This window comes from Rhodococcus sp. T2V, assembly GCF_029269925.1.
Taxonomy (GTDB): Bacteria; Actinomycetota; Actinomycetes; order Mycobacteriales; family Mycobacteriaceae; genus Rhodococcus_F; species Rhodococcus_F koreensis.
The window spans coordinates 57,672-165,688 of sequence record NZ_JARJBD010000011.1; the positions used below are offsets into that span (position 1 = coordinate 57,672).

Annotated in this window: 102 protein-coding genes and 3 pseudogenes; 50 read left to right on the top strand and 55 right to left on the bottom strand. The window is 68.4% G+C overall.

From position 1 onward, the window contains the following. Nucleotides 1-5: 5 nt before the first annotated feature. The 7 genes from P3H15_RS12245 (at nt 6) to P3H15_RS12275 (ending at nt 6,377) form a co-directional block, all read left to right on the top strand. Complete coding sequence (locus tag P3H15_RS12245) at nt 6-1,799, top strand: nickel-dependent hydrogenase large subunit (protein ID WP_276137474.1); 1,794 nt, start codon at nt 6-8, stop codon at nt 1,797-1,799. 10 nt (nt 1,800-1,809) lie between these two features. Continuing rightward, on the top strand, nt 1,810-2,766 hold the full coding sequence (locus P3H15_RS12250) for a NifU family protein (RefSeq protein WP_276137475.1): 957 nt from the start codon (nt 1,810-1,812) through the stop codon (nt 2,764-2,766). Next, nucleotides 2,766-3,410, top strand: coding sequence for a DUF5947 family protein (locus P3H15_RS12255; protein ID WP_276137476.1), 645 nt, complete (start codon nt 2,766-2,768; stop codon nt 3,408-3,410). The genes P3H15_RS12250 and P3H15_RS12255 overlap by 1 nt, the downstream gene beginning before the upstream one ends. Continuing rightward, entirely contained in the window at nt 3,407-4,054 is a 648-nt protein-coding gene (locus P3H15_RS12260; protein ID WP_276137477.1) for a DUF6084 family protein, read from the top strand. Before P3H15_RS12255 ends, P3H15_RS12260 begins: the two co-directional genes overlap by 4 nt. Then, nucleotides 4,051-5,463 (top strand): hypothetical protein, encoded by a 1,413-nt coding sequence (locus tag P3H15_RS12265; RefSeq protein WP_276137478.1) that lies wholly within the window; start codon nt 4,051-4,053, stop codon nt 5,461-5,463. Before P3H15_RS12260 ends, P3H15_RS12265 begins: the two co-directional genes overlap by 4 nt. Before the next feature lie 122 nt (nt 5,464-5,585). Then, entirely contained in the window at nt 5,586-6,119 is a 534-nt protein-coding gene (locus tag P3H15_RS12270) for a hydrogenase maturation protease (RefSeq protein WP_276137479.1), read from the top strand. 3 nt (nt 6,120-6,122) lie between these two features. Further along, complete coding sequence (locus tag P3H15_RS12275; protein WP_276137480.1) at nt 6,123-6,377, top strand: HypC/HybG/HupF family hydrogenase formation chaperone; 255 nt, start codon at nt 6,123-6,125, stop codon at nt 6,375-6,377. On the opposite strand, the gene P3H15_RS12280 is transcribed toward P3H15_RS12275, so the two are convergent. Together P3H15_RS12280 and P3H15_RS12285 are read right to left on the bottom strand one after the other, a co-directional pair. Continuing rightward, entirely contained in the window at nt 6,374-7,168 is a 795-nt protein-coding gene (locus P3H15_RS12280) for a hypothetical protein (RefSeq protein WP_276137481.1), read from the bottom strand. The two genes, P3H15_RS12275 and P3H15_RS12280, sit on opposite strands and share 4 nt — an antisense overlap. 101 nt (nt 7,169-7,269) lie before the next feature. After that, the gene (locus P3H15_RS12285) at nt 7,270-8,241 is read right to left on the bottom strand and encodes an NAD(P)-dependent oxidoreductase (protein WP_276137482.1); all 972 of its coding nucleotides are present in this window, start codon (nt 8,239-8,241) and stop codon (nt 7,270-7,272) included. 35 nt (nt 8,242-8,276) lie between these two features. Here P3H15_RS12285 and P3H15_RS12290 point away from each other — a divergent pair, with 35 nt between their 5' ends. Further along, complete coding sequence (locus tag P3H15_RS12290) at nt 8,277-8,924, top strand: ScbR family autoregulator-binding transcription factor (RefSeq protein ID WP_276137483.1); 648 nt, start codon at nt 8,277-8,279, stop codon at nt 8,922-8,924. On the opposite strand, the gene P3H15_RS12295 is transcribed toward P3H15_RS12290, so the two are convergent. The 8 genes from P3H15_RS12295 to P3H15_RS12330 form a co-directional block, all read right to left on the bottom strand. Further along, nucleotides 8,921-9,871, bottom strand: a complete 951-nt coding sequence (locus tag P3H15_RS12295; RefSeq protein WP_276137484.1) for a ScbA/BarX family gamma-butyrolactone biosynthesis protein — start codon at nt 9,869-9,871, stop codon at nt 8,921-8,923. The two genes, P3H15_RS12290 and P3H15_RS12295, sit on opposite strands and share 4 nt — an antisense overlap. A 96-nt stretch (nt 9,872-9,967) precedes the next feature. Then, nucleotides 9,968-10,543, bottom strand: coding sequence for a hemerythrin domain-containing protein (locus tag P3H15_RS12300; protein WP_276137485.1), 576 nt, complete (start codon nt 10,541-10,543; stop codon nt 9,968-9,970). A gap of 87 nt (nt 10,544-10,630) precedes the next feature. After that, nucleotides 10,631-11,395, bottom strand: a complete 765-nt coding sequence (locus tag P3H15_RS12305) for an HpcH/HpaI aldolase/citrate lyase family protein (protein ID WP_276137486.1) — start codon at nt 11,393-11,395, stop codon at nt 10,631-10,633. Between the two features lie 14 nt (nt 11,396-11,409). After that, nucleotides 11,410-12,366: an aldo/keto reductase gene (locus P3H15_RS12310; RefSeq protein ID WP_276137487.1), complete on the bottom strand. Its 957-nt coding sequence runs from the start codon at nt 12,364-12,366 to the stop codon at nt 11,410-11,412. Further along, a complete protein-coding gene (locus P3H15_RS12315; protein ID WP_276137488.1) occupies nt 12,366-13,223 on the bottom strand; it encodes an ATP-binding cassette domain-containing protein in 858 nt (285 codons plus the stop codon). Before P3H15_RS12315 ends, P3H15_RS12310 begins: the two co-directional genes overlap by 1 nt. Continuing rightward, nucleotides 13,220-14,035, bottom strand: coding sequence for an ABC transporter ATP-binding protein (locus tag P3H15_RS12320; RefSeq protein ID WP_276137489.1), 816 nt, complete (start codon nt 14,033-14,035; stop codon nt 13,220-13,222). The genes P3H15_RS12315 and P3H15_RS12320 overlap by 4 nt, the downstream gene beginning before the upstream one ends. Nucleotide 14,036: 1 nt before the next feature. Then, nucleotides 14,037-14,981 (bottom strand): ABC transporter permease, encoded by a 945-nt coding sequence (locus P3H15_RS12325; protein ID WP_276137490.1) that lies wholly within the window; start codon nt 14,979-14,981, stop codon nt 14,037-14,039. Next, complete coding sequence (locus P3H15_RS12330; protein ID WP_072938939.1) at nt 14,978-15,913, bottom strand: ABC transporter permease; 936 nt, start codon at nt 15,911-15,913, stop codon at nt 14,978-14,980. Before P3H15_RS12330 ends, P3H15_RS12325 begins: the two co-directional genes overlap by 4 nt. Nucleotides 15,914-16,310: 397 nt before the next feature. On the opposite strand from P3H15_RS12330, the gene P3H15_RS12335 reads away from it, so the two are divergent. From P3H15_RS12335 to P3H15_RS12355, 5 genes are all read left to right on the top strand, one after another. Then, a complete protein-coding gene (locus tag P3H15_RS12335; RefSeq protein ID WP_276137492.1) occupies nt 16,311-17,885 on the top strand; it encodes an ABC transporter substrate-binding protein in 1,575 nt (524 codons plus the stop codon). Nucleotides 17,886-17,945: 60 nt separating this feature from the next. Then, nucleotides 17,946-19,172 (top strand): exo-alpha-sialidase, encoded by a 1,227-nt coding sequence (locus P3H15_RS12340; RefSeq protein WP_276137493.1) that lies wholly within the window; start codon nt 17,946-17,948, stop codon nt 19,170-19,172. After that, nucleotides 19,169-19,855 carry an SDR family NAD(P)-dependent oxidoreductase gene (locus P3H15_RS12345; protein WP_276137494.1) on the top strand — a complete coding sequence of 229 codons (687 nt, stop codon included), beginning with the start codon at nt 19,169-19,171 and terminating at the stop codon, nt 19,853-19,855. The genes P3H15_RS12340 and P3H15_RS12345 overlap by 4 nt, the downstream gene beginning before the upstream one ends. A gap of 76 nt (nt 19,856-19,931) precedes the next feature. Next, a complete protein-coding gene (gene pdxA, locus P3H15_RS12350) occupies nt 19,932-22,160 on the top strand; it encodes a 4-hydroxythreonine-4-phosphate dehydrogenase PdxA (protein WP_276137495.1) in 2,229 nt (742 codons plus the stop codon). 11 nt (nt 22,161-22,171) lie between these two features. Then, a complete protein-coding gene (locus P3H15_RS12355; protein WP_072938927.1) occupies nt 22,172-22,939 on the top strand; it encodes a DeoR/GlpR family DNA-binding transcription regulator in 768 nt (255 codons plus the stop codon). A gap of 7 nt (nt 22,940-22,946) precedes the next feature. On the opposite strand, the gene P3H15_RS12360 is transcribed toward P3H15_RS12355, so the two are convergent. The 10 genes from P3H15_RS12360 to P3H15_RS12405 form a co-directional block, all read right to left on the bottom strand. Beyond that, on the bottom strand, nt 22,947-23,447 hold the full coding sequence (locus P3H15_RS12360; protein ID WP_276137496.1) for a hypothetical protein: 501 nt from the start codon (nt 23,445-23,447) through the stop codon (nt 22,947-22,949). A gap of 36 nt (nt 23,448-23,483) precedes the next feature. Beyond that, nucleotides 23,484-24,275 (bottom strand): DUF6390 family protein, encoded by a 792-nt coding sequence (locus tag P3H15_RS12365; protein WP_276137564.1) that lies wholly within the window; start codon nt 24,273-24,275, stop codon nt 23,484-23,486. Between the two features lie 24 nt (nt 24,276-24,299). Beyond that, entirely contained in the window at nt 24,300-25,427 is a 1,128-nt protein-coding gene (gene hypD / locus P3H15_RS12370; protein WP_276137497.1) for a hydrogenase formation protein HypD, read from the bottom strand. A gap of 25 nt (nt 25,428-25,452) precedes the next feature. Then, nucleotides 25,453-25,725, bottom strand: coding sequence for a HypC/HybG/HupF family hydrogenase formation chaperone (locus tag P3H15_RS12375; protein WP_005244643.1), 273 nt, complete (start codon nt 25,723-25,725; stop codon nt 25,453-25,455). Between the two features lie 26 nt (nt 25,726-25,751). Next, nucleotides 25,752-26,852, bottom strand: coding sequence for a hydrogenase expression/formation protein HypE (gene hypE / locus P3H15_RS12380; protein WP_276137498.1), 1,101 nt, complete (start codon nt 26,850-26,852; stop codon nt 25,752-25,754). Continuing rightward, entirely contained in the window at nt 26,849-27,541 is a 693-nt protein-coding gene (locus tag P3H15_RS12385) for an SIS domain-containing protein (RefSeq protein ID WP_276137499.1), read from the bottom strand. Before P3H15_RS12385 ends, hypE begins: the two co-directional genes overlap by 4 nt. After that, a complete protein-coding gene (locus P3H15_RS12390) occupies nt 27,538-28,287 on the bottom strand; it encodes a hydrogenase assembly protein HupF (RefSeq protein ID WP_276137500.1) in 750 nt (249 codons plus the stop codon). Before P3H15_RS12390 ends, P3H15_RS12385 begins: the two co-directional genes overlap by 4 nt. 44 nt (nt 28,288-28,331) lie before the next feature. Then, nucleotides 28,332-30,638: a carbamoyltransferase HypF gene (gene hypF / locus P3H15_RS12395; RefSeq protein ID WP_276137501.1), complete on the bottom strand. Its 2,307-nt coding sequence runs from the start codon at nt 30,636-30,638 to the stop codon at nt 28,332-28,334. A gap of 66 nt (nt 30,639-30,704) precedes the next feature. Further along, nucleotides 30,705-31,277 carry an ATP-dependent Clp protease proteolytic subunit gene (locus tag P3H15_RS12400; RefSeq protein ID WP_276137565.1) on the bottom strand — a complete coding sequence of 191 codons (573 nt, stop codon included), beginning with the start codon at nt 31,275-31,277 and terminating at the stop codon, nt 30,705-30,707. Nucleotides 31,278-31,357: 80 nt separating this feature from the next. Next, nucleotides 31,358-31,627, bottom strand: coding sequence for a helix-turn-helix transcriptional regulator (locus P3H15_RS12405; protein WP_276137502.1), 270 nt, complete (start codon nt 31,625-31,627; stop codon nt 31,358-31,360). A gap of 42 nt (nt 31,628-31,669) precedes the next feature. Here P3H15_RS12405 and lhgO point away from each other — a divergent pair, with 42 nt between their 5' ends. After that, nucleotides 31,670-32,875 carry an L-2-hydroxyglutarate oxidase gene (gene lhgO / locus P3H15_RS12410; RefSeq protein WP_276137503.1) on the top strand — a complete coding sequence of 402 codons (1,206 nt, stop codon included), beginning with the start codon at nt 31,670-31,672 and terminating at the stop codon, nt 32,873-32,875. Nucleotides 32,876-32,880: 5 nt separating this feature from the next. Here lhgO and P3H15_RS12415 read toward each other — a convergent pair whose 3' ends face one another. The 3 genes from P3H15_RS12415 to P3H15_RS12425 form a co-directional block, all read right to left on the bottom strand. Then, the gene (locus tag P3H15_RS12415) at nt 32,881-33,477 is read right to left on the bottom strand and encodes a TetR family transcriptional regulator (protein WP_276137504.1); all 597 of its coding nucleotides are present in this window, start codon (nt 33,475-33,477) and stop codon (nt 32,881-32,883) included. Then, a complete protein-coding gene (locus P3H15_RS12420) occupies nt 33,467-34,990 on the bottom strand; it encodes an MFS transporter (protein WP_276137505.1) in 1,524 nt (507 codons plus the stop codon). Before P3H15_RS12420 ends, P3H15_RS12415 begins: the two co-directional genes overlap by 11 nt. A gap of 77 nt (nt 34,991-35,067) precedes the next feature. After that, nucleotides 35,068-36,465: a cytochrome P450 gene (locus P3H15_RS12425; RefSeq protein ID WP_276137506.1), complete on the bottom strand. Its 1,398-nt coding sequence runs from the start codon at nt 36,463-36,465 to the stop codon at nt 35,068-35,070. A gap of 98 nt (nt 36,466-36,563) precedes the next feature. Here P3H15_RS12425 and P3H15_RS12430 point away from each other — a divergent pair, with 98 nt between their 5' ends. Next, the gene (locus P3H15_RS12430; protein WP_276137507.1) at nt 36,564-37,148 is read left to right on the top strand and encodes a TetR/AcrR family transcriptional regulator; all 585 of its coding nucleotides are present in this window, start codon (nt 36,564-36,566) and stop codon (nt 37,146-37,148) included. A gap of 32 nt (nt 37,149-37,180) precedes the next feature. Here the strand turns inward: P3H15_RS12430 and P3H15_RS12435 are convergent, their stop codons facing one another. After that, a complete protein-coding gene (locus P3H15_RS12435; protein WP_276137566.1) occupies nt 37,181-38,716 on the bottom strand; it encodes an acetyl-CoA hydrolase/transferase family protein in 1,536 nt (511 codons plus the stop codon). A 377-nt stretch (nt 38,717-39,093) separates the two neighbouring features. On the opposite strand from P3H15_RS12435, the gene P3H15_RS12440 reads away from it, so the two are divergent. Beyond that, complete coding sequence (locus P3H15_RS12440) at nt 39,094-39,876, top strand: class II aldolase/adducin family protein (protein ID WP_276137508.1); 783 nt, start codon at nt 39,094-39,096, stop codon at nt 39,874-39,876. Nucleotides 39,877-39,904: 28 nt separating this feature from the next. On the opposite strand, the gene P3H15_RS12445 is transcribed toward P3H15_RS12440, so the two are convergent. The 3 genes from P3H15_RS12445 to P3H15_RS12455 are packed head-to-tail and all read right to left on the bottom strand — an operon-like array spanning nt 39,905 to nt 43,006. Next, complete coding sequence (locus tag P3H15_RS12445; RefSeq protein WP_276137509.1) at nt 39,905-40,864, bottom strand: C-terminal binding protein; 960 nt, start codon at nt 40,862-40,864, stop codon at nt 39,905-39,907. Next, nucleotides 40,861-41,496 (bottom strand): TetR/AcrR family transcriptional regulator, encoded by a 636-nt coding sequence (locus P3H15_RS12450; protein ID WP_276137510.1) that lies wholly within the window; start codon nt 41,494-41,496, stop codon nt 40,861-40,863. Before P3H15_RS12450 ends, P3H15_RS12445 begins: the two co-directional genes overlap by 4 nt. A 28-nt stretch (nt 41,497-41,524) precedes the next feature. Then, nucleotides 41,525-43,006: a sodium:solute symporter gene (locus P3H15_RS12455; protein ID WP_276137511.1), complete on the bottom strand. Its 1,482-nt coding sequence runs from the start codon at nt 43,004-43,006 to the stop codon at nt 41,525-41,527. A 182-nt stretch (nt 43,007-43,188) separates the two neighbouring features. Between P3H15_RS12455 and P3H15_RS12460 the strand changes: the two genes are divergently transcribed. Beyond that, nucleotides 43,189-44,079 (top strand): LysR family transcriptional regulator, encoded by an 891-nt coding sequence (locus P3H15_RS12460; protein ID WP_072938885.1) that lies wholly within the window; start codon nt 43,189-43,191, stop codon nt 44,077-44,079. A 7-nt stretch (nt 44,080-44,086) separates the two neighbouring features. Here the strand turns inward: P3H15_RS12460 and P3H15_RS12465 are convergent, their stop codons facing one another. From P3H15_RS12465 to P3H15_RS55755, 6 genes and pseudogenes are all read right to left on the bottom strand, one after another. Then, nucleotides 44,087-44,422, bottom strand: coding sequence for a WhiB family transcriptional regulator (locus tag P3H15_RS12465; RefSeq protein WP_276137512.1), 336 nt, complete (start codon nt 44,420-44,422; stop codon nt 44,087-44,089). Between the two features lie 123 nt (nt 44,423-44,545). Then, nucleotides 44,546-46,540, bottom strand: a complete 1,995-nt coding sequence (locus P3H15_RS12470; RefSeq protein ID WP_276137513.1) for an acetoacetate--CoA ligase — start codon at nt 46,538-46,540, stop codon at nt 44,546-44,548. After that, nucleotides 46,530-47,453, bottom strand: coding sequence for a VOC family protein (locus tag P3H15_RS12475; RefSeq protein WP_276137514.1), 924 nt, complete (start codon nt 47,451-47,453; stop codon nt 46,530-46,532). The genes P3H15_RS12470 and P3H15_RS12475 overlap by 11 nt, the downstream gene beginning before the upstream one ends. Nucleotides 47,454-47,481: 28 nt before the next feature. After that, on the bottom strand, nt 47,482-48,348 hold the full coding sequence (locus tag P3H15_RS12480; RefSeq protein ID WP_276137515.1) for a fumarylacetoacetate hydrolase family protein: 867 nt from the start codon (nt 48,346-48,348) through the stop codon (nt 47,482-47,484). A 22-nt stretch (nt 48,349-48,370) separates the two neighbouring features. Further along, the gene (locus tag P3H15_RS12485; RefSeq protein WP_276137516.1) at nt 48,371-49,147 is read right to left on the bottom strand and encodes an FAD-dependent monooxygenase; all 777 of its coding nucleotides are present in this window, start codon (nt 49,145-49,147) and stop codon (nt 48,371-48,373) included. Between the two features lie 73 nt (nt 49,148-49,220). Further along, nucleotides 49,221-50,153 (bottom strand): annotated as a pseudogene (locus tag P3H15_RS55755) (FAD-dependent monooxygenase); the annotation flags it as partial. A 176-nt stretch (nt 50,154-50,329) separates the two neighbouring features. Here P3H15_RS55755 and P3H15_RS12495 point away from each other — a divergent pair. Beyond that, complete coding sequence (locus P3H15_RS12495) at nt 50,330-51,031, top strand: GntR family transcriptional regulator (protein ID WP_276137518.1); 702 nt, start codon at nt 50,330-50,332, stop codon at nt 51,029-51,031. Nucleotide 51,032: 1 nt separating this feature from the next. Here the strand turns inward: P3H15_RS12495 and P3H15_RS12500 are convergent. Then, a pseudogene (locus P3H15_RS12500) lies at nt 51,033-51,236 on the bottom strand (hypothetical protein); the annotation flags it as partial. Here P3H15_RS12500 and P3H15_RS12505 point away from each other — a divergent pair. Continuing rightward, a complete protein-coding gene (locus P3H15_RS12505) occupies nt 51,227-51,733 on the top strand; it encodes a hypothetical protein (RefSeq protein ID WP_276137519.1) in 507 nt (168 codons plus the stop codon). The pseudogene P3H15_RS12500 and the gene P3H15_RS12505 sit on opposite strands and share 10 nt — an antisense overlap. A gap of 51 nt (nt 51,734-51,784) precedes the next feature. Here the strand turns inward: P3H15_RS12505 and P3H15_RS12510 are convergent, their stop codons facing one another. Genes P3H15_RS12510 through P3H15_RS12520 form a run of 3 tightly spaced genes read right to left on the bottom strand, consistent with a single transcriptional unit; the run spans nt 51,785 to nt 54,797 of the window. After that, complete coding sequence (locus P3H15_RS12510) at nt 51,785-52,447, bottom strand: IclR family transcriptional regulator (protein WP_276137520.1); 663 nt, start codon at nt 52,445-52,447, stop codon at nt 51,785-51,787. A gap of 37 nt (nt 52,448-52,484) precedes the next feature. Beyond that, nucleotides 52,485-53,633, bottom strand: coding sequence for a CaiB/BaiF CoA-transferase family protein (locus P3H15_RS12515; RefSeq protein WP_276137521.1), 1,149 nt, complete (start codon nt 53,631-53,633; stop codon nt 52,485-52,487). A gap of 12 nt (nt 53,634-53,645) precedes the next feature. Beyond that, nucleotides 53,646-54,797: an acyl-CoA dehydrogenase family protein gene (locus P3H15_RS12520; RefSeq protein WP_276137522.1), complete on the bottom strand. Its 1,152-nt coding sequence runs from the start codon at nt 54,795-54,797 to the stop codon at nt 53,646-53,648. Between the two features lie 70 nt (nt 54,798-54,867). On the opposite strand from P3H15_RS12520, the gene P3H15_RS12525 reads away from it, so the two are divergent. Together P3H15_RS12525 and P3H15_RS12530 are read left to right on the top strand one after the other, a co-directional pair. After that, on the top strand, nt 54,868-55,023 hold the full coding sequence (locus P3H15_RS12525) for a hypothetical protein (RefSeq protein WP_276137523.1): 156 nt from the start codon (nt 54,868-54,870) through the stop codon (nt 55,021-55,023). After that, on the top strand, nt 55,016-55,378 hold the full coding sequence (locus P3H15_RS12530) for a type II toxin-antitoxin system HicB family antitoxin (protein WP_276137524.1): 363 nt from the start codon (nt 55,016-55,018) through the stop codon (nt 55,376-55,378). Before P3H15_RS12525 ends, P3H15_RS12530 begins: the two co-directional genes overlap by 8 nt. Nucleotides 55,379-55,709: 331 nt before the next feature. Here the strand turns inward: P3H15_RS12530 and P3H15_RS12535 are convergent, their stop codons facing one another. Next, nucleotides 55,710-55,913: a cold-shock protein gene (locus P3H15_RS12535; protein WP_005244612.1), complete on the bottom strand. Its 204-nt coding sequence runs from the start codon at nt 55,911-55,913 to the stop codon at nt 55,710-55,712. 229 nt (nt 55,914-56,142) lie between these two features. On the opposite strand from P3H15_RS12535, the gene P3H15_RS12540 reads away from it, so the two are divergent. Continuing rightward, entirely contained in the window at nt 56,143-56,976 is an 834-nt protein-coding gene (locus P3H15_RS12540) for an alpha/beta fold hydrolase (RefSeq protein WP_276137525.1), read from the top strand. A gap of 21 nt (nt 56,977-56,997) precedes the next feature. Here the strand turns inward: P3H15_RS12540 and hutG are convergent, their stop codons facing one another. The 4 genes from hutG to P3H15_RS12560 are packed head-to-tail and all read right to left on the bottom strand — an operon-like array spanning nt 56,998 to nt 62,400. Beyond that, complete coding sequence (gene hutG / locus P3H15_RS12545; protein ID WP_276137526.1) at nt 56,998-57,960, bottom strand: formimidoylglutamase; 963 nt, start codon at nt 57,958-57,960, stop codon at nt 56,998-57,000. Beyond that, nucleotides 57,957-59,180 carry an imidazolonepropionase gene (hutI, locus tag P3H15_RS12550; RefSeq protein WP_276137527.1) on the bottom strand — a complete coding sequence of 408 codons (1,224 nt, stop codon included), beginning with the start codon at nt 59,178-59,180 and terminating at the stop codon, nt 57,957-57,959. The genes hutG and hutI overlap by 4 nt, the downstream gene beginning before the upstream one ends. A 47-nt stretch (nt 59,181-59,227) precedes the next feature. Beyond that, the gene (hutU, locus tag P3H15_RS12555) at nt 59,228-60,904 is read right to left on the bottom strand and encodes a urocanate hydratase (protein ID WP_276137528.1); all 1,677 of its coding nucleotides are present in this window, start codon (nt 60,902-60,904) and stop codon (nt 59,228-59,230) included. Between the two features lie 59 nt (nt 60,905-60,963). Further along, a complete protein-coding gene (locus P3H15_RS12560; RefSeq protein ID WP_276137529.1) occupies nt 60,964-62,400 on the bottom strand; it encodes a cytosine permease in 1,437 nt (478 codons plus the stop codon). A 228-nt stretch (nt 62,401-62,628) separates the two neighbouring features. Here P3H15_RS12560 and P3H15_RS12565 point away from each other — a divergent pair, with 228 nt between their 5' ends. Both P3H15_RS12565 and hutC read left to right on the top strand, forming a co-directional pair. Beyond that, on the top strand, nt 62,629-67,308 hold the full coding sequence (locus P3H15_RS12565; protein WP_276137530.1) for an NAD-glutamate dehydrogenase: 4,680 nt from the start codon (nt 62,629-62,631) through the stop codon (nt 67,306-67,308). Nucleotides 67,309-67,408: 100 nt separating this feature from the next. Beyond that, nucleotides 67,409-68,176: a histidine utilization repressor gene (hutC, locus tag P3H15_RS12570; RefSeq protein ID WP_072938860.1), complete on the top strand. Its 768-nt coding sequence runs from the start codon at nt 67,409-67,411 to the stop codon at nt 68,174-68,176. On the opposite strand, the gene P3H15_RS12575 is transcribed toward hutC, so the two are convergent. Next, nucleotides 68,109-68,747: a PadR family transcriptional regulator gene (locus P3H15_RS12575; RefSeq protein ID WP_276137531.1), complete on the bottom strand. Its 639-nt coding sequence runs from the start codon at nt 68,745-68,747 to the stop codon at nt 68,109-68,111. The genes hutC and P3H15_RS12575 overlap by 68 nt on opposite strands. Before the next feature lie 137 nt (nt 68,748-68,884). Here P3H15_RS12575 and P3H15_RS12580 point away from each other — a divergent pair, with 137 nt between their 5' ends. Together P3H15_RS12580 and P3H15_RS12585 are read left to right on the top strand one after the other, a co-directional pair. After that, nucleotides 68,885-70,111 (top strand): glycosyltransferase family 87 protein, encoded by a 1,227-nt coding sequence (locus P3H15_RS12580; protein ID WP_276137532.1) that lies wholly within the window; start codon nt 68,885-68,887, stop codon nt 70,109-70,111. A gap of 23 nt (nt 70,112-70,134) precedes the next feature. Further along, the gene (locus P3H15_RS12585; RefSeq protein WP_072938852.1) at nt 70,135-70,416 is read left to right on the top strand and encodes a DUF2277 domain-containing protein; all 282 of its coding nucleotides are present in this window, start codon (nt 70,135-70,137) and stop codon (nt 70,414-70,416) included. 112 nt (nt 70,417-70,528) lie between these two features. Here the strand turns inward: P3H15_RS12585 and ipdC are convergent, their stop codons facing one another. From ipdC to echA20, 4 genes are read right to left on the bottom strand one after another with little or no spacing between them, the layout of a single operon-like run. Beyond that, nucleotides 70,529-71,590 (bottom strand): (3aS,4S,5R,7aS)-5-hydroxy-7a-methyl-1-oxo-octahydro-1H-indene-4-carboxyl-CoA dehydrogenase, encoded by a 1,062-nt coding sequence (gene ipdC / locus P3H15_RS12590; RefSeq protein ID WP_276137533.1) that lies wholly within the window; start codon nt 71,588-71,590, stop codon nt 70,529-70,531. Continuing rightward, a complete protein-coding gene (gene ipdB, locus P3H15_RS12595) occupies nt 71,587-72,348 on the bottom strand; it encodes a cholesterol ring-cleaving hydrolase subunit IpdB (protein ID WP_276137534.1) in 762 nt (253 codons plus the stop codon). Before ipdB ends, ipdC begins: the two co-directional genes overlap by 4 nt. After that, on the bottom strand, nt 72,345-73,238 hold the full coding sequence (ipdA, locus tag P3H15_RS12600; RefSeq protein ID WP_124390159.1) for a cholesterol ring-cleaving hydrolase subunit IpdA: 894 nt from the start codon (nt 73,236-73,238) through the stop codon (nt 72,345-72,347). Before ipdA ends, ipdB begins: the two co-directional genes overlap by 4 nt. A 5-nt stretch (nt 73,239-73,243) precedes the next feature. Continuing rightward, complete coding sequence (gene echA20 / locus P3H15_RS12605) at nt 73,244-74,020, bottom strand: (7aS)-7a-methyl-1,5-dioxo-2,3,5,6,7,7a-hexahydro-1H-indene-carboxyl-CoA hydrolase (RefSeq protein ID WP_087558144.1); 777 nt, start codon at nt 74,018-74,020, stop codon at nt 73,244-73,246. 61 nt (nt 74,021-74,081) lie between these two features. Between echA20 and P3H15_RS12610 the strand changes: the two genes are divergently transcribed. From P3H15_RS12610 to P3H15_RS12635, 6 genes are all read left to right on the top strand, one after another. Continuing rightward, nucleotides 74,082-74,888 (top strand): SDR family oxidoreductase, encoded by an 807-nt coding sequence (locus P3H15_RS12610; protein WP_276137535.1) that lies wholly within the window; start codon nt 74,082-74,084, stop codon nt 74,886-74,888. Beyond that, nucleotides 74,885-75,799 (top strand): SDR family oxidoreductase, encoded by a 915-nt coding sequence (locus P3H15_RS12615; protein ID WP_276137536.1) that lies wholly within the window; start codon nt 74,885-74,887, stop codon nt 75,797-75,799. The genes P3H15_RS12610 and P3H15_RS12615 overlap by 4 nt, the downstream gene beginning before the upstream one ends. A 199-nt stretch (nt 75,800-75,998) precedes the next feature. After that, on the top strand, nt 75,999-76,862 hold the full coding sequence (locus tag P3H15_RS12620) for an LLM class F420-dependent oxidoreductase (RefSeq protein WP_276137537.1): 864 nt from the start codon (nt 75,999-76,001) through the stop codon (nt 76,860-76,862). Between the two features lie 90 nt (nt 76,863-76,952). After that, nucleotides 76,953-78,200, top strand: a complete 1,248-nt coding sequence (locus tag P3H15_RS12625) for a glycosyltransferase family 4 protein (RefSeq protein WP_276137538.1) — start codon at nt 76,953-76,955, stop codon at nt 78,198-78,200. After that, complete coding sequence (locus tag P3H15_RS12630) at nt 78,194-78,934, top strand: class I SAM-dependent methyltransferase (protein WP_276137539.1); 741 nt, start codon at nt 78,194-78,196, stop codon at nt 78,932-78,934. The genes P3H15_RS12625 and P3H15_RS12630 overlap by 7 nt, the downstream gene beginning before the upstream one ends. Beyond that, complete coding sequence (locus P3H15_RS12635) at nt 78,931-80,019, top strand: prenyltransferase (RefSeq protein WP_276137540.1); 1,089 nt, start codon at nt 78,931-78,933, stop codon at nt 80,017-80,019. Before P3H15_RS12630 ends, P3H15_RS12635 begins: the two co-directional genes overlap by 4 nt. Here the strand turns inward: P3H15_RS12635 and P3H15_RS12640 are convergent. The 5 genes from P3H15_RS12640 to P3H15_RS12660 are packed head-to-tail and all read right to left on the bottom strand — an operon-like array spanning nt 79,995 to nt 84,176. Further along, nucleotides 79,995-80,657, bottom strand: coding sequence for a class I SAM-dependent methyltransferase (locus tag P3H15_RS12640; RefSeq protein WP_276137541.1), 663 nt, complete (start codon nt 80,655-80,657; stop codon nt 79,995-79,997). The genes P3H15_RS12635 and P3H15_RS12640 overlap by 25 nt on opposite strands. Next, nucleotides 80,654-81,046: a carboxymuconolactone decarboxylase family protein gene (locus P3H15_RS12645; RefSeq protein WP_087558137.1), complete on the bottom strand. Its 393-nt coding sequence runs from the start codon at nt 81,044-81,046 to the stop codon at nt 80,654-80,656. Before P3H15_RS12645 ends, P3H15_RS12640 begins: the two co-directional genes overlap by 4 nt. Beyond that, complete coding sequence (locus P3H15_RS12650; RefSeq protein WP_276137542.1) at nt 81,043-81,918, bottom strand: NAD(P)-dependent oxidoreductase; 876 nt, start codon at nt 81,916-81,918, stop codon at nt 81,043-81,045. The genes P3H15_RS12645 and P3H15_RS12650 overlap by 4 nt, the downstream gene beginning before the upstream one ends. Further along, nucleotides 81,915-82,664, bottom strand: a complete 750-nt coding sequence (locus P3H15_RS12655; RefSeq protein ID WP_276137543.1) for an SDR family oxidoreductase — start codon at nt 82,662-82,664, stop codon at nt 81,915-81,917. The genes P3H15_RS12650 and P3H15_RS12655 overlap by 4 nt, the downstream gene beginning before the upstream one ends. A gap of 42 nt (nt 82,665-82,706) precedes the next feature. After that, nucleotides 82,707-84,176, bottom strand: a complete 1,470-nt coding sequence (locus P3H15_RS12660; protein WP_276137544.1) for an aldehyde dehydrogenase — start codon at nt 84,174-84,176, stop codon at nt 82,707-82,709. Between the two features lie 111 nt (nt 84,177-84,287). Here P3H15_RS12660 and P3H15_RS55490 point away from each other — a divergent pair. Beyond that, nucleotides 84,288-84,509, top strand: a pseudogene (locus tag P3H15_RS55490) (hypothetical protein); the annotation flags it as partial. A gap of 72 nt (nt 84,510-84,581) precedes the next feature. After that, complete coding sequence (locus P3H15_RS12665) at nt 84,582-85,772, top strand: Fic family protein (protein ID WP_276137545.1); 1,191 nt, start codon at nt 84,582-84,584, stop codon at nt 85,770-85,772. 11 nt (nt 85,773-85,783) lie between these two features. On the opposite strand, the gene P3H15_RS12670 is transcribed toward P3H15_RS12665, so the two are convergent. The 3 genes from P3H15_RS12670 to P3H15_RS12680 all read right to left on the bottom strand — a co-directional run bounded on the left by P3H15_RS12670 (nt 85,784) and on the right by P3H15_RS12680 (nt 88,173). Then, nucleotides 85,784-86,239, bottom strand: coding sequence for an OsmC family protein (locus P3H15_RS12670; RefSeq protein ID WP_276137546.1), 456 nt, complete (start codon nt 86,237-86,239; stop codon nt 85,784-85,786). Next, nucleotides 86,236-87,078 carry a hypothetical protein gene (locus P3H15_RS12675; RefSeq protein WP_276137547.1) on the bottom strand — a complete coding sequence of 281 codons (843 nt, stop codon included), beginning with the start codon at nt 87,076-87,078 and terminating at the stop codon, nt 86,236-86,238. The genes P3H15_RS12670 and P3H15_RS12675 overlap by 4 nt, the downstream gene beginning before the upstream one ends. 114 nt (nt 87,079-87,192) lie before the next feature. Next, a complete protein-coding gene (locus tag P3H15_RS12680; protein ID WP_276137548.1) occupies nt 87,193-88,173 on the bottom strand; it encodes a potassium-tellurite ethidium and proflavin transporter in 981 nt (326 codons plus the stop codon). Nucleotides 88,174-88,297: 124 nt separating this feature from the next. Here P3H15_RS12680 and P3H15_RS12685 point away from each other — a divergent pair, with 124 nt between their 5' ends. The 16 genes from P3H15_RS12685 to P3H15_RS12760 all read left to right on the top strand — a co-directional run bounded on the left by P3H15_RS12685 (nt 88,298) and on the right by P3H15_RS12760 (nt 107,946). Continuing rightward, nucleotides 88,298-88,867 carry a TetR/AcrR family transcriptional regulator gene (locus P3H15_RS12685; RefSeq protein WP_276137549.1) on the top strand — a complete coding sequence of 190 codons (570 nt, stop codon included), beginning with the start codon at nt 88,298-88,300 and terminating at the stop codon, nt 88,865-88,867. Nucleotides 88,868-89,055: 188 nt separating this feature from the next. Next, nucleotides 89,056-92,331, top strand: coding sequence for a protein kinase (locus P3H15_RS12690; RefSeq protein WP_276137550.1), 3,276 nt, complete (start codon nt 89,056-89,058; stop codon nt 92,329-92,331). Nucleotides 92,332-92,503: 172 nt separating this feature from the next. Beyond that, entirely contained in the window at nt 92,504-93,706 is a 1,203-nt protein-coding gene (locus P3H15_RS12695; protein WP_276137551.1) for a CaiB/BaiF CoA-transferase family protein, read from the top strand. A gap of 28 nt (nt 93,707-93,734) precedes the next feature. After that, nucleotides 93,735-94,622: an LLM class F420-dependent oxidoreductase gene (locus P3H15_RS12700; RefSeq protein ID WP_276137552.1), complete on the top strand. Its 888-nt coding sequence runs from the start codon at nt 93,735-93,737 to the stop codon at nt 94,620-94,622. A gap of 28 nt (nt 94,623-94,650) precedes the next feature. Continuing rightward, a complete protein-coding gene (locus tag P3H15_RS12705) occupies nt 94,651-96,105 on the top strand; it encodes an aldehyde dehydrogenase (RefSeq protein ID WP_276137553.1) in 1,455 nt (484 codons plus the stop codon). After that, nucleotides 96,087-97,697 (top strand): AMP-binding protein, encoded by a 1,611-nt coding sequence (locus P3H15_RS12710; protein ID WP_276137554.1) that lies wholly within the window; start codon nt 96,087-96,089, stop codon nt 97,695-97,697. Before P3H15_RS12705 ends, P3H15_RS12710 begins: the two co-directional genes overlap by 19 nt. Nucleotides 97,698-97,761: 64 nt before the next feature. Next, a complete protein-coding gene (locus tag P3H15_RS12715) occupies nt 97,762-98,232 on the top strand; it encodes a VOC family protein (protein WP_276137555.1) in 471 nt (156 codons plus the stop codon). 29 nt (nt 98,233-98,261) lie between these two features. After that, nucleotides 98,262-99,086 (top strand): IclR family transcriptional regulator, encoded by an 825-nt coding sequence (locus P3H15_RS12720; RefSeq protein ID WP_276137556.1) that lies wholly within the window; start codon nt 98,262-98,264, stop codon nt 99,084-99,086. Nucleotides 99,087-99,219: 133 nt separating this feature from the next. After that, nucleotides 99,220-99,900 (top strand): NADPH-dependent F420 reductase, encoded by a 681-nt coding sequence (gene npdG / locus P3H15_RS12725; RefSeq protein ID WP_276137557.1) that lies wholly within the window; start codon nt 99,220-99,222, stop codon nt 99,898-99,900. Next, a complete protein-coding gene (locus P3H15_RS12730; protein ID WP_072938775.1) occupies nt 99,881-100,198 on the top strand; it encodes an NIPSNAP family protein in 318 nt (105 codons plus the stop codon). Before npdG ends, P3H15_RS12730 begins: the two co-directional genes overlap by 20 nt. 103 nt (nt 100,199-100,301) lie before the next feature. Next, the gene (locus P3H15_RS12735; protein ID WP_276137558.1) at nt 100,302-101,351 is read left to right on the top strand and encodes an LLM class flavin-dependent oxidoreductase; all 1,050 of its coding nucleotides are present in this window, start codon (nt 100,302-100,304) and stop codon (nt 101,349-101,351) included. Next, nucleotides 101,348-102,046 (top strand): enoyl-CoA hydratase/isomerase family protein, encoded by a 699-nt coding sequence (locus tag P3H15_RS12740; RefSeq protein ID WP_276137559.1) that lies wholly within the window; start codon nt 101,348-101,350, stop codon nt 102,044-102,046. Before P3H15_RS12735 ends, P3H15_RS12740 begins: the two co-directional genes overlap by 4 nt. After that, entirely contained in the window at nt 102,043-103,206 is a 1,164-nt protein-coding gene (locus P3H15_RS12745) for an acyl-CoA dehydrogenase family protein (protein WP_276137560.1), read from the top strand. The genes P3H15_RS12740 and P3H15_RS12745 overlap by 4 nt, the downstream gene beginning before the upstream one ends. Then, nucleotides 103,203-105,761: a bifunctional FO biosynthesis protein CofGH gene (locus tag P3H15_RS12750; RefSeq protein WP_276137561.1), complete on the top strand. Its 2,559-nt coding sequence runs from the start codon at nt 103,203-103,205 to the stop codon at nt 105,759-105,761. Before P3H15_RS12745 ends, P3H15_RS12750 begins: the two co-directional genes overlap by 4 nt. Beyond that, a complete protein-coding gene (gene cofC, locus P3H15_RS12755; protein ID WP_276137562.1) occupies nt 105,758-106,489 on the top strand; it encodes a 2-phospho-L-lactate guanylyltransferase in 732 nt (243 codons plus the stop codon). The genes P3H15_RS12750 and cofC overlap by 4 nt, the downstream gene beginning before the upstream one ends. 200 nt (nt 106,490-106,689) lie before the next feature. Beyond that, complete coding sequence (locus P3H15_RS12760; protein WP_276137563.1) at nt 106,690-107,946, top strand: MFS transporter; 1,257 nt, start codon at nt 106,690-106,692, stop codon at nt 107,944-107,946. Nucleotides 107,947-108,017 lie beyond the last annotated feature (71 nt).

Genomic DNA, 108,017 nt, shown 5'->3' on the forward strand with positions numbered 1-108,017 from the left:
CGTCGATGACAACGATCATTCCGGAACCTTCGCACAAGTCGGAATCCGACGGCCTGGTCGAGATGGCGTGGGATCCGATCACGCGCATCGTGGGTAGCCTGGGCATCTATACGAAGATCGACTTCAAGCAGAAGGAAGTCGTGGAGTGCCACAGCACTTCGTCGATCTTCCGCGGCTATTCGATTTTCATGAAGGGTAAGGACCCCCGCGACGCCCACTTCATCACGAGCCGGATCTGCGGCATCTGTGGTGACAACCACGCGACGTGTTCGTGCTACACCCAGAACATGGCCTATGGTGTGAAGCCCCCGAACATCGGCGAGTGGATCGTCAACCTCGGCGAGGCCGCGGAATACATGTTCGATCACAACATCTTTCAGGAGAACCTCGTCGGTGTGGACTTCTGCGAGAAGATGGTCTCCGAGACGAATCCGGGGGTGCTGGCGCAGGCCGAGAAGACCGAGGCGCCGCACGCCGGGGAGCACGGCTACAAGACCATCGCCGACATCATGCGGTCGCTGAACCCGTTCACCGGTGAGTTCTACCGGGAGGCGTTGCAGGTCAGCCGGTGGACCCGAGAGATGTTCTGCCTCATGGAGGGTCGGCACGTGCACCCGTCCACCCTGTACCCGGGTGGTGTGGGAACGGTCGCGACGATTCAGCTGATGACCGACTACACGACGCGTCTGATGCGCTACGTGGAGTTCATGAAGAAGGTCGTCCCCATGCACGACGACCTGTTCGACTTCTTTTACGAGGCGATGCCCGGCTACGAGAAGGTCGGCCTGCGCCGGACCCTCCTCGGCTGCTGGGGTTCGTTCCAGGATCCCGCGGTGTGCAACTTCTCCTACAAGGACATGGAGAAGTGGGGCCGTGCGATGTTCGTGACGCCCGGCGTCGTGGTGGACGGAAAGCTGGTCACGACGTCACTCGTCGACATCAACCTGGGTATCCGAATCCTGTTGGGCAGTTCGTATTACGACGACTGGACCGACCAGGAGATGTTCGTGAGGAACGATCCGCTCGGGAACCAGGTCGACCGCAGGCATCCGTGGAACCAGCACACCAACCCGCACCCGCAGAAACGCGACATGGAGGACAAGTACAGCTGGGTGATGTCGCCGCGGTGGTTCGACGGCACCGACCACCTCGCGCTGGACACCGGCGGCGGGCCACTGGCCCGGCTCTGGAGTACCGCCCTCGCGGGCCTCGTCGACATCGGGTACGTGCAGTCGACCGGTCACAGCGTGAAGATCAACCTGCCGAAGACCGCGCTGAAGGGCCCGGTCGAGTTCGAATGGAAGATCCCGGAGTACGGCAGCAACACGATCGAGCGGGACCGGGCGCGGACCTACTTCCAGGCCTATGCGGCGGCGTGTGCGCTGCACTTCGCGGAGCAGGCGCTCGCCGAGATCCGGGCCGGGCACACGAAGACGTGGGAGAAGTTCGACGTCCCCGACGAGGGGATCGGCTGCGGCTTCACGGAGGCGGTGCGCGGAGTCCTGTCGCACCACATGGTGATTCGCGACGGCAAGATCGCGAACTATCACCCGTATCCGCCGACGCCGTGGAACGCCAACCCCCGCGACAGCTTCGGTACACCGGGGCCGTACGAGGACGCGGTGCAGGGCCAGCCGATCTTCGAGGAGAACGATCGGGAGCACTTCAAGGGCATCGACATCATGCGGACCGTCCGCAGTTTCGATCCCTGCCTGCCGTGCGGTGTGCACATGTATCTCGGCGAGGGAAAGACGCTGGAGAAGCTGCATTCGCCCACCCAGTCCGTGACCGGCGAGTGACGGGGTACGCATGGAGAGTGGCGGATCGGAGACGTGGGGGAGTGACGAAGTAGCAGACGACCCCGATCGGTGGCGGACAGCCGGCGAACGGATCGACAGCCTGTTGGACGCGAGTTCGACAGGTGGCTCGGTGGCCCGCGAGCGCGCCGAGCAACTGGTCCGGGAGGTGGTCGAACTCTACGGCGCCGGGTTGCAGCGTGTCCTCGACATCATCGGTGACCGCGACGACGACCTCGTCGAACGTCTCGCCGCCGACGAACTCGTGGCCAGCCTGCTCCTCGTGAACGGACTCCATCCGCACGATGTCGAGACGAGGGTCGCCTCCGCACTCGACAGCGTGCGCCCCTACCTGGGCTCCCATGGCGGTGACGTCGAACTGCTCGGCGTGGTGGACGGTGTGGTGCGGTTACGGCTGACCGGCAGTTGTCAGAGCTGCCCGTCGTCTGCGGTGACGTTGGAACTCGCCGTCAAGGACGCCGTGCTGGCCGCCGCACCGGAGACCGTGGACATCGAGGTGGTGGGCGCCACCCCGGCCGCCGGTTCCGGGTTGATCGCCGCGGAATCGCTGTTCTCCCATGTTCATCCGAACGGATTGGACGGGTCGAGCGGCACCGGGACGTGGGTGTCGGTGCCCGAACTCGAGGAACTGACACCCGGGGAGGTGGCCGGGTTCTCCGTCGCCGGGCTGCCGATCCTGGTGTGCCGGATCGGGGAGCAGTTGTTCGCCTACCGCGACCGGTGCGCCGCCTGCACCCACTCGCTGGCCGGGGCCACGCTGCAACGGAAGGCGGGCGGTCAGGCGGGGGACGCGGTGCTGCGCTGCCCGTCGTGCCGGGCGCATTTCGACCCGCGTCGCGCGGGCCTGCGCCTGGACGGCGACGCGGACGCCGAAACGCTCTCGCCGCTCCCGGTCCTCGTGCGCGACGGCGTCGTCTCCGTGGCCGTGCCCGCCGCGGAGGTGGCGTGATGAGCCCGTCGGGGAACGGGCTGCGCATTCTGCAGCGCATCGCGTCCGAGCGGCCCAAACCGGTGGTCGGGGAATGGTGCGACATGTGCGCCGTGCCGATCGCCGACGCCCACCAGCACGTCGTGAACGTGCAGGACCGGCAATTGATGTGCGTGTGCCGCGGATGCTACCTGCTGTTCACCGACGAAAACGCGGAACTGCGTTTCCGGGCGGTCCCGGAACGCTACCTGTCGTTTCCGAACTTCGAACTCGCCCCCGGTCGCTGGGACGACCTGGAGATCCCCGTCGGGCTCGCGTTCGTGTTCCGGAATTCGCTGCTGGCCAAGACCGTCGCGTTCTATCCCGGTCCGGCAGGCGCGACCGAATCGGAACTGTCCCTCGACGCATGGGACGGTGTGCTCGCGGTGAACCCCGCGCTCGGCCAGCTGTCCGCCGACACGGAAGCCCTGTTGCTGCGGGTCCCCGAACACGGCGAGGGGGACCCCGAGTGCTATCTCGTACCCATCGACGCCTGCTACCAGTTGGTGGGGCAGTTGCGGCAGGTGTGGCGGGGATTCGACGGCGGCCAGGACGCACGGCGGGTCATCGACACGTTCTTCGACGACGTGAAGGCACGCAGTCGCGTCGCGAAGGAGCCGACGTGACCGAGTTGACTTTTCGTGTGGAAGACGTGTTCCCGGAACCGTTCGCGGTTGCGCCGAATCTGACTGCGCGGGTGGAGGTTACGGAGTCGAGCGGCGCCGTCGTGCACGCGATGGCCGTGCGGTGCCAGGTCCGCATCGAGCCGCAGCGCCGTCGCTACACGGACGCCGAGGTGGAGGGCCTGCTCGATCTGTTCGGGCCCCGCGAGCGGTGGACGTCGACGCTGAAGCCGTTCCAGTGGATGCAGACCAGCACCGTCGCCCAGGGGTTCACCGGGTCGAGCGTGGTGGAGTTGCCGCTGCCGTGCACGTACGACTTCGAGGTGACGGCCTCGAAGTACCTGCACGCCCTGGATGAGGCCGGGTCGACGGTGCCGCTGGTGTTCCTGTTCAGTGGAACGGTCTTCACGCGCGGGGTCGCCGGGTTCGGTGTGGAACGGATCCCGTGGGACCGCGAATCGACGTACGACCTGCCGGTGGCGGCGTGGCGCGAACTCGTCCGGGCGCACTACCCGAATACGGGCTGGGTGCGCCTCGACCACGACACACTGGCGGCACTGGCGAAATACAAGGCGGCGCACGGACTCCTCGGACTGGACGTCGCCATCGCGAACCTGCTGCAGGGAGCCGGGGAGGTGATCGCATGATCTCCCCGGCGTCCCTGCAGCGAGTACGGGCCGTGGCCGACGCGGTCCTCTACGAGGGCTACCTGCTGTATCCGTATCGTGCGAGTTCGTCGAAGAACCAATCGCGGTGGCAGTTCGGCGTCCTCGGACCGCCGGGTGCGACGGAATCGGGAGTCGGCGAGGAACCGCGCCTGTCCTGTCAGACGCTGTTGCGCCCCCGTGCGGGTCAGCGGTCCGGCGTGTCGGTGACCGTCCGTTTCCTGCAACTGCAGGTGCGTGAGGTGGAGAAGGCCGTGGGGTCCGGGTTCGAGCCGGTCGGGGAGCTCACCGTCGCCGGCCGCAGCTGGCTGTCGTGGGACGAGGCGGTGGAACGCGAGATCGACCTGGGCGCGGTGTTCCCGGCCGAGGAGCTCGAGGACTGCCGGCTCGACGTGGACGTCGAGGGGGGAGTGGACGTCGAGGAGTTGCGCGCGGACGACGGCACCCTCGCCGGGCGCGTGGTGCGGACCAGGTGGCCGCTGCGCGCCGTCGTCCGCGTCGGCAGCGACCGGCACGACGGACTGGACGTGCTGCGGGTGTCGATCGAGAACGTGAAGATCGACGCGATCGGCACGTGGTCGAAGGATTCGGCCATCAGGCATTCGCTGATCGGGGCGCACCTGATGTTGGCTGCGGAGGACGCCGAGTTCGTGTCGCTGCTCGAGCCGCCCGACGACGCCGCGCCGCTCGCGTCGACCTGCCATCAGGAACGCTGCTACCCCGTGCTGGCCGGGCTGCCGGGGGAGACGGACCTCGTCCTGGTGTCGCCGATCATCCTGTACGACCACCCGGAGGTGGCCGAGCAGAGCGACGGCGCCCTGTTCGACGCCACCGAGATCGACGAGATCCTCACCCTGCGGGTCATGACCCTCACCGAGGAGGAGAAGCGTCAGGCCCGCGCCACCGACCCGCTCGCCGCCCAGATCATCGACCGCTGCGAGCAGATGTCGCCGGCGACGCTCGCCCAGATGCACGGCGTCCTGCGAAACCCGCATTTCCCGAGCCCCGACCTCCCGGAGCAGCGGGGCCTCCCCGACATGGGCCTCGTCCCGGAACTGACCGACGACGTGCCGTGGTGGGATCCGGACGCCGACACCGCCGTGCGCCCCGACGTCGACGGCGTGATCGTCAACGGCGTCCGGGTAGCGAAGGACACCGTCGTGCGGATCCATCCGTCGCGCCGCGCCGACGCCCAGGACCTGTTCTTCGCGGGACAGCTCGCTCGGGTGGTGACCGTGCACGCCGACGTCGACGGTGGCACCCACGTCGGCGTCGTGCTGATGGACGATCCCGCTTCCGAGTTGCACGAGTGGTACGGCAGGTATCTGTACTTCGCCCCGGACGAGGTGGAGCCCGTTTCGGCAGACACCGGAAAGGAAGAACAGTCATGAAGATTCTCGGAGAGGCCACCACCGCCGCGCTGGCGTTGGTTGCGGTCGCCGGTGTGGCGGTCGCCGTCTTCTCGCTTCCCGACATCAAGCGGTACCTGCGTATGCGCAAGATGTGAGGCCATGTGACGGACAGGCGGGTACTGGTTGCCGGTGTGGGCAACATCTTCTTCGGCGACGACGGATTCGGTCCCGAGGTGCTCCGTGGTGTCGCGAAGAGGTCGCTGCCGCCGGGAGTCCGGGCCGTCGATTTCGGCATCCGTGGAACACATCTGGCGTACGAACTGCTCGACGGGTGGGGTGCGCTCCTGCTGGTCGATGCGGTTCCCGATCGAGGTGAACCGGGGGCGTTGAGGGCGTTCGAGGTGGGTCCCGACTCGGTGCCCGCGGCGCCGCTCGACGCGCACAGCATGGACCCGGGGGCGGTGTTCGCCAGTCTCCGCGCGCTCGGCGGAACCCTGCCGCGCGCCGTGGTCCTCGGCTGCCAGGTGGAGAACACCGACGAGGGAATCGGGCTGTCACCGCGCGTCGCCGCCGCCGTCGCACCGGCCGTCGACACGGTCTTCGACATCGTCGACCAACTCCTGGCGCCAACCGCGGCTCAACTGCCGGAGGCCCGCTCCGCGGCCACGCTGCAACCGGAGAAGACGGAGGGCTGAATCGTGTGTCTCGGAATTCCCGGCCGGGTGGTGCGCATGCTGGAGGGCTACGGCAACCAACTCGCGCTCGTCGACGTCGTCGGCGAACAGCGCAAGGTGAACGTCGGCATGCTGCCCGAGGACGTCAGCCTGGAACCGGGCGACTGGATCGTCATCCACATGGGATTCGCGATGGAAAAGGTGGACGAGGCAGGCGCCGAAAAGGCGATGGCGGGGCTGGAGATGATGGGACGCTCGCGGTCGGCGGACGAAGGCTAGCCCCGCGTCTCGGCGTGACGGGGGTCCGGCGGTCCGGCGACGAAGTCGCGCGCCCGGTTCCAGCGGGCGTGGTAACGCTCCCCGAAACGTGCCTGCGAGCGGGCCAGGCGCCGCGGTCGGGTCCCGTAGCGCCGCACCGCCCACCAGGAATCGGGCTTGGCCAGGCGGATCGCGCCGACGATCGCGACGGGCTGGAACACGATCCCCACGATCCCCGTGACGAACTTGCCCTTGAGCAGGCAGATCAGCGAGATGCCGAGTGAGATCGCCAGGTAGCCGATCGACGTCCACCACTGGGCGGTGCCGATCCGCCCGCTCACGAGTTCGGCGCCGGTGATCATCAGGCCGGTGACCATGAGCGCGCAGAAGATCGCGTCCACGGACTTTCGTCCGGACGTGCTCCAGTACACGTCGTCGAGGTGCACCCACAGCGCGAACTCGTCGAAGGTCAGTGCGAGACCGACCCCGAACAGCGCGGCGAAGACGTTGAGTGCCGTGCCCTCCGGGGTGGTCGCGATCAGTGCCAGCCCCGCCAGCGTCATGAACAGGATCCCGAACACCTGGTGGTGCAGGTGCACGCCGCCGACGGTGATGTCGCCGATCAGACCGCCCCCCGACTCGGCGTCGTCGTCGGTGGGCTCCGCTCCCGATTGAGAGCGGATGCGTCGGGTGATGATCCGGGTGATCACGAACGTCACCAGAACCGCGATGAACAGCCACATCACGGGATACAGGACCACTATCCGGCTGTCGCCTTCGGTGTCCACGATGATCTCGGTGTGAAGGGCCATCTCGACACTCCGTCAGGTGGGGGAACGGTCTCTCTCCGGGTATACACCCCGACCACGGACCGCAAACGAGGTTCCGCCCACCGACTTCCCGCCGGACCTCGTCACGCCGGGAGGCCGGCCAGAGGGCCGTGGCCGAAGGTCGCGCCGGTGGCGGCCAGCAGACAGGTGGGGTCGTACCAGTGGTCGCGGCCGATCAGGTCGAGGTGCCGATCGGTCAGGCCGTGCCGGGTTCCGGCGGCGACGGCGTCGTCGAAGGTGAGCGAGTTGTCCGGCAGTCGCAGGCGGCCCGAGTCCGCGAGTGCCCGGCCGAGTTCGCGGACGGTGACCGGGTCGGGATGGCACGCGTGGAACACGTCGCCGGAGTGTGCAGAGGCCTGCGGGGCAAGGGTCGCGAGTAGCCGCGCGAGGTCGGCCACCGCGACGACCGATATCCGGGACCGCCCCTCGTCGACCCAGGCGCCGAGTGTCTCGAGGATCCGGATGAATCCGGGGACGAACCAGCGGTCGCCGGGCCCGTGCACGAATCCCGGCCGGACGACGCAACCGCCCGATGCGAGGACGCGGTGTTCGGCGGTCAGCCTGCTCGCGCTCAGCGCCGAAACGGGTGCGGGCGTGGCGTCGAACTCACCGATTCCGCTGTGCGGTCCGGCGCCGTACACGCCGATGGTGCTGACGTAGAGCACCCGGCTGCCGGTCCGGGCGGCGGCAAGGAGATTCCCGGTGCCGCCGACGTTCACCGCGGTGCACTGCGCCGGGTCGCTGCCGGTGTACGACGCGGCGTGGATCACGACGTCGGCGCCGGTGAGCGCCGAGCCGAGACTTGCCGGATCGGTCAGATCCGCCTGCGCGGACAGAACGCCCGGAATGTCCGGGTTCAACGGTGTGCGTGCGACCGCGGTGCACGGAATCCCGGCCGATGCCAGGGCCCGCACGGTGGCGGAGCCGATGAAGCCCGTCGCTCCCACGACCGCGACACGTACCGGCGCGGAGGGTGTTCGACCGCGCTCGCTCGCGGTCGACGCTGGTACCGTCTCTCCGGGCAATGGGCGCGTGTTCCGTGCTTTCATCGTCATCGTTCTTCTCTCATGCGGCAGGGAAAGGTGTGAACGTGGTTCAGCAGGCGCGTGCTGCGGCGACTCGACAGCAGATCGTCCGCGGGGCGGCGGAGATGTTCGAGAAGTCGGGTTTCGAAGGAGCCAGACTCGGCAACATCGTCGAGAACGCCGGAATCACGAAGGGGGCCTTGTACTTCCATTTCCGTTCGAAAGAGGATCTGGCGCGTTTCATCATCGGTGAGCAACACCGGATCTCCATCGCGTCGGTCGAGGCGATCGGCCGTGAGCAGGTGTCGGCGATCGAGCAGATCGTGATGCTGTGCCACGAAATGGCGCGGCAGATCGTGAATGACCCGATCGTGCGAGCCGGTATCCGGATCACCCTCGAACTCAGCGCCGACGACCAGGGCCCCGCGGATCCCTACCTCGACTGGATCAACAGTTGCGAGATGCTCGCCACTCGGGCCGTCGAGCAGGGCGACCTCCTCGCCGACATCGACCCGCCGAGGCTGGCGCGGTTCGTCATCGGCGCCTTCACCGGCGTCCAGACCGTCTCCCAGGTGTTGACGCAGCGCACGGACCTCGAACAGCGCGTCGATGACATGTGGGGATTCCTGCTCCCCGGGATCATGCCCGCGACCCGGCACCAAGACATCGCCCGGATCCGGCGGGCCCGCTGGGTACCGGACGACGCCGACTAGCCGGGCGCGCATGCGCTCACCGCGGTCGGTGCGAGCGCCGCGGTTCCCCGCACCACCGCCACACCGCCCTGCCGTATCGACCCGCTGATGGACAACGCGCCGTCGTCCACCGCGTCCAGCCGGATCGTGGTTCGTTCGTCGAGTTCGGCGAAACGGTGAAACGTGGCGCCCAGGGACGCGAGGTGTGCGTCCGGTAGGCCGAGGCCGGTGCAGGCCGCCTGCCGCATCGCCTCGAGCAGCAGCATCCCGGGAATGTGATCGCACGGATGGTCGAACAGCACGGGGTGCGTGTGGTCGATCCGCAACTCCCATTCGTTCTCGGCGCGTCGCGGGCCGAGGACCACGTGCGCGTCGTCGATGTGACCGACCAGCGCAGCCGGGACCGGAGTCGGGCACCACGGCTCACCGATCGCCCGCGGGCCGCGCTCACCCCACCGGGCGCGTGCGTATGCGGACGGAGGGAAAACCACCGCGTGACCGGTCGCGGTGCCGACGTCCCGGTCACCCAGCCGGAACCGCAGGTTCACGCGGAACGCGGACAGCGCGCCGCCGCGGTACACGTGCTCGGACACGGTGACCTCGACGACCACTTCTGCGGCCGCAGCACCCACTGCCAGCGCGCCGGGCACCGCATGCACCGCGAGGTGCTGCATGACGAACCGGTTCGGCAGCGGGACGGAGAAGCGGGTGTGTCCCAGGTAGATGGCGGTCTGCCGGAGTGTTTCCGCCAGCAGCATGGTGTCGTAGTGCCCGTCTCGGGTGCGGTAGAAGCCGTGCAGGCGGGGCCACTGCGCGGCGACAACGAACCGATCCGGCACCGGCAGCGAGACGCAGTCGGTGAGGAAGACCTCGGCCACGGATTGGCGGTGCACGTACCTGCGGGGCACCGTCCGCTCGAACGACATCGGTGGAAGGGCATCGGGCACCGGACGGGAAATTCGTGCCACAACCCCATCTCCCCACAGAACCGGCCGGCCCGATGCCGCGGACCGACCGAACTATAGAACACAGACCGCGCGGTCTGTGATGTGGGGAGTGCCTTGCTACCGGCCCTTCAAGCTGCCGATTCGAAGCGATCCGGGGTTGTGGTCCTCGCCCCGGTCCTCTTCGATCTCGCGGACGTACTCCTTCGGGTCCTTGTCCGAGGTGTCCACGTCCGACATGGTGCGGTGCACGAGGAAGTATTCGGCGAACCGCCGCCCGAGCGACTCGCGAAGATCATCCGGGGCGGACCGGAAATCGGCGAGGCCCTCCCGTTCCTCCTCGGCCATGTGCTCGTCGTTGGCCCTGCGCGTGCGGCCGACGGCCGCCCACCACTCCTCGGAGAGGATGGGGTTCCCCGCCGCCGCTCGGACGCCGTCGCGGATGTCGTTGTGGTCCCCGATCGCGTCGAGGGTCTCCGCTTCCGCCTCCCCGTCCTCGCCGACCCGCAGCAGCTGCGGATAGAAGATTTCCTCTTCCGCTGCAGCGTGCAGATCCAGGCGTTTCGCCAGCGGCGTCCACACCGCCTCCACGGCGGTGATCTCCACCCGGCGCCGGGACTTCAATTCGTCCAGCGCGGCGAACTGCCGCCGGAACCACTCGTGGTCGTCGAAAATCAACTCGATGATGTCAGGCATGATTCGATTGCATCAGGCGGCTCCGCCGCCCGTGCGCCTTTTTGGTAGGGCGAACAACGAAAAAGGCGCACGGGCGCGGAGCGCCTGTCAGCCCCCGGTCGCGGCTTTGAGATGTGCGGCGGAGGCCGCCTTGAGATGGGTGAGGTCGGACGCGACGGTGGCGAACGTGTATCCCTCCGCGAGTCGGCGGGCCGCGACCGACCCGTCTGCGGTGTGGATACCCGCAGCGATGCCCGCCGCTGCGGCGGCCTCCCGGACACGGGTCACGGCCGCCTCGAACTCGTCGTCGACGCTCGGATCATTGGGGTGCGCGCCACCCACGGCGAGCCGCAGGTCGGACGGCCCCACGTAGACGCCGTCGAGTCCGGGGACGGCGCAGATCTCCTCCACGTTCGCCAGCCCCTGCGGGGTTTCGATCATCACGACGACGACCGTGTCGCGGTCGGCCTCCGCCGGGGTGGGGCCGATCCGCAGCTGTGAACGCATCGGACCGTACGAGCGCACTCCGGTAGGGGGATACGTCGCGGCAGCAACGGCCTTGGCGGCTTCTTCCGCCGTGTTCACCAGTGGGACGATCACTCCCGCCGCGCCGGCGTCGAGCGCGCGGCCGATCGGTGTCGGATCGTTCGACTCGACCCGGATCATGCCGACGGTGGAGCCGGACGCGTCGATGGCGGTGAGCCCCGCGACCATGCCGGAGTATCCGATCAGGCCGTGCTGGAGATCGAGGGCGATGTAGTCCCAGCCGACGTGGGCGAGCCACTCCGTCGACACCGGGCTGTCGATGACGGACCAGTAGCCGACGATCCGTTCGCGGCCGCGGAGGCGGGCGGCAAATTCCTGGGCACTCATGAGGGCGTTGTCTCCTAGCGGTTGTAGTTGGGCATGGGTCCGCGCAGGGCGCTGCCCACTTCGTCGCACGCGTCGATCAGTTCGTCGTCGAGTGTGCCCTTCGCGACGGCGGCGATGTTCGACTGCAAATGAGCGACCTTCGATCCGCCGAGGAGGATCGGCCCCGCCGCCGGCTTGGACACGAGCCAGCGCAGCGCGAGCTCGGTGAGCGGGATGCCTGCCTTGTCGGCGATCACGGACAGCTGGGTGATCGCATCGAAGATCGCGGTGTTCCAGTACCGGTCCTTGTACATCTGCGCCAGCCGCGAATCACCGAAGCGGCCGTCCGCCGGCTTCGTGTCGAACGAGTGCCGTCCGGTGAGGAGGCCGCCGCCGAGCGGGTTGTAGACCATGGTGATCAGGCCGGTGACCGCCGCGAATTCGACGTACTCCTCCTCGATGCGCCGGGCCAGCAGGTTGTAGAGCTGCTGGGCGACGATCGGCCGGGGTGCGCCGACGGCGTCGGCGGTGTGGTTCAGTTCCGCGATCTGCCAGGCCGCGAAGTTGGAGACGCCGAGGGCGCGGATCTTGCCCTCCGACACGAGTTCGGCGACGGTGGACAGGGTGTCGGCGGTCGGGGTGGCGCGGTCGGGCTGGTGGAGGTAGAACAGGTCGACGTAGTCGGTGTCCAGCCGTTTCAGGCTCGCCTCGACGCTCGACCGGAGCCCGGCCGGCGACAGCGGTGAGTGGTCGCCCGCGTCGGGGTGGGGCATTCCTGCCTTGGTGGCGAGGGTGACGCGGTCGCGCCGGGTGGCCAGCAGCCGGGCGAGGATCTTCTCGGACTCTCCGCCGGCGTAACCGTTGGCGGTGTCGATGTGCGTGATTCCGGCATCGAGCGCCGCATCGACCATCGCTGCGGCGCCGTCGACGTCGACGGTGTCGCCGAAGGTCATCGTGCCGAGCACGAGTGAGGTCAGGTCGAGTTCGGGCATCAAGCTACTCCTCGGGATGGGGTGCGGGAAACGTCGGCCGCGCCGGGTGAACGCGAGACGAGGTGGCGGGGTTTGATCCCGACCATGGTGGTGGGGTCGAGCGCGGCGGCGCGCAGGGCCTGGGTGTACGGCTCGGCGGGACGCTCGAGAACGTCGGTGGTGGAACCGCTTTCGACCACCTTTCCGCGGGACATGACGATCACGGTGTCGCTGATCTCGCGGACGACGCCGAGGTTGTGGGAGATGAAGACGTAGGTCAGGCCGGTGTCGTGCTGGATCTCGCGGAGCAGATCGAGAACCTGGGCCTGCACGGACACGTCCAGAGCGCTGGTGGCCTCGTCGCACACGAGGAGTTCCGGCCCGCTCGCCAACGCCCGGGCGATGCCGATGCGTTGCCGCTGACCGCCGGAGAACTCGGCGGGGCGGCGGTGGAGCGCGGTGGCGGGCAGGCCGACGCGGTCGATCAGCGCCGCGGCCCTGCGGGCCCGCTCGGACTTGCTCCGGACGCCCTGCAGGCGCAGCGGTTCGCCGACGATGTCGACGGCCGTCAGGTGCGGGTCCAGCGATCCGTACGGGTCCTGGAACACCATCTGCACGCGAGACCGGAAGGGGCGCAGCGCCTTCTCCGACAGCTGCGCGATGTCGGCACCGTCGACAAGGATGCGGCCGGAGGTGGGGGTGAGCAGCCGGACGATCGATTTCGCGATGGTCGATTTCCCGCACCCCGACTCACCGACGACGGCGAGGGTCGCGCCCTTGTCCACCGAGAAGCTGACGGTGTCGACGGCGCGGAACACACCGTCGGGGACCGGGTATTCGACGACGAGGTCCTCGACGGACAGCAGGGGGGCATTCATGTCGACGCTCCTACGGTCGTGGTGAAGTCGCCGAGCCGCGGCACGGCGTCGAGCAGTTTCTTGGTGTAGGCGCTGCGAGGATGGAGAACCAGGTCCTCGGCTCCGCCGTTCTCGACGAACCGGCCGTCCTTCATGACGTAGATGCGGTCCGACATCAAGCGGGCGACGCCGAGATCGTGGGTGATGACGAGCATTCCGACGCCGGTGCGCTCCTGGAGTTCGAGCAGCAGGTCGAGGATGCTGGCCTGCACGGTCACGTCGAGGGCACTGGTGGGTTCGTCGGCGACGATCAGCTCGGGACCCGACGCGAGCGAGCAGGCGATCAGCACGCGCTGCAGCATTCCGCCGGACAACTGGTGCGGGTATTTCCCGAGTTGGCCGGCCGGGTTCTGGATCCGCACCTGTTCGAGCAGTTCCACGGCCCGCGCGGTTTCCTTCGACTTTCCAGTGATGCCGCTGTGGCGCACCGCCTCCCGCAGCTGGGATCCGATGGTGTGCACCGGGCTCAGCGCCGTCATCGGGTCCTGCGGGACGAGGGCGATGTTCCGGCCCCGGACCTTCGCGAGCGCCTTCGGCTTCCCGAGGATGTCGCAGTCCTTGAACCGGACCGCGCCGGAGAGGACGGCGAGGTCGTCGGGGAGCAGGCCGAGGAGGCCCATCGCCGTGGTCGATTTTCCCGACCCCGATTCGCCGATGATGGTCACGGTTTCGCCGGCGTCGATGCTGAACGACACGCCGTCCACTGCGCGGATGACGCCCCGGGCGGTGATGAGTTCGATCTGCAGTTCGTCGACTCGCAGCAGATTCGTCATGTCAGGCAATTCCCTTCCACGCCCGGAGTCGCTGTAGTACGCCCGGTTGCAGTCGCAGCGACTTCGGCCGATCCCGGAGCCCGTCGCCGAGCAGGTTGACGCCGACGACGAGCAGCACGATGACGAGACCGGGGAGCGTCACCAGCCACCACGAGGTGGTGATGTAGTCCTGCCCGTCGGAGATGATCCGGCCCCAGGTGGCGAAGGGGCGTTGCGGTCCGGCACCGAGGTAGCTCAGCGCGCTCTCGAGGAGCACGGCCTGCGCGAGCAGCAGCAGCACGACGAGGGACGCCTGCTTGATGATGTTGGGGACGATGTGGCGGAGCAGGATGGCGGTGCGTCCGAGACCCAGCACGCGGGACGCCGCGATATACGGTTTCTCGCGTTCGACGAGGACGAGTGAGCGGGTCAGCCGGGCGATCTCCGGCCACTGGGCGATGGCGATGACGAACGTGATGACCGGGATCGACGGGCCGAACAGGGCGACGACGAGCAGCAGCATCATGAGGAGCGGCAGCGACAGCTGGGCCTCGAGGAGACGGCTGACGACGGTGTCGGCCCAGCCGCCGAGGTACCCGGCGAGTGCGCCGAGGCACAGGCCGATCAGTCCGGACACGACCACCGCGAGAATTCCGACGGTGAGCGATACCTGCCCGCCGTAGAGGACGCGGGAGAGGAGGTCGCGGCCGAGTTGGTCGGTGCCGAACAGGTGCCCGGGTGTCAGCGGTGGCAGCCGGCGCTGGGCGAGGTCGGTGGCGTCCGGAGACGGCAGGGGCAGCAATTGTGCGCACGCGACCGGCACGATGACGGCCAGGGCGCAGATGCTGCCGATCCAGATCTTCACCCGGCTGTCGCGCGCGACTCGGGTGGCACCGGCCCGGGCGATGTCGCGGCGGGTGACCGTGGACGGGCGCGCATGCGCCGGGGGATCGACGATGGTGGTCATTTACTCGTTCCCTTCCCGAGCCGGACACGGGGATCCAGCAGCGGATAGCAGAGGTCGACGAGGAGCTGGACGAGGACGGCGAGCACCGCGGTCACCAGGACGGTGGCCTGGATGAGGGGGTAATCCCTCGTCTCGAGCGCGCGCACGACCAGCGATCCGACGCCGGGCCAGGCGAAGACGACCTCGACCACGACGACGCCGTTGAGCATGGACGCGAACCGGGTGCCGAGCGCGGTCAGCACGGGGATCGCGGAGTTCCGCAGGGCGTACCGCCAGATGAGCTCGCGCTCCGGGACACCCCGCGAGCGGGCCACCGTCATGTACGGCGAGGAGAACGCGCCGACCATCTCGCGGCGGACCATGCGGGAGATCAGGGCGATCTGCAGCACGGCGACGGTCACGGTGGGCAGTACCAGGCTGGACCAGGTCGTGAATCCGGCCGCGGGGAAAATCGGGATCAGGACCGCGAACACGGTGATGAGCATCAGCCCGGTCCAGAAGTCGGGCATGGACTGGCCGGCGATCGTCACGACGTTGGCGCCGAGTTCGCGGCGGGTGTCGGCGCGGCGCGCCATCCACACGCCCAGCGGGATGGCCACCAGCGTGGTGAGCACGATTGCCGCGACCGACAGGGTGATCGTGTAGGGCAGCCGGGCGAGGACGACGTCGAAGGCGGGCGCCTGGAACGAGTACGAGGTGCCGAGATCGAGGTGGAGAAGGCCGCGGAGATACAGCAGGTACTGGGTGAACACGGACTGGTCGAGGCCCATGTCCGCCCTGATGCGAGCCAGGTCCTCGGTGCTGGCCAGCGGCCCGGCCATCGAGTAGGCGGGGTCGCCGGGCGCCATCCGGATGAGGACGAACACGGTGGTCAGTGTCAGGAAGACGGCCAGCGCGCTCTGTCCGAGTCGTTTGACGACGTAGCGGGGCATGGGCGCCGTCAGGACCTTCGGGACGGCGGAGCGGGTCCGGCGGGGAGCCGATGATGCCGAGCCCGGGGGCTGGGCTGCAAGCGCCGTGTCGGCGGCGTGCTGCGTCATGAGGTCACCGGCCGTTCGGGGTCTGCGTGAGGGGTCATCGTCGACCTTTCGATAACGCCGGCGATGGAGGAGTCGACACCGCGGCGTGTCGGGTACAGCAGCTTCGTTTGTAACTCAGCTCACAATCGCACTTATGCGCGTTGTGCGCAAGTCCCGTCCGCCATCTTGCGCATCTCAAGCAACTCTGAGTAGAGTTCGGATGTGCCGGCGATCACATCGCCTGGTGGGCAACCACCTCGCGCCGTGCCTGATCGCTGCGCCCCACACCCATAGTCCCGAGAGGTCGACGATGACCAATTCTCTTTTCGAACAGCGTTTTTCGAGGAGAACGCTGCTCAGGTCGGGTCTCCTGCTCGGTGCCGGCCTCACGCTCGGTTCCGCAGCGGGCTGCGCGACGCCGACCGGAACACCCGGACCGAGGACCGTGAGCCTGGCCCTGAACCGATCGCTCGTGAGTCTCGACAACAAGCTGAACCAGTTCGATGCCGCACTGACGGTGCAGCGGGGGGTGCGGCAGGCCCTCACCGAAATCGACCGCGACCTGCGGCCCCGGCTCGTTCTGGCCGACCGGTTCGAACTCGTCGCACCCACCCAGTGGTACGTGCACCTGCGGCCCGGTATCCGTTATTCGGACGGAACCCCGGTGCGGGTGCAGGACGTCGCGACGGCCCTGCAGATGTACAGCCAGGTCGACGGCTCCTTCGTCGGCGGATTCTTCCCCGAGTGGCCCACGGTCGACCAGATCGACGACACGAGCTTCACCCTGAACACCGAGCGGCCCGTCCCGGTGCTCGACTACCTCATGTCGAACATTCTCGTCACTCCGGCGGCCGCCAACCTTCCCGAGGAACTGCAGTCCGGTGTGGGAACCGGACCGTATGTCGTGACCGAGAGCGACCGCGGCACCGGCAACTACACACTGGTGCGCAACGAGAACTACTGGGGAACGCCGGCGCAGATCGAATCGGTGCGCGTCCGCTTCGTGCCCGACGAGTCGAACCGCGTCGTGACGTTGCGGAGCGGCGAGGTCGACGTCATCGACTCCATCACCCCGGACGCAGCCGATCAGCTCGCCGGACTGTCGGGTGTCTCGATCGATCGGATCGACGGCGTGCGACTGAACCAGCTCTTCTTCAATTTCCGGAAACCGCAGGGGCATCCACTGGCCGACGCGCGGGTGCGCCGGGCGCTGACCTACGCGATCGACGGGCGAGCCCTCGTCGACCAGGTTCTCCAGGGCTCCGCCACCCAGTCGCGCGGCGTCATTCCGCTCACCCTCGACGGCGCCGTCGAGACCGGCGAATACATCTACGACCCGGCGCGTGCCCGCGGCGAACTCGACGCCCTCGGGGTCCGCGACCTGGAGCTGAAGATCATCTGGGAGACAGGCGAGTTCGCCGCCGACACCGACATCATGGAATCGGTGCTGCAGATGCTGTCCGCGGTCGGCGTGCGAACCACCCTGCAGCAGTTCGAACCCGGCGGCGACATCTCGCAGTGGCGTCAGGGCAAGGCCGGCGACTGGGACGTCCTCGGCAACGGCTTCCCGAGCCCGACCGGTCTGGCCCTGACCATCATGCAGGGCATGTACGCCGGCACCGCGGAGAAGGAAGCGACCCGGGACACCTACCACGGGTACATCTTTCCCGAGATCACCCAGACCATCACCCAGGCCTCCGAGGAGGCCGACGCCACCCGGCGCGGCGAACTTCTCGCGGATGCGCAACGCCGGATCTGGGACACGTGCCCGTGTCTGTGGTCGTTCGTCCCGAAAGCGGTCCTCGCGCGCCGCTCGCGGATCGACGGTGTCGCGTTGCGGCCCACGAACTCCTACGACCTGAGTGTCGCGGCGCTGCATGCCTAGACGTGACGCGACCGCCGCACCGACAACCCGACCGTCCCTCACGACGCACTGGAGACGCTGATGACCACACCGAGTCCCGCAACCGATACCCGGCCCACCGACGGCGTCCTCCGTGACGTCGCCGAGGCGGGACGACGCGACGCTCTGCTCCCCGCGCCGCAGGTGCAGAATCACGCGGCAAATCTCACCGTCCTGCCCGACGGCTCCCTCGGGTGCGTGTGGTTCGCGGGCACCCAGGAGGGCGTGCCCGACATCAGCGTCTGGTTCTCCCGGCTCGCCCCGGGCGTGGGCGCGTGGTCCGGGCCGGTGCAGCTGTCCGACGATCCGACACGGTCGGAGCAGAATCCCGTTCTGCACGTGACGAAGACGGGCGCCGTGTGGTTGCTGTGGACGTCCCAGCACGCCGGCAACCAGGACACGGCGCGTGTCATGCGGCGCATCTCCGACGACGGCGGCCGAACGTGGGGCGAGGCGCACATCCTGCTGCCGGAGACCGACGCCGGCGGCGTGTTCGTGCGGCAACCGGTGGTCGTGCTCCCCACCGGGCGGATCCTGCTCCCCGTGTTCCACTGCGTCCGGATCGAGGGCCGCAAATGGGTCGGCGATCGCGACTACAGCAGTGTGATGATCTCCGACGACGACGGCGAGTCCTGGCGTGAGGTGGTGGTTCCGGGCAGTGTCGGCTGCGTCCACATGAACATCGGCCGACTGTCCGACGGCACCCTCGTCGCCCTCTACCGCAGCCGCTGGGCGGACTCGATCTACCGCAGTGTCTCGACGGACGACGGCGACACCTGGACCGAGCCGGAGGCCACCGAACTTCCCAACAACAACTCGTCCATCCAGTTCGTCGTGCTGCCCGGCGACCGGCTCGCCCTGGTGTTCAACGAGTCCAGTGCCGTGAACGCCACCGCGCGGCGGACGTCCCTGTACGACGAGATCGACGACGACGGACTCGCCGACGGCGTGCCCGAACCGGCTGCGGAACCGGAGCCCCTCGACGACGGCGACAGCCGGAGCGCGTTCTGGGGTGCCCCCCGCGCGCCGATGACGCTGGCGATGTCCGAGGACGGTGGCCGGACGTGGCCGCATCGCCGCGACGTCGAGGTCGGCGACGGATACTGCCTGTCCAACAACTCCCGCGACGGCCTGAACCGTGAGTACTCGTACCCCAGCATCGCCGCCGGGAACGACGGCATCCTGCACGTGGCGTTCACCCGGTTCCGTCAGGCGATCGAGTACGTCGAACTCGAGGCGGGCTGGATTGCCGACGAGGGCCGGTCGTGACCGGGGATGCGAAGCGGGCGGTCGTGACCGGGGTAAGCTCCGGCATCGGCGCCGCCACCGCCCGCCGGCTTCTCGGCGACGGGTGGGCGGTCACCGGATTCAGCAGGCGGGATCCCGGCATCGACGACGGCCGATTCTCCTGGACCGCCGTCGATCTCGGCGACCTCGAGGCCCTCTCGGAGCACGCGACCGCGGTCGGTCCGGTGGACGCCGTCGTTCATGCGGCCGGACTGCAGTCCTCCGCGCCTCTCGGGAAGCTGCAGGTCGACGACGGTCTGGCCATGTGGCGGATTCACGTCGCGGCCGCCGAGGTCCTCGTCAACGGGCTCGTGCCGTCGATGCGCGACGGTGGCCGGGTGGTCCTGGTCGGCAGCCGCACGATGTCCGGGGCGGCGGGCAAGAGTCAGTACGCCGCCACCAAGTCGGCCCTCGTGGGGATGTCGCGGTCCTGGGCGGCGGAGTTGGTGGACCGGGCGATCACGGTCAACGTGGTCGCGCCGGGGCCGACGGACACTCCGATGCTGAGCGATCCGGCACGCACGTCGACGCCCCCGAAGCTTCCGCCGCTCGGCCGTTTCATCGCGCCGGAGGAGGTGGCGGGGCTGATCGGCTTCCTCGTCGGGCCGCTCGGCGGGAGCATCACGGGTCAGGCGATCGTGCAGTGCGCGGGGGCTTCCCTGTGAACACACTGCGCGTAACGCGCATAACTGCTACCATTCGATGCACGAAACGCGCACATAATCGGGCAAAGGCGGCATCATGAGACCGAACTCGATCGGACCGGATCCGACCGTCGCGGTCTTCGCCGACGACCTGTCCGGTGCGGCGGAAGTGGCCAGCGCCTTTCTCGACCGGAGTGCGCCCCTGTCGCTTCTTCTCGGCGCCGGCGAGGCGCACGAGGCGGGCGGAGTCGTCATCGCCGATCTCGACACGCGGTCGATGAGCGCCGAGGGTGCGGCCCGGACGATGCGGCGTGCCCTCGACGGCGTTCCGTCCGGCACGCTCGTGGTGAAGAAGATCGACTCCCTTCTGCGCGGGAACATCGGGGCCGAGGTGGGAATTCTCGCCGACGACGGTCCGGTGGTTCTCGCGGCGGGCCTGCCCGCACTCGACCGGACCGTGCGCGGCGGCGTCGTGCACGTCGGTTCGACGCCACTCCATGCCGCCGGCGTCTGGTCGGCGGAATCCACCCCGCCGCCGGAATCGGTGGCCGCACTCTTCCCGGGCCGTCCCACACGGTGCGTGCCCCGCGGTCCCGGCGTCGGCCAGGCGCTGGCCCGCGCGGCGTCCGACGGCGTCATCGCGATCTGCGACGTCGAGACCGAGGCTGACCTCGACGCGATCGTCCTGGCCTGCCGCACAATTCCCGGAGTACGACTGGCCGGGACGGCGGCCCTCACGGCGGCCGTGGCACGCACGCTGCCGATCCGGTTCGTTCCCGGCGCCACGCCGGAGCCCGCGGATTCCGTCCTGACCGTCGTCGGCACGGCGGAATCCATTGCTGTGCAACAGGTTGCTTCACTCGTGGCCGACGGCGCCCGGCACGTCCCCGTCGGTGCCCGCAGCCTTCTCCTCGGCGACGTCGACACCGGGCCCCTGCGCCGCGCACTCGACAGCGGTCACGCAGTCCTGACCGTGACCGGAGACGTCGACCCGTCGAACGCGCGGACGCTGTCGGCGGCGTTCGGCCGGCTGACCGAAGCCGTGCAGCGAGACCGAAAATCCGACCTCGTCCTCACCGGCGGGGAGACGGCGCGGGCCGTCGTCGACGCGCTGGGCATCACGTCACTCCGACCGGTCCACGAGGTGCACCACGGCGCCGTCGTCTCCGTCGCATCCGACGGCCGTCGCGTCGTCACCAAGCCCGGCAGCTTCGGCGACGCCACCAGTCTCTCCGCGATCGCGGCCTACCTGCGCGGCCATCAGCCGCCCACCCATACCCCCACACAGCGAGGACCCCACATGAGCGCGTCAACCGATACCGCGAACCTCCCCGTCGTCGCCGTCACCATGGGCGACGGCGCCGGAATCGGCCCCGAGGTGATTGTCCCGGCCCTGCTGGACGAGGCCACCCGATCGTGGTGCAACCCCGTCGTCATCGGCGACGCCAAGCGGCTGCGTCTCGCGGCGAACGTGCTCGGCATCGACGTCGACATCGTGACCGTCGAATCGATCGCCGACGCGCAGTCGGCGCCCGGGCGCGTCAACGTCATCGATCTCGACCTCCTGCCCGAAGACCTGGCGTGGGGTGAACTGTCCCCGGTCGCCGGCCACGCCGCGTACGAGTACATCCGCGTCGCCAGCGAACTGGCGGTGCGCGGGGAGGTGCAGGCCATCTGCACGGCCCCGCTCAACAAGGAGGCCCTGCACGCCGCGGGCCACATCTTCCCGGGGCACACGGAACTCCTCGCGCACCTCACCGGCACCGAGGAAGTGTCCATGATGCTGTCGACGCCGAAGCTCAAGGTCATCCACGTGACCACCCACATCGGACTGCTCGACGCCGTCGCGAAGATCGAACCCGGGCTGGTCGAGCGGACCATCCGACGCGGACACGAGGCGCTGGTGCGCTCCGGAATCCCGGAACCGAAGATCGGGGTGTGCGGCATCAATCCGCACGCCGGCGAGCACGGGCTGTTCGGCTACGGGGAGGAAGAGCAGAAGATCATTCCCGCGGTCGAGGTGCTGAAGGCGGACGGCATCGACGTCCACGGTCCCCTGCCCGCCGACACCGCATTCTTCCTCGCGGGCCGCGGCGACTACGACCTGATCGTGGCGATGTACCACGATCAGGGGCACGGGCCGGTGAAGGTCCTCGGCATCGAGGCGGGCGTCAACATCACGGTCGGGCTGCCCGTCATCCGGACGTCCGTCGACCACGGCACCGCCTTCGACATCGCGGGCAAGGGTATTGCGGAGGCCGGTAGTATGGTCGAAGCTCTTCGTCAGGCTGCCGAATTGGCAACCAGCACAGCGGTTGTGAAGTAGGGGGACGAAACATGGCGGTTCGCGAGTCGGAAGCACGCCGGTCCGAGATCGTGCGGCTGGCCCGGTCGAGCGGGCTGGCCAGCGTCGACGACCTGTCGGCACAGTTCGGTGTCACCGCCTCCACCATCCGGCGGGACCTGAGTCAGCTCACGTCCCAGGGGCTGATCGCCCGCACCTACGGTGGCGCCATCGCGCTCGACCCCCAGCAGGAATCGTCACTCCGCCAGCGCGCACTCGAGGGTTTCGACGCGAAGCGCGCTATCGCGGAATGGTCCGCCAGCCAGGTTCGGCCGGGCGAGACCATCCTGCTCGACGCGGGCACCACGGTGGGTGCGATGGGGGAGTTTCTGCGCGACATCGAGGACATCACGGTCATCGCGGCCGGTCTGACCGCACTCGAATCGCTCGCCGACGCCGACTCCGTGCGGGTCGAATGCATCGGGGGAACACTCCGCCATCTCAGTCAGGGGTTCGTCGGACCGCTGGCGGAGGCCACCCTCCAACGTGTCACGTTCGATCGCGCGTTCCTCGGGGCGGATGCCGTCACCGCGGATCTGGGCATCTGCGAAGCCGAACTGGAGCAGACGCGCCTCAAGGAAATCATGATCGCCCGCGCCGACGAGGTGTACGTGCTGGCGCACGCGGCAAAACTCGGGCAGCGCCCGTTCCATGCGTGGGCGCCGATCCCACCCGGAACCACCATCGTCACCGACGACTCCGCCGACATCGGGGAGACGGCGTCCTTCGAAGCCGCCGGGATGCGTGTCGTGCGCGTCTGACGCCGGTTTACCGCTTGTCCTTCTTCGCTTGTTTCCGTGCGCCCGCGGCGATGGTGGACGCCTCGAACTTCTTGCGGCCGGACGATTTCCGGGTGGCGTCGACGCGGGTCTTGCCGGACGAGGCGACCTTGCCGTCGCTGTCGCCGAGTTCGCTGAACGAGGGCGCGTCGCTGCGGGCGCGGGCGAGGCGTTCGTCTTTCAGTTCGCGGGCGCTCACCCGCGCCGCGGTCGCCAGTTGCCTACTCACCCGGCTGAGTGCCGCTTCGAAGACTTCCGCCTTCTCGGCGTTGCGGACGTTGGCTGCCTTGCCGGCCCCGCGCGCGCCCTTGGCCTCGACCTTCGCCGCGCCTTCCTGGCGGTACAGCTTGACGTGTTTGTTGCGGGCCCGTCGAACTCGGGTGTGCAGTGTGATCAGCTTGTCCTCGTCCAAGTCGGCCATCTGCGCCTTCTTCGTCTCGCGGATCAGCACGAACTCTTCTTCGGACAATGAGTTCAGAATCTTCTTCATGTCGGCTCCGATCCGGCCACAGGCCGTGAGGTGTGGTCATGGTAACCGGGAAACGTTCCCGTCGGTCCGTTTCGGTGAAGAGGTGGTCACCTCCCGATCGAATCGTCGATTGGTCTGTGCAAGTTGCCATTCCGTCTGCCGGGCCAACCGCTCGACCTGGTCCGGGCCCAGGCGGTCGCACACGAAATCCCAGTGCACCGCCACCCGGTCGCCCACGGCGAGATCGTGCACGAAAGTTCCCTCGGGCACACGGTAGTCGGCCGGGTCGTCCTGCTCGGGGCCGAGCGACAGCCGGGTCCCGTCCCACGACAGGCGCTGCGACCGGACGAGGGCACGATCGGCGTCGACCCTCACCACCTCACCCCAGCGGATACGGCAGGAGTCGAGAACCTGCAGTGGCTGCGGCATTCCGGTATCCAGCAGCCGCGACCACGGGTACACCCCGAACACGTGAAAGTTGTGGGTGGGCGCCGCCTCCCCGAGCAGGTCCGCGGTGAGGTGCTTCCAGTAGTGGCCGGCCTGCGACGCGAGGCGGGACAGCAGGGCGGCGCCGAACTCGGCCCGGTCGATGCGGTCGGACAGTTCGTCCGCGATCCAATACCCCCGGACAACCTTCTCGTCCAACGGGTCCGCGATTCCGGCGAGCCGGGCGATCACCTCCTGGTACGGCCACGCGCCGCTGAACTGCCTCGCCATCGCCACCACATCGGTGTCCGGCGCGCCGCCGCACGCGACGGCCTGCAGTCGCTCCGAGCCCGGAGGACCGCAGTAGCCCAGGGCATTCGGGGCGTGCGCGTACTGCGCGAACACGCGGTGCCCGGACGGCATCGAGTGTTCGCGCGCCGTCACCGGTCAGCCTCGCTGACCCAGCAATTGCGCCGTCTCGCGTTGCAGCCTGCCGAAGTTGTAGTACGCGGCGCAGGCACCCTCGGGGGAGACCATGCACGTGCCGATCGGAGTCTCCGGGGTGCACGCCGTCCCGAACACCTTGCATTCCCACGGTTTGATGACGCCCTTGAGGACCTCGCCGCATTGGCAGGCCTTCGGATCCGCCACCCGCACACCCGGCATCGAGAACTTCTCCTCGGCGTCGAACTCGGCGTAGTTCCGGTGGACCTTGAGCGCGCTCTGCGAGATGAAACCGAGTCCGCGCCATTCGAAGTGCGGGCGCAGTTCGAACGTCTCGGCCATCAGTTTCAGTGCCTGCACGTTGCCCTCCGCGCGCACCACCCGCTTGTACTGGTTCTCGATCTCACAGCGGCCCTCGCGAATCTGCTGGAGCAGCATGTGCACCGACGCGAGGATGTCGAGCGGTTCGAAGCCCGCGACCACCATCGGTTTCCCGTACACCTCGGACACGAACCGGTACGGCCGCAGCCCCACCACGGTGGACACGTGACCCGGGCCGAGGAAGCCCGACAACCGCAGGTCGGGGGATTCGAGGATGGCCTTGATCGGCGGAACGATCGTGACGTGGTTGCAGAACACGCTGAAGTTCGTCACGCCCAGCGCCCGCGCGCGCACCAGGGTCACCGCGGTGGACGGCGCGGTGGTCTCGAACCCGACGGCGAAGAACACCACCTGGTGGTCGGGGTTGTCGAGGGCCACCTTCAGCGCGTCCAGCGGCGAATACACGAAGCGGACATCCGCGCCGCGGGCCTTGGCCTCGATGAGGTTGCCCTTGGATCCGGGCACCCGCATCATGTCGCCGAACGTCGTGAAGATGACACCGGGCTGCTCGGCGAGCCACATGGCGTCGTCGACTCGGCCCATCGGGATGACGCACACCGGGCATCCGGGGCCGTGCACCAACTCCACGGACTCCGGAAGCAGGTGTTCGATGCCGTGCCGGTAGATGGTGTGGGTGTGCCCGCCGCACACCTCCATGAACTTGAACTCGTCACCGCGGGCCAGTTCGGTGATGGATTTGACCAGGGCGCGCGCCGCCGCCGGGTCCCGGAATTCGTCGACGAACTTCATCCCTGTTACCTCGTTCTTGCTGTTGTCACGCGATTTCGGACGAGTTGAACGCGTCGATCTCGTTCACGTAGTCGGCGCCCATCTTCTGCACCTGATCCAACGTCAGCTGCGCCTCGATCTCGTCGATCTTCGCCATCGCGAAGCCGACGTGCACGAGCACCCAGTCGCCGACGACGAGACCTTCTTCGGCGAGCAGTCGCACACTGATCGTTCTCTGGACGCCGTTCACGTCCACCTTGGCCAGATGCTGTTCGGCGTCGACGATGTCGACCACCTGACCGGGTATCCCCAGACACATCGTGGTTCTCCTTCTCGGGCTGTTCTTCAGCAGATTCGGGGGAGCGGGTCACCGACGAGCATGTCGACGATCCGGCTGCCGCCGAACGAGGTTCGCAGTGCGACGATGCCCGGCGGTTCGGCCAGGATCTCGCCCACCGCGGTCGCGTCGGCTCCCCGCGGGTGGGCCCGCAGCGCCGCGACGGCCGCGTCCGCCTCCTCCGCCGCGACGATGGCGACGAACTTGCCCTCGTTCGCGACGTACAGCGGGTCGATGCCGAGCATGTCGCAGGCACCGAGCACCTGAGGCTCGATGGGCAGCGACTGCTCGTCGATGATCACGGCGAGTTGGCAGGCGTGAGCCAGTTCGTTGCACACGGTGCCGACGCCGCCGCGGGTGGCGTCCCGCATCCACCGCGTCGACGGGGCCGCCTCCAGCAGCGTCTCCACCAGGGAGTTGACGGGGGCCGTGTCGGAGGCGATGTCGGCCTCGATGGCGAGGTCGCCGCGGGCGAGCATCACGGCCATCCCGTGGGCGCCGATGGTGCCCGACAGCAGCACCTTGTCGCCCGCGCGCACGAGGTCGGGCGACAGCCGCCTGCCCTCCGGGATGACGCCGACACCCGCGGTGGAGATGTAGACACCGTCGGCGGCGCCCTTGCCGACGACCTTGGTGTCGCCGGTGACGATCTGCACCCCGGACAGCACGGCCGCCTCGCTCATGTCGGCGACGATCTCCCGCAGTTCGGCGATCGGGAAACCCTCCTCGATGACGAACGCCGCCGACAACCACTGGGGGCGCGCACCGGACACGGCGAGATCGTTGACGGTCCCGTGCACCGCGAGATGCCCGATGGAACCGCCGGGAAACCGCAGCGGCTGAACCACGTACGAGTCGGTGGAGAACGCGAAACGCTCACCCGAGGGCATGGTGAGCGCAGCGGCGTCACCGAGTTGCTCGAGTTCCTCGTTGCGGAACGCCTCCACGAACACCGCGTCGACGAGCGCGGCCGACGACTTTCCCCCGGCGCCGTGAGCGAGCGTCACCACCTCGTCCAGCAATCGCGGCCTGCGCTGCCGGAACTTGTCGATCCGCTCCAGCACCCGGTCTTCGCGTTCCGCCGACGTGGCCGGTTCGGTCGTGCTCATGAAGCCTCCCCAGAGTTCGGAGCGGGCCGCGACATGTGTTCCTGGGCCACCGACCACAGCCGGTACCCGAGCATCGCGTGGCTCTCCTGAATCCGGTGGATGCTCTGCGAATGGACGGTGTAGCAGAAGTCGAGTTCGCCCGCGGACGCCATCGCCGCCATCCGGCCGCCCTCGTGCCCGGCGAACCCGATGGTCAACAGCCCCCGCTGCTTCGCCTCGGTGAGCGCGGTCATCAGGTCGTCCGAGTTCCCCGACGTCGACAGCGCGATCGCGACGTCACGGTCCCGGGCGTGGGCGATGATCTGCCGTTTGAAGATCAGATCGAAGCCGACGTCGTTGCCGAGCGCCGTCACGACGGCCTGATCGGCGGCGAGCGACCAGGCCGCCACCGGGCGTCCTCGGGCGGGACGGCTGAACAGCGACGCCAGCGTCGCTGCGTCGGTGGAACTGCCGCCGTTGCCGAACGTGTAGAGGCGGCCTCCGCGGCGGAACCGGTCGGCCATGTCGATCCCGGCCGCCGTCAGACCGTCCCCGTACTCGTCGAGGGATTCCTTCTGCAGGCGCGCGCTCTCGGCGGCCTTCCCGCGGGCGGAGGCGGCGAGGTCGTCGAGGAGGCTCTGGGCGTCGGTTTCCTCCGAGTCGATGAACGGGTAGAGGAAGCTGGTGCTCTCCGAGTCGTGGGTTGTCATCGGTTCGCCTCCGGACTCGTGTCGTCGAGTCGCGTGATCGCCGCGCCCGCGTGCACCAGGACGAGGTCGTTGGGCCGGACGTCGCCGAGGACGCTGACGTCCACCCATTCCTCGCCGGCGGCCGTGCGGACCAGGGCGGGGCCGAGGGGTTCGGCGGGCTCGATCACCACTTCACCGAGACGGCCCTCGTCGCTGCACGTGACGCAGACCGTCTCGTCGCACTCTTCGGCGTCGGGCTTCAGCAGTCCCGAGTGCTCGAAGCAGACGTGGGTGAGTTCCCACAGCAGGTGGTACATGAGGACGAACCGGCCGGTGGCGGGGACCATCGGGTCGTCCGAGTCGACCCAGAGGATGTGGTTCGCCGCGCCGGCCGGTGGCCGCGGGCCCGCCCCGATCCACAGCGTCATCGCCCCCCACGCCGGGGCGCGGCGCATCGCGTCGACCACGGCGGGTTCGTTCGCCGACGCCACCGCCAGCAGGATGTCGCCGGGCCTGCTCGCCACCCGGGCCTGCGCCACCGGATCGGGTTCGACGAGGGCCACCGACGGCAGCGCCCGTTTGCCCATGATCACGGGATGGACGAATTCGACGGCGACGTGATGGGCGTGCGGTTCCCACTGCGGTGAGATCACCCAGAGCGTCGCCCCGTCATGGAATTTGCGGGCGAGCGACAACGCCGCGGCGGCGAGATCCGCGGACAGGTCGGTGTCGACGAGGTGCCCGCCCGCCTCTGCGGTGGTGGTCATTCACTAGCTCCCGTCCCGGGCCGTCCGGTCGGGGGCTGCCGACGTCACGGTCCGCGCATGGTTGCCGCGGCACCGATCACCGCCTGGCCGAGGGAGAGTCCTCCGTCGTTGGGAGGTACCCGGTGGTGGGTGAGGACTCGATAACCGCTGCTCTCCCAGTGTGCTCTCACCAGTGCGAGGAATAAACGGTTTTGAAAGACTCCTCCGGTCAGCCCGATCGTCGACGCACCGGTCGCGGTGGCGGCCCGGTCGACGAGGTCGGCGGTCGCGGCGGCGAGGGCATGGTGGAAGCCCAGCGCGAGCGCCGCGGGCGGGGTTCCGTCGCGCAGACTTGTGACAAGGCCGGACACCAGAAGAGGCAGTGTGAGCTGGTCGTTCTCCACCTGCATGGTGAGGGACGCGGGATGCGGGGCGGTCCGGGCGAGGGCCTCGAGTTCGATGGCCGCCTGCGCCTCGTACGTGACCCGGTGCCGGACCCCGAGCAGCGACGCGACGCCGTCGAACAGGCGGCCCGCGCTCGTCGTCCTGATGCACCCGACACCCGAGACGAGTTGCGATTCCACGGCCGCGCGTTCCGCGGCGGGGATCGCCTCGATACAGGGCAGCCGGTCCACGTCGTTGATGCCGCACTCGTGCAGCAGCGCCAGAGCCACCCGCACCGGATTCCGGACGGCCGCGTCGCCGCCCGGCAGCGAGAACGGCTGCACGTGTCCCACCCGCCGCGAGTCGAGGACGTCCGGGCCGACGAGGAGGAGTTCGCCGCCCCACACGGTGGTGTCGCAGCCGTACCCGGTCCCGTCGAACGCGACGCCGAGCACCGTCGTGCCGACCAGTCCGTGTTCGGCCATCAGCGATGCGACGTGCGCGTGGTGGTGCTGGACGGTGAGCAACGGGACGCCGGTGCTGTCGCTGTAGCGCCGGGCCCAGTGGTGCGTCGAATAGCCGGGGTGCCGGTCGGCGACCACGGCCTCCGGGGTGATGCCGTGCAGATGCGTCAGCTGCCGCACCGATGTCTCGAAGGCGCGTTGACTCTCCAGGCTGCCCATGTCTCCGAGGTGCGCCGAGCAGAACGCGTAGTCCTGCCGGGTCAGGCAGAAGGTGTTCTTGATCTCCGCGCCCACCGCCAGGATCTCCGGGCCCTGCGCGGGCAGCACCACCGGCAGCGGCGCGAACCCGCGCGAGCGCCGGATCGGCAGCACCGCCCCGTCCGCCACCGCGAGCACGGAATCCTCACACGGTACCGCGATGCGGCGGTCGTGCATCAGGAACACGTCGGCGATGTCCCGCAAGCGGGTGCGGGCGTCGTCGTTGTCGAAACACAGGGGTTCGCCGCTGAGGTTGCCGGACGTCATCACCAGCACCCGCGGTGGTTCGGCGTCGCTGCCGGGGGTCGGGGTGAACAGGAGATGATGCAGCGGGGTGTAGGGGAGCATCACGCCGAGGTCGTCGATCCCGGGCGCGATGCCGTCGGCGATCGTGGCCGTATTCCGCTTGTGCAGCAACAGAATCGGCCGGGCGAAATGCCGTAGCAGCGCACTCTCGGATTCGGAGATCTCGCACAGTTCGGCGGCGACGGACAGGTCCGCGGTCATCACCGCGAACGGCTTGTCCGGGCGGTGCTTGCGTGCCCGGAGGGTCGCCACGGCGGACGCGTCGGCGGCATCGCACACGAGGTGGAACCCGCCGAGGCCCTTGACCGCCACGATCCGGCCGCCCCGCAACGCCCCCTGCACCGCGGTGAGCACGGCGTCGTCGCCGTCCACCCGGCGACCGTCGATCTCGGCGAACAGGTGCGGGCCGCAGTCGGGGCAGCACACCGGCTGGGCGTGGAACCGGCGATCGGCAGGGTCGCGGTACTCGGCCAGGCACGCCGCGCACAGCGGGAACTCGGCCATCGTGGTGTTCGGCCGGTCGTAGGGAAGGTCGGTGATCACCGTGAACCGCGGCCCGCAGTTGGTGCAGTTGACGAACGGATGCCGGTACCGGCGGTCGTGGGGATCGGCCAGTTCGCGAAGACAATCCGCGCACGTGGCCACATCCGGCGACACCAGCGTCCGTGCCCCGGGGACGTGCCTGCTGTCGATGATCCGGAACGACTCGTCCCCGCGCACCGGCACGGGCTGGACCGTCGCGTCGACGATCACCGCCATCGGCGGCGCGTCCGTGCGGAGCCGGCGCACGAACTCCGACACCGACGCCGGCTTGCCCTCGATCTCGACGAACACGCTGACGTCGTCGTTGCCGCAGTGGCCGTGCAGCCCCAGGTCACCGGCCAGTCGCGCGACGAACGGGCGGAAACCGACCCCCTGCACGACCCCGTGGACCGTGATGCGCGATCGTTCGACCGTCATCCTCGGATGATTCCCCCGCCGAGGTGCGGGGCGCAAGAGCCGCACCCGCGGGTTCGGGCTGAAGGATCACTCGCCTTCGACGGAGCGCGCACCGGTGATCGTGTCGATCAGCCCGTAGTCGCGGGCCTCGTCGGCGGTGAGGATCCGGTGGTCCCGCATGTCTGCGACCACCGTCTCGACGGATCGCCCACAGGAGTCGGCGATCCGCTGCTGCAGCCTCCTGAGTTGCTGCTCGTGCTGTTCCGCGGCGAGGGCGACGTCCGACGCCGCACCGGTGCAGGACGTCCGCGGTTCGCGGAGGTGGAACGTGGCGTGCGCCGCCGCCGTCCGGCGGTCGGCAGGCGCGAGGAGGGCGATCGCCGTTCCGCGGACGTCGCCGCGGCAGTGCACGTGCAGCCGGACGCCCATCAGGTCCAGGGTGTCGAGGAGCGTGGCGGCCGCGTCGACGTCGGCGTCGACGCCGTGCAGCCACAACTGGACCTCGTCGTCGCCGGACGCGTCGAGCAGCGCCAGCGACGCCGCCGCGCGGTTCACGGCCTCCGCGTCGAGCCGGCCGGCGAGCGAGACGATCCGTCTGTCGAACAGGCGCTCGGCCAGCCAGTCGGGACCACCGGTAGCGCCGACGGACGTGACGGGCATCGGTGCGGCCGGCTGCCGGGGGTCCGGCTGCCAGGGCGTGTGAAACGGCGGGACCGACGGTGGGGTGGGTGGTGGCCAGATCATGGTGACTCCCGGTGCGGTGAGATCGTCCAGTCGACCGTCCGGCCCACGGCCTCGGCATACCGTTCGAGCGTCGACAGCCGGGGATCGACGTCGCCGCGTTCGAGCCGTGCCACGGCCGACTGCGACGTGCCCATGTGGGCGGCGATGTCCGTCTGCGTCAGACCCCGCTCGCGGCGGGTGGTGACGAGTTCGTCCAGCAGCGCTCGACGCCGATCGGACAGGTTCCCCAGTCCGGGAAAAGACGTGCGTCGAGGGGTGGTCGACATACCATCGATGGTATCTCGAAAACGGTATACGGAGGGGTGCTCATGGCGAAGGTTCGTGCGGCCGTCATCGGCGGCGGCATCATCGGTCTGGCGGTTGCCCGGGAACTTCTGCACCGGATGGACGCCGTCGAGGTGACGCTGTTCGAGAAGGAGTCGCGGGTCGCGGCCCACCAGACGGGGCACAACAGCGGCGTCGTCCACGCCGGTCTGTACTATCCGCCGGGCAGCCTCAAGGCGCGCCTGTGCCGCCGCGGCGTCACCCTCCTGCAGCAGTACGCGCAGGACAAGGGTGTGGCCTACGAGGAGTGCGGCAAGGTGGTGGTCGCCCACGACGCGTCCGAAGTGGGCCGGATGGACGCCATCTTCGACCGGGCGGTGGCCAACGGGGTCCCCGCTATCCGCAAGATCGCGGGGGCGGAGATCCCCGAGATCGAACCGCACGCCCGCGGGGTCGCCGCCGTGCACTCGCCGCACACCGCGATCATCGACTACGTGGCGATCGCGGAGGCCCTCGCCGCCGACATCGCCGCGGCGGGCGGACGCGTACTGCTCGGCCGGGAGGTCGTGGGTCTGGACAGCCGGGCGTCGGAAACGGTGGTCGCCACGCGGGACGGCGGCGAGGCCTTCGACCTGGTGGTCACGTGCGCCGGACTGCAGTCCGACCGGGTGGCGCTGCTGTCGGGTGAACCGCGATCGCCTCGGGTGGTGCCGTTCTTCGGCGACTACTTCCTGCTCGAGCCGGAGCGGTCTTCGCTCGTGAAGGGGCTGATCTACCCGGTCCCGGATCCTCGGTACCCGTTCCTCGGTGTCCACCTCACCAAGCGGATCGACGGACGAATCATGCTCGGGCCAAACGCTTTTCTCTCCCTCGGGCGGGAGGCGTACGACCGTCGGGGGTGGTCGGCCTCGGACGTGCTGTCGGCGGTCGGGTTCCCCGGATTCTGGCGGTTCGCCGCGCACAACACCGCGGCGGCGGTCCGCGAGGCCCGCACCGTTCTCAGTACGGGTCAGTTCGTGAAGGAGGCGCAGAAGTACGTGCCCGATGTGCGGCGCTCCGACGTCACCCGCGGCCCCCGGGGCATCCGCGCCCAGGCGATGAACGCCGACGGCAGCCTCGAGGACGACTTCGTCATCACTGGGGGACACCGCGTGACCCACGTCCGGAACGCGCCATCCCCGGGTGCGACGTCGTCGCTCGCCATCGCCGAACACGTCGTGACGGAAGTTCTCGCCCGCGCGGCCACCTGACCGGTCTACGACGTGGTGTCCCGCCCGAGCGGCAGTCCGTCCTCGAGGAATTCCAATGCGCGCAGGGCGAGCGGCAGATTGCCGGGAAGCTGATCGGCGACACCGAGGACGACGCCGACGATGGCCCCGGCGAGCGCGCGGACCTCGAAGTCGTCGGCGGTGCGCCCGACCCTGCGCGCCGTGACGCCCGCGATCATGTCGATGCTGCGCACCATCTCTTGCATGATGGCCCCGCGCAGTTCCGGGACCGAATACATCAGTTCCTGACGCGTCCGCTCGAACTCCATGTCTGCCTCGGACAGGCCGGCGAAGACGGACTCGGCCGCCTTCCGGAACGCGGTGATCAGCGGGACGTCCGGCGGTTGCGCCTCGATGGCCTCGATCATGGGCGGATCGAGATCGTCGGCGAGGACCAATTGTTCTTTGGTGGGGAAGTAGCGGAAGAACGTGCTCGGCGACACGTCCGCGGCCTCCGCGATCTGCTCGATCGTGGTGTCGGCGTAGCCCTGTTCGTGGAACAGCCGAAACGCCTCGGCGCGGATGGTCAGCCGGGTGCGCGCCTTCTTCCGCTCCCGCAGGCCCGGTCGGGCATCAGTGGACATGTACCGATTCTGACTCATCCTGCTCCTGGGCCGGGGTCTCGCGGGGCGTGAAACGCGCTGCGAGCACGACCGCGACGGCGCAGATTCCCGCGCAGATCCACAGCATGAGGCTCATCCCGGAGACGAACGACGCCTGGACGTGCGCGAGCATCGACGGGTCGCCGATGGTCTTGGCCACCGCGACGCCGGCGTTGACGCCGTCACGCACCGGATCCACGTCCAGTTCGCCCAGTTCGGACCGGTACCGGGTGGCGAGGACGGTGCCGAGCACCGCGACCCCGATCGTGCCGCCCGCCTGTCGCAGCGCCTGGATCAGTGCCGAACCGGAACCGGACCGTTCGGCGGACAACGCCCCCAGGGCGGCTCCCATCGCAGCGGGCATCACGAAACCCATTCCCGCGCCGACGAGTGCGATCCACGTCGCGGTGAACCAGTACGCGGAATCGACGGACGTCAGGGCGCCGGTCGCGAGACCCGCGGTGAGCAGTGTGAACCCGATCGTGATGACCGGCCGGGCGCCGGCCCGCCGAAGCAATTGGTCGCAGAGCCGGGTCCCGACCAGCAGTCCGCCGATCAACGGCAGCAGGCGGAGGCCGCTGCCCAGCGCGTCCACTCCGAACACGGCCTGAAAGTACTGCGGCACCGTGAACAACAGCCCGAACATCCCGAAGTTGACGAGCGTCGTGAAGATCGTGCCCCAGCGGAATCCTGGGCTGGCGAACAACGACGTGTCGATCAGCGGATGCCGTGACCGCCGTTCCCACATCGCGAACAGCCCGAGCACGACCACGGACGCCGCGATCGACGTCAAGGCCAATGCGTCGCCCCAGCCGTCCTGGCCGGCCTTGATGAAACCGTAAGTGAGACTGAGTAGTCCGAGCGAAGACAGCACGGCGCCGAGGTAGTCGGTGGTCGCCCGCTCCTCGCTGCGTGATTCCGGCACCAGGGTTGCGACGGCGATCGCGCCGACGACGACCAGGGGCACGTTGATCAGGAACACGGATCCCCACCAGAAGTGCCCGAGCAGCCAGCCGCCGAGGATCGGGCCGAGGGGCAGTCCGATCGCGGTGGACGTCACCCAGATGGTCAGTGCCCGCGACCGTTCGTCCGCGTCGGGGAACAGGACGGGCAGCACGGCCATCGAAAGCGGCATCATCACCGCGGCTCCCAGTCCCAGCAAAGCGCGTCCGGCGATCAGCTGGCCCGACGTGCTCGCGTAGCTGCAGAGCAGCGACGCGGCACCGAACAGGACGAGTGCGCCGAGCAGCAGTTTCTTGCGACCGTACCGGTCGCCGAGTGCCCCGGCAGGCAGGAGAGCCGCGGCGAGGACCAGGGTGTACGCGGAACTGAACCACTGCAGGTGTGAGTTGTCCGCTCCGAGATCGACCGCCAGTGTGGGCAGCGCCACCGTCAGGACCGTGATGTCGAGACCGATGGTCAGCATGGCCACGGACAGGGCGCCGAGCGCCCACCAGCGGCGCGGGGTGACTTCGATGACCGTCGTTTCACTCATGACAGCTCCACTCGAAAGAAAGTTACTATATTTTGATAGTAACTCTCACTTTGCGGCTGTCAAGGGTTCGGCAGTGCTCAGCGTCGGCGTAACCGCAGCGTGAATCCCTCCGGCATGAGGGTGAGCCGCTCGGCGACCTTCAGCTGATAGTCGCGGTCGCCCGTGATGTCGTACCGGCGCAGGATCGTGCCGAGAACCAGGACCGCCTCGTGGAGGGCGAACTGTCGTCCGATGCAGGCGCGCTCACCGGTCCCGAACGGCTTGTACACGTGCGCGGGACGGGACCGGATGCGCTCGGGCAGGAAATGGTCGGGGTCGAACGCCTCCGGGTCGTCACCCCACACGGGGTCGCGGTGCAGCGCGGGGATGAGGACGAGGACCCAGTCGCCGACCTTCATCGGGTACTTGCCGACGAGGGTCGTGTCGACCGTCGCCTCCCGGCCGTACGCGGGCGCCGTCGGCCACAGCCGCAGCGATTCGTCCAGCACCCGGCGCACGTAGCGGAGTTTCGCAACCTGCTCGAACGCGGGTTCCTCGTCGCCCCATACCGCATCGACCTCCGCCTGCGCCTTCGCGAGGACGTCGGGATGCCGCGACAGGTAGTACAGGGCGAACGACAGTGCACCGGAGGTCGTTTCGTGTCCCGCGACCAGGAACGTCACCACCTGGTGGCGGATGTTCAACTCGTCGATCCGGTGGGGGTCGTTCTCCCGGGCTGCCCGGAGCATGAGTTCGAGCAGGTCCTCGGGGCCGGCCTCGGCGCTGTCGCGGCGGGCGCGGATCACCTCGTCGACGACCTCGGCCATGTGTTCCAGGTTGGCGACGTTGCGGCGATCCGACCGCCGGACCAGCAGGCGTCCGAGCGCCGTCGACTTCACGAACGTGGTGCGCTGCGAATGGCTGAGCGCACCGACCATCGCCTGCACGAACGGGTGCGGGCGCTCGCGTCGGAAGGAATCGAAGGAATAGCTGAACCCCGTCCGCCCGATGGTCTCGAGCGTCAGCTTCGTCATGTCGGACGACACGTCGACGGGGGAGCCGTCCACGCGCTCGTCCCAGTGCTCCGTCAACTCGCCGGCAACGTCGAGCATCGTGCGGTGATACGAGCGCATCGCGGATTTCGTGAACGCCGGCGCGAGGAGGTTGTGCGCCTTGCTCCAGTTCGGCTCGTGGTTGTAGGCGGTGAACAACCCGTCGCCGCCGACCTCGCGCAGCGACGCGACACCGGGTGCCAGGTGCTTCGCGAACCGGGATTCGTCGGAGAGTTCCGCGACCATGTCGGCGCCGGACGCGAACACGAACCGGTTGCCGAGAATGTCGCGTTCGAAGATGGGCCCGAGTTTTCTGCCGAGCTCCATCGAATTCTGCACGGGAGTGCGGATACTGATCCCGAACACGTCGCCGAAGACGGGAAGCCGCCATCGGGGATGCGGGATGGTCGCCTCCGCCGTGGTGTGCAGTGATCCGACGCTCATTGTCGACCCCCGTGTCGATGTGGCCCGCGTTACTGAATTGATGTCTAGTACGCAAGGTACGCCTTACTGAACCGGTGTCAAGCAGTACGGTGGCTGGCATGACCAGCGCCCGCCGTCGACTCGCCCCCGAGCAGCGGCGCGCGCAGTTGCTCGACATCGGCGCGCGGCTGTTCGCGGACCGCCCCTACGAGGACGTGTGGATCGAAGAAGTCGCGGAACTCGCCGAGGTGTCGCGCGGATTGATGTACCACTACTTCCCGACCAAGCGGGATTTCTTCGCCGCGATCGTCGAACGCGAATCCGAACGACTCCTCGACGTGACGGCCCCCGACTCCACACTCCCCGTCGAGGAACAGGTCGCGGCCGGACTCGACGCGTACTTCGAGCACGTCGCGAGCCACCGGCACGGAGTCCGGGCCATCAACCGCGGCGCGCTGTCGGCCGACGCCGACATCCGGGCCATCGTCGACCGGGAACTCGACGCCCAGCAGCGCCGCATCGTCGACGCGCTCGATCCGCCCACCGGCGAGCGGGAACTCGTCGGCGTCGCCGTGCGCGGCTGGATCGCCTTCGTCCGCGCCGTCTGCATGGACTGGCTCGACCACCCCTCGATCGCCGAGAGCGAGCTACGGGAACTCTGCCTCCGCTCGCTCCGCGGCATGCTGGGTGGACGGCTCGACTGAGCCGAGCTCAGCGTCCGGCTCGGCCTTCGGGTCTACCGGGCGCGGCCGTCCTGGAGTCGCATCGAGCCGGACTCGATGTACCGCTGGTGGAACGAGAACGCCTCCCCGAGCAGGTGCGGCGTCTGGCCGGCTCCCGGGGTGGCCTTCGCCCGCTCGACGTAGTCGGTGAGCAGCGGCCGGAATTCCGGATGTGCGCAGCGCTCGATGATCACCCGTGCCCTCCGGCGGGGCGACAACCCACGCAAATCGGCGAGGCCCTGCTCGGTCACCAGCACCTGGGTGTCGTGCTCGGTGTGGTCGACGTGCGGGGTCATCGGGACGATCGACGAGATCGCCCCGTTCTTCGCGGTCGACGGGCTGAGGAACATCGACAGGTACCCGTTGCGCGCGAAGTCCCCGGAACCGCCGATGCCGTTCATGATCTTGGTGCCCATCACGTGTGTCGAATTGACGTTCCCGTAGACGTCGGCCTCCAGCATCCCGTTCATCGCGATGATGCCCAATCGGCGGACAACTTCGGGATGGTTGCTGATTTCCTGCGGGCGGAGCCGGATGTGCTGCCGGTAGAAGTCGATGTTGGAGGTCAACTCCTCGATCCCGCCCTCCGAGAGCGCCAACGCGGTAGCCGACGCAAACCGGACGGTGCCGTGCTTGATCAAGTGCAGCATCCCGTCCTGGATGACCTCGGAATAGCAGGTCAAGCCACGATACGGGCCCCGATCGAGCCCACCGAGTACGGCATTGGCGACGTTTCCGATGCCCGCCTGCAGTGGCAGCAGGGTATTTTCCGGGAGCCGCCCACGTCTCACCTCGTGGTCGAAGAAGTCCAGCACGTGTGCCGCGATCGCCTCGCTGACCGCATCCGGCGCCGTCAGCGCACTTGCACTGTCGGGGGCATTCGTCTCCACCACCGCAACGACCTTGGCGGGGTCCACCCGGTAATGCGGTTGCCCGATGCGGTCCTCGACGTCGGTGAGTTCGATAGGCCGGCGGTGCGGGGGCAGCGCTGTGCCGTAGTAGATGTCGTGAATTCCGTCCATCGCGTCCGGAACCCACGAGTTGACCTCGAGAATGACCTTCTCCGCGACGTCGAGCCACGTCTTGTTGTTTCCGACCGACGCGGAGGGGATCAGCTCGCCGGTCTCGGTGATGCCGGAGACCTCGACGACCGCAACGTTCACCGCGCCGTAGTAGCCCTCCCACACCTGCTGCGCAACGTGCGAGAGGTGGATGTCGACATAGTCCATCCGTCCCTGGTTGATCCTCTGCCGTGCAGTGGATTCCGCCTGGTACGGCATCCGCAGGGCGATTCCGTCGATCTCGGCGAGCATCCTTTCGGTCTCCGTCGACACGGATGCCCCGGTCAGCAAGTCGATGGTGAAATTCGCGCCGGCTGCGCGGGTGGAGTGAATCCGATCAGCCAGGGCCGGGATGACCGCCTTGGGTGTCCCTGCGCTGGCGAAGCCGCTGACTGCGACGGTGTCACCCGGACCGATGGCCTTCACCGCTTCCTCCGCCGACGTCACCTTCTGCTGGAACGCCGAATGTCGAATCCGACTCGACTGCAACGGGGACGCGGGATCACTGATCTGGAGGCTCACGGCGGCCAGTGTAGAAGTGAGCGACGTGATGCGAACACCCGAAAGTTCGTCGGATCACATCCGGTGTTCGCCACTGTCCGCCGTCCGCGACCGTTCGTCGCGGCGGGCCCGCCGCTCGTCGGTTCTGCGAGGTCGCCCGTCGAATCGCGCACGCGGGCACCTCGCATTGTGATTCTGGTCACACGACGAGCGCTTGCCGTGCAGAAGTTCGGCGATCACGCCGACGGGTCTCGATTCCCGGAGTTCGACGTCCGGGCGGTATGGGATCGGCAAAACGCTGGCACTTAAATAAATCAGTTGATACATTTAAGCCGAAATCCGTTCCGTGATCAAGGAGATCCCGCATGAGTGCACCCACCGTTACGTCGCAGGGCCGGGCGAATCCGGTGAAGACCGAGACGGAACTGCGTCGTGAGCTCGCGGCGGTGTACCGGCTGCTCGCGCATTTCAAGATGACCGACCTGATCTTCACGCACGTCTCGGTCCGGCTGCCCGGGCCCGAACATCACTTCCTCATCAACCCGTACGGGCTGCTCTTCGAGGAGATCACCGCCTCCAACCTGGTGAAGATCGGACTCGACGGCGAACTCGTCGAACCGTCCGAATATCACGTCAACCCGGCGGGATTCGTGATCCACGGCGCGATCCACGAGGCCCGGGCGGACGCGCAGTGCGTGCTGCACACTCACACGAAGGCCGGGTGCGCGGTGGCCGCACAGGAGCACGGACTGCTGCCGCTCAACCAGATCTCGATGGAGTTCTACAACCGGGTCGGCTACCACGACTACGAGGGCATCGCGCTCAACACGGCCGAACGCGCCCGGTTGGTCGAGGACCTCGGCGACCACCCCGCGATGATCCTGCGCAATCACGGTCTGCTCACCGTGGGCGAGTCCGCCGCCGAGGCGTTTCTGCGAATGTTCTACCTGGAGAAGGCGTGTGACATCCAGATCGCTGCCCAGGCGTCGGGCGACCTGCGCGTGCCGTCGCCCGAGATCGCCGAGCACACCGCGCGGCAGTTCGCCGGCGAGGCCACCGACGACTACGCCGACGACCAGGCCTACGAGATGGCATGGGCGGCGCTGCTGCGGATGCTGGACCGGACCGCCCCCGACTACAAGGACTGAGCGGCGCCACACGGACTGGCAGGCGCGATCACATCCCCGGTGGAGCAACGACTCCCACCGGGGATGCGCCTGTCAGGACCGCGGCGACGTTGCGCGCCGACTGCTCCGCCAGCGTGCGCGCGACCTGCGGCGAGTACCACGCGGCGTGCGGGGTGATCACGAGATTCGGGATCTGCAGGATCGGATCATCCTGTGCCGGTGGTTCGTTCGGAAGAACATCGACGGCCGCCCCGGCCAGGTGCCCGCTGCGCAGCGCTGCTCCGAGTGCGTCGTGGTCGACGAGATCGCCACGGGAGACATTCACCAGATACCCGCCGGGCCGCATCGTCGTCAGCGCACGCTCGTCGATCAGCCCGCGCGTCTCGGGGGTGAGGGGAACGTGCGGGCTCAATACGTCGGAGCGGCGCAGCAGTTCCTCGAACCCGACCACCTCGATGCCGTCGGCCGCCAATTCGTCCGCCCGGTCGCCCAGCCCCCGCCCGCTGACGAGGACGGTCATGCCCACGGCCCGGGCACGGAGCGCGAACGCACGGGCGATCCGGCCGAAGCCGTAGAGGCCCAACACGGTTCCCGCGATGCGCCGCGGCACCGCCGCGGTGACGTCCCATTCGCCGGCACGCACGGAGCCGTCGAGGGTGTGGGTGGATCGGATCAGTCCGAGGGTGAGCGCGAACGCGTGGTCCGCGACCTCCTCGGTGCAATAGTCGACGGCCCGCGTGACCCACAGGCCGCGTTCGTGCGCCGCCGACACCGGCAGGTGGTCGTACCCGGCGGAGGTGGCCGACAACAGGCGCAGATCCGGGAGTTCAGACAGGTGACGCGACTCGAGTCCGGTGTTTTCCGGACCCACCAGCAGGGCGACGACACCCGGTCCGGACGGAAACTCGGACTGATGGATAACCTCCGCGGAAATGCCCGCGGCGGCAAGAGAATCGGACAGCACTTCGGCCGGAATGAAGTCGTCGAGGACGACGACACGGTCGGTCATGTGCCCACCGCTCCCGCTTCTTCGGTGGTGCGCCGCACGGCGGCGTCGACGCAGCGGGCGGCCGCGTCCCCGGTGCTGATCGCTTCCATGACAACGGGATCCAGAATGGCCTGCAGTGCAAGCCCGTCGGTCAGCGCCACCAGTGCGACGGTGACGGCGTCCGCGTCGAGGTCGGCGGAGACGATGCCCTCCCGCTGTGCGGCGACGACCGCCTCGCGCACGACCCCGCGCCAGCGGGCGAGGAAGCCCGCGATCTCACCGCGGGCCGTGTCCTCGGCCGCCCCCTCCGCATAGAAGAACAGGAAGACGCGGGTCATCGCGAGTCGGCGTTCGTCGAGCGGCAGGATGCTCGCGGTGATGTTCCGCAGCTTCTCGATCGGACCGGCGCCCTCCTCTTCGAGGATCGCCCGGTACAACTCGCCCTGGATGTCTCCGGCGCGGCGAAGCGCCCCGAGGAGCAGTTCGTGCCGGGATCCGAAGTAGTGGTTCAGCACTCCGGTCGACCATCCGCTCTCCTCCGCCACCGCTCGCGTGGTGACGGCGGAGATTCCCTCCCTGGCGATCAACGCGAGAACGGCGTCGGCGAGCGTTTGTCTCCGCTCGTCGTGGTCGACGATCTTCGGCACGATCATTCCTCCCGGTAGTACGCGCTGTCGCCAATCAGGCTATCGGTGCCGGGGCCCGCTCCGGTTCTTCCTCTTCCTCGGCCTTTCCCGACACTCGCGCGTTCCACACGGACATCACGTTCGCCGGGGTGGGTTCGGTGAACAGGCTGGTCGCCACGAACACCACCAGTGCGCTGACGAGTCCGACATACACCGGCTCGTTGGCCATGACGTCGCCGACGACGAACATCGTGGCGATGGTCGCGAGGGTGCCCACCGCCATGGCCGCCATGGCCGCGGTGCCCGTGGCGCGCTTCCAGACCAGCCCACCGAGGATGGGGACGAGGAGTCCGCCGACCAGGATGTCGTAGGCGATGGTCAGCGCCGACACGATGTCGTTGATGAGCGCGGCGATCACGATGCTGACGAGGCCGATCACGATCACGTAGAGGCGGTTGCCGCGCACGTCGGCTTCCGGATCGGACGTGTCCAGTTCGGGCCGGGTGCGGCCGAAGATCTGGGCGACCAGCGGAAGCACGTCCTGCCGCGCGACCGTGGCGGTCGCGATCAGTGCGCCGGACGCGGTCGACATCATCGCGGCCACCGCGGCGGCGAGGACGATGCCGCTGAGGCCGACGGGCAGGACGTGCACGGCGACGTCGGCGTACACGTCGTCGGACGAACCGATGTCGGGCATGAGGGCGGATGCGGCCAGACCGATGAGTGCGCCCGCGACGCCGTACAGCAGGCAGTAGATGCCGGCGGTGACGCCGCCCCACCGCGCGACCTCCGGCGACTTCGCGGTGAACACGCGCTGCCAGATGTCCTGTCCGATGAGGATGCCGAGGGTGTAGACGACGAAGAACGTGATGATGGTGCCGGTGCCGATGGTGCCGAGCGAGAGTGCCTGCTCGCCCACACGTTCCTTGATGCCGGCGTACCCGCCCGCCTTGCTCCAGGTGAACGGCAGCAGCAGGACGAAGACGCCGATGGTCTTGATGACGAACTGGACGACGTCGGTGAGCGTGATCGACCACATGCCGCCCATCGCGGAGTAGGCCACGACGATGAGGCCGCCGAGGACCACCGACAGCGTCCGGTCGAAGCCGAACAGCACATTGAAGATGGTGGCGTAGGCAATCGTGGACGTGACGGTGAGCATGAGGGTGTACGCCATCATCACGAGACCGGACGCGCCGGTGGCGTCGATGCCGTACCGGAGTCGGAGCATCCCGGAGACGGTGTAGACCTTCAGGCGCTGGATCCGCGCCGCGAAGAGCAGGCTGAGCAGCAGCACGCCGGCGGCGATCGACACGACCAGCCACATTCCGGAGATGCCGTACTTGTAGCCGAGGCCGACGCCGCCGACGGTGGAGGCGCCGCCGATGACGACCGCAGCCATCGTGCTGGTGTAGAGGAATCCGCCGAGGCGGCGGCCTGCGACGAGGTATTCGCTGGAGTTGCTCGCCCGGCGTTTGCCCCACCAGCCGAATGCGAGCATCGCGCCCAGGTAGATCAGGATGATGGTGATGTCCATGGTGCGTCCTTCACGTGTCCTAGCGGATCGGTCGGTGCCGGTCTCGTCAGACCGTTGTCCTAGACCGTAGGAGAACATTGACGTGAAATAAATCACTTGATACAAATAATCACTTCAGAAAATCGTGAAGTAATGATGCGAGCCAGCTCACACCCTGTTTTCGACCCTCCCGAAGGAGCACGATGCGCAGTTCGCTGCCCGATCTGAAGCTCCTCCAGATCTTCGCCGCCGTCGTCCGGCACCAGGGATTCGCGCCCGCGCAGCAGGAACTCGGACTGTCCGCCTCGGCGATCAGCACGTACATGAGCCAGCTCGAACGCCACCTCGGCATCGTCCTGTGCCACCGCGGCCGCGGCGGATTCGGCCTCACCAGCAAAGGCGAGCTCTACCACAAGGAATGCCTCCGCATCCTGGGGGAGCTCGAGGGGTTCGAGCGTTACGGCGCCGCGCTGCAGGGCGAACTGCGGGGCACCCTCACCATCGGGGTTCTCGATTCCACCGTCACCGACGCCACCCTGCCGCTCGCCGACGTGATCGGCGTGTTCAGCAAGGATCATCCCGCCGTCTACCTCGACCTCAAGATCCAGACCCCGCACGAGCTGCAGGTCGGGGTGCTCGACGACCGGATCGACGTCGCGGTCGGCGCGTTCGCGTCACCGATGAACGGCCTCGTCTCCCAGGCGCTGCACCGGGAGCAGCACTGGCTGTACTGCAGCGACAAGCATCCGCTGTTCGGCAGGAAGCGGGTGCCGCCCGAGGTCATCACGCAACAGCGGATGGTGACCCGCGGCTACTGGTCCGAGCAGGAACTCGCCCGCCAGGGATTCCCGCAACCCTCGGCGACGGTGGAGAACATGGAGGCGCAGCTCATCCTCGTGCTGTCCGGCGCCTACATCGGCTACCTGCCCGAGCACTACGCGGAGTACTGGGTGGACCGGAACCGGCTGCGCCCGATCCTGCCCGCGTCGTTCGGCTACCAGGCGCCGTTCTCGCTGATCTACCGGCGCGGCCGGGCCCGCGAACCGATGGTCCTCACGTTCCGCGAGTTCGTCCGGACCAGCATGGACAGCTGACCGTCGCTCACGGGGCGAGAGCATGGTGCAGCAGTGATGCCACGGCGGAGGTCTCGGCGTTGCGCATGGTCCAGCGTTCTCGCTCGGTGGTGCCGCCCCAGATGCCGAACCTTTCGCCGGCACCCAGCGCGAAGGCACGGCACGGTGCGAGCGCTGGGCAGGTGCCGCAGATAATTTTCGCGCGCCGTTCCCGGCGGGTGCGATCGCCGGTGGATTCGCCGTCCCGCCCGAAGAAGAGGGCCGGTCCGTAGAAGCTGCAGGCACCACGATTTCGCCAGCTGATGTCGTCGGCGGTGTGTGGGTTCTTGCTGTTCACGGCGGCGAGCACTGCGTGATCGGGCATAGGAACCTCGTGTGTCGGGCCCTCGACGGGCGTCTGGGACTGTGGGACGGGCACCTGATCATGTCGCCACCGAGGTCGGACTGTCCGGGTCGATCGGATGGCCGACCGGGCCCGGACCGCCGGTTACGAGGTGCGAGAAATGCCAGTGTGCAGGGACTCCTTTCGTTGGGCTGCGATCGGCACGAATTGCGCGAGCATGGCGGCGTCGTCGAGTGCGGCCGGGTTGGCGACGGTCGATAGTGCGGCGCCCTGGAGTACTCGCTTGATGGGGACTTCGAGGCGTTTGCCGGTCATGGTGTGGGGCAGCGCGGGCACGGCGATGACGTCGTCGGGCACGTGGCGGGGGGAGACTTCGGACCGGATCCGGCCGCGGATTCGGGCGACGAGGTCGGGGGTGAGGTCGTGTCCGTCGGCGAGGACCACGAACAGGGGCATCCAGTAGCCGCCGTCGGGCTCCTCGACGCCGACGACGACCGTGTCGGCGACTTCGTCGAGTTGGTCGACGACTTCGTAGATTTCGGCGCTGCCCATGCGAACGCCGTATCGGTTCATGGTGGCGTCGGAGCGGCCGTGAACGATGACGCCGCCGCGGGAGTTGACGGTGACCCAGTCGCCGTGGCGCCACACGTCGGGATACGTGGAGAAGTAGGCGTCGCGGTAGCGGGCTCGGTCGGGGTCGTTCCAGAAGTACAGCGGCATGGACGGCATCGGACGAGTGACGACGAGCTCGCCGACCTCGTCGGTGACGGGTTGTCCGTGCCCGTCCCAGGCTTCGAGGGCCACGCCGAGTAACCGGGCCTGCATCTCGCCGGGGTGCGACGGGAGGGTGGGTACGCCGCCGGCGAACCCGGAGGCGATGTCGGTGCCGCCGCTGGCGGCGGCGAGCCAGGTCGTGGGCAGGGTGTCGTGGATCCATTGGGCGGTGCCTGCGGGTAGTGGTGAGCCGGTGCTGCCGAGGCCGGTCAGCTCGAGGTCGTAGGCCGAGCCGAGGCGGGTGCCGTCCTTGTGGGCGGCGGCCAGGTACGCGGCGCTGGTGCCCAGGAAGGTCAGCTGCTCGTCGGCGGCGAGCTGCCAGAGGGCGCCGGGGTGTGGCCAGGCGGGGCTGCCGTCGTAGAGCACGATCGTGGCGCCGAGGAGCAGGCCGGAGACCTGGATGTTCCACATCATCCAGCTGGTGCTGGTGTACCAGGCGAAGCGGGAGGAGGCGTCGAGGTCGAGGTGGAGGCCGAGGAACTTGAGGTGCTCGAGGGTGACGCCGCCGTGGCCGTGCACGATGCCCTTGGGCCGGCCGGTGGTGCCGCTCGAGTACAGCACCCACAACGGCTGGTCGAACGGCACCGGCGTCGTGTCGAGCCGGTGGCCACCCTGGGTGAGAGTGTCGAAGTGCTCGGTGCCGGGTGGCTGGGCGGCGCCGAGGTGCGACACCCACACGGTGGTCCGCACCGAGGGCAGCAGGCGCCGGAGTTCGTCGTTGTGGGTGGAGCGGTCGTGTTCCTTGCCGGCGTATCGGTAGCCGTCGGCGATGAACAGCACGGTGGGTTCGAGCTGGCCGAGGCGGTCGGCGGCGCCGTCGGGCGAGTACTCCTGGGAGCACGCCGACCAGGTGGCGCCGACGGCGGCGGTGGCGAGGAACGCGACGACGGTGGCGGTGATGTTCGGGAGGTAGCCGACGACACGGTCACCCGGGCCGATGCCCTGGGTTCGGAGCCAGTGCGCGAGGGAGGCGACCTGGTTGCGGAGCGCGTCGCGGGTCACCTCGTGCCGGTGCCCGCCCTCGGAGACGGCGACGATCGCGGTCTGTTCGCCGGTGTGGCGGAGCGCCTGGTCGGCGTAGTTGAGGGTGGCGTCGGGGAACCACGCCGCGCCCGGCATCCCGTCGTCGGCCAGCACTTGTGTTGCCCGCCGGGCGAATCGCACGTCGAAGAAGTCGGCGACCGCCTGCCAGAACTCTTCGAGTTCGGTGGTCGACCAGCGCCAGAGCTCGTCGTAGCTGCCGAACTCGCCGCGTCCTTCGGCGGTCAGCCACCGCTCGAACGCGCGGATCTGTGTTCGGGCGGCGGCGTCCGGCGTCGGGGTCCACGCCGGCAGCGGGGCGGGTGCGGGATCGTCAACCGGCATTGTGGGCCCCGGTCATCATCGCGGCGACGTCCTCGGGCATGAGGAAGGACGGGGGCGGGGGCGGGCCCCAGTTGAACAGGCTCCTGGCGCCCTCCCACACTCCCGGTTTCCAGAGCGCGTCGTCGACGATGCAGTCGATGTCGGAGTAGTACTCGGAGAAGTTCCCGGCCGGGTCCTTGAGGTACCAGAAGAAGTTCGACCCGATGTGGTGGCGGCCGAGACCCCAGACGTGGCGCTCAGGATTGTCCTCGAGCATCGCCATTGCGCCGCGGCCGATTTCGTCGATGTCGTCGACCTGCCAGGACGTGTGGTGCAGGAAGTTCACCGGTGCCTGCTGGACCAGCACGTTGTGATGGTCGGTCGAGCACCGCATGAACGCGGCGAGGGACGGCACGGTGTCGCTGATCTTGAAGCCGATGCCCTCGGTGAAGAATCGCTGGGTCGCGGCCTGGTCGGTGGACCCGATGACCACGTGCCCGAGCTTGTGGGGGGCCACCGGGCCTTCGCGCTCGATGCCCGGCGCTCGCACGTTGACGCGGTCGATTCGGCCGGGCCCGTTGTACGGCGTGGGCTCGACACGGTCCTGTTCGATCCGCGGCGCGACGGAGACCACGGCTTTGAAGCCCGCGATCGGTTCGATCGCCGTCAGGGCGTTCCCGGAGCGGTCCGACGTCAGGTCGAGGGCGGCGAGCTGCCGGTCGATGCGGTCGAGGTCGTCGGGATCGTCGACACCGATGCCGATCTCGACCAGCTTGCGCTGCGCCGAGTGGGTGATCCGGAACTGTTCCCCGCCGTCGGAGGTGGCGAACGCGTTGCCGCCGAGGGGCGTCAGCCCGAAATCGGTGTAATAGGCCGCCGTCGCCTCGACGTCGGGGACGCCGATCGTGATCGCGGTGAGTCGGTGCAGAGGCATGTCCTGTCCTTTCTATCCTCTATCCGGCTTACGACGCTGCGGCCGTCGTGTGTGGCTGCCCGGGAACGCACTTCTGGCGCAGTTCACCGAGGCCCTCGATCCGGGTCACGATCTCCTCGCCGGCCCGGAGGAACCGCTTCGGGGTGCGCCCGCCGCCGACACCGCTGGGCGTGCCCGTGAAGATCAGATCGCCCGGAAGCAGCGGCAGCACGGCGGACAACCGTTCTATCAACACCGGAATCGAGAAGATCAGGCCGCTGGTGTGGCTGTGCTGCACCTTGTCGCCGTCGATGCTGCAGCTGATCTCGAGGTCCGAGGGGTCGGCGAGCTCGTCGACGGTGACCACCGCGGGACCCACGGGCGAGAAGCCGGGGAACGACTTGCCGAGGCTGAATTGCGGCGCCGGAGGAACCAGCTGCCGCGTCCGTTCCGAGAAGTCCTGGCCGATGGTGAGGCCGGCGACGTGGTCCCAGGCGTCCTCCGCCGAGACGTTCCGAGCGGCGCGCCCGATCACGACGACGAGCTCGGCCTCCCAGTCGACGGTATCCGTCGGCAGCTCCAGATCGCCGACCGGACCCGCCAGGGACGTACGGAATTTCGTGAACACGGGCGGCTCCACGGGGAAGTCGAGTCCCGACTCCATTGCGTGTTCGCGGTAGTTGAGGCCGATGGCGAAGATCTGCGCGGGCTCCGGTACCGCCGCACCCAGATCCGACTCGTCGTACGCGGCGCCGTCCGGGAGCGCCGCACTTTTCGCCCAGTCCGTGAACTCGGCCCAGTGGGCGTACACCGCCGTCGGGTTCGGCCCGAACCGTCCGGCACTGGCCCGCTCGACATCGACGGCGCCGGACGGCGTGAGGAGCGTCAGCCGCCCCGTAAGGTTGGCGATTCGCATGTTCTCGTCCTTCCTTTCCCGCTCAGCGCAACTCGGTCGCGAGGACCGTGTTCAGCGCGTCGCGCAGTGTGGCCTCCGGGTCGTCGACGGCGCCCATGGAGCGGAAGGCGACGTAACGGTCCGGCCGGACCAGCAGGGCGCCGTCGTCGGAGATCTCCCGGTTCTTCAGGAAGGAGAACCGGACGTCGACCAGGTCGGCGTCCAGGATGCCGACCGTCGCCGCGACGAGGGGCAGATCGTTCTCCGCCGCGATCTTGTTCGCGGCTTCCACCCACGCCCCGCCCCCGACTCCGGCGAGGACGAGGAACTTGCCGCCGTGGACCAGCGTTCCCAGCGGGAACCGTTCGCCCTCCCGCTCGACGTAGGCGTGCGGGAGCGGTGCGCCGGGCTGCGTGCTGGGCTCGTAGAGCCGCACCTCGTCCAGCGGCACGTAGGCGGGGCTGCCGTCCGGCACCACGGCGGTGGAATCGTATCGGTAGCCGAATTCCGTGTTGTGGTGGTGGAACTCGATCGTCTGGGACGCAACGGCACGGTTGACGGCCTGCCGCTTCGCGGTGGACAGCGGTCCGTCGTGCCACAGCGGGGCGAGCTCGGCCCAGTTCTGCTCGGGCGTGTACTCGGGCGACAGGTTGAGCGCCTGGTCGATCGTGTTGTGGTTCATCGCGTTGGCGATCGCGTTGTCGATGTTGTTCTGGTCGACGGGCTTTCGCTCGTCCTCGTAGGTGTCGAGCAGCGCGTCCCCGGCTCGGCCGGCGAGCACGGCCGCCAGCTTCCAGCACAGGTTGTAGACGTCGGCCATCGCAGAGGTCAGGCCCAGACCGCCCGTCGGGGGGGTGACGGTGCGCGGCGTCTCCGGCGATGAAGACCCGTCCTACCCGGAACTTGTCGGCGATGACGCCCTCCATCACCCACGGGCTGATCTTGTGGACCTCGACGGGGTGGTCGGCGGGGAGGCCGAGGGTGGCGAACATCCGCTCGAGGACCTTCTCCTGGCGCATGGCGTCGGGGTCGTCGTTCGCGTACTGCATGTGGAAGACCCACTCCTCCGAGGCGGGTCCCCAGTGGTCGGGTCCCATCGGGACCAGGACACCGGACCACGAGCCGCCGAAGTCGGGGTTGACCAGCCAGCGGATGAGCACGTCGTCGTCGGTGGCCCACTGCGAGAGGTCCGTGGTCATGTGCACCGAGACGAGCTTCATGATGTCGCGCGGGCCGTCGAGGGTGACCCCGACCTTCTTGCCGACGGTGCGGCCGCCGTCGGCGGCGATGACGTACTGCGCCCGCACGGTGTACTCGCTGTCGGCATCCTTGTCGCGGATGGTCGCGGTGACGCCGCCGTCGTCCTGGACCAGGTCGAGGAGTTCGTGGTTGAAGCGCACGTTGCCGGGATTGAGCTTCTCGGCGTGGTCCCTGAGGACCGGCTCCAGGCGAATCTGTGGCAGGTTGCAGGTGCGGCGCGGGCTGGCCGCGACGTAGTCGGGGTCGGTGTAGCCGCCGCCCCACACCTCCAGCACGCCGAGTCGCTTGCCGTAGTCCTCGTGCTTGCCGGCGAGTCCGGCGTACCAGCCGGTGGCGCGCATGTTCTCGGCGGGCGTGCTGCGCTTATAGATCTCGGGTGCCACACCGGCCTCGGTGAGGATCTCCATCGCGCGCTGGTTGAGCACGTGCGCCTTCGGAAGCTTCGACGTGGTCGGCAGCGCGCTCACCAGCAGCGACTCGACGCCGAGGGTGGACAGGGTCATCGACGCGGTCAATCCGGCGCCTCCACCGCCGACGATCAGGACGGGAACTTCGATGACGGACATGGGGGTGCCTCCTCGGGCTGGGTCAGGAGTGTGCGACGGCCCTCCGCGGGGGAGTGACCTGGGCCACCGTGGTGGTCGTGGTCACAGTATGCACACACGAACGTCGGCAAATCAAGTAAAAAAAGATATCTCTACCAACAATCGCTGAACTGCCAGGATTCGGTTATTCTCGTTCCATGACCCTGAGCACCGAAAAGGCGACACTTGCCGAGACGGTTCACGACAAGCTCCGCGACGAACTGCTCCGCGGCGAGCTGCCGCCGGGCTCGAAGGTGCACATCAGCGAGACCGCCGCCCGGCACGGCGTGAGCCCCAGCGTGCTGCGCGAAGCCCTGACCCGGCTCGCCGAACGCGGACTCGTCGTCGCGATGCCGCAGCGCGGATTCACCGTCGCCGCCCTCTCCGTCGGGGACCTGACGGACCTGACCCGGGCACGCACGCTGATCGAGGCGATGGCCCTGCGGGAGTCGATCGCCGACGGTGACCTGAGCTGGGAGTCCAGCGTGCTCGCGGCGCACCACCGGCTGCAGCGCACGGCGATGATCGACGACGACGGGGACGTCAGACCGGACTGGTCCGAGGCCCACCGGCAGTTCCACCACGTGCTTCTCTCGGGCGGGACCAGCAGGCGTTTGACGTCGATCGCGGACGGCCTGCGGGACTGCTCCGACCTGTACATCCACTGGTCCCGGGTGCTCGCGCACGACGACCACCGCGACGCCGCCGCCGAGCACCAGCAGATCGCCGACCTGACCCTCGCGCGCGACGCCGACGGTGCCGCCGCCGCCCTCGTGGCCCACATCGAACGCACCACGGAGGTTCTGATCGGCTACGCGAACGCGGTGGCCTCGACCGCGGACGGCTCGGCAACGGCCTGATTCACATCGCCGGCACGAACACCACCAGGCGGTGAGTGGGATCGTCGACGGCCTGCAGCACCACCTGGTCCAGCTCGGCCTCGGCGCCGGAAGCGGTGCGCAGCCGCACCCTCAGCCGAACGTGCGGCCGCACGGCGTCGTTGCGTTCCCACATTGTCGCGAACTCGGGGCTCGCGGCCAGAAGGTCGTCGATCCATGCGCCGGTGGGATGCCGGACGGGGCGCTGGTACGCACGATTCCGATCACGGTCCGTCGCATGGCGCCGTCGCGGACTGGAACGCGGGTGGTGAAGGGGGCTCGTCCGCGGCGCACCGCGGCAACGCGTTCACCGCGGTGGTCGAACCCGCCGCCGGGAAGTACAGCGCCTGTGTCGGACCAGCGGACCGATACGTCGAAGTGCGCGAGCCGAGCCACGGCTATTACTACTACGACGAGACCGGCGAGTTCTGGACGGTGCGCCTGCTGGATCATCCGGCGGCGGTCGTCGACGATGCCCTCGACACGGCCGCGACCGCGGTTGCACACGCCCGCACGGCACTGGAATCCCTCGGCCGCGACCTTCCGCGGGCCGAGCGATGGCTGCAAGAAGCGTCCGAGTCACTGATCTCTGCGCGCACCGACGACACGCCGGATCAGGCAGCGCGGTCGGTGGTGATGGCGGAATCGTCGCGGCGCCTGCGCCTGGCGTGCAACGCGCTGTGATTCCGCCGACCCGGTCCGGTCCCGCCGGCGTCGCCCGGTGTCACGCGCCGATCACGTAGCGGGGGAGCCGAGTTCCGCCGACAGCGCACGGCAGTGTTCGACGAGGACGAGGCCGTGCCGCGCGCAGACTGCGTCGTCGAGGCGGAACGTCGGCCCGATGACGCTGAGCGCACCCACGATCCGCCCGACCGCGTCGTAGATCGGGGCCGCCACACCCGTCGAGTGGTCCTCGATGGTGTCGTGGGCGATCGCGTATCCCTCGCTCTGCAGGTCGCCCCGCAGCGCGGCGCCGACGGCCGTGCCGTCGAGCGGCACCGTCTGCCCGACCCATCCCATGTGCCGGATGGCGTGGGTGCCCTCGATCTGCGCGAGATACAGGGCGGTGCCCTTCGGGCCGTGGGTCGACAGGTACGTGGATTCGCGGGTTCCCTCCGCGATCGCGACCATCGCGGGCCGGGCCCGGGACAGCAGCTGGTTGTCGCTGATCGCCCGGGCGCCGATCTGGAGAAGCCGCGGCCCGGCCCGATACACGTTGTCGTCGCCGCGGACCAGGAACTCGCTCTGCTCCATGCTGCGGATCAGGCGCAGCGCGGTACTCGTGGCGAGACCGGCGGCCTTCGCGGCGTCACCGAGCGTCAGCCCGCCCTGCTCGGTGATCGCGCCGAGCAGTTCGAAGGTGCGGCTCGCGCTGCGGGTCACATCTCCGGGGGCCATGGGTTCTCTCCTGACGGTCGCGGGTGTCGGCGTGAATCTACCGTGCGGAGATCTCGGACAGCAGGGGCTTCCGGTGTTCGTCGAGCAGCGGGCTGCGGCGGACCCCGGGGCGTGCGCTGTCGCCGAACACGACCGGCTGCCGGACGTAGTCGATGGTTCCCGCGACGGGATGCTCGAACGATTCGACGAGTCCCCGGTGCCTGCTCTGCTCGGACGACAACGCCTGTTCGACGTTCCAGATCTCGGAGCTCGCCAATCCGGCCGCGCCGAGGATCGCGACCACCTCGGCGACCGTCTTGTCCTTCGCCCAGATCTCGATCTCGGTGCGCAGTGCGGGTTCGTGATCGGTGCGGGAGGTGTCGTCGGCGAACCGGTTGTCGCCGAGAAGGTCTGCGCGATCCATGGTGTGCGCGAGCTTCTCGAACCCCGACTGGCTGGCGACGGCGAGGACGAACAGGCCGTCCGCCGCCCGGTACGTGTCGAACGGGGTGGAGACGGGATGCCGATTGCCCACCCCTGCCGGCGCGACCCCGGAGGCCTGCAGCTGACTGTGCGCGGTGGGCAGCATCGCCAGCATGCTGTCGAACATGGCGACGTCGAGGTGTTGCCCCACACCCGATTCCCGGGTGCCGACGAGGGCGGAGCTGATGCCCCACGCCGCGAACAGTCCCGCGACGAGGTCGCCGAACGATTCACCGAGCCGGGTCGGGCCGGATTCGGGGGAACCGGTGATACTCATGATTCCCGACATCGCCTGCACGACGAGGTCGTAGGCGGCCGCGCCCGCGAGCGGCCCGTCCTGCCCGAAACCGGAGATGGACGCGTAGACGAGCCGGGGGTTGCGGGCGTGGACGGTGTCGTAGTCGATGCCGAGCCGGGTGGTCACGCCGGGCCGGAAGTTCTCGACGAGGACGTCCGCCGTGTCGATCAGGTCGAGCAGGACGGCGCGATCCGCTTCGTCCTTGAGATTGAGTGCCAGTGAGCGCTTTCCGCGGTTCAGCACGTTGAAATAGATGCTCTCGCCGTCGCGGAACGGGCCGAGGTGCCGCGAGTCCTCGCCGGCGGCGGGCTCGATCTTGACGACGTCGGCGCCGGCGTCCGCGAGCAGCGCCGTGCAGTACGGCCCGGCCAGAACACGGGAGAGATCGACGACGCGGATGCCGTCGAGGGGAGGGAGGGTAGGCATGACGAGCCCTTCTCAGAATTCGGTCGAGCGCGGCGACGGCGCGTTGGCGGCGATGGTGAGCAGCTGGATCTGCGAGGTGCCCTCGAAGATCCGGAGGATCCGGCAGTCGCGGTAGAGGCGTTCGATCTCGGATTCGCGCATGAACCCGGCGCCGCCGTGAATCTGCACGGTCTGGTCGACGATCGAGAAGCAGGCCTCCGTCGCCACGTACTTCGACACCGACGCGGCGCGGCGCAGGTCGGCTCCGGCGTCCTTCACGTCCGCTGCCCAGTCCGCGGTGACCCGGGAGGCGACGAGTTGTGCGTCGCACGCACCCAGCAGCAACTGGATCGCCTGGAATTCGGCGATGGGGTGTCCGAACTGTTTGCGCTCGGCCGCATAGGACCGGCCCAGTTCCCAAGCGCGCAGCGCGATTCCGTTCGCCATCGCGGCCACGTCGATGCGGGCGCGGTTGAGGGCGGTGAGTGCGATGTTGCCGCCGCGCCCCTCCGTTCCCACCACCGCGTCGTGGGGCAGCACCACGTCGTCGAGGTACACGGTGTAGGTGGGCGCCGATCGGATGCCCAGCTTGTCCTGGGGCTCCGAGTAACTCACGCCGGGAGTGCCCTGCGGGAGGACGAACGCGGTGATGCCGCGGAAGCCTGCCGACGGATCGGTCTTGGCGAAGAGGACGACGAGGTCGGCCTCCTTGGCGTTGGAGATGTACGTCTTCGACCCCGACAGGTGCCACCCGTCGTCCTCGCGCCGTGCCGTCGTGCGCATCGACGCGATGTCGGAGCCGGCGTCCGGTTCGGTGAGGGCGAACCCGGCGAGCAGTTCACCGGAGGCGAGCCGGGGCAGCCACCGGCGCTTCTGCTCCTCGGTTCCGCCGACGAGGATCGGCTCGAGCCCCAGGTAGTGCGCGGTGTAGATCGAGGCGAGGGCGGCGTCGGTGCGGGCCACCTCCTCGATGGCGATCAGCTGGGTCTTGGTGGACAGGCCGAGTCCGCCGAACTCCTCGGGCACCGAGATGCCCATCAGGTCCTGTTCGCCCAGTCGCTTCACCAGGTCCGCCGGGAACTCCCGCGTCTCGTCGCGGAACGCGGCGCCGGGGTGGATCTCACGGTTGGCGAACGCGCGGACTGTGGAACGGAACTCGGCGGCATCGAGCAGCTGATCGGTCACGGGAACTCCTGTCGGAAGATCGAAATTGCCATCTAGTGAAATAGCAATGCCACTTAGTGGCATATCGACTATGAGGGAGAACGCCGAATTTGTCCAGGGGATTGCCGATGCGATCGGCGACCGCGAACGCTGCTGCCCGTCCTTCTTCGTGCTCGCCTCCCTCGCAGTAGTATCGCTGGTGATACCACTTCCGTTTGCCGACGTAGGCGAGGCTGACAATGGCTGACGCAACGCACTACACCTATCGGGTGACCTGGTCGGAAGACGACGGCGAGTTCGTCGGGGCCGTCGCCGAATTCCCATCGTTGTCATGGCTGGCGGAAACGCAGGCCGAGGCACTCGACGGTGTCATCGGTGTCGTCCGCGCCGTCCTCGAGGACATGGCGGTGACCGGCGAGCAACCACCGGTGCCGATCGCTGATCGTCCCTACAGCGGCAAGTTCATGGTGCGAACCTCGCCGCAGGTACACCGGAGCCTGGCGATCGAGGCGGAAGAGCAGGGCGTGTCGCTCAACATGCTGATCAACCAGAAGATCACAGCTCCTGCTGTGCCCCGGTCGACAGCCGCCGGCGCCGCCTGACGAGAGGTCGCCGGGGCAAAGTCATGGGACGTCAACAGTTCTGCACTGCAAGAATTTTCACTCAACCCGTGGATTCGGCGCGGCATCTGGGCGCGGACCGGACGCGACACGGGAGCAGCCGGTGGCCCAGTTCGACGGGAAGGCGGTCCGGAGTTCGCGACCGACCGGATCTCCCCCGACGCCGACGGGAGTTACACCGGGGCCGTCTACGTGGGCGGCAGCCAGGTGGGAAGTTTCGGCCTCTCGAGATAGCTGTCCCGGGGCCTGCTATGACAACGAGGCCGCACCTCGCGGGTGCGACCTCGTCGTCACAGTGTCATCGGGGCGTCTCTCAGACGGCCCGTACGTTCTGGGCCTGCGGGCCCTTCTGGCCCTGTCCGACCTCGAACTCCACCCGCTGGTTCTCCTCCAGCGACTTGTAGCCGCTGCCCGAGATCTCGGAGTAGTGAACGAACACGTCCGCGCTACCGTCGTCCGGCGCGATGAATCCGAAGCCCTTCTCGCTGTTGAACCACTTCACAACACCCTGCGCCATACCGTTCACTCCCTGAGTTGCCGCCCGGGATCTCACATCGAGATCCCGTTCGCGTAAATCTCATCCTGTCATCTAGCCGCGCGTGCTTCCAGTGGTAGGCCCACGAATCCTCCGGATCCTGGGCTCCGGGGAGGTCGTGGCGAGAAATTTCCCCCACGGAACCGATGATTCTGCCCGTCGGGGGCGGTCCTACCTGCGACCAATGATCACCTGCAACGAGGAGAACTCGATGAATTCCGCATCGACCGCCACCACCCACGCCCGGACCCTCGACGTTCCCGGTGCCAGGCTGTACTACGAGGTACGGGGCTCGGGTCCCGTCGTGGTGCTCGTCGGCGCGCCGATGGACGCCGACTCCTTCGCGCCCGCGGCCGATCTGCTGGCCGCCGAATACACCGTGCTCACGACGGACCCGCGGGGCATCCGCCGCAGTCCGGTCGACGACCGCGACCGCGATTCCACCCCGGAGATGCGCGCCGACGACCTCGCCCGGTTGCTGATGCACCTCGACGCAGGCCCCGCCGTGGTGTTCGGTTCCAGCGGCGGCGCCGTCAGCGCGCTCGCGCTCGTGCAGGCGCATCCCGAGCTGGTGCACACCGTGGTGGCTCACGAGCCGCCGCTGGACGAGCTGCTCGACGACCGCGAGCACCTGCGCGTGAAGACCGACGAGATCATCGACGCCCACCTCGGCGGGGACGTCGTAGGGGCGTGGAGGAAGTTCCTGGACCTGGCGAACATCCACCTGCCCGAGGAGGTGTTCCAGCAGATGGCCGGGGGCGAGCGGGACGAGCAGGCCACGGCCGACGAGTACTTCCAGCACGCGCACATGCTGCGTCCGACCACCCGCTGGTGCCCGGATATCGCCGCGCTGCAGTCGGCGTCCACCCGCATCGTGGTCGGTATCGGCGAGGAGTCGGGAGGTCAACTCTGCGACCGGACGTCGCGGGCGCTCGCCGCCGAACTGGGGATCGAGCCCACGCTGTTCCCGGGCGACCACATCGGCTTCGCCCACGACCCGGCCACGTTCGTCGCCCGCCTGCGCGCAGTGCTGCGGGAGGGCTGAGCGCAGGCTGCCCGGGCGACCTCAGCCGACGATCGGAATGCGTTTCGTGACGATCCGATGGATGAACCGGGCGGCGGTGCGGGCGGTGCGGTTGTCGATGTCGAACGACGGATTGAGCTCGGCGACATCGACAACCGCGAGTTTTCCGCTGGCGGCGACGGCGTCGCACACGAATTGGATCGTCTCCGTGGGCACCCCGTACGCGGCGGGAGCGCTCACTCCGGGCGCGACCGCGGCGGGGAGGACGTCGAGGTCGATGGTGAGGTAGACGAGATCGACGTCCGACAGGAACTCGCTGACGAACACGGCCACCCGGTGCCGGTCGGAGACCGAGCACTCGTCGTCCAGGAGGTACCGGACGTCGTATCCGCGTGCGGTGTCGAACAGCGCGGTGGTGTTGCTGGGCTGGCTGATGCCGAGTACGGAGTACTGCAGAGTGGTGCCCGCCGCGTGTTCCCGTTCGAGGATCTGCCGGAACGGTGTGCCCGAACTCGGCACCGGATCGGACCGCAGGTCGAAGTGCGCGTCCAGGTTCAGGATCCCGACCCGTTTGCGCGGGGTCCGGACCGCCGCCTGCGCCAGACCGAGGTACGTCCCGAACGCCACCTCGTGGCCGCCGCCGAGAACCACCGGGAACTGGCCGGCGTCGAGCGTCGCGGCAACTACCGCGCCCAGCGCCTCCTGCCCGGCTTCGAGACGATTGTCGGTGACCGCGACGGTGCCGGCGTCATACGCGCGGAGCGGCTCGGCGAGCGCCATCGACGACAGCGCGCTCCGCAGCGCGTCGGGACCGCGGGACGCGCCGCGGCGCCCCTTGTTCCGTTCCACGCCCTCGTCGCTGGAGAATCCGATGAACACGCAGGCACCCGGCTCGGCGCCGTCCCGGAGCGGGGTCACCGCCTGGTGCCAGCGGAGGTGGTGGCTCGACGTGCCGTCCATCCTGCCGACCCAGGGGGGTGGCGGTATCAACAGGTTCTCCATCATCGCAATGCCCTCGCTTTCTCGTGACCGACGCGCGCGGACCAGGCGAGTTCGCCGCCCCGCCACACATCGCTGACCAGGGGGACGCCGGGCCGGTAGGCCAGGTGCAGGTATGACGGCGCGTCGAGGGCGAGGGCGTCGGCCCGCGTTCCGGGACGCAGGACCCCGACGTCGGCGCGTTGCAGCGCGCGGGCGCCGCCCGCGGTCGCCGCCCAGATCGCTTCGTCCGGGGTCATGTGCATGTCCCGCACCGCGATCGCGATGCAGAACGGCAGGCTGGTGGTGTAGCTGGTGCCGGGGTTGCAGTCCGCGCCCAGCGCGACCGTGACACCGGCGTCGAGCAGGGCCCGGGCATCGGGGTACTTGTTGCGGGTCGAGAAATCCGCGCCGGGAAGGAGGGTCGCCACCGTCGAACTCTGCGCCAGCGCGTCGATGTCGGCCTGCGTGGTGTAGCAGACGTGGTCGACGGACGCGGCGCCGAGTTCGACGGCGAGCTGGACTCCGGGCCCCTCGCGGAGCTGGTTGCCGTGGACGCGGGGGATCAGCCCCTTCGCCATTCCGGCGGTGAGCACGGCGTGCGCCTGATCGCGGTCGAACGCGCCGGTCTCACAGAACACGTCGATCCATTTCGCCTGCGGTGCACAGGCATCGATCATCTCCGAGCAGACCATGGCGACGTAGTCGTCGGCGCGGCCCGCGTATTCCGGCGGCGGGACGTGCGCGGCGAGCAGCGTCACCTCGTCGGTGAGGGACGCCGCGATCCGCGTGCTGCGCAGTTCGTGCGCGACCGTCTGCCCGTAGCCGGTCTTGCACTCCACCGTGGTGCTGCCCGACCGCAGCGACTCGTCCAGCAGTCGCCGCGTGTTCGCCTGCAGTTCTTCGTCGGTGGCGTTCCGCGTCGCCTCGATCGTGTTGCGGATGCCACCCGCCGCATACGGCTGTCCCGCCATGCGGGCCGCGAATTCCTCCGCGCGTTCCCCGCCGAACACCAGGTGCGAGTGGCTTTCGACGAAGCCCGGCAGCACGGCCCGGCCGTCGAGGTCGTACCCGACGTCCGCGGCAGGCGCCGCATCGGTGCTGCCGACCCAGGCCACCACGCCGCCGTCGAAGACGACGGCGGCGTCGCGGATCAGCCCGAGCGGACCGTCCCCCACTGTCGGGTCGTTGGTCACCAGGGTGCCGATGCCGGTCAGCGCTGTGGAGCGGGAGGTGTTCGCTGTCACTGCTGTTCCTTCCAGTGGTTCGAAGATACGGTCGCTCGGGCGGTTGGTCATCCCTCGGACATCGGCACGCGGACGCCGCGCTCGCGGGCGACGTCGGCGGCGTGGTCGTATCCGGCGTCGACGTGCCGGATGACGCCCATGCCGGGGTCGTTGGTCAGGACCCGCTCCAACTTCTCCGCGGCCAGGTCGGTGCCGTCCGCGATGCACACCTGACCGGCGTGGATGGACCGGCCCATGCCGACCCCGCCGCCCTGGTGGATGGACACCCACGACGCGCCCGACGCGGTGTTGACGAGCGCGTTGAGCAGCGGCCAGTCGGCGATCGCGTCGGAGCCGTCGAGCATCGACTCGGTCTCCCGGTACGGCGACGCGACCGATCCGGAATCGAGGTGGTCGCGACCGATGGCGACGGGCGCCGACAGCTCACCGGACGCCACCATCTCGTTGAACTTCAGGCCTGCCCTGTGCCGTTCGCCGTAGCCGAGCCAGCAGATCCGGGCCGGCAGACCCTCGAACGCCACCTTTTCGCCTGCCATCGTGATCCAGCGCTTGAGGTGCTCGTTCTCGGGGAACAGTTCGAGGATCGCCTTGTCGGTGGCCTCGATGTCCTTCGGGTCGCCCGACAGCGCCGCCCAGCGGAACGGGCCGAGGCCCTCCTCGAACAGCGGACGGATGTAGGCGGGCACGAATCCGGGGAAGTCGAACGCGCGGTAGTAGCCGGCCTTGCGGGCCTCGTCACGGATGGAGTTGCCGTAGTCGAACACCTCGGCGCCCTTGTCGAGGAAGCCGACCATGGCGGCGACGTGGCGGGCCATCGACGCGCGGGAGTCCTCGGTGAACTTCACCGGGTCCTTGTCGGCCATCGCCTTCATGTCGGCGAAGTCGATGCCGAGCGGCAGGTACGACAGCGGGTCGTGTGCCGACGTCTGGTCGGTGACGATGTCGATGGGGGCGTTCATCGCGAGCAGTTCGGGGAAGATCTCGGCGGCGTTGCCTTCGAGCCCGATGGACAGCGGGCGCTTCGCGTCGCGGGCCTCGATCGCCAGACGCAGGGCGTCGTGGATGTCGGTGGCCTTGGTGTCGAGGTACTTGTGCGCGATCCGGCGGTCGATGCGGGTGACGTCGCAGTCGACGCAGATCGCGACGCCGTCGTTCATCGTCACGGCGAGGGGCTGGGCGCCGCCCATGCCGCCGAGGCCCGCGGTCAGGGTGATGGTGCCGGCCAGCGAGCCGCCGAAGCGCTTGCGGGCAACGGCGCCGAACGTCTCGTACGTGCCCTGCAGGATGCCCTGCGTGCCGATGTAGATCCAGGATCCGGCGGTCATCTGCCCGTACATGATGAGGCCGAGGGCGTCGAGCTTGCGGAACTCTTCCCAGTTGGCCCAGTCGCCCACCAGGTTCGAGTTCGCGAGCAGGACGCGGGGCGCCCACTCGCTGGTGCGGAACACACCGACCGGCTTGCCGGACTGCACCAGCATCGTCTCGTCCGACTTCAAGGTCTTCAGCGTGCGGACCATCGCGTCGAACGCTTCCCAGCTGCGCGCGGCCTTGCCGGTGCCGCCGTAGACGACGAGCGAGTCGGGGTGCTCGGCGACCTCGGGGTCGAGGTTGTTCATCAGCATGCGCAGGGCGCCTTCTTGCTGCCAGCCGAGGGTCGTCAATTCGGTGCCGCGGGGCGCCGACACGTGGCGGGGTCCGGAAACCGGAGGCGTCGTGGTGGTCATGTCGTGTACTCCTTGATGGTCGAACGAGAGAGGTGGAAGAGTCTGGGGGTCAGCGTGATTCACTGTCGAGAATCGGCCATGGCGGTGTTTTCCGGGTAGATCATGGCCGGGGGCGGGTTGCTGCTGCGCCGTGCGAGCGGGTAGTAGATCGCGGCGGTGAAGACGATGCCGACGATCCAGGAGATGTCCGCGCCGCCCAGCATGTCCGTCACCGGGCCGGTGTAGAGCTTCTGCGCGAGGAACGGGATCTGCGCGACGACGCCGATGGCGTAGCAGCTCATCGCGGTCGTGTTCCAGCGGCCGTAGCGGCCCGCCGGGTCGTACAGGGCCGGGATGTCCACGCGCTCCTTGGAGATGAGGTAGTAGTCGATCAGGTTGATGGCGCTCCAGGGGGTGAAGACCATCAGCAGCACGAGGACGAAGTTCTTGAAGTTGTTGAGGAAGTCGGCGCTGGCGCCGATCGCGATCAGCATCGACACCGCGACGAACCCGATGATGTACAGGGTGCGGGCCCGGGACGAGATGCGCGACTGCCCGTTGAACGCGGTCACGGTGGTGAGGATCGACATGAATCCGCCGTACGCGTTGAGGCAGTTGACGGTGAGCTTCCCGACCAGGATCACCAGGTAGATCATCAGGGCGATGACGGCGGGTCCGGCGAGTTCGCCGATGAAGCCGACCTGGTCGCTGAGGAACGCGTCGCCGGCGACGGCGGCGACGAGCGCGCCCAGCGTCATCGACCACTGCGAGCCGATCACGCTGCCCGCGAACGTCGACCAGAAGGTCTTCCGCTCGCTCGTCGAGCGCGGCAGGTAGCGGGAGTAGTCCGCGACGTACGGTCCGAACGTCAGCTGCCAGCCGGCGCCGAGCGAGATCGCGAGGAGGAACGTGACGATGTCGAAGCCCTTGATCCCGACGAACGCGGCCACGTCGTACTCGGCGAACAAGCGGATCAGCAGGTAGGTGAAGCCGATGATGCCAACGACGGTCGCGATCTTGCCGACCACGTGGATGAGCTTGTACCCGGTCACCGCCACGAACGCGGTCATCGCGCCGAAGATGAGGATGCCGACGGTGGCATTGTCGATGTGGAGGATCTCGTTCACGGCCTGACCGGCGAGGACGCTGCCGGTCGCGGCGAAGCCGAGATACATCAGGACGACGAGGACGAGCGGGAGCACGGCGCCGAGGACGCCGAACTGGGCCCGGCTCGAGATCATCTGCGGCAGGCCGAGACGCGGTCCCTGAGCGGAGTGCAGGGCCATGACGGCACCGCCGAAGATGTTGCCGATCAGCAGGCCGACGATCGCCCACAGCGCGTCGGCGCCGAAGACGACCGCCAGGGCGCCGTCCACGATCGCGGTGATCTGCATGTTGGCGCCGAACCAGAGCGTGAACTGGCTGCGCGGAGATCCGTGGCGCTCGTCGTCCGGAACGACGTCGATGGTGCGACGCTCCGGCGCGAGGCTGATCTCGGGAGGTCCCTCGTGTGTCATGGCCTGTTGTCTCTCTGTGACGAGTCCGGCAGCTTCTGGTCGGTCCCGGGTGCTCTGTCCCATGTCCTGAATCCAGTGTGCTCTGACTCACGTTTTTTATCGCCTTAGATGTATAGTCCTGTATAGACAACCCCCTGTCAAGCGTTCTCCAAGGACCCAGCCGAGAAGCGTGCCGGCCCGCCACTGCACCAGCCGGGAGTCCCGATGCTCCCGACGGAAGGTACTGACATGAGAGTAATTTCGACGTCCTCACATCCGCTCGAGCGCGATGAGCAGCTGTTTTCCGATCAGGAGGCGCGCGAGCGCTTCCTCGACCTCTACCTCCGCACCGCAGGTCACCCCTCCGCTGACAACACCGATTCCGAGGCGCGTGATCGGATCGCGCACACACATCTCGAGACGGGACGGCACCGGATCCCCGGGACCGCGGTCGTGCGCGGCATCGACGCCACAGACCCCAGCGGGATCGGACCCGCCGTGCAGATCGTCACCGACGACATGGCGCTGCTCGTCGAATCGGTACTCCTCACCGCGGCCCGGGTCGGCGCCCCCATCGAGGAGGTACTGCACCCGGTCGTCGCCGCCCGCCGCGCGGAGTCGGGCACCCTCACCGACGTGCGTCCGGCCACCGACGCGGGGACGGCGGAGTCCTGGATCCACGTGGGGCTTCGCGCCGACACCCACGAGACGGTCGTCGCCGCACTCGTCGAATCCCTGGCTGCCGTCCTCGCCGACGTGCGGCGGGTCAACGCGGATCTGGCGCGGATGCGCGAACTCCAGATCCAGGTGTCCGAGCAACTCGACGCGCAGTCCGGGCAGGACGCGCTGTCCGAAGAACTCCGGGAGGCCGCCGCCTTCCTGCGCTGGTGCGAGGCGGGCAACTTCACCGTCCTCGGATACGCGCGGTACGACGCCGACGGCACACCCCGGGAGAGTCTCGGCGTCCTCCACGACCGGGAGGGCGACCGGGCGCCGGCCACCGAATCCGGCCCGGTCCTGGCGATCGGGCAGGCGGCGCTCCCGGTGTCCGTGCACCGTTCGGCGTATCCGTCCTTTGTCGGCGTCCGGGCCGCGGGGGTGGAGCACCGCTTCGTCGGCGTGTTCACGCCCGCGGGCAGGCACGAGAACGTCCTGGACATCCCGGGTGCCGGCCGCCGGGTGCGGGCCCTGCTCGACCGCGCCGGCTTCGACATCGACTCCTTCTCCGGGCAGGCCGTGCTGCAGGTCGTGCAGGCGCTGCCGCTGACCGAGTTGTTCGCGGCGAGCCCGGACTCACTGCATTCGGCCCTCACCGAGGTCGCCGGCATCACCGCGCGCGAACACATCCACCTCTTCCTGCGCACGGACGTCCCCGGCGACAGCATGTCGGCGCTGGTGTTCATCCCCCGGGATCGGTACAACACGCGGACGCGCCTGGCGGCCCAGCAGGTCCTCCTCGACGAGTTGAACGGCACCGCCGTCGAATACACCACGAACGTGTCCGAGTACCCGCTGGCGATGGTGCATTTCACGATGCGCGTTCCTTCGGGCACCGAGGTTACGGACGCGCGGCGACTGGACATTCAGCGCCGGATCGCCCGGGCCTGCCGGACCTGGGACGACCGGTTCCACGACGAGTTCGACGCAACCGAACGCGAACTCCTCGCACACTATTCGGAGAACTTCCCCGCGGTGTACAAGCACGACTTCGACGCCCGGCGCGCCCGGACGGACGTCGCGGTGTTCGAGGCACTGACGGACGGCGCGATCGAGACGCGACTCGACACGCAGGCCGCCGACTGGCGTTTCACCTTCTTCGTCGGCGGCGCCCCCGCCTCGCTCAGCGACGTGCTCCCGATCCTGCAGAGCATGGGTGTCGCGGTCCTCGACGAGCGCCCGTACACGGTCGCGAACAGCCGTGGAACCGACTGCTGGATGTACGAATTCGGGATTCGCCACACAGCGGCCGGGCCGGCGGACGACGCATTGCCGCACCGCTTCACGGACACGTTCGCCGCGGCCTGGGAATCCCGTGCGGAGACCGACAGTTTCAACGAACTCGTACTCCGGGCGGGTCTCGACTGGCGAGAGGTGGAGGTGCTGCGGGCGTACGCGCGCTACCTCCGGCAGGGCGGGTTCCCGTACAGCCAGAACCACATCGCGACGGTCCTCGGGGATAACCCGGAGATCTCGCAGGCGCTGATCCGGCTGTTCGCCGCGAGGTTCGATCCGGACGCCGCGACGGAGTCCGGCGAACTGGTCGGCTCGCTGGAAACGGCGATCGGCGACGTGCTCGGTCTCGACGCCGACCGCATCCTGCGCGCCTACCTCAATGTGGTCCTGGCGACCCTGCGCACCAACCGCTACGTCCGTACGGGCCGGGAACGGGAGGTCCTGTCGTTCAAATTCGATCCGCAGCGGATCCCCGAACTGCCGCAGCCGCGGCCCCGCTTCGAGATCTACGTCTACTCGCCGTGGGTCGAGGGTGTGCACATGCGATTCGGCGCCGTCGCGCGAGGGGGCCTGCGGTGGTCCGACCGCAAGGAGGACTTCCGCACCGAGGTGCTGGGACTGGTGAAGGCGCAGGCGGTCAAGAACTCGGTGATCGTGCCCGTCGGCGCGAAGGGCGGATTCGTCGTCGCGCGTCCGCCGGCACCCACCGGGGACCCGGCGCGGGATCGGGACGCGCAGCGCGCCGAGGGTGTGCGCTGCTACCGCAGCTTCATCAGTGGACTGCTGGACGTCACCGACAACGTGGACCTCGCGAGCGGCGCCGTGATCCCGGCGCCCCGGGTGGTGCGGCACGACGGCGACGACACCTACCTCGTCGTCGCCGCGGACAAGGGCACCGCGACGTTCTCCGACATCGCGAACGACGTTGCGGCGCAATATGGATTCTGGCTCGGTGACGCGTTCGCGTCCGGCGGATCCGTCGGGTACGACCACAAGGCGCTCGGCATCACCGCCCGCGGCGCGTGGGAGAGCGTGAAACGGCACTTCCGGGAGATGGGGGTCGACACCCAATCGGAGGAGTTCACCGCCGTCGGGATCGGCGACATGAGCGGCGACGTGTTCGGCAACGGAATGCTGGCCAGCCCGCACATCCGGCTCGTGGCCGCGTTCGATCACCGGCACGTGTTCCTCGACCCGAACCCCGACGCGGCCACCTCCTTCGCGGAGCGGGAACGCCTGTTCGCGATGCCGCGGTCGTCGTGGGCCGACTATGCGCCCGACCTGATCAGCGCGGGCGGCGGTGTGTGGGAACGGTCGAGGAAGAGCGTTCCGGTCAGCGAGGAGGCGCGGCGCGCGCTCGGGTTGGCGCCCGGGACCACCGAACTGTCGCCACCCGACCTGGTTCGCGCGATCCTGCGGGCACCGGTGGACCTGCTGTGGAACGGCGGGATCGGGACCTACGTGAAGGCGGGCACCGAAACCCACCTCGACGTGGGCGACAAGGGCAACGACGGCGTGCGGGTGGACGGCGCCGACGTCCGGGCGCGGGTGATCGGTGAGGGCGGCAACCTCGGCCTCACCCAGCTGGGACGCATCGAATTCTCCCGCAACGGCCGGCGGATCAACACGGACGCCCTCGACAACTCGGCGGGCGTGGACTGCTCCGACCACGAGGTCAACATCAAGGTCCTGCTCGACGCCCTGGTCAGCGGCGGCCGTCTCGCCGCGGAGGACCGCGCGGGTCTGCTCGCCGAGATGTCCGGGGAGGTGTCGCGTCTCGTGCTGTCCGACAACGTCGCCCAGAACGACGTGCTCGGCACGAGCCGGGCCGACGCCGCCGCGTCCCTCGCGGTGCACGGACGGCTCATCGGCCACCTGGAGGGCCGCCACGGTCTGGACCGCGCCATCGAGGTGCTGCCGTCCCGGAAGGAGATCGCCGCCCGGGAACGCGCGGAGGCGGGACTCACTTCGCCGGAACTCGCGACGCTCATGGCCCACGTCAAACTGGCGCTGAAATCGGACCTGCTCGCCGGCGACCTGCCCGACAGCCCGGCGTTCGCGGACGCCCTCGCCGGGTACTTCCCGCGCAGACTCCGGGAGTCGTTCGGCGACGCCATCGGCGAACACCCGCTGCGCCGGGAGATCGTCGCGACGGTCCTCACCAACGACGTCGTCGACAACGGCGGCATCACGTACGCCTTCCGGCTGGGGGAGGAGGCCGGTGCGAGCGGCGCCGACGCCGTGCGCGCGTTCGCGGTGGTCTCGGAGGTGTTCGACCTGCCGTCGCTGCGCCGCGACATCCGGGACGCCGACCTCGACGCCGCGCTCTCGGACGAGTTGACGCTGTTCACCCGGCGGCTGCTCGACCGGGCGTCGCGGTGGATGCTCACCCGCAGGCCCCAGCCGCTCGCGGTCGGGGCGGAGATCAGCCGATTCCGTGACCGGGTCGCGGACCTGACACCGCACGTCGCGGGCTGGCTGTGCGGCGAGGACGCGGAGAGTCTCCGCAGCCGCACGGCGGCGCTGGCGGCCCGCGGTGTCCCCGCAGCCCTGGCCGGGCGCGTCCAACTGCTGCTCGACCGGTTCGCGCTGCTCGACATCGTCGAGATCGCCGACATCACCCAGCGAGACCCCCGCGAGGTGGCCGAGGTGTACTACCGGCTCGGGGAGTGCCTCGGCCTGGTTCACCTCCTGGTGGGGGTCTCGCAGCTGGGACGGGGTACGCGGTGGAACGCGCTGGCCCGGTTGTCGCTGCGCGACGAGTTGTACGACACGGTGCGGGCCCTGTGCCTCGACGTGATCGCGGGCAGCGAAGTCGCGGACACGGCGGAACAGAAGATCGGGGAGTGGGAGGACCGCAACGCCGCCCGGTTGGCGCGCGCCCGCCACACCCTCGACGCCGTCACGGAATCGGGGGAGCACGACCTGGCCGCCCTGTCCGTCGCGACCAGGCAACTCCGCAGCATGGTGAGGTGACATCGGGCGCACCGCGCGATTGCGGCTCACCCGTGCAGTCGGCCGATAGACTGCAGACGGCCGACTGCACGGGAAGGTCGTCGGTGCCGCAGAGGAATGGGTGTCAGTGGTAGAGATCGCAGTAGTCGACGCGGAGCTGGCTGCGTTGTACAACGGACCGGGGACGGAGTCGGCCCCGGCGTACGAACGCGTCAAGCACCTGATCGTGTCGCAGATCAACGCCGGCCGCTGGCAGGAGGGCGATCAACTGCCCTCGGAGAATCAGCTCGTCGGCGCACTGGGGCTGTCCCGCATGACCATCAACCGCGCGCTGCGCGAACTCAGCGCCGAAGGCCTCGTGGTGCGCCTGATGGGGGTGGGCACGTTCGTGGCGGCCACGAAGACGGCGTCGCCGCTGTTCGAGGTCAAGAACATCGCCGACGAGATCCAGCAACGCGGACACCGCCACCGGACCGAAGTGGTGTACGTGCGTGAGGAAGACGCCGATCCGGCCAACGCCTTCATCCGGGATTCGATCCGCGGCAAGGTGTTCCACTCGCTGATGATCCACTACGAGGACGACACACCGATCCAGCTCGAAGACCGGTTCGTCAATCCCGCCGAGGCGCCCGGCTATCTCGATCAGGACTTCACCCAGCAGACGCCCAATCACTATCTGAGCGTGGAAGCTCCGCTGACGAGGGGTGAGCACGTCGTCGAAGCGATCCTCGGATCCCCCGAGGAATGCCGGCTCCTCCACATCGAGCGTTCCGAACCCTGCCTGCTGATCCGACGCCGCACCTGGTCGTCCCGAGGACTCGTCAGCGCCGCACGTCTCGTGCACCCCGGTTCGCGGAACCGGCTCGAAGGGACGTTCGGGACGGGCTGATCGGTTCGGGCCACGCGAGGCGTCCGTCGCGGATGCCGGCGATCGTCGACGCGATCCAGTCCAGCTCTGCCCGTGCGGCGTGGAGTGCGTAGTCCGCCTCGACGACGAACAGGGCGGGCACTCCGTCGCCGAGCGCGCGGGTGAGCTTCGTGTGGTCGGATTCGATTCTCGCGGTGAGTCGTTGGGCCCGTTCGGTGAGCGCGTCGACGGCGCCCTCGCGCCCCAGCGCGCCGAGGTAGCTGATCGCGGCGAAGAACGGTGAGAACTCCCGTGCGGCGCTGCGGATCTGGATGTCCAGTCGGCTCACCAGTTCCGCTCGTCCCGCGTCGGTGAGGGCGTAGACGGTGCGGACGGGCCGACCCTCCCGTTGCGCGCGTTCGTGTTCCTCGATCCAGCCCGCCGCCGCGAGGGCGGCGACCACATTGTTCAGCGAGCCGCGGTTGAGCGGCCACTGGCCCTCCTCGCTGCGCTCACGCAGCGTGACCTCCATCTGGTACGGGTGCATCGGCGATTCGAGAAGCAGTCCGAGCACCGGCAGGACGAGGGGATTGTCGAGGGCGCGTCCGGGCATGATCGAAATATACCAGTCTAAATAAACTATGACGAAGCGTGCGGTTCGGGCGCCACGACCTCGCCTTTGTCACGATTGGGTCACGGCCCGCTACGGTGGATCGTTGACCACGACGCCGATCATGAAAGAACAAATTCTTGTTACAGAGTGAATCGAAGTTCAGGGATTATCGTCTCCATGCCGCCGCGCTCCTCGTGGGCGTTCTCTCCGTGGGGGTGGTGGCTTACCGAGAGTTCGATGCGGCAACGGGCTACCTGATGGACCTCTCCGTGTTCCGCGACGCCGGCCACGCCTTCGTCAGCGGGTTGCCGCTCTACTCCGCGGACTTCCCGAGCAGTTCCGGGTTCAGGTTCATCTACGCACCGTTCGCGGCGATCCTCTTCGCACCGATGGCGGAGATCGACCCCGCGGTCCTGCAGGCGCTGTGGTGCGCCCTCAACCTCGGGCTCGTGTGGTGGATGGTCAAGGTGGCGCTGTCGAAACTCGACGTCCGCCGCCCCGAACTTCTCGCTCTGCTGTCGATGGGCCCGGTACTGCTCCTCGAACCGATGCGCTCGAACTTCGACTTCGGTCAGATCAACATCATCCTGATGGCGCTCGTGGTCGCCGACTGCACCGGGGTGATCCCGAAGAGGTTCCGCGGAATCGCGATCGGCCTCGCCGCCGCAATCAAGATCACCCCCGCAGCCTTCCTGCTCGTCCTGCTCGTCCGCCGCGACTTCCGCTCGATCGGACGGTCGCTCGCCACGATCCTCGTCACCGTCGGACTCGGTTTCTGGCTGCTGCCGCAGTCGTCGGTGTGGTTCTGGACCACCGAATTCTTCGCCACCGGCCGTGCGGGCGCGCCCGACTTCTTCCGCAACCAGGCCGTCACCGGCGTCATCGCCCGGCTCGGGGCGGAGGGCCGACTGGCCGGCATCCTCTGGGTGCTCAGCGCGGCCGTCATCGTCTCCGCCGCCGCATGGTCGGCGTACCGGTTCACCCGGTCGGGTGAGCACCTGATCGCACTGTCGATCGTGGCCCTGGCTTCGCTGCTCGCGGCGCCGTTCGCCGTCACCCACCACTGGGCATACAGCATCCTGCTGATTCCGATCCTGATCGCACCGCAGTACCGCAGCTGGCGGCCGGCGGTCGGCGCCGCAACGCTGATCTTCCTGATCGGCCCCAACTTCGTGCTGCAGTCGTCCTCGTCCGGCTGGGTGGAGGCCGCCGTCCGCGAGGTGATCGGCAGCTCGCAGTGCCTCGTCGCCCTGGTCCTGCTCGGCGCCGCGGTCGTGGCCGCGCGGTCCCGCACCCCGCTCCCGGACGTCGAACCCGACGCCGCACCCGCGGACGCCGACGCCCTGGAGCCCGCCCGCAGCTGAGGCGTCGGCGCTATCGTCGAGTCATGTGCCGAAACATCACCGAGCTGCGCGGACTCGAACCGGCGGCCACCGCGGAGGAGATCGAGGCGGCGGCGCGTCAATACGTCCGGAAGGTCAGCGGAATCCAGAAGCTCTCCGACGCCAACCGTGAACCGTTCGAGGAGGCGGTAGCCGTCGTCACCGAGGCCACCACGAAACTCCTCGCCGCACTGCCGGCGCGCAAGCAGCCACCGCAGACAGTGCCCCCGCTGCGACGGCCGGAGGTCCGGGCGCGCATCGCGGCGAAGGCCGCGTCATCCAGCTGAGCGCGGCGAAGGCCGCGTCATCCAGCTGAGCGCGGCGAAGGCCGCTTCTTCCTAGCCGGACGAACGGGACGCTCGTTGCGTCAGATCCAACGAGCGTCCCGTTCGTTCGGTCTCAGGCGCGGAGGGCGCCGAGGGCGTCGATGCGTTTGATCGCGTCGGCGACGATGCCGTCGATGAGGTCCTTGCACGTGGGCAGGTCGTCGAGCAGCCCGACGACCTGACCGGAGGCGAGGACACCGGCGTGGGTGTTGCCGTCGACGAGCCCGGCCTTGAGCAGCATCGGGGTGTTGGCGGCCATGATGATCTGCTGCCAGGTGCGGTCGCCGGACTTCTTCATGGCGAGACCGTCCTTGACGAGCGTCGACCATTTCATGCCGGTCATGGCCTTGAACTTGGACGCGTTGCGCGCGGCGGCGACCAGCCCGCGGACGTTGCCGGAGTGTTCGAGGCTGTCGACGAGTTCGGTGTTGAGGACCCGGTGGGGCATGCCGTCGACCTTGCGGGAGACGGTGGTGTCCTGCAGTCCGCGGGCGAGGTATTCCTGTTTGACGGAGTCGGGGACCGTCGATTCCTGGGTGAGCAGGAAGCGGGTGCCCATCGCGACGCCGGCGGCGCCGTAGGCGAGGGCGGCGGCGAGCCCGCGGCCGTCGTAGAAGCCGCCCGCGGCGACGACGGGGATGTCGACGGCGTCGAGCACCGACGGCAGCAGCAGGGTGGTGGCGACGGGGCCGGTGTGACCGCCGCCCTCGCCGCCCTGCACGATCACCGCGTCGGCTCCCCACGACGCCACCTTCTTGGCGTGTTTCGCGGCGCCGATCGACGGAATGACCACCACCCCGGCGGCTTTCAGTTTCGCGATCAGTTCCTGCTTGGGGGCCAGCGCGAACGACGCGACGCGCACGTTCTCCCGGATGAGCAGGTCGATGCGTTGCGGGGCGTCGGTGGCGTCGGCGCGGATGTTCACCCCGAACGGCTTGTCGGTGAGCGTCTTCGTCTTCGTGATCGCGGCGTCGAGTTCGTCGTACGTCATCGTCGCCGACGCGAGGATGCCGAGACCGCCGGCGTTGGCGGTGCCCGCGACGAGTCGTGGTCCGGCGACCCAGCCCATTCCGGTCTGCACGACCGGGTGCTGCACACCGACCAGATCGGTCAGTGCGGTGCGGAGCGTGCTCATACCGACACCTCCCGGTCGCGCAGGCTGCGGGGGTCGAGGACCTCGCGGATCAGCCGCAGTTCTTCCTCCGACGGGTCCCGGGTGACGGGTGCATCGTCCAGGTCGGCGACCTCGAACGAGGTGTTCTCGGCGACCTGTTCGGCGGTGACGCCGGGGTGCAGCGACAGCGCCCGGAACGTGTGTCCGGGTCCGCCGAAGTCGAACACCCCGAGATTGGTCACCACCCGGTGCAGGTGGTGGAACCGGTAGGCCGGATTGTCGGGGTCGATCCGGTCGTAGCCGACGCCGGAGATGATGTCGACCTGGTCGCAGAACACCCGCGACGTGTGCTTGCCCACCCAGTAGCTGGTGGGGTGGTTGATCGTGTTGCCGGGCGCGCCGCGGACGCCGAACATCTGCCGGGTCGGCTGCTGCAGCGGGCCGAACGCCGAGAGGTTCTGGTTGCCGTGCCGGTCGATCTGGTTGGCGCCCATCACCACGTGGCGGCGACCGGACGCGACGACGTCGAACACCTTCCGGAACGGCATCCAGCCCTCGATCGGTGCCTTCGCGCCGACGGCGGGGGTGTCGGCGAAGATGAGGGCTTCGCCGTCGGTGATGAGCAGGTCGGGTTCGGTGGTCAGGCGCGCGAGCCGGGCGCCGATCAGCGGCAGCGTCGCCATCGGGCTGGCCATGATCTCGCCTGCGCCGGAGAAGATCTCGGCGCACGCGATCGCGCAGTATTCGGCGCGGGTGACGCCGGTGGTGGTCTCGGTCATGCCTGGGACTCCTCTGCAAATCGCTTCACGGCCGCCTGGTAGTCGTCCTCGCTGCCGGACAGGTAGGTGTCGACGAACTGCTGCCATCCCTCGGGGGTCTTCGCCGATTCGGCGTAATGGCGCTGGAACTTCTCGTCGCGGCCGTAGCTGTCGCCTGCGAGGGTGAAGTGGGCGCCGTTCGGTGCCTCGACGACGCCGTCGACCATCATGCGGTTGAGGATCAGGTTCTGCAGCGGAACGGTTTTCACCAGTTCCTCGGTCTCCACCACGCGTTCGACGGAGACGAACCGCTTCTCGGCGGCCGCGCAGTACAGGTCGTCGAAGTAGGGGTCGACCCCGGTGTAGGCGGCGTTGCCGTGCTTGTCGCCCAGGTTCAGATGCACCAGTGCCGCATCGAGATTCAGGGCCGGCATCGCGATCAGCGTCTCCGACCGGCCGGACGCGTCGGGGTAGGGAGAGGTTACGGTGCGCAGTTCGTCGCCCCAGAAGTTCCGGACGTCGGAGCCGAGTCCGGCGCGGATCGGCAGGAACGGCAGCCGGGCGGCGGCGGCCTCGAGTCCGCACTTGACCATGCCCTCGTCCATTTCGCGGACCTCGATCTCGCCGCCGGTGCGCGCCTTCGCGAACCACGGGTCGTAGAACGGGGCCGAATCGAGGGACACGAACCCGTAGTACGCCTTCTTCACCTTGCCCGCCGAGCAGAGCAGCCCCAGGTCGGGGCCGCCGTACGTGACGACGGTGAGGTCGGTGACGTCCGAGCGCAGCAGCGCCCGGACCAGCGCCATCGGCTTGCGGCGCGAACCCCAGCCGCCGAGGCCGATGGTCATTCCGCTGCGCAGTTCCCCGACCGCGTCGTCGAGCGACATCCTCTTGTCGCGCTTGCTCGCCATCGATGTCAGCCTTTCCTGTTGTTCGAGTTGGAGCGGGGCTTGCCGGTCTCGACGAACTCGTCGCGGTGCTCGTCCGCGACGCCCGCGAGGTTGAGTTCGAAGGTGTAGCCCTGCTCGAGGCGGTAACTGGTCTTCACGTCGACGGGGTCGATGCCGTTGATCGCCTCCTTGGCGCAGCGGATGACCCGGGTGTCCTTGGCCGCGATCTTGGCGGCGATGTCGCGGGCGGTGTCGTCGAGTTTCTCGCGCGGCACCACCTCGTACACCGACCCGAAGTGCTGGAGTTGCTGGGCGGTGACGTTCTGCGCCGTGTAGTACAGGGTGCGCATCATGTGCTGGGGGACGAGCCGGGCCAGGTGGGTGGCGGCGCCGAGCGCCCCGCGGTCGACCTCGGGCAGTCCGAAGACGGCGTCGTCGGATGCCACGATCACGTCGGCGTTGCCGACCAGCCCGATGCCGCCGCCGACGCAGAACCCGTTGACCGCGACCACCACGGGCACGGCGCAGTCGTAGACGGCGGCGAACGCGGCCGCGCAGCCCCGGTTGGCGTCGACCAGCGCGCCGTACCCGTCGGTGGCCTGCATTTCCTTGATGTCGACGCCGGCGTTGAACCCGCGTCCCTCGGCTCGCAGGATCACCACGTGGGTGTCCGGGTTCCGGCCCGCGTCGAGCACGGCGTCGGCCAGCTCGAACCAGCCCCGGGAGGGGATGGCATTCACGGGCGGGTAGTCGACGGTGACCGTGGTGATGCCCCCCGGATCTGTCTCGCTCCGAATTCCCACTGTTTTCTCCTCGTCAGATCCGCACTTCACGCACCAAGCAATTGCTTGGTAGGGTAGCACGATGGAAACAGGTTCCAACATGACCGGAAGCGTCGTGCTCGTGACCGGCGGAGTTCGCGGGGTGGGCGCGGGCATCAGCCGCACCTTCCTACGGGCGGGGGCGACGGTGGTCGCCTGCGCTCGCCGGCCGGGCGACGACCCCGTGGAGGCGGACGGACGCGCCGCCGAATTCCTGCCATGCGACATCCGCGACCCGGAGCAGGTGCAGGGTCTCGTCGACCGGATCGTCGAGCGGCACGGCCGCCTCGACGTGCTGGTCAACAACGCCGGCGGGGCGCCGTTCGCCCTCGCGGCGGACGCGAGCCCGAAGTTTCACTCGAAGACCGTCGAGCTGAACCTCCTTGCCCCGCTGCTCGTCTCGCAGGTCGCGAATGCTCGGATGCAGACGCAGGATTCGGGTGGCGCGATCGTCAACATCTCCAGCGTCAGCGGGTCCCGGCCCTCGCCCGGCACCGCGGCGTACGGGGCGGCGAAGGCCGGCGTCGACAGCCTGACCACCAGCCTGGCGGTGGAGTGGGCGCCGAAGGTGCGGGTCAACTCGGTGGTCGTCGGCCTGGTCCGCACCGAACTCGCGCACCTGCACTACGGGGACGAGGCGGGGATCGCGGCGGTCGGGAACACGGTCCCGCTGGGCCGGATGGCCTGCCCCGAGGACGTCGGCAACTGCGCGGTGTTCCTGGCTTCACCGCTGGCGGCGTATGTCAGCGGTTCGACACTGACCGTCCACGGCGGCGGGGAACGACCAGCCTTCCTGGCGGCGGCAACGGCATCGACATCAGTTACAGCATCTACAGAGGAGAAGGCATGAGTGGAGTGGTCGACGGTCGCGTCGTCATCGTGACGGGCGCCGGGCGCGGAATCGGACGCGCCCATGCGCTGGCGTTCGCCGCCGAGGGGGCGAAGGTCGTGGTCAACGACATCGGGGCCGGACTCGACGGTTCCGCGACCGGGGAGAGTCCCGCCGAGCAGGTGGTCGCGGAGATCGTGGCCGCGGGCGGCGAGGCCGTCGTCAACGGCGACGACGTCGCGGACTGGGCCGGGGCCGAGCACCTGATCCGGACGGCGATCGACACGTACGGGCGGCTCGACGTGCTGGTGAACAACGCCGGATTCCTGCGCGACCGCATGCTCGTGGGAATGAGCGAGCAGGAGTGGGACGCCGTCGTGCGCGTGCATCTCAAGGGGCATTTCGCGACGCTGCGGCACGCCGCCGCGTACTGGCGGGCCGAGGCGAAGGCGGGCAATCCGGTGGACGCCCGGATCGTCAACACGAGTTCCGGTGCCGGACTGCAGGGCTCGATCGGGCAGGGCAACTACGCCGCCGCGAAGGCGGGGATCGCGGAGCTGACCATCCAGGCGGCCGCGGAGTTGAAGAACTACGGCGTCACCGTCAACGCGATCGCGCCCGCCGCCCGCACCCGGATGACCGTCGGCGCAGGCGGTGCGATGGCCGAGGCGATGGCCGCCCCCGAGGAGGGCTTCGACGCGATGGCGCCGGAGAACATCTCCCCGCTCGTCGTCTGGCTCGGGAGTGTGGAGTCGAAGGATGTGAGCGGGCGGGTGTTCGAGGTCGAGGGAGGCAAGATCACCGTCGCCGAGGGCTGGCGGCACGGCCCGACCCAGGACAAGGGCGCGCGCTGGGAGCCGAAGGAGATCGGGCCCGTCGTCGCGGACCTGCTCGCGAAGGCGGAGGACCCGGTCCCGGTCTACGGCGCCTGAGCAGGTGAGTGGCGATGTGTGCTGGGGGACGCATTGCCACTCACCTGGGGGACGAACGGGACGCCCGTTGCGTCAGATCCGACGAGCGTCCCGTTCGTCCGGCCGCGCGGAGAACTGGAGAGTTGTTTGGACAAATTGATAAACAGGTGTCCAGAAGTTACTGTGCATGGAGGAAATGGCTCTCGGCCAAGGAGAATTCGTGAAATTCGGCATAACGTTGTTTACGAGTGACCGCGGGATCGAGCCGGCCTCGGCCGCGAGGGGTGCAGAGGCCAACGGATTCGACTCGTTCTACGTGCCCGAGCACACGCACATTCCGGTGAAACGCGATGCGGCGCATCCTCAGACGGGAGACGCGTCGCTGCCCGACGACCGCTACATGCGCACCCTCGACCCGTGGGTGGCGCTCGCCACGGCGGCGGCGGTCACGGAGCGGATCGAACTGGGCACGTCGGTGGCGGTGCCCGTCGAGCACGATCCGATCACGCTGGCCAAGACGATTGCCTCGCTCGACCACCTGAGCGGCGGGCGGGTGATCCTCGGCGTGGGGTACGGGTGGAACCTGGACGAGCTCACCGACCACAACGTCCCGCCGGGGCGGCGGCGGACGATGCTGCGGGAGTACCTCGAGGCGATGCGCGCGCTGTGGACGCAGGACGAGGCGTCCTACGACGGCGAGTTCGTGAGCTTCGGTCCGAGCTGGGCGTGGCCCAAGCCGGTGCGGGTGCCGCCGGTGGTCGTCGGCGCCGCCGGCAACGACAAGAATTTCACGTGGATCGTGAAGTCCGCCGACGGCTGGATGACCACCCCGATCGAGCAGGACATCGACGACCGGGTCGCCGCGCTGCGGCGGATGTGGCACGAGGCCGGCAGGGACGGCGAACCGCGGATCGTCGTGCTCGACGGCAAACCGGACGTCGACAAGTTGCGCCGATGGAAGGACCTCGGCGTCACCGAGGTGGTGTACGGGGTGCCCGACCGCAGCGAGCAGGAGGTCCTCGCCTACCTCGGACGCCTGGCGGGAAAACTCGAGGGATTACGCGAGTCGACCGCGGTGGGGTGAGTGAGTGCGGTTGGATGGAACGAGGACACACCCCGAGTAAGAACGTGTTCTAGTATTGCTTGCCAGTTGCTCGAGGAGAGGCCGAAGTCCGTGCGCATCGCACTCTTGTCGTACCGAAGCAAGCCCCACTGCGGTGGGCAGGGTGTGTACGTCCGGCATCTCAGCCGTGAGCTGGTCGAACTCGGCCATCAGGTGGAGGTGTTCTCGGGCCAGCCGTACCCGGACGTCGACCCCCGGGTGACGCTGACGAAGGTCCCCAGCCTCGACCTGTACCGCGAGCCGGATCCGTTCAGAACGCCGCACCCCCGTGAGTTCCGCGACGCCGTCGACGTGCTCGAGGTCGCGACCATGTGGACGGCCGGTTTCCCGGAGCCGCTCACGTTCAGCCTCCGCGCCGCGCGACTGCTGAAGGAGCGGGCCGGCGAGTTCGACGTGGTGCACGACAACCAGTGCCTCGGCTACGGGCTGCTGCAACTCCAGAAGGCCGGACTCCCCGTCGTCGCCACCATCCATCACCCGATCACCCGCGACCGCGAACTGGATCTCGCGTCGGCGAAGTGGTGGCGCAAGGTGACGGTCCGCCGCTGGTACGGATTCCTGCGGATGCAGAAGCGGGTGGCGCGCGCCATCCCCGCGCTGCTGACGGTGTCGCGGTCGTCCGCCGACGACATCAGCGCCGCGTTCGACGTTCCCGCCGCGAACCTGCGGACCATCCCGCTGGGGGTGGACACCGAGGTGTTCCGACCCCCGGCTGCCGAACGGGTTCCGGGCCGCATCGTGTGCGTCGCCAGTGCCGACATGCCGCTCAAGGGAGTGTCGACGCTCCTCGAAGCGGTCGCGAAGGTGCACACCGAGCGCGCCGTCGAACTGGTACTGGTCACCAAGCTGGCACCCGGCGGAGTCACCGAGAAGCTCATCGAGGAATTGGCCATCGGTGACGTCGTCCGCACCGTGTCGGGCATCGACGACGGCGAACTGGCGGCGCTGCTGGCGTCCGCCGACGTCGCGTGCGTGCCGTCGCTGTACGAAGGCTTTTCGCTGCCTGCCGTCGAGGCGATGGCGTGCGGCACCCCGCTGGTCGCGAGCCGCGCAGGCGCCATTCCCGAGGTGGTGGGAACGGACGAGGAGGCGGGAGTGCTGGTGACGCCCGGCGACCCACAGGAACTCGCGGATGTGCTGGGCGCGTTGCTCGACGACCCGCAGCGCCGCGCCCGGCTCGGCGACGGTGGCCGCCGTCGCGTGCTCGAGCGTTACAGCTGGGCCGCCGTGGCCGCGACAACCGCGCAGACCTATGCCGAAGCGATAGCGCAGACCCGTCAAGGAGGCCGATCGTGCTGACCGTGGACTTCGACCGGCTGGGTGTGAAGCCCGGCGACAAGGTGATCGACATCGGGGCCGGTGCCGGACGGCACTCGTTCGAGCTGTATCGACGCGGCGCCGACGTCATCGCCTTCGACCAGAACGCCGACGAACTCGCGGACGTCGAGAAGATGTTCGTGGCGATGGCCGAGGTCGGCGAGGTCCCCGCGGGCGCCTCGGCGCGGGTGGAGGTCGGCGACGCGCTGAACCTGCCGTACGAGGATGCGACGTTCGACGTCGTCCTCATCTCCGAGGTCCTCGAACACGTTCCCCGCGACGGCCGCGCCATCGCCGAGCTGACCCGCATCCTCAAGCCGGGTGGTGTTGCGGCGGTGACGGTTCCGCGGTGGCTGCCGGAGAAGATCTGCTGGGCGCTGTCCGACGCGTACCACGAGGTGGAGGGTGGTCACGTCCGCATCTACCGCGCCGACGAGCTGGCGGAGAAGCTCATCGCCGCCGGACTGGAGGTGCGGGGCCGGGACCACGCGCACGCCCTGCACTCGCCGTACTGGTGGCTCAAATGTGCGGTCGGGGTGGAGAACAACGACAACCCCCTCGCGAAGGCCTACCACCAGGTTCTGGTGTGGGACATGATGAAAGCGCCCTGGCTGACGCGCACCGCGGAGAAGGTGCTCAACCCGGTGGTCGGCAAGAGTGTCGTGTTCTACCTCGAGAAGCCGAGGGAACCGAGCGTGGTGAAGGCGCCGCGGTGAGAGCCGCCGGCGTCCCGTCGGTACCGAACGTGCTGTCGGAGAGCCAGGTCCGGCAGACGGCACGGTCGATCGCGGCAGCGCAGGAGTCGTCGGGGGCGCTGCCGTGGTTTGCCGGCGGGCACACCGACCCGTGGGATCACGTCGAATCCGCGATGGCGCTCACCGCGGCCGGGCTGCGCGACGAGGCGGAGGGCGCGTACGAGTGGTCGCGGCGCACGCAGCGACCGGACGGTTCGTGGCCGATGAAGTTCCGCGACGGGACCGTCGAGAATCACGATTCCGACAGCAATTTCTGCGCCTACCTCGCGGTCGGGGTGTGGCACCACTACCTGATCACCGGCGACCGGAACTTCGTCGACAGGCTGTGGCCGTCGGTGCAGGGCGGCCTCGACTTCGTCGTCGACATGCAGGCGCTCAGCGGCGAAATCTGGTGGGCCCGCGGCGAGAACGGCCAGGACTGCGCGGAGGCGCTGCTGACCGGGAACTCCAGCATTCACCACAGCCTGCACTGCGGTCTGCTGCTCGCCCGGCTGGTCGACGACCCGCAACCGGAATGGGAGTTCGCGAAATACACACTCGGGCACGCGATCAGGCAGCATCCCGAGTCGTTCGCGATCAAGGACGAATACTCCATGGACTGGTACTACCCGATCCTCGGGGGCGCCGTCCGCGGTGAGGCCGCATCGGATCGCATCGACTCGCGGTGGGACGATTTCGTGGTCGAGGGACTCGGCATCCGCTGCGTGGACCACCGGCCGTGGGTGACCGGCGCCGAAACGTGCGAACTGGTACTGGCGCTCGACGCGATGGGGGAGCACGCCCGCGCGCTCGCGCAGTTCACCGCCATGCAGCACCTGCGGGACCCGGACGGCTCGTACTGGACCGGCCTCGTCTACAGCGACGGCAAACGGTGGCCGGTCGAGCAGACCACGTGGACGGGTGGTGCGATGATCCTCGCCGCGGACGCGTTGTCCCGCACCACGCCCGGACACGGAATCTTCCGGGACGCGGCGCTGCCCGTGGGACTACCGATCGGCCTCGACCGGTGCGGCGACTACTGTCATGCCAGCGGTTCGCCGGTCTGACCGCCCACCCGTTCGAGAACGCGCAGCGAGCCGGTGACGGACGTCTCCTTGAATTGTCCTGACGCCAGGGCTCGTTCGTAGATCTCGAACGGCGGCCGCCCGCCGTCGGCCGGATCCGGGAACACGTCGTGAATCACCAGGGCGCCGCCCACGTTCACCCACGGCGCCCACCCCTCGAGATCCGCCGACGCCGCCTCCGACGTGTGCCCGCCGTCGATGAACACGAAGTCCACGGGGGTGCGCCAGAACGTCGCGACCGTCGACGACCGCCCCAGCACCGCCACCACGTACTCCTCGAGCCCCGAATCCGCCATCGTGTGCCGGAACCGGCCGACCGTGTCGAGCCGACCGGTGTGCGGGTCGACGAACGCCGGCTCGTGATACTCCCAGCCCGGCTGATGCTCCTCGGAACCGTGATGGTGATCGACGGTGACGACGCGGGCACCGCGCGTCCTGGCCGCCGCCCCCAGGTAGATCGTGGAGCGACCGCAGTACGTGCCGATCTCGACGCCCACCCCACCGGGAGTCAGGTACTGCATCGCGGCCTCGTGCAGGGCTGTCCCCTCGTCCTCCGGCATGAAGCCGGGGACGGAGTCGGCGAGTCGAAGTAGCTCTGGTGTCAGATGTTCGGTTCTCATGTGGCCTCTGCGTCCGGGGCGGCCGCTCTGGCCGCTTTCTTCCGCTTGTGTAGCACTCCGCCGATCATCGCGTCGAGTTTCGTCCCCAACGGCCAGCCCACGTAGTGGCACAGGAACAGGGCGATCTCCCGGAGTTGGTCCTCGTCCAGTTCCTCGTTGTGCAGGGCGGCGCCCACCTGGATCTCGGCGACGTCGACGAGTCCCTGCGCGGTGAGCGCACCGAGCAGCAGAAGCCGGCGGTCGCGGATGCTCAGCCCGGGCCGCGACCAGATGTCGGCGAAAAGATGGTCGGCGGTGACGGCGAAATGCGCGCCGGGGCCGTCCTGCATCTCGAATCCGTAGACCTTCTCCATCATGGCCAGGCCGCGGGTGCGGGTGTCGTCGGTCATGGCTTCTCCTCCTCGTCCACGGTGCTGTCGACGCCGAGCCCCGGACCGAGACCCGACAGCGCGAGGCGCGCGAGTGGCAGCGCGACGTCGAGTCGTGCGCCGAGCCCGATCGCCAGCGACAGGTCCTTCTCGCCGAGGTCCCGGACGTGGGACATGATCGGGTACCAGTTGTCATTCACGTCGAGCGGGTCGGTGGTGTCGCGGAGCATGATCGCGCCGGCGCCGCCGGTGATCGCGTCGGTGTGGCGGACCACCTTTCCGAGTTCGGTGATGTCGAGACCGGCGGCCTCGGCGAGCCGCTGTGCCTCGGCGGCGGCGGTGAACGAGACGAAATGCAGCAGGTTCCGCGCCAGCTTCATCCGGGTGCCCGCGCCCACGTCGCCCGCGTGCACGACGAGTTCGGCCCAGTGCCCGAACGGCTCCCGGACCTTCTCGAACGCGTCTTCGCTCGCCCCGACCATCACCGCCAGCTTCCCCTGGTGCGCCCCGGGGGCGCCGCCGCTGACGGGCGCGTCGATCAGGTCGACGCCGCGCGCCCGGCAACGGTCGGCGAGTTCGACCGCGGTGATGTCGCTGATGGTGGAGTGCACCGCCACGATCGTCCCCGGTCGCGCGGTGTCGAGCAGTTCGGTGACCACCGCGCGGACCTGCTCGTCGTTCAGCACGGTCACCGAGATGACGTCCGCGTTCTCCGCCACCTCCCGCGGACTCGACGTGATCTTCGCGCCGGCTTTGCCGAACGGTTCCAGCGCCTCCGGCCGGGTGTCGCACACGATGAGTGCGCCCGGCCGGTCGAGCAGCCGCTTCGCCATCGGCGCACCCATGTTGCCGAGGCCGATATAGCCGACGGACACCTGCTGCGTCGTGGTCATCGGAAGATCTGCCCGCCGTCGACGTTGAAGATCTGCCCGGTGATCCAGGCGGCCTCGTCGGAAAGCAGGAACAGGCAGGCGCCGACGAGGTCGTCGGGGGTGCCCATCCGTTTGAGCGGCAACGTTTTCACCATGTCTGCCACCATATTTCCCGGCGTCACGGTGCGGGTGGCTTCGGTGTCGATCGGCCCGGGCGCGATGGCGTTGACCCGGATGTTCATGCCGCCCACCTCGTGGGCCAACTGCTGGGTGAGTCCGTTGATCCCGACTTTCGCGAGGCCGTAGAAGCCGGAGTACAGCCACGCCGCCGTCGACGACTGATTGACGATGGAGCCGCCCCCGCGTTCGTTCATCGCCGGCCACACGGCCCGCGTCACGTTGAGGGCGCCGTCGAAGTTCACGGCCATGAACTTCTTGTAGTAGTCCCACGGCACGGTAATCAGCAGGTCGAGCTTCATGCCGCCGTAGATCGCGGCGTTGTTCACCAGATGATCGATGCCGCCGAACTTCTCGACGGTGAACGCCGCGAGTTCCTGTGCCGAAGCCTCGTCGGCGACGTCGACGTCCTTGAACACCGCGGTCCCGCGGTCGGCGGCGATCTGCTTGGCCACCGTCTCGCCGCGTTCCGCGTTGAGGTCGGCCACCACCACGTTGGCGCCCTCGCGGGCAAGAGCACGCGCGTACCCCTCGCCGATGCCCTGTGCGGCGCCGGTGACGATGGCCGTCTTACCGTCGAAACGTCCCATATCGATTGACTCCCTGCATTATCGGGCCGGCTCGCCGGCGTATTATCGGGCCGGCTCCGCGACCAGCTTGGTTTCCAGGTATTCCTCGAACCCGGCCACACCCATCTCGCGGCCGATTCCGGACTGCTTGTAACCGCCGAACGGGGCGTCGGCGGAATACCAGACACCGCCGTTGACGCTGAGCGTCCCGGTGCGCACGCCCTCGACCACCCGCTGCACCCGTGCGGGATCCGTGCCCCACACCGATCCGGACAGCCCGTACGGTGAGTCGTTGGCGATGCTGATCGCGTCCTCGTCGCCGTCGTGCGGAATGATCACCAGCACCGGTCCGAAGATCTCTTCCCGCGCCACCCTCGCGGTGTTGTCGAGGCCGCTGATCAGGGTGGGTTCGACGAAGAATCCGCGGTCCCGATCGCTCGGGCGCCCGCCGCCGACCACGATCGTGCCGCCCTCCTCCCGGGCGAGTCGCAGGTACTCCTCGACCCGGGCACGTTGCCGGGCGGAAATGAGCGGCCCGCAGATGGTGCCGGGTTTCGTAGGATCGCCCGCGCTCAGTCCGCCGAGTGTGCGGGCCGTGGCCTCGACTGCCTCGTCGTACTTCTCGCGGGGCACCAGCAGCCGGGTGGTGATGGCGCAGCCCTGCCCTGCGTGGGTGGAGACGGTGAACGCGGCGACCCCGCACGCCCCGGCGAGGTCGGCGTCGTCGAGCACGATGAACGCGGATTTGCCGCCGAGTTCGAGGAAGACCTTCTTCAACGATTCGGACGCCGCCGCCATGACGGCCTTCCCCGTGGTGGTCGAACCGGTGAACGACACGAGGTCGACGCGGGGGTCGGTGGCGAGCTGCGCGCCGAGAGCGTGGTCGCTCGACGTGACGATGTTGACGACACCGGCCGGGAGATCGGTCTCCTCCGCGATGAGGTGCCCGACGAGGGCGGCGCACCAGGGAGTGTCGGGTGCGGGTTTGAGCACCACCGTGTTGCCGGCCGCCAGCGCGGGGCCGATCTTGGCGAAGTTGATCTGGTGCGGGAAGTTCCACGGTGTGATGGCCCCGACCACCCCGACGGCCTCCTTGAGGACGCGTCGGCGGGTCCTGATGCCCATCGGTTCGGCGACGCCCAGATCCTGTTCCCAGGAATAGCTTTCGGCGAGGTCTGCGAAGTAGCCGAGGTCGGCCACCGGGCCCTCGAGTTGCGGTCCGCTGGTGAGGAAGGCGGGGGCGCCGACCTCCGCGATGGTGAGGTCGCGCAGTTCCTCGATGTGAGTCTGCAGTACGTCGCGCAGCTGTCGCAGGCAGCGGGCGCGGAAGCCGTGGTCGCGGGACCACGTGGTGTGGTCGAAGGCTCGCCGGGCCGCGGCGATCGCGGCGTCCATGTCGGAGTCGGTTGCGTCGGCGGCCCGTCCCAGCACTTCCTCGGTGGCCGGGTTGATCACCTCGAACGTGCCGCCGGAACCGGGAATCAGTTTGCCGTCGATCAGGAGAGCGGAGCCGTCGGTGGGGCGCAGAGTCATGGATTTTCGCTTCCGAGTCGGGTGAGGGTCACAGCGATCTCTGAAAACTGGACATGTGTCTGGACTATAGTTTGAACAACTGGATGCCGCAATGACGAGTTCGGTGGAGTCCGGCTGTACGTCTTCCTCGCCAGCGACCTCGCCGTCGGTATCACTGGGGGAATCTTCGCCGGATCGGGTTGCTTCGTCGGTAGATTCGACCAACCGACTCCGACACTGCCGGCCTACCGCGACCACGCGACAGAGCCGCCGTGGTCGCTCGACGAACTGGCGGAGCTGGTGGGTGCATCACCCGGCTTACGAGGATGCTCGATATATCAACGATGTCTATAACTACGTTTGAGGTGCTGAAAGTAAGTTAATGTTCCCGTTATCTTATATTTGTCCTCGAACGAGGAGATTGTAGTGATCTGGCCGCCGCATCGACGAGAGTCTCGAGAGTGGAACCCGCGTCATCGGCAGGGTTCGCGCGCCGACCGCACTCTGGAGTCGGTCGACGTTTCGATTCCGCCGATGATCGGTTCCCTCCACTGCGACCTGGTCGGTGCTGTCGCTCGCGTGCACGAGGAGGCGGTCATCTCCGTTGCCCGCCTCGAAGCTGGTTTCGGCGAGCACCTGGTGCCGCTGTCGGATTTTCTGCTGCGCAGCGAGTCGGTGGCGTCGTCGAAGATCGAGCACATCGATGCGGGCTGGCGGGCGTTCGGCAAGGCGCTGGCCGGTGGTACGGCGAATGAGGAGGCCAAGTCTCAGCTCGCCGCGGTCAAGGCATTGATTGCGGTGGTCGACGCCGCCGGCGGTGGCCCGATCACGCTCGAGACTCTGCTGAGTGCGCACCGACTGTTGATGGCACCGGACTACTACACCGCCCGCGACTCCGGCAAGGTCCGCGACGTGCAGAACTGGATCGGTGGCAGCGGCTACACCCCGATCGACGCGCGTTACGTGCCGCCGCCGCCGGAACTGGTTGACGATCTGATGGCCGATCTAGTGGAATTCGCGAACCGCACCGATCTGCCGATTCTCGCGCAAGCGGCGATCGCGCACGCCCAGTTCGAGTCCATCCATCCGTTCATCGACGGCAACGGCCGCATCGGCCGAGCCCTGATCAGCGCGATTCTTCGACGCCGCGGCCTGACGCGCCGTGTCACTGTCCCGTTGGCGTCGGTGATGCTCGCGGACACGCGCCGCTACTTCGACCAGCTGACCCGCTACCGTGCGGGTGAGGCCGACGAGTTCGTCGAGTACGTCGCGAGTGCCGCGATCGTTTCCAGCGAGGCCGCGCAGGACTCGGCCCGCGCCTTGGCCGAACTCCCGGACCACTGGCGGCAGCTGGCCAAGCCGCGTAGCAACTCCGCCGACGAGAAGATCATCGACGCGCTGTTGGACACCCCGATCCTGAATGCCGACACCGCCCAGCAGATCACCGGTACCACCGACGCCAGCACGTACCGTGCTCTGGGACGGCTCACCGCGGCCGGGGTGCTCGAGGTGCTGTCCGAGAGCAGGCGTAATCAGATCTGGGCCGCTACCAACGTGCTCGCCGAACTCGACGCCCTGAGCACCACGATCGGCAGACGCACCACCGAGCACCCGTAACCGACGGGCAGTCACACTCCCGCGGTCGCCGGTGCGCGGACCGACACCTCTTCCGCGACGGCGGCTGCGGCGTCGATCAGTGCCTGTCCGGGGCGACGAGTCGCGAGGTCGGGAAGCGCGGCGCGCAGGCGCTCGGCGTGTGCCGCGTTCGCCACTTCCCAGTCCAGCCGGATCAGCTCGATGACGGCGCCGTCGTCGGTGCCCATGACGCGATCGACGTTCAAGGTCGCGGACACGGTGAGCGCGGCGGACTCGGCGATCGCAACCTCGCCGAGGAGCCGCAGCACCACGAGTGAGGCGGATGCGATGCCGGCGAGCATGTGCTCCACCGGGTTTGCGCCGGAATCGTGCCCGCCGTACTGCTGGGTTTCGTCGATCGTCAACTCGTGCCTGCGCGCGGTGACGGTCGTGCCATGCGTCCCGGGCACCGCGTGCACGACCAGTTGCTCACGTCGAGAAGTAGTCATCGAACCGCCTCATAGAAGTCTGCGGCGGTGTTTCCGCCTGTATTCAACACGCCTGCAAGCCATTCGATCGCATCCGCACCGGCAACTCGGACGTCGCGTGGATCGGGACCGTACTGAGGGGACAGGTAGTCGGCCAGCAGGCGCTGCGCATCCGTCCCGCTGTCGTCGTGGAGCAGCGACGCCACGGCGTCGAGTGCCACAGGATCTCTGCTCCTGACCTTGGCGATCGCCGCCGTCTGTGCGGCGACGACCTTTCGTACCGAGGGATGGTCGATTCCGGTCTTGTCCACGTCGACTGCGACACCTGCGGTGGGGAACCTCAGGGCGACGCCGAAGAACAACGATTCGGCGAGCCCGAGCCGTGACAGGGTGCCGGGAGCGAACGCGGAGCCCAGAACGGCGGCGTCGGCTTCTCCGGATCTCAGTGCCTCCAGTCGCTGCCGATCGCCTGCGCTTCCTGCGGCGAAGCGCAGCATCGACGGGGGTTCGTGGCCTGCCCAGCGATAACTCAGCATCCGCCGGGTGAAGGCGCACACGATCGATCCCTCCGGGTGGCCGGCTACGACGGTCGGCCCGGCCGATCGTGGGTCACCCTTTCGTGTCCAGATCCAGAACAGCGGGTGGAGGGTGTGGACGAGCGCAACTTTCCAACGGCGTTGCCCCCGAATGGTTTCGACCAGGGATCCGCCGAGCCCCGCGGACAAGGCGGCCTCCGGATGGTCTGGGCCGGACACCGCTTTCACGTCGATGCCCAGGCGGTCGTAGTAGCCCGCTCGCGCGGCGATCTCGTGGCACACCAGTTCGTGGACGTTGTGATCGCGATACCCCAGCAGAATCATTCCCGTTCCTTACTCGGCGAGTTCGGTCAGCCATTCTGTTCATTATGCTGAATTCAATACGATATTTGGAACAAGCCGAACTTATGATCCGAGCCGGGATCTGTCAAGCACCCCTCATCGAAGCTTCTGAGCGCTCTTGTAGGTCAACAGGATCGATTTCGTCGCGATCGTCACCACGAGGAGAGTCGCGGCGCCGAGCAGTCCGGCCGTGAGGGGCTGCCAGGCACGTGGCTGTACGAGGTGAAGCCACGTGATGGTGAGGGCGACGACACTCGCCACCGGAAAGGTGAACGACCAGAAGCCGTGCGAGAACGTCAGGGCGCGGTAGCGCGTCAGCAAGGGCGCCTGGACCATGACCATGAACGCCGTGACGGCGGTGAGCGCCACGAACAGGGCGTCGGGTCGCCCGTTCGAGATGGTCAGCCATGCCGCCGAGCCGACTGCAGGCGGAGCGATCATGATCGCGAGTGTCGGGGTCAGGGGCGCGGGCATGGTGGGGCGCAGCGCGAGTCTGAGGAACAAGAACACGGAAATGATCACCCAGAAGAACAGGCCGACCGCGAAACTTCCGACGGCGAGCCAGTCGAGACCGATCTGGGCTGCGGCAAGCGCCCCGACGAGGCCGGCTGCACTGAGGGGAAGGTAGTAGCCGCCGTGCACGGATTCGAGCGCCATCTCTCCGCTCATCCAGAAGCTCAACATCCATGCGCCGAATACCGCCCCGGCCGTGATGGCGAGCAGGGTCAGAGCCGTGCCGGCGATCGGAAATGTGCGGTGCAGGTTTGCTCCGAGCAGCATCGCCGAGATCGGAAGTAGCGCCGCGAGTGGGCCGTGGACGAAGTGCGTGAGCTGTTGTGAAATCCCGTGGTCCGCGCGCCTGGCGCGATGCGTGTGTGCGGTGGCGGTCCAGATCCAGGCGAGCGCTGCGAGCACCCAGAACGCCTGGGTCAGCGCGAACGGGGTGCCGAGCGCGGTCGTGGCGACCGACCAGGCCTGGGCCAGTCCGGCGAGACCCAGGGGGATCGCGAACAGGTTCAACGGTCGGTGCACGCGGATGCGTGACTCAGGGGCAGTGCTCGGGCGGTGATTGGACAAGGAAAATGCCTTCCTTCTCGTAACGGCGTACTCCGTTATTGACCTAGAGGTCCAATATGGGCGAGGGTCACCGTATTGCTATTTGACCTTGAGGTCAAATAGCGATCGCGAGTAACCTACTTCGGTGGCTAGACCGAGGCTGTTCGAGACGGATGCGGCGATCGACAAGGCGATGGACCTGTTCTGGCTTCAGGGGTACGCCGCGACGACGCCCCAGGAACTCGCCGGTCAGATGGGGATCGGCAAAGGCAGCCTGTACAACACATTCGGGAGCAAGCACGACTTGTTCCTGCGAGCGCTTCGGCGTTACACCGAGATGCGGCTCGAATACCTCGCCGATCTGTTCGCAGCGCCCGGCCCGGTCGGGTCCCGTCTCGAGACGGCGATGGCGGTACTCGCCGGGGTCGGCGAGCACCGGCGAGGGTGCGTCATGGTCAATGCTGCGGCCGAGCTCGGCACCGTCGACGACGAGGTGAACCGCATCGCGGACGAGCTGTTCACCCGGATCGAAGGCATCTTCAGGGACGCGATCGAGCAGGGGCAGCAGTCCGGGGAGTTCGGAGCGGACCGGCCTGCCGACAGTGCGGCGGGTCAATTGCTCGCGTCGGTGATCGGACTCAGCGTGCTCGTGAAATCAGGTGGCCGACCCGAAGCGTGTGCGACCGTCGTCGCGGGGTGCGTCGGCGGACTGTGATCTGCGCACGACCGCGGCGTCCGGAACTCGATTCGGCGACGTTCACATGCTCCCGTGCGCAGGGTCTGCGGCTATATCCTGGAATGCACGCTACCGCGGGGTGAGGAGCCCACGATTGTTCGTGCACTGGTCGTGCCGTCGGGACCGGTGTTCGGGACCATGAGCCGACGGGGTGAGTAGACCGTCCGATGGGTGAAGCCGATCCGCTCGACACGCAGCGGCACGTCGTCCCCGTCGTGGCTTCGGAGCTGAGTGCGGCCGGTTTCGACGACGCCCGGGAGATCGGGCGCGGCGGCTTCGGGGTGGTGTACCGCTGCACCCAGGCGGATCTGGATCGCACGGTCGCGGTGAAGGTGCTCACCGTCGATCTCGACGAGGAGAACAAGGCCCGGTTCTTCCGGGAGCAGCGGGCGATGGGCCGGTTGACCGGTCACCCGAACATCGTGGGCGTATTGCAGGTCGGCGCCACCGACAGCGGACTTCCCTACATCGTGATGCCGTATCACCCGCAGGACTCGCTGGAGGTCCGGGTCCGCAAGGACGGCCCTCTCGAACTGGACAGAGTATTGCGGCTGGGGGTGAAGATGGCCGGTGCGGTCGAGACCGCGCATCGGCTCGGGATCCTGCACCGCGACGTGAAACCTGCCAATATTCTGCTCACCGATTACGGCGAGCCGGCGCTGACCGATTTCGGCATCGCGCACATCTCCGGCGGTTTCGAGACCGCGACCGGTGTCGTCACCGGGTCACCGGCCTATACGGCGCCGGAGGTCCTCGAGGGCGATCCGCCGAGCCCGGCCGCGGACGTCTACGGTCTCGGGGCGACGCTGTTCAGTGCCCTCACCGGTCATGCCGCGTTCGAACGTCGCAGTGGGGAGCAGGTGGTCGCGCAGTTCCTGCGGATCACCACGCAACCCGTGCCCGACCTGCGGGAGCACGGGATCCCCGACGACGTGGCCGACGCGATTGCGCGCGCGATGTCCCGGAGCCCCGACGAGCGTCCGCCGACGGCGGCAGATTTCGGAGAGGAACTGCGCCGGATCCAAGTCGATCACGGTCTTCCGGTCGACGACATGGCCCTCCGTATGGAATCCGACGCGCAGGGGAACGACGGACAGCCGGTGTCCGGCCGGTTTCGATCCACGGGCACTTCCGGTACGTCCGCGCGGAGTGGCGGGCGGAATCTCCCCCTGGAACTCACCAGTTTCGTCGGCCGCCGGAACGAGCTCACCGAGGCCAGGAATCTGCTCGCCGGGTCACGGCTGGTGACGCTGACCGGAATCGGAGGGGTCGGCAAGACCCGGCTGGCGATGCGAGTCGCCGCGGCGGTGCAACGGGACTACGGCGACGGCGTGCGGCTGGTCGAGTTGGGCGAGGTGCGTGAGGAGTCTTCGCTGGTCGACGCGGTGGCCGCGGCCGTGGGTGTGCGGGATCATTCGGCGCGGCCGCTGCGCGAGGTGTTGATCGAGTTCCTCGCTTCCCGGGAACTGCTGCTGGTCCTCGACAACTGTGAGCACCTGGTGGACGCGGTGGCGGAGCTGGCCGAGACGCTGTTGCGGGTGTGCCCGGCGTTGCGGATCCTGGCCACCAGCCGCGAACCTCTGGTCATCGGGGGAGAGACGGTGTTGCGGGTGCCGCCGCTGGCCGTGCCGGAGCTTGACCGGAAGCCGTCCCTGCGGAGTGTGCGCAGATACGAGGCGGTGTCGTTGTTCGTCGAACGTGCCGCGGCCGCGGTTCCCGGCTTCGAGCTCACGGAGGACAACGCGGCTGCGGTGGCGGGGATCTGTAATCGCCTCGACGGGTTGCCGTTGCCGATCGAATTGGCCGCCGCTCGGTTGCGGGCGATGTCGCCCGAGCAGATCCTGCACCGTCTGACCGACCGCTATTCCCTGCTGTCGCGCGGCAGCAGGGGTGCGCCGACGCGGCAGCAAACGCTGCGGTTGTCCATGGACTGGAGTTTCGAATTATGCACCACCGGTGAGCAATTGGTGTGGGGACGGCTGTCGGTCTTCGCGGGGAGCTTCGAACTCGATGCCGCCGAGCAGGTGTGCGGCGCCGGCCTGGGCCCGGACGAATTGCTCGACACGCTGACCTCCCTGGTGGAGAAATCGATACTGATCCGGGAGGGGCACGGGTCGGTGGTGCGGTTCCGGATGCTCGAGACCCTCCGCGAGTACGGTTGCGAGAAGCTCGAGCAGACCGGCGAGACCGTGACTTTGCGTCGCCGGCACCGGGATTGGTACGAGGCGCTGGCGCTCACCGCGGAGGCGGAGTGGATCAGCGCCCACCAGTTGGACTGGATCCGCAGGTTGAAGCGCGAGCAACCGAACCTGCGGGAGGCCCTCGAATTCGGTGCCGACGACGATCCCGCCGCAGCACTGCGCACCGCATCCGCACTGTTCCTGTTCTGGGGCTCCCAGGGCCTGTACGGCGAGGGGCGGCGCTGGTTCGCGCAGTTGATCGCCCGGCAGAGTGGTCCGCCGACCGTCGGGTGGGTCAAGGCACTCCAGCGTGCCGGCATGATGGCCAATGTACAGGGTGACCTGCAGGCGGGGGCGGCACTCGTGGCGGAGGCGCGGACTCTCTCCGCGCACACGAGCGATCCCATGATGCGCTCCCTCGTCGCCTATGCCGAGGGCATGCTGGCCCTCTACAGCGGTGAACTGGAATCTGCGTCCTCGCACCTGGAAACGGCGCTCGCGGAGTTCGCCGAACGCGGCGATCGCACGCTCGAAGTCGCCGTCCTGTACCCGTTGGGGCTGGCGTACGGGCTCCGCGACTTGACGGACCCGGCGATCGACTACCTCGAGCGTGTTCTCGCGATCACGGAACTCCACGGCGAGAAGATGTATCGGTCACATTCGCTGTGGGCCTTGGGGATTGCCGTGTGGCGACAGGGCGACGACGATCGTGCGGTCCGGGTGCTCGAGCAGTCGCTGGAGCTGACCCGGCAGGTGCACGGCCCACGCGTCGCCGCGTCGGGTCTCGAGGCACTCGCCTGGATCGCCTGCGGGCTCCGGAACGAACCGAGGGCCGCGGTGCTGCTCGGAGCCGCGCAAGGGCTGGCGCGATCAGTGGGAAGCGCTGTGGTGATCTATTCCGATTTGCTTGTCTACCATGAAGAATGCAACCGCAAGAGCCGGAAAGCGCTCGGAGACAAGGTGTTCGACTCTGCTCACCGCAGAGGTGAGCAGTTCGGCTTCGATGCGGCCATCGCCTACGCCCTGCATGAACAGCCGGCCGGCGCGTCCGCGCACGACACCGGCCCGTCGACGCGTCTGACCAAGAGGGAACGCCAAGTCGCCGACCTCATCGCCGAAGGGCTGACCAATCAGGCCATCGCCGACCGCCTGGTGATCTCGCCGCGCACCGCTCAGGGGCACGTGGAGCACATCTTGGCGAAACTGGGCTTCACCTCGCGCGCACAGGTCGCGGCCTGGGTCGTGGAGCAGGCCGGCGACTGAACGACCACCTCGCGGCATCCGGGTTCTTCCAGCGGTGCCGTGATGGGGCCGAGTCGCGCACTCCGCCCGTCGATAGGCGGCAAATCCCCTCTTGACAGCGGGTGGCGGTGCTCGTAACGTCCGTGGAGTTCCAAATAATGATGTCAGTTCAGGATTATGAACGGAGCTTGTGATGGGGTTCACCGGAAATAGCGGAGCGTTGTCGGGCATCAAAGTGATCGACGCCGCGACGATGGTGGCCGGCCCGTTGGGCGCGTCGCTGCTCGCCGATTTCGGTGCCGACGTCATCAAGGTCGAGCCGATCGGTGGTGACGAGTCACGGACGTTCGGACCGGGACGAGACGGCATGAGTGGCGTCTACTCGGGCGTCAACCGAAACAAGCGCGCTGTCGCGCTCGACCTTCGGACGGCGGCAGGTCTCGAGCTGTTCCACGAACTCTGCTCGACGGCGGACGTGCTCATCGAGAACATGCTGCCCGGGGTTCGTGAGCGATTCGGGCTGACCGCCGCCGAGCTTCGCGAACGGCACCCTCACCTGATCTGCCTCAACGTCAGCGGGTACGGCGACAGCGGACCCCTCGCGGGCCGCCCTGCCATGGACCCGGTCGCTCAGGCGCTCACCGGCCTCATGGAGGCCACCGGGGAGCGTTCGGGGAAGCCGCTCAAGGCCGGGCCGCCCGTCGCCGACAGCGCCGCGGGCTACCTGGTCGCGATCGCCGCCCTCGTCGGACTCTTCGCGAAACAGCGCACGGGAGAGGGACAAACGGGCTCGGTGTCCCTGGTGGGGGCGTTGTTCCATCTGCAGACTCCGTGGCTGGGGCAGTACCTCCTCGCCGATTACATTCAGGGCAAGGTAGGCAACGGCAGCAATTTCTACGCGCCGTACAACGCCTACACGACCCGTGACGGCGGCGCGGTCCACCTGGTCGCGTTCAACGACCGCCACTTCGTCAAGCTGACCCGGGCGATGGGTGTGGAGGCTCTCGTCGACGATCCGCGCTTCGCGGACGCCGCGTCCCGGTTGGAGCACCGCGAGGCTCTCGACTCCGCCTTCGCACCCTGGTTCGCCGCCCGCGATCGTGACGACGTGGTCGCGTTGCTCTCCGCCCACGACATCATCTGCGCCCCGGTCCTCGCGTACGACGAGGCCGTCACCCATCCCCAGATCCAGGCCCTGGACCTCGTCGTCGACATCGACCACGACCAACTCGGACCGCTGCGGGTCCCGGGCCTCCCGGTCAAGCTCTCGGGCACCCCGGGTCACGTGCATCGCCCACCGACTTCGCTGGGCGAACACACCACCGAGATTCTCCGGGATCTCGGCTACCAGGACGACCGGATCGCGGCCCTCCGGGCCGACAGCGTCGTCCGATGACCACCGAACACGGCGAAAGGAAGCATCAATGAAGGTCGGAATCAGGATCCCGGGAGCGGGACCGTGGGCAGGGCCCGAGGCGATCACGGAGGTCTCGCGGTACGCGGAGAAGATCGGCTTCGACTCCCTCTGGATGACTGATCACGTCGCGCTGCCGACCCGAGTCGAGACGCCGTACCCGTACACCGAGGACGGCAAGTTCCTGTGGGACCCCGCCACGCCGTACCTCGACTGCCTCACGTCGTTGACCTGGGCGGCGGCGGCCACCGAGCGGATCGAGCTCGGCACATCCTGCCTGATCCTGCCGTGGCGCCCGCTCGTTCAGACCGCCAAGACTTTGGTGAGCATCGACGTGATGTCGCAGGGCCGGTTGTCGGTCGCCATCGGCGTGGGCTGGATGAAGGAGCAGTTCGAGCTGCTGGGAGCGCCCTTCAAGGACCGCGGCAAGCGGACCACCGAGATGGTCAACGCGATGCGGCACATGTGGAAGGAAGACGAGGTCGACTTCGACGGCGATTTCTACCAGCTCCACGACTTCAAGATGTACCCGAAGCCGGTGCGTGGCACGATCCCCGTCTGGTTCGCGGGGTACAGCACGGCCTCGCTGCGCCGCATCGCCGCCATCGGCGACGGCTGGCACCCCCTTGCGATCGCGCCGGACGAGTACGCCGGCTACCTGGCCACCCTGCAGCAGTACGTGGAGGAGGCGGGCCGGGACATGAGCGAAATCACGCTCACTGCACGGCCTTTGCGGACGGCGCCGTACAACGCCGAGACGATCGAAGCGTACGGCGACCTCGGTGTCACCCACTTCATCTGCGACACGTCGTTCGAACACGACACCCTCGAAGCAACCATGGACGAGCTCGCGGAACTCGCCGACGCCGTCCTCCCCACCGCACACAACCTGGCCTGACGGCCCGGCGGAAGAAAGGACGAGAACCGTGCAGGCACTCACCTCGACAGTTCCCCTCGTCATCGGCGACCAACTGAGCCCGTCGTCGACCGGGGCGACCTTCGACTCGATCAACCCGGCCGACGGGTCGCACCTGGCCACGGTGGCCGAGGCGACGGTTCAGGACGTCGCGCGCGCCGTCGAGTCCGCGAGGGCCGCGGCCAAGGCGTGGCAGCGCATGCGTCCCGCCCAGCGGACCCGGCTGATGTTCCGCTACGCCGCGCTGATCGAGGAACACAAGATCGAGCTCGCCCAGCTGCAGAGCCGGGACATGGGCAAGCCCATCCGAGAGTCGTTGGGCGTCGACCTTCCGATCATGATCGAGACCCTCGAGTACTTCGCGGGCCTCGTGACGAAGATCGAGGGTCGCACGACGCCGGCTCCCGGCCGGTTCCTCAACTACACCCTGCGTGAGCCGATCGGCGTGGTGGGTGCCATCACCCCGTGGAATTTCCCTGCAGTGCAGGCGGTCTGGAAGATCGCGCCGGCTCTCGCGATGGGTAACGCCATCGTGCTGAAGCCCGCACAGCTCGCCCCGCTCGTCCCCGTGGCGCTCGGCGAGCTGGCCCTCCAGGCCGGGTTGCCGCCCGGGCTGGTCAACGTCCTGCCCGGTCGGGGCTCGGTGGCGGGTAACGCCTTGGTGCAGCACCCGCTGGTCGGGAAGGTGACGTTCACCGGCTCGACGGAGGTCGGCCAGCAGATCGGCCGGATGGCGGCCGACCGCCTCATCACGACCTCCCTCGAGCTCGGCGGCAAGTCGGCGCTGGTGGCGTTCGGCGACTCGTCCCCGAAGGCGGTCGCCGCCGTGGTCTTCCAGGCGATGTACGGCAACCAGGGCGAGACGTGCACGGCTGCGAGCCGGCTGCTCGTCGAGCGGCCCATCTACGACGAGGTGGTCGAACTCGTCCAGAAGCGGGTCGAGGCCGCCCGGGTTGGCGACCCCCTCGACCCCGAAACGGAGATCGGCCCGTTGGTCAGTGCCGCGCAACGGGAATCGGTCCACTCGTACGTCGTGGCCGGGACCGAGGAGGGCGCCAAGCTGATCAGCGGCGGCGGCCAGTCGCCGAACGGAGCTGCGGAACAGGGTTTCTATTACCGTCCGACGCTGTTCGCCGGGGTCACCGCGGACATGCGCATCGCTCGGGAGGAGATCTTCGGACCCGTGCTGTCGGTCCTGCCGTTCGAGGGCGAGGACGAGGCGATCACCCTCGCCAACGACACCATCTACGGGCTGGCCGCGGGCGTTTTCACGCGCGACGTCGGCCGCGCACTGAGGTTCGCGCAGACCCTCGACGCCGGCAACGTGTGGATCAACACCTGGGGGGTGCTCAACCCCGCGTCGCCGTACCGCGGCTTCGGACAGAGCGGCTACGGCAGCGATCTCGGCCAGGCCGCCATCGAGAGCTTCACCAAGGAGAAGAGCATATGGGCACGCCTGGATTGACCTCCGGGCCGTCCCGGCCACAGATCGTGGGACGGCTGATCGACGCCCGCCACGTTCCGGACTGGGAGCCCGCGGCGGACTACACGATCACCGAGGACGCCCTCTTCTCCCGCGATCCCCACGCCGTTGCCGTGCTGCGCGAGGGGACCTACGCGCCCGAGAAGGTGACGTTCGGTCAGGTGCAGCGCGCCGCCGTGCGCATCGCGGGTGTCCTCCGCGCCCGCGGGGTCGAGCCCGGGGACCGTGTGGTCCTGTACCTCGATCCGTCGGTCGAGGCCGCCGAGGTCGTGTTCGGGGTGCTCGTCGCCGGGGCCGTGCTCGTGCCGGTCCCGCGACTGCTCACCGGCAACTCGGTGGGGCACCGGCTCGCCGACTCGGGTGCGACCGTGCTGGTCACGGACGGTCCGGGCGTCGACCGGCTCGAGTCGACGGGGTGCTCGCTGCGCGACGTCGACGTGCTCACGGTCGACGGCGCGCGTGGCCCGAAGCTCGGGGACCTCGCCCGCCGGGTCGACCCGTTGGCCCCGGTACCCGGCCGGCCCTCGGACCCGGCCCTGCTGATGTACACGTCGGGCACCAGCGGCCCACCGAAAGGCATCGTTCACGGACACCGCGCCCTGCTCGGGCACGCGGGCGTCGATTACGCCTTCGAGCTGTTCAGGCCCGGGGACGTGTATTTCGGCACCGCGGACTGGGGTTGGATCGGCGGCCTGATGCTCGGGCTCCTGGTCCCGTGGTCGTTCGGCGTCCCCGTCGTGGCTCATCGGCCACAGCGATTCGACGCCGCCGCCACCCTGGACATGATGGCCCGCTTCGGTGTGACCACCGCCTTCCTGCCCGCGTCGGTGCTGCGGATGTTCGCCGAGCACGGGGAATCGGCACGGCAACGCCTCCGCGCGGTCGTGACCGGGGGAGAGCCCGCCGGTGCCGCGGAACTCGGCTGGGCCCGCAGCCACCTCAGTGACTGCGTCAACAAGGCCTACGGCCAGACCGAGGCCAACGCCCTCATCGGCGACTCCGCGGCTCTCGGATCGGTCGACGACGCAACCATGGGAGCCCCGTACCCCGGGCACCGCATCGCAATTCTGGACGAGGACGGCGTCCGCGTCGCACCCGGTGAGGTCGGTGAGATCGCGCTCGAACTGCCGGATCCGGTTGCACTCCTAGGCTATTGGGACTCGTCTTCGGCTCGGGCGGTACCCCCTGCGGGGGGTTGGCACCGGACGGGTGATCTGGCGCGGCTCGCGCACGGGCACCGGCTGGAGTACCTGGGCCGCGCCGACGACGTGATCAAGAGCCGCGGCTACCGCATCGGCCCGGCCGAGATCGAAGAGGCCCTGAAGCGCCATCCGCAGGTCCTGGACGCGGCGGCGGTGGGGCTGCCCGACCGGGAGATGGGCCAACAGGTCAAGGCGTTCGTGCACCTCGCCGGCGGAGAACTCACCGAGGAGATCGCGGCACAGCTCCGCGAACTCGTCACCTCGGCGGTGGGTCCGCACGCCCGGCCCCGCGAGATCGAGGCGGTCGCAACGTTGCCGCGCACCGAGACCGGAAAGGTCCGGCGCCGCGAGTTGGTGACACCCCCGACGTGAGCGCTCGGCGACAGCCGCGCGCCATCCACACACCCGACACGACAACAAGACGAGAGACGAAGCAATGCGAAAATTCTGGCACGTCGGCATCAACGTGACCGACATGGACAAATCGATCGACTTCTATCGGAAAATCGGTTTCCAGGTAGCGCAGGACAAAGAGATCGAGGACAGCAACCTCGCGCGGGCATTCATGGTCGAAGGGGCCAGCAAGCTCCGCTTCGCGCACATGCGCCTGAACAACTCGCCAGACGAGGCCATGCTCGACCTCATCCAGTGGCGGGACGCACGCTCCGAGGGGCGGGCGCAGAGCGACCTCGTACACCCCGGCCTGTGCCGATTCTCGATCCTCACCGACGACATCGACGCCGAATACGCACGGCTGGCGGACGACGGTGTCGAGTTCCTGCACTCGCCGCAAACCATCATGGGTCCGGACGGAGTCAACGGCTGGCGGCTGCTCTTCGCCCGCGATCCCGACGGCACGCTGTTCCATTTCGCCGAACTGCTAGGGCAGGCCGCTACGGTCGGCTGACAGCATTCGCACGACGAAGGTAGGAACCCTTGACCAAGGCAGAAGTCCCGGGAAGCGGCACGACCGACGAGCGGGGCGAGCAAACCGGCGAACAGTTGGTCCCCGCCGTCTCACGCGCCACCCGCGTGCTCGAGACGCTGGTCCAGCAGTCTGCCGGTGCCACGCTCACCGAGTTGGCCAAGCGCTGCGCCCTGGCGAAGAGCACGGCGTCGGTCCTGCTCCGGACCATGGTGGTCGAGGGTCTCGTCGTGTACGACCAGGAGACGCGCCGGTACAACCTCGGTCCGCTGCTCGTGGAATTCGGGGTCGCGGCGATCGCGCGGACGTCGGCCGTCGCCGCGTCGCGGACGTACATGGAGTGGTTGGCCGAGCGGACCGAGCTGGCCTGCCTGGCCATCCAGCCGATGCCGGACGGTCACTTCACGGCGATCGCGAAGATCGAGAGCCGCAAAGCCGTCAAGGTCACCATCGAGGTCGGTTCGCGCTTCGACCGCACTACCCCGTTGATCAGCCGATTGGCGGCAGCATGGCCGGGCCGGGGGCGCCCGGGGCCCATCTCGTACCCCGACTCCGAACTGGAGCAGCTCCGGGCGCAGGGCTACGGCGCGGTCTACGGCGAGTATCGCCCCGAACTCAATGTCCTGGGGGTCCCGGTATTCGACCGGGACGGCGTGCCATGCCTGTTCATTGCCCTGCTCGGCATGGGTGACGACCTGACGGTCGAGGGCGTGGCCGGCATCGCCGACTACCTCGTCACGGCGTCGCGGGAGATCAGCTCGCGCATCGGCGGACACATCCCCGACGATTACCCGACGCCCGCCGGCGCGCCGGACCTCGACGCCGGACGCGGCTGACCGACCCGCACTTCTTCTTTCCTGCGGCGACCCCACCCGGGGCCTGCCGCTCCGAGTCGACCCTCGATGGTCGGCTGCCCACCTCCGGGTGCCACGCCCGAGGTATCCCGTCCACTGTTCGTAGGAGACAGAGATGACCAGCAACAAGATCGCCGTCGTCGGCGGCACCGGGCCCCAGGGAAAGGGGCTGGCGTACCGGTTCGCAGCGGCCGGCCGACACGTCGTGATCGGATCGCGTTCGATCGAACGCGCCGAGGAGGCGGCCGCCGAGGTGCGCAGACGCGCCGGTGACGGCGCCCGGGTCAGCGCCGCCGACAACGCGTCGGCCGCCGCCGACTGCCCCATCGTCCTGTTGGCCGTCCCGTACCAGGGCCATCGTGAGCTGGTCTCCGAGTTGGCTCCCGTTTTCGCGGGCAAGCTCCTGGTCAGCTGTGTGAACCCGCTCGGCTTCGACAAGGCCGGGGCCTACGGTCTGGACGTCGAGGAGGGCAGCGCTGCCGAGCAGTTGCGGGACCTGGTGCCCGACGCCACCGTCGTGGCTGCGTTCCACCACCTGTCGGCGGTCACACTCTGGGAGCACGAAGGCCTCGTCCAAGAGGATGTGCTCGTGTGCGGCGACGACCGGACCGCCAAGGACGAGGTGGCCCGGCTCGCAGTCGCGATCACCGGTCGGCCCGGCATCGACGGCGGGGTACTGCGGGTGGCGCGGCAGCTCGAACCGCTGACCGCCGTTCTCATCAACGTCAACAAGCGCTACAAGACGCACTCGGGTCTCGCTGTGAACGGGGTTGTTCATGATCCACGAGCTGCGTGAGTACATCGCTCTACCGGGCCGCGCCGACGACCTTCATCGCAGGTTCGCCGACGAGACCCTGGCCCTGTTCGCGGAATTCGGGCTGCAGGTCGACGGCTTCTGGCACGAGGCGGGCAACCGCGGCCGGATCGTGTACCTGGTGGCCTTCCCCGACGCCGAGGCTGCGGACGCGCACTGGGCACGGTTCCAGACCGATCCCCGGTGGCTCGCGGTGAAGGCGCGCACGGAGAGCGACGGCCCGCTCATCTCGGAGATTCGAAGCACGTTCCTGGTCACTCCGGCGTACGCCCGGCCCTGAGCGGCGCCCGAAGAGGTTGGGCCCGACTCTTGACCGTCGCCGCATTCTGCCCCTAATCTGTTCCATATAGTGATTCGAGTTCAATATCATGAAGAGAAGTTCCATGATCAAAGGAATCCAGCTTCACGGCTGGGCTGACGGGCCACAGATGGTGGAAGTGGCAGAGATCGCTGCTCGGAGTTTCGAGACCGTCTGGCTCAGCGACCAACTCCAGTCCCGAGGCGTTGCGGTTCTCCTCGGCGCCATCGCTGCGCGCACCGGCGTGGGCGTCGGCACGGCGGTGACGTTCCCCTTCGGACGCAACCCGCTCGAGATGGCGTCCAGCATGGCCACCCTCGCGGAGTTCATGCCCGAAGGGCGCAGGGTCAGTATGGGAATCGGTACCGGCGGTGGGCTGGTGAGTGCGCTCATGTCGCGACAGAACCCGACGGAATACGTGGCCGAGTTCATCGCAATGTGCCGGATTCTCTGGGAGGGCGACGCGATCCGCATGGGGGACTACCCGCGGACCTGTGAAGCCCTCAAATTGCGCGAGGACGCCCGGGCGTCGTTCTCCTGGACGAGCAAAGCCGACGTGCGTGTGGTGGTCGCCGGCGCCGGGCCGCGCGTACTGGAGATGGCCGGCGAGCTTGCCGACGGCGTCATCTGCGCCAGCAATTTCCCGGCGCACAGCCTCGCGGCGTTCCGCAGCGGCCAGTTCGACGCGGTGAGCAACCTCGACTCGATCGACCGGGGCCGCAAGCGCAGCCTGCGGGGAGAGTTCACCCGGATCTACGGCGTGAACCTGTCCGTGTCGGCCGACCGGGACAGCGCCTGCGCGGCCGCACGACGACAGGCCACGCTCATCGTGAGTCAGCAGCCTCCGGAGAACCTCCACCGGGTGGGCTTCGAGCCCTCCGACTACGCCGCCACCCGGGCGGCACTCAAGGCAGGTGACGGCGTGAACGCCGCCGCCGACCTCCTCCCGCAGGAAGTCGCGGACCAACTCGTCGTCTCGGGCACGCCCGGCGACTGCATCGAGGCGCTGGCCGAGCTGCTCGAGTACGCGGAGGACGCCGGATTCACCGAGGCCTACATCGGTGCCCCGGTCGGCCCCGATCCCCGTGAGGCAGTCGAGCTGCTCACCTCCCAGGTCCTGCCGGAACTCGGATGAGCGCGCACGTGGAAGCGGCGCGGGACCTGTGCCCGGCCCAGCACCTCGACGGTCTGGTCGTCCTGACGCTCAATCGTCCCGAGGCACGCAACGCCCTCGACGTGCCGCTGCTGCAGGCGTTCGTCGCCGGACTCGCCGCGGGGAAACGCGCGGGTGCGGGTGTCGTTCTCGTGCGGGCCGAAGGGCCCGCGTTCTGCGCAGGTGCCGACGTGCGTTCGGACGACGGCACCGCGAGCGGCCGGCCGGGCCTTCGGCGTCGCCTGATCGAGGAAAGCCTCGACCTGCTGGGCGGCTACCCGGCGGCGGTGGTCGCGGTCCAGGGCGCCGCGGTCGGTGCCGGATGGGCCGTCGCCGCGGCCGCGGACATCGTCCTGGCCTCGCCTGCCGCGTCGTTCCGATTCCCCGAGCTCCCACTCGGTTTCCCCCCACCCGACAGCACGGTGCGCAGGCTGGAGGCCGCCGTCGGCCCGGCGCGGGCACTGCGGCTCCTGGCTCTGGGTGAGCGCTTCGTCGCCGACGACCTCGCCGGGCTCGGTCTGGTGGACGTCGTTCCCGAGACCTCGCTCGACGAGAAGGCGCGTGAGACGGCCGCCCGACTCGCGGCGCTTCCGCCCGAGCTGTTGCGCGATCTCAAAGCAGGCCTGTCCGCCTGGCGGCGGACCTCTCCACCGAACACCCTCGAAAGGCAGTCATGACCACCAGCATCCACATTCAGAGCGAAGAGCAGGCGCACCTGCGCACCACGGCCCGGGCGTTCCTGGCCCGGCACGCTCCCGCGCACGACGTGCGAATCTGGGACGAGGCGGGTTCGTATCCCGAGCAGCTGTACCGCGAGATCGCCCGCCTCGGCTGGTACGACGTGGTGGCCGGCCGCGAGACTGTCGAGGGGACGGCTGGTCTGCTGATCACGCTCTGCGAGGAGATCGGCCGGGCCAGCTCCGATCTCGTGGCCCTGTTCAACCTGAACCTCAGCGGACTGCGCGACATCCACCGCTGGGGCACCCCCGAGCAGCAGGAGACGTACGGCGCGCCGGTGCTGGCCGGTGACGCGCGCCTGTCGATCGCGGTCAGCGAACCCGACGTGGGCTCCGACGCGGCGAGTGTGGCCACGCGTGCCGAGAAGGTCGTGGACGGTTGGGTTCTCAACGGTCAGAAGACCTACTGCGAAGGCGCGGGCCTGCCCGGCGCGGTGATGGAACTCGTCGCCCGGGTGGGCGGCGGTGGCCGCAAGCGCGACCAGCTCGGCGTATTTCTCGTCCCGGTCGACCATCCGGGTGTCGAGGTCCGCCGTATGCCTGCACTGGGACGGAACATCAGCGGCATCTACGAGGTCTTCCTGCGCGACGTCGCGCTCCCCGCGACGGCTCTGCTCGGTGAGCCCGGCGAGGGATGGCAGATCCTGAAGGAACGCCTGGTGCTCGAGCGGATCATGATCAGCTCCGGCTTCCTCGGCAGTGTGGCCGCGGTGCTCGACATGACCGTCCACTACGCCAACGATCGCGAGCAGTTCGGCAAGGCGCTGTCGACCTACCAGGGCGTGACACTGCCCCTAGCCGAGATGTTCGTCAGGCTCGACGCTGCCCGGTGTGCCGTGCGCCGCTCGGCCGACCTCTTCGACGCGGGCCTGCCGTGCGAGGTGGAGAGCACCATGGCGAAGTTCCTCTCCGGCCAGCTCTACGCAGAGGCCTCCGCGCTGGCGATGCAGATCCAGGGCGCCTACGGCTACGTGCGCGACCACGCCCTCCCGATGCACCACTCCGACGGGATCATCGCCCGTGTCGTCGCCGGTCCGCCCTCGGTGCAGCTCGACTTCATCGCCCGCTCCATGGGCTTGGGGATCGGAGTGACCAGATGACGAGTGTGAGCCGCGCACTCGCGCGGGTGAGTTCCGCCAAGACGATCGACGCCGGTGAGGCCGAGACCCTCCTGGGCGCGCGCGGCGCCGACCTCGACCGACTGTGCGAGGCCGCGGCGGCCGTCCGGTCGGCGGGCCTGTTCGACGCCGGCCGCCCGGGGGTGGTGACCTACAGCCGGAAAGTGTTCATACCGCTCACCCGGCTGTGCCGGGACCGCTGCCACTACTGCACCTTCGCGACGACGCCCGGACGGGTCGACGATCCCTTCCTCTCTCCGGACCAAGTCCTCGAGATCGCGCGCTCGGGCGCCCGGATGGGCTGCAAGGAGGCGCTTTTCACGCTGGGTGACCGGCCCGAGGATCGGTGGGACGCCGCCCGCGACTGGCTCGAATCGCGCGGCTACGCCGACACGCTGTCCTATGTGCGGGCCATGGCGGTGCTGGTCCTCGAGGAGACCGGCCTGGTGCCCCATCTGAATCCGGGGGTCATGAGCTGGGCCGAACTTCAGCGCCTCAAGCCGGTGGCCGGTTCCATGGGGCTGATGCTCGAGAGCACGGCCCGCTCGCTGTGGGCGGAACCCGGCGGCTGCCACTACGGCTCCCCGGACAAGGATCCTTCCGTCCGCCTGGCCTGCATCGAGGACGCGTCCCGCACCAACATCCCCTTCACGACCGGGATCCTGGTGGGGATCGGCGAGTCGTACGCCGATCGGGTGGAGTCGATCCTCCAGATCCGGCGGATCGCAAAGCAGTACGGCTCCATCCAGGAAGTGATCGTCCAGAACTTCCGCGCCAAGCCCGACACCGCGATGCGGTCGGCCGACGATGCAGACCACGAGGAGTACCTGGCCACGATCGCAGTGGCACGCATCCTCCTCGGACCTTCGATGCGCCTGCAGGCCCCGCCCAACCTGTCGGAGCCGGGTGAGCTGCGCCGGCTGTTGGCGGCGGGCATCGACGACTGGGGCGGGGTGTCGCCGCTGACCCCCGACCACGTGAACCCCGAACGGCCCTGGCCGGAGATCGACCGGCTCCGTGAGCTGAGCGCTGCCGCCGGTTTCGAGCTGCGGGAGCGCCTCGCCGTCCAACCGAAGTACGTCCTCGCGGGAGATCCGTGGATCGACGCCCGGGTCCGGCCGCACCTGCTGGCGCTCGCCGAACCGGAGACCGGTCTGGCCGCGGACGTGCTACCGGAGGGCCGGCCGTGGCAGGATGCCGCGCCCGTCGAGTCCAGTGGCCGAACCGATCTGCACCTCGAGATCGACGCGGAAGGGCGTCGTACCGATACCCGCAGCGACTTCGCGAACGCGTTCGGCGACTGGACGGTACTCGGCGAGGAAATGAACGCACGCGCGGCGGCCGGCGCGCATCCCCGTCTGGGCGGTGAGGTGCTCGCCGCCTTGCGCACGGCCGAGCGGAACCCCGCGAGTCTCAGCGACGACGAGGCGCTGGCACTCATCCACTGCGACGGCGCCGATCTGGATGCCCTGTGCGCCTTGGCGGACCAGGTCCGGCAGTCGACGGTGGGCGACGCGGTGACCTACGTCGTCAACCGGAACGTGAACTTCAGTAACGTCTGCTACACCGGCTGTCGATTCTGCGCGTTCGCGCAACGCGCCAGCGACGCCGATTCGTACCGGCTCTCCGTCTCCGAGGTGGGGGACCGGATCGCCCAGGCCTGGGACGTCGGCGCCACCGAGATCTGCATGCAGGGCGGGATCGATCCCGGTCTCCCCAGCACCATCCATCTGGACCTGGCCGCCGAGACGAAACGCCGGGCCCCGGAGATCCACCTCCATGCGTTCTCGCCGATGGAGATCGTGAGCGGGGCGTCGCGCATGGGCATCTCGGTGGCCGAGTGGCTGACCGAGGCGCGCAACGCCGGGCTCGATTCCGTGCCGGGCACCGCCGCCGAGATTCTCGACGACGAGATCCGGTGGGTGCTCACCAAGGGCAAACTGCCGGCGGCCGAATGGATTCGGGTGGTCAAGACCGCACACGAACTCGGGATCCGCACCACCTCGACGATGATGTACGGCCACGTCGACGAGCCCCGGCACTGGGTCGGCCACCTCCGTGTACTGCTGGACATTCAGCGGGAGACGGGCGGCTTCACGGAGTTCGTTCCGCTGCCGTTCGTGCACCAGAGCTCTCCCATCTACCTCGCAGGCCTGGCGAGGCCGGGCCCGACCCGACGGGACAACCGCGCGGTACACGCATTGGCGCGGTTGATGTTGCACGGTCAGATCGACAACATCCAGTGCTCGTGGGTCAAGCTCGGTCCGGACGAATGCGTGGAACTGCTTCGCGGTGGCGTCAACGACCTCGGCGGCACCCTGATGGAGGAAACCATCAGCAGGATGGCCGGTTCGACCAACGGATCGATGAAGACCATCGCCGACATCACGAACATGGCCGCGGCGGCAGGCCGACCGTCCCGGCAACGCACCACCACATACGAAGCCGTCGACGCCGAACGAACCGCCGCAGCCGAACGGTTCGACGACAGGGCGAGGTCCGTGCTGCCGCTCGCCGTCGGGATGGTCGGCCAGTGACCGCACATCCAGCTCCCGAGAGCGGTGAAACCCGCAGTCGAGGTCCCCGCGGACCGTGGGTGGCCGTGATTCCCCAGCGGGACATCACGTCGGCGAAGTCGCGACTCCTGCTCCGGCCGGAAGCCCGGCAGGCGGTGGTTCGCGCAATGTTCCGAGACACCGTCTCTGCGGTTCGGGCTGCCTCGCAGGTGGAGGTGGTGCTCGTTGTCGTCGACCGGATCCAGGACGCGGCCCACGTGCGGTTGCCGGGTGTCGTCCCACTCGTATTGCCGGGCACGCCGGGCATGAACGCCGCCCTGCGCGAAGGTGGTCGCCGGGCCCGCGAGTGGTGGCCGCGCTGCCGGCTGGCGGGACTGCCCGCCGATCTTCCGAGCCTTCGCAGCGAGGACCTGGACGTCGCGCTGAAGGTGGCCGGGCGGCACGAGCGCACATTCGTGGCGGACCGAAGACGCGAGGGGACAAGTCTTCTGACGGCCTCCGAGGGCGTCGATCTCGATCCGAAATTCGGGGAGCGCTCGCGGCTGGCGCACCTGGGCTCCGGGGCGGTGGAGGCACTCGACCCGAACATCGAGTCCCTGCGGCGGGACGTCGACGATCTGGACGACCTGCTGGACGCCGCACTGGGACATCCCGGTGCCGCGCTGGGCGCCGTACTGCGCAGTCTGGGGCACCCGTTCGATCGGATGTCGGCGCGGCTGCGGTCCGGCTCTTCCTCGGTGGCGCCCTGACTTTCGTTTCGGCGCACTGATTTTCATCCGTATACAGCGGTGATCGGCGCGATGAGGGTGACCTGTCGGTGACCTCGCGAGCATCGATCACGTGTCCCGCTGTGTTCTCGGTCGGCCTGAGTGGGAATGTGCTCGATGGTCGATTCTCTTCATCTCCAACAGTATTCAGAGCGGCTCCCTTACTTTCTTCGAGGAGACACATGAACAATCGGCTCAGCTTTCCTGCATATGTGGGCGTCGCCGCCCTGGCATTTCTCGCGATAGCCGCTGACGGCTACGACCTCGCCATCTTCGGTGCCGCGACGCCGAACCTACTCCACTACGCAGATTGGGGTCTGACGACCGCGCAGGTCGGAGTGATCGCCAGTGCGGCGATCCTGGGGATGGGTATCGGATCCATCGCTGCCGGAGTGCTCGCCGACCGATACGGTGTGCGGCGGTTGTTTCTGCTCTGCGTCAGCTGGTTCTCGGTCGGCATGATGCTGTGCGCCGTGGCACCCACCGCCGAACTGCTGGGTGCCGCCCGGTTCTTCGCAGGGTTCGGCCTCGGCGGGGTCGTGCCCACCGCGGTCGCGGTGACGATGAGCGTTGCACCGGCAGACCGGAAGAACTTCCTCAACGGCGTGATCCTGGCCGGCATACCCATTGGTGGCGTCCTGGCCGCTCTCACCGCCCTGGCCTTCCTCGGGGTGCTGGGCTGGCGCGGCGTCTTCTTCGTCGGGGGCGCTTTTCCCCTGCTGACCGTGGTACCGATCGCCGCGGTGAAGCTCCGGCGTTGGGTGCCCACGCCGCACGCGCTGCGTTCGGACGGCCGGGCCGCCCGCCCCACCTTGCGCGTCGTCTTCAAGAATCTCGGACCCACCGGATGGGGAGCGCTGGCAGTGTTCACCGCGCTGACCTTCTGTGGCCAGATCCAGTGGTACGGACTGCTCACCTGGTTGCCGCAGATCATGAAGGCCAGCGGCTACTCTCTCGGATCCGCATTGGTCTTTCTGGTGATCTTCAGCCTCGGAGCCGCCACCGGTGCGTCCGGAGGTTCCTGGATTGCGGACAAGTTCGGAGAACGTCACGCAGTTCTCGCGGCCTTCACGGTCGGCGCGGTCGCCGTCATGACCCTCGCGGTACACCTGCCGTCGCCCGTTCTCTACGTCTTTCTGTTCCTCGCCGGGGCCGGGACGGGCGGAACGCAACCGATCGTTTTCGGCTACGTGGCCACCTACTTCCCCGTCGATATCCGCACCAGCGTTCTCGGATTCGTTGCCGGAGTGGGCCGGATCGGTGGTGTCTGTGGACCGATCCTGGGCGGCCTTCTCGCGGGCCGGCCGCCGATCGTCATCTTCTCGGTCCTCTCGGGGATCGGGGTGTTCGCCGCACTGCTCTGCGCTGTCGCGCTGGCGGCGCGCAAGGCCGAGAAGGACCACACCACCGTTACGGCGAGCACTCCAGCCGAGGTCTGAGTGAACGTGACTGTAGTGGTTGGCGGGGTCGGTGGGGCCCGGTTCCTGCAAGGGGTGCGGCGGCTTCTCGG

Coding starts and splice junctions, on each gene's coding strand:
- P3H15_RS12245 (WP_276137474.1), top strand. CDS start 6: ATGACAACGATCATTCCGGAACCTTCGCACAAGTCGGAATCCGACGGC.
- P3H15_RS12250 (WP_276137475.1), top strand. CDS start 1,810: ATGGAGAGTGGCGGATCGGAGACGTGGGGGAGTGACGAAGTAGCAGAC.
- P3H15_RS12255 (WP_276137476.1), top strand. CDS start 2,766: ATGAGCCCGTCGGGGAACGGGCTGCGCATTCTGCAGCGCATCGCGTCC.
- P3H15_RS12265 (WP_276137478.1), top strand. CDS start 4,051: ATGATCTCCCCGGCGTCCCTGCAGCGAGTACGGGCCGTGGCCGACGCG.
- P3H15_RS12280 (WP_276137481.1), bottom strand. CDS start 7,168: ATGGCCCTTCACACCGAGATCATCGTGGACACCGAAGGCGACAGCCGG.
- P3H15_RS12285 (WP_276137482.1), bottom strand. CDS start 8,241: ATGACGATGAAAGCACGGAACACGCGCCCATTGCCCGGAGAGACGGTA.
- P3H15_RS12300 (WP_276137485.1), bottom strand. CDS start 10,543: ATGCCTGACATCATCGAGTTGATTTTCGACGACCACGAGTGGTTCCGG.
- P3H15_RS12305 (WP_276137486.1), bottom strand. CDS start 11,395: ATGAGTGCCCAGGAATTTGCCGCCCGCCTCCGCGGCCGCGAACGGATC.
- P3H15_RS12310 (WP_276137487.1), bottom strand. CDS start 12,366: ATGCCCGAACTCGACCTGACCTCACTCGTGCTCGGCACGATGACCTTC.
- P3H15_RS12315 (WP_276137488.1), bottom strand. CDS start 13,223: ATGAATGCCCCCCTGCTGTCCGTCGAGGACCTCGTCGTCGAATACCCG.
- P3H15_RS12320 (WP_276137489.1), bottom strand. CDS start 14,035: ATGACGAATCTGCTGCGAGTCGACGAACTGCAGATCGAACTCATCACC.
- P3H15_RS12325 (WP_276137490.1), bottom strand. CDS start 14,981: ATGACCACCATCGTCGATCCCCCGGCGCATGCGCGCCCGTCCACGGTC.
- P3H15_RS12330 (WP_072938939.1), bottom strand. CDS start 15,913: ATGCCCCGCTACGTCGTCAAACGACTCGGACAGAGCGCGCTGGCCGTC.
- P3H15_RS12335 (WP_276137492.1), top strand. CDS start 16,311: ATGACCAATTCTCTTTTCGAACAGCGTTTTTCGAGGAGAACGCTGCTC.
- P3H15_RS12340 (WP_276137493.1), top strand. CDS start 17,946: ATGACCACACCGAGTCCCGCAACCGATACCCGGCCCACCGACGGCGTC.
- pdxA (WP_276137495.1), top strand. CDS start 19,932: ATGAGACCGAACTCGATCGGACCGGATCCGACCGTCGCGGTCTTCGCC.
- P3H15_RS12355 (WP_072938927.1), top strand. CDS start 22,172: ATGGCGGTTCGCGAGTCGGAAGCACGCCGGTCCGAGATCGTGCGGCTG.
- P3H15_RS12360 (WP_276137496.1), bottom strand. CDS start 23,447: ATGAAGAAGATTCTGAACTCATTGTCCGAAGAAGAGTTCGTGCTGATC.
- P3H15_RS12365 (WP_276137564.1), bottom strand. CDS start 24,275: ATGCCGTCCGGGCACCGCGTGTTCGCGCAGTACGCGCACGCCCCGAAT.
- hypD (WP_276137497.1), bottom strand. CDS start 25,427: ATGAAGTTCGTCGACGAATTCCGGGACCCGGCGGCGGCGCGCGCCCTG.
- P3H15_RS12375 (WP_005244643.1), bottom strand. CDS start 25,725: ATGTGTCTGGGGATACCCGGTCAGGTGGTCGACATCGTCGACGCCGAA.
- hypE (WP_276137498.1), bottom strand. CDS start 26,852: ATGAGCACGACCGAACCGGCCACGTCGGCGGAACGCGAAGACCGGGTG.
- P3H15_RS12385 (WP_276137499.1), bottom strand. CDS start 27,541: ATGACAACCCACGACTCGGAGAGCACCAGCTTCCTCTACCCGTTCATC.
- P3H15_RS12390 (WP_276137500.1), bottom strand. CDS start 28,287: ATGACCACCACCGCAGAGGCGGGCGGGCACCTCGTCGACACCGACCTG.
- hypF (WP_276137501.1), bottom strand. CDS start 30,638: ATGACGGTCGAACGATCGCGCATCACGGTCCACGGGGTCGTGCAGGGG.
- P3H15_RS12400 (WP_276137565.1), bottom strand. CDS start 31,277: ATGCCCGTCACGTCCGTCGGCGCTACCGGTGGTCCCGACTGGCTGGCC.
- P3H15_RS12405 (WP_276137502.1), bottom strand. CDS start 31,627: ATGTCGACCACCCCTCGACGCACGTCTTTTCCCGGACTGGGGAACCTG.
- lhgO (WP_276137503.1), top strand. CDS start 31,670: ATGGCGAAGGTTCGTGCGGCCGTCATCGGCGGCGGCATCATCGGTCTG.
- P3H15_RS12415 (WP_276137504.1), bottom strand. CDS start 33,477: ATGTCCACTGATGCCCGACCGGGCCTGCGGGAGCGGAAGAAGGCGCGC.
- P3H15_RS12420 (WP_276137505.1), bottom strand. CDS start 34,990: ATGAGTGAAACGACGGTCATCGAAGTCACCCCGCGCCGCTGGTGGGCG.
- P3H15_RS12425 (WP_276137506.1), bottom strand. CDS start 36,465: ATGAGCGTCGGATCACTGCACACCACGGCGGAGGCGACCATCCCGCAT.
- P3H15_RS12430 (WP_276137507.1), top strand. CDS start 36,564: ATGACCAGCGCCCGCCGTCGACTCGCCCCCGAGCAGCGGCGCGCGCAG.
- P3H15_RS12440 (WP_276137508.1), top strand. CDS start 39,094: ATGAGTGCACCCACCGTTACGTCGCAGGGCCGGGCGAATCCGGTGAAG.
- P3H15_RS12445 (WP_276137509.1), bottom strand. CDS start 40,864: ATGACCGACCGTGTCGTCGTCCTCGACGACTTCATTCCGGCCGAAGTG.
- P3H15_RS12450 (WP_276137510.1), bottom strand. CDS start 41,496: ATGATCGTGCCGAAGATCGTCGACCACGACGAGCGGAGACAAACGCTC.
- P3H15_RS12455 (WP_276137511.1), bottom strand. CDS start 43,006: ATGGACATCACCATCATCCTGATCTACCTGGGCGCGATGCTCGCATTC.
- P3H15_RS12460 (WP_072938885.1), top strand. CDS start 43,189: ATGCGCAGTTCGCTGCCCGATCTGAAGCTCCTCCAGATCTTCGCCGCC.
- P3H15_RS12465 (WP_276137512.1), bottom strand. CDS start 44,422: ATGCCCGATCACGCAGTGCTCGCCGCCGTGAACAGCAAGAACCCACAC.
- P3H15_RS12470 (WP_276137513.1), bottom strand. CDS start 46,540: ATGCCGGTTGACGATCCCGCACCCGCCCCGCTGCCGGCGTGGACCCCG.
- P3H15_RS12475 (WP_276137514.1), bottom strand. CDS start 47,453: ATGCCTCTGCACCGACTCACCGCGATCACGATCGGCGTCCCCGACGTC.
- P3H15_RS12480 (WP_276137515.1), bottom strand. CDS start 48,348: ATGCGAATCGCCAACCTTACGGGGCGGCTGACGCTCCTCACGCCGTCC.
- P3H15_RS12485 (WP_276137516.1), bottom strand. CDS start 49,147: ATGGCCGACGTCTACAACCTGTGCTGGAAGCTGGCGGCCGTGCTCGCC.
- P3H15_RS12495 (WP_276137518.1), top strand. CDS start 50,330: ATGACCCTGAGCACCGAAAAGGCGACACTTGCCGAGACGGTTCACGAC.
- P3H15_RS12505 (WP_276137519.1), top strand. CDS start 51,227: ATGCGCCGGTGGGATGCCGGACGGGGCGCTGGTACGCACGATTCCGAT.
- P3H15_RS12510 (WP_276137520.1), bottom strand. CDS start 52,447: ATGGCCCCCGGAGATGTGACCCGCAGCGCGAGCCGCACCTTCGAACTG.
- P3H15_RS12515 (WP_276137521.1), bottom strand. CDS start 53,633: ATGCCTACCCTCCCTCCCCTCGACGGCATCCGCGTCGTCGATCTCTCC.
- P3H15_RS12525 (WP_276137523.1), top strand. CDS start 54,868: ATGAGGGAGAACGCCGAATTTGTCCAGGGGATTGCCGATGCGATCGGC.
- P3H15_RS12530 (WP_276137524.1), top strand. CDS start 55,016: ATGGCTGACGCAACGCACTACACCTATCGGGTGACCTGGTCGGAAGAC.
- P3H15_RS12535 (WP_005244612.1), bottom strand. CDS start 55,913: ATGGCGCAGGGTGTTGTGAAGTGGTTCAACAGCGAGAAGGGCTTCGGA.
- P3H15_RS12540 (WP_276137525.1), top strand. CDS start 56,143: ATGAATTCCGCATCGACCGCCACCACCCACGCCCGGACCCTCGACGTT.
- hutG (WP_276137526.1), bottom strand. CDS start 57,960: ATGATGGAGAACCTGTTGATACCGCCACCCCCCTGGGTCGGCAGGATG.
- hutU (WP_276137528.1), bottom strand. CDS start 60,904: ATGACCACCACGACGCCTCCGGTTTCCGGACCCCGCCACGTGTCGGCG.
- P3H15_RS12560 (WP_276137529.1), bottom strand. CDS start 62,400: ATGACACACGAGGGACCTCCCGAGATCAGCCTCGCGCCGGAGCGTCGC.
- P3H15_RS12565 (WP_276137530.1), top strand. CDS start 62,629: ATGAGAGTAATTTCGACGTCCTCACATCCGCTCGAGCGCGATGAGCAG.
- P3H15_RS12575 (WP_276137531.1), bottom strand. CDS start 68,747: ATGCCCGGACGCGCCCTCGACAATCCCCTCGTCCTGCCGGTGCTCGGA.
- P3H15_RS12585 (WP_072938852.1), top strand. CDS start 70,135: ATGTGCCGAAACATCACCGAGCTGCGCGGACTCGAACCGGCGGCCACC.
- ipdC (WP_276137533.1), bottom strand. CDS start 71,590: ATGAGCACGCTCCGCACCGCACTGACCGATCTGGTCGGTGTGCAGCAC.
- ipdB (WP_276137534.1), bottom strand. CDS start 72,348: ATGACCGAGACCACCACCGGCGTCACCCGCGCCGAATACTGCGCGATC.
- ipdA (WP_124390159.1), bottom strand. CDS start 73,238: ATGGCGAGCAAGCGCGACAAGAGGATGTCGCTCGACGACGCGGTCGGG.
- P3H15_RS12610 (WP_276137535.1), top strand. CDS start 74,082: ATGGAAACAGGTTCCAACATGACCGGAAGCGTCGTGCTCGTGACCGGC.
- P3H15_RS12615 (WP_276137536.1), top strand. CDS start 74,885: ATGAGTGGAGTGGTCGACGGTCGCGTCGTCATCGTGACGGGCGCCGGG.
- P3H15_RS12640 (WP_276137541.1), bottom strand. CDS start 80,657: ATGAGAACCGAACATCTGACACCAGAGCTACTTCGACTCGCCGACTCC.
- P3H15_RS12645 (WP_087558137.1), bottom strand. CDS start 81,046: ATGACCGACGACACCCGCACCCGCGGCCTGGCCATGATGGAGAAGGTC.
- P3H15_RS12650 (WP_276137542.1), bottom strand. CDS start 81,918: ATGACCACGACGCAGCAGGTGTCCGTCGGCTATATCGGCCTCGGCAAC.
- P3H15_RS12655 (WP_276137543.1), bottom strand. CDS start 82,664: ATGGGACGTTTCGACGGTAAGACGGCCATCGTCACCGGCGCCGCACAG.
- P3H15_RS12660 (WP_276137544.1), bottom strand. CDS start 84,176: ATGACTCTGCGCCCCACCGACGGCTCCGCTCTCCTGATCGACGGCAAA.
- P3H15_RS12670 (WP_276137546.1), bottom strand. CDS start 86,239: ATGACTACTTCTCGACGTGAGCAACTGGTCGTGCACGCGGTGCCCGGG.
- P3H15_RS12675 (WP_276137547.1), bottom strand. CDS start 87,078: ATGATTCTGCTGGGGTATCGCGATCACAACGTCCACGAACTGGTGTGC.
- P3H15_RS12690 (WP_276137550.1), top strand. CDS start 89,056: ATGGGTGAAGCCGATCCGCTCGACACGCAGCGGCACGTCGTCCCCGTC.
- P3H15_RS12695 (WP_276137551.1), top strand. CDS start 92,504: ATGGGGTTCACCGGAAATAGCGGAGCGTTGTCGGGCATCAAAGTGATC.
- P3H15_RS12700 (WP_276137552.1), top strand. CDS start 93,735: ATGAAGGTCGGAATCAGGATCCCGGGAGCGGGACCGTGGGCAGGGCCC.
- P3H15_RS12710 (WP_276137554.1), top strand. CDS start 96,087: ATGGGCACGCCTGGATTGACCTCCGGGCCGTCCCGGCCACAGATCGTG.
- P3H15_RS12715 (WP_276137555.1), top strand. CDS start 97,762: ATGCGAAAATTCTGGCACGTCGGCATCAACGTGACCGACATGGACAAA.
- npdG (WP_276137557.1), top strand. CDS start 99,220: ATGACCAGCAACAAGATCGCCGTCGTCGGCGGCACCGGGCCCCAGGGA.
- P3H15_RS12730 (WP_072938775.1), top strand. CDS start 99,881: ATGATCCACGAGCTGCGTGAGTACATCGCTCTACCGGGCCGCGCCGAC.
- P3H15_RS12735 (WP_276137558.1), top strand. CDS start 100,302: ATGATCAAAGGAATCCAGCTTCACGGCTGGGCTGACGGGCCACAGATG.
- P3H15_RS12740 (WP_276137559.1), top strand. CDS start 101,348: ATGAGCGCGCACGTGGAAGCGGCGCGGGACCTGTGCCCGGCCCAGCAC.
- P3H15_RS12745 (WP_276137560.1), top strand. CDS start 102,043: ATGACCACCAGCATCCACATTCAGAGCGAAGAGCAGGCGCACCTGCGC.
- P3H15_RS12750 (WP_276137561.1), top strand. CDS start 103,203: ATGACGAGTGTGAGCCGCGCACTCGCGCGGGTGAGTTCCGCCAAGACG.
- P3H15_RS12760 (WP_276137563.1), top strand. CDS start 106,690: ATGAACAATCGGCTCAGCTTTCCTGCATATGTGGGCGTCGCCGCCCTG.